Below are 107812 nucleotides of genomic sequence, written 5' to 3'. Positions count from 1 at the left end.
CGATAGTGAGCCGAAGCTCGCTGAAGGATCATCCTTAGAAAGGAGGTGATCCAGCCGCAGGTTCCCCTACGGCTACCTTGTTACGACTTCACCCCAGTCGCTGACCCTACCGTGGCCGGCTGCCTCCATTGCTGGTTAGCGCACCGTCTTCAGGTAAAGCCAACTCCCATGGTGTGACGGGCGGTGTGTACAAGGCCCGGGAACGTATTCACCGTGGCGTGCTGATCCACGATTACTAGCGATTCCAACTTCATGGGCTCGAGTTGCAGAGCCCAATCCGAACTGAGACGGCTTTTTGAGATTTGCGAAGGGTCGCCCCTTAGCATCCCATTGTCACCGCCATTGTAGCACGTGTGTAGCCCAGCCCGTAAGGGCCATGAGGACTTGACGTCATCCCCACCTTCCTCGCGGCTTATCACCGGCAGTCTCCTTAGAGTGCTCAACTAAATGGTAGCAACTAAGGACGGGGGTTGCGCTCGTTGCGGGACTTAACCCAACATCTCACGACACGAGCTGACGACAGCCATGCAGCACCTGTGTTCCAGGCTCCGAAGAGAAGGTCACATCTCTGCGACCGGTCCTGGACATGTCAAGGGCTGGTAAGGTTCTGCGCGTTGCGTCGAATTAAACCACATGCTCCACCGCTTGTGCGGGCCCCCGTCAATTCCTTTGAGTTTTAATCTTGCGACCGTACTCCCCAGGCGGAATGCTTAAAGCGTTAGCTGCGCCACTAGTGAGTAAACCCACTAACGGCTGGCATTCATCGTTTACGGCGTGGACTACCAGGGTATCTAATCCTGTTTGCTCCCCACGCTTTCGTGCCTCAGCGTCAGTATCGGGCCAGTGAGCCGCCTTCGCCACTGGTGTTCTTGCGAATATCTACGAATTTCACCTCTACACTCGCAGTTCCACTCACCTCTCCCGAACTCAAGATCTTCAGTATCAAAGGCAGTTCTGGAGTTGAGCTCCAGGATTTCACCCCTGACTTAAAGACCCGCCTACGCACCCTTTACGCCCAGTGATTCCGAGCAACGCTAGCCCCCTTCGTATTACCGCGGCTGCTGGCACGAAGTTAGCCGGGGCTTATTCTTGCGGTACCGTCATTATCTTCCCGCACAAAAGAGCTTTACAACCCTAGGGCCTTCATCACTCACGCGGCATGGCTGGATCAGGGTTGCCCCCATTGTCCAATATTCCCCACTGCTGCCTCCCGTAGGAGTTTGGGCCGTGTCTCAGTCCCAATGTGGCTGATCATCCTCTCAGACCAGCTACTGATCGTCGCCTTGGTAGGCCGTTACCCTACCAACTAGCTAATCAGACGCGGGCCGATCTTTCGGCGATAAATCTTTCCCCGTAAGGGCTTATCCGGTATTAGCACAAGTTTCCCTGTGTTGTTCCGAACCAAAAGGTACGTTCCCACGCGTTACTCACCCGTCTGCCGCTGACGTATTGCTACGCCCGCTCGACTTGCATGTGTTAAGCCTGCCGCCAGCGTTCGCTCTGAGCCAGGATCAAACTCTCAAGTTGGACTTGAACTTTGAACCGGCTGATCACAACGTTTGACGAGGTCCCACCATTTTTCATCGACCGAAATCGACGAGCTGCCTGCGATTCACATCGCTGGCAACGATGGTGTTTCCTTTAAAACGTGTACCGCCGAAGTCTTTCGTCCGGTCTCGATCAGAAAAGCCGAAGCTTTTCAGAGCCGAGACCCGCAAGGACTCCGCCGTCCACGTTTCTCTTTCTTCATCTTCACTTGTCAAACAGCCCGGGACCGGAGAGGCCCCAACCTTCCTGAGAGGAAGGGTTCCGACACCCTTACCGACGATGGATGAACTCCAACCGACTGGTGTCGGCTGTTGTGTCACTCAACAAGGTGAGGAGCATCAGTGGCGCGTTCGCTCGCCTTGGTCAGTGACCCGGCGGCGCCGCGCTCAGTGGTTGGGGTTATAGGCCCCACCTTCCGGGCTGTCAACGCCAATCGTCAACAAATCGTCGCACAGTGGATTATTGAAAAAAATCCAGTGATTCCAGCCGATTAGAGAGGGCATGAGCGCGCCGACCGCGGCCGCGCCGCAAAAATCTCAAAAAAAGTTTGGGCCCCAGGGAGCTCCGGAGGGGCTCCAAAGGAGCTCCGGAAGCGGCTTCGGGCGCCCTCCCCGGACGGGCCCGGCCGGCCGCCCCTTCAGGAAACTTTTTCCATATTAGGCGCCGTACTAGAGCCACAATCCCGCGGCGTTCTGATAAGAGACAAGCTTGAATCGCGGGGATGCCAGTGGGGGCTGCCGGCGGTTTGCGTGGGGTCAGAGGAAGGCGATCATACCGATGAAGCGGCCTTCTTCAGACATTCGAGAGACATCGAGAGATCTTTTTCCGCTTAGCTGTTCGTAATTTCGGCCGGCCCGTCATCAGGGCCTTCTGACCGCGAGCGCCTGTGCGGCTTGCCGTTTCCTGCGATGCCCCTCCAAGAGGGCGACCAGGGAGGGGCTCGAAACCGGGCTGGTATGGGCCTCTTGGGTCGTTGATTGGGGGACTTGGGTTGAACCACAGGACGTCACGCGGCGCTTACGGGCGTGAGACCGGGATCATCGATCTCGGCCACGAGCCGCCGCTTTCCGTCGATGGTTCCGAAGCCGCCGTCATCGACCGCCGTCGTGTTTCGGTCCAATGGTTCAGCGGGACAATTCTGACCGGACTTTGCGGCGCAGCCCTGATCGGCGGCGCCGTTTTCGCTTCGCTCGACGGCGAGATGACCTTCGCCAAGGTGCCGGAGCGGGTCGAAGGCGCGCTGCGTGGCGCGTTTGGCGCAGCTGATCGCGCCGCCACGCTGCACAAGAGCGACCGCCTGCCGCCACCGAACGAATCCACCGCATCGCGCAACATCGTGCGCGTCTCCACGGTGGCCCGCGTCGGCAATCGCGACGTTATGCGGGTGCGCCCCTTCGTCCGGATCGCCGGCAATCTGTCGATGACGACGAGCGACCTGTCGGCGAAAATTCCGCCGTTCAACGCCCAGCGCCTTCTCACCGACGTCGGCTCCGATCCGAAAACCGCCGCCGACGATCCCAACAACCCCGAAGCGGTCGAACCCGACGCCGAGGTCTCCTTCGTCACCAAGGACCTGTCGCCGGTGCTGCCGAAGGCCAAGATTTCCGCGGTGGTGGCGCTCGACGACATCCTGATGCGGGTCCGCGATGCCGCTAACTGGCGCGGCAATGGCGGGGTGCGCTACGCCTCGCTCGCCAATGCCACCGCCGACGTTTCCGGCGCGTCCGACATGAAGATGGCCTACGCCACCGAAGTGTCGCCGTCGGATCCCTATGCCGGCTTCGAGACGCGCGTGGTGCCGGAAAACGTCACGCTGCTGCCGAAGACCAAGGAGCAGATCACCGGCGGCAATCCCAACGGCGAGCGCGTCCATCTGGTCAAGAAGGGCGACAGCGTCGCCTCCGTCCTGCGCGATCTCGGCGCCACGGCGGACGAGATCAAGGCGATCGCCGCGACGCTCGGCCCGCGCGGCCGCGACGGCGGCCTGAAGGAAGGCGAGAAGCTCCGCATCCTGATGGCGCCCGCAAGCCCCGGCGCCCGGCTCCAGCCCTATCGCGTCGTGGTTGCAAACGACACCATGGTCGAGGCGATCGCTGCGCTGTCCGACCTCGGCAAATACGTCGCGGTCGACGTCTCCAGCATGAACACCGTCGCTGATGCCACGGCCAACGCCAACAGCGACGACGATGACGACGATGACGGCACCGGCGTGCGGCTCTACCAAAGCATCTACGAGACCGCGATGCGCAACAAAGTGCCGATGCCGGTCATCGACGACATGATCAAGATCTACTCCTACGACGTCGATTTCCAGCGCAAGGTGCAGCCTGGCGATTCCTTCGACGTGTTCTACGCCGGCGAAGACGAGGGCGTGACGTCGAACGAAAAGAACGACGTTCTGTTCGCTTCCCTCACGGTCGGCGGCGAGACCAAGAAATACTACCGCTACCAGAGTCCCGACGACGGCGTCGTCGACTACTACGACGAGAGCGGCAAGAGCGCGAAGAAGTTCCTGGTCAGGAAGCCCGTCAACAACGCCATCATGCGCTCCGGCTTCGGCGGCCGCCGCCATCCGATCCTCGGCTATGTGAAGATGCACACCGGCGTCGACTGGGCCACCGCCTACGGCACGCCGATCTTCGCCTCCGGCAACGGCGTGATCGAGAAGGCCGGCACTGAGGGCGGATACGGCAAATACATCCGCATCAAGCACAACAACGGGTACGAGACGGCCTATGGCCACATGTCGGCCTTCGCCAAGGGCATGGAAGCCGGCAAGAAGGTCCGCCAGGGCCAGGTCATCGGCTTCGTCGGCTCGACCGGCGCGTCGACCGGTCCGCACGTGCACTACGAAATCCTCGTGAACGGCCGCTTCGTCGATCCGCTGCGCGTGAAACTGCCGCGCGGCCGATCGCTGGAAGGCCCGATGCTGGCCGGCTTCGAGAAGGAGCGCGACCGGCTCGACGGCATGATGAGCGGCCGGGGCGGCGCCATCGCCCGTATCTCGGATGCGACCGGCGGACCGTTGCAGGTCACCAACCGGTAGGCCGGCAACCGGCCGACATCGACCGGACATCTTCACCAACACGGTTGAATGGGACGCTTTCGAAGCGACGCCGCTTTACGGCGACACAACGTCAAGTTTCGTTTGCCAAAGCCGGATGACGGGCGAATACTTTCCAAAAATGGGAGGTCACGCCATGAAGAACAGGCTTGCCTGCACGGCCGTCATTGCTGCGATTTTCTGCACCACGAGCGCGTCAGCCCAGAAATTACCGGAGACTTGGGAGGTCACGAAACTCGTCCCCGGCTCGGCGTTCCATGGCGTGCATGGGCTCGGGATCGACAAGGCCGGCCATCTGTTTGCCGGCAGCGTCGCCGGCGCCATGCTCTACGAGGTGGATATCGCTAGCGGTACCGCCAAGGTTGCAATCCCGGCTCCGATCGGAATGGCCGACGACATCGCATTCGCGCCCGACGGCACCATGGCCTGGACCGGCTTCCTGGCCGGCGATCTCTATTCGCGCAAGGGCGACGGCCCGATCAAGAAGCTCGCCTCCGGCCTTCCCGGCATCAATTCGCTGGCCTTCCGCAAGGACGGCAGGCTCTACGCCACGACGGTCTTCCTCGGCGACACGCTCTACGAGATCGACGTCGAAGGCGTCAAACCGCCGCGTCAGATCATGGAGAAGATGGGCGGCCTCAACGGCTTCGAGTTCGGTCCCGACGACAAGCTCTACGGCCCGCTCTGGTTCAAGGGACAGGTCGCCAAGGTCGACGTCGACAGGGCCGAGCTGACGGTGGTTGCCGACGGCTTCAAGGTCCCGGCCGCGGTGAATTTCGATTCCAAGGGCAATCTGTGGGTGGTCGACACCGCGCTCGGCCAGCTCGTTCGGGTCGATCCCAAGTCGGGCGCCAAGACCATGGTCGCGCAGCTGAAGCCGTCGCTGGACAACCTCGCGATCGACGAGAAGGACCGCATCTACGTCTCCAACATGGCCGACAACGGTATCCAGGAGGTCGATCCGGCCAGCGGCCAGGCCAAGCAAATCATCATCGGCAAGCTCGCGTTGCCCGGCGGCATCGGCGTCACCTCGGAGAATGGCAAGGATACGATCCACGTCGCCGACGTGTTCGCCTATCGCACCGTGGACGGTACGACCGGCGAGGTCACCGAGAAGGCGCGCATGCACGCCGCCGGCGTCACGCTCGAATATCCGATGAGCGCCACGGCAAAGGGCAACGACGTGATCCTGTCGAGCTGGTTCACCGGCACGGTGCAGGTGATCGACAACAAGACCGGCGCGACGCGCGACATGCTGCATGACTTCAAGGCGCCGCATGATGCGATCGTGCTCGAGGACGGCAGCATCCTGGTGGCCGAGCTCGGCACCAAATCGCTGGTCCGCGTCAGCGGCGAGCACGGCAAGGATCGCACCACGCTGATCGGCGACCTCGAGGGTCCGGTGGGGCTCGTCGCCGGATCGCATGGCGACGTCTATGTCACCGAGGCCTTCGCGGGTGTCGTGTCCAAGATCGAGCAAAACGGCGAGAAGACCGTGCTCGCCAAGGAGTTGAAGATGCCCGAGGGCCTCGCGCGCACCAGCGACGGCAAGCTGATCGTGGCGGAAGTCGGCGCCAGGCGGCTGATCGAGATCACGCCGGAGGACGGCAAGATCACCGAGATCGCGGCCGATCTCCCGATCGGCCTTGCGGGCGCACCCGGCGGCCTGCCCACCCACATCCCGACCGGCGTCGCCATCGGCGCCACCGGCGTCATCTATTTTTCCTCCGACATCGAGAATGCGATCTACAAGGCGGTGAAGAAGTAGCGTCTGCCAGCGGAATCCGGCTGCGGGGGAACCGGCGCGCGGGTTCCCGGTTAGAGGCTAACGGGACCGACCAGCAGGAGGATCGCCCCATGACGCGCCTCTCACGCGACGATGTCGTCAAGGCCGTGGATCGGGCCGACGAGGTCACCATTGCCCAGATTATCGGGACCGGCGCGACCGTCGAGGAGCTCGCCGAAGCCCAGGCCTGGCTCGCCAATGACGAGCCGTTGATCAACGATTTGCGACCGCTGGCGCAGGGACGGGTGCGCGAGCTGGTCGATATCTTGTCCGAGCTTGAAGAAGACGACGACGAGGCCGGACCGGCCGAGCCCGGCTCCGCGTCCGCCGTCGGCTAGGATCAGCCCAAAACAATTCGCCCCGGAGAAGTGAACCTCTCCGGGGCGATCTGTCGTTTCAGGCAGCGATGACGCTCAGTTCAACTTCCGCTTCGACGCCGGCGCCTCGAACTGGGCGATCTCCGCGGTTTGCGGGGCCTTGCCGTTGAAGGTCAGCACGTTGCCTTCGGACGAGATCGCGACGTTGTCGCCGTCCTTGACGTCGCCGGCCAGGATCATCTCGGCGAGCGGGTCCCTGGAGGTAGCGCTGGATCACCCGCTTGAGCGGCCGTGCGCCGTAGGCGGGATCCCAGCCCTTGGCGGCGAGCCAGTCGCGGGCCGCGCCGTCGAGCGTCAGCACGATCTTGCGATCGGTCAGCAGCTTCTGCAGCCGGGCGAACTGGATCTCGACGATCCGGCCCATCTCGCTCCGCTGCAAGCGGTGGAACAGGATGATCTCGTCGACGCGGTTGAGGAATTCGGGGCGGAAATGTCCCCGCACCATTCCCATCACCTGCTCGCGCACGGCCGACGTATCTTCGCCCTCGGGTTGATTCACCAAAAACTCCGAACCGAGGTTCGAGGTCATGATGATCAGCGTGTTGCGGAAATCGACGGTGCGGCCCTGGCCATCGGTCAGGCGGCCGTCGTCGAGCACCTGCAGCAGAACGTTGAAGACGTCAGGATGCGCCTTCTCGATCTCGTCGAACAGCACGACCTGATAGGGCCGTCGCCGCACCGCTTCGGTGAGCGCGCCGCCCTCGTCATAGCCGACATAGCCCGGAGGCGCGCCGATCAGCCGCGAGACCGAATGCTTCTCCATGTACTCGGACATGTCGAGGCGGACCATCGCGGTCTCGTCGTTGAACAGGTACTCCGCGAGCGCCTTGGTCAGCTCGGTCTTGCCGACGCCGGTGGGGCCTAAGAACATGAACGAGCCCATCGGCCGGTTCGGATCCTGGAGACCCGCGCGGGAGCGGCGCACGGCGGTTGCGACCGCATGGACGGCTTCGGCCTGGCCGACGACGCGCTTGCCGAGGGAGTCCTCCATCTTCAGGAGCTTGTCCTTCTCGCCCTCCAGCATCTTGTCGACGGGCACGCCGGTCCAGCGCGAGACCACCTGCGCGATGTGGTTGGCGGTGACCGCCTCCTCCATCATCTCGCCGGAGTTCTCCTTGGCCTCGATGTCCGCAAGCTGCCGTTCGAGCTCGGGGATCCGGCCATAGGCTAGCTCGCCGGCACGCTGGAATTCGCCGCGCCGCTGCGCATTGGCGAGCTCGACACGCAAACCGTCGAGCTCGGCCTTGAGCTTCTGCGCATCGGAGAGCTTGTTCTTCTCCGCGCTCCAGCGCGCCGTCAACGACGCGGATTTTTCCTCGAGCTCGACGAGTTCCTTTTCAAGCGTCTGCAGGCGGCTCTTCGAACCGGCATCGCTCTCCTTCTTCAATGCTTCCTGTTCGATCTTCAGCCGGATGATTTCCCGATCCATCGAATCGAGCTCTTCCGGCTTGGAATCGACCTGCATCTTCAGGCGCGCGGCGGCCTCGTCCATGAGGTCGATCGCCTTGTCGGGCAGGAAGCGGTCGGTGATGTAGCGGTTGGACAACGTCGCGGAGGCAACAAGCGCGGAATCGGTGATCCGCACGCCATGGTGCTGCTCGTACTTGTCCTTCAGGCCGCGCAGGATCGAGATGGTGTCCTCGACCGAGGGCTCGCTGACGAAGATCGGCTGGAAGCGCCGCGCCAGCGCCGCGTCCTTCTCGACATGCTTCTGGTACTCGTCGAGCGTGGTCGCGCCGATGCAGTGCAGCTCGCCGCGGGCGAGCGCCGGCTTCAGCAGGTTCGATGCGTCCATCGCGCCGTCGCCCTTGCCTGCCCCAATCAGCGTGTGCATCTCGTCGATGAACAGGATGAAGGTGCCCTCGCTCCCGGTCACTTCCTGGAGCACGGCCTTCAGCCGTTCCTCGAACTCGCCGCGGTATTTCGCGCCGGCGATCAGTGCGCCCAAGTCGAGCGAGAGCAGCTTCTTGTCCTTCAGGCTCTCCGGCACGTCGCCATTGACGATGCGCAGCGCGAGGCCCTCGGCGATGGCGGTCTTGCCGACGCCGGGCTCGCCGATCAGGACGGGATTGTTCTTGGTCCGGCGCGAGAGCACCTGGATGGTGCGGCGGATCTCCTCGTCGCGGCCGATGACCGGGTCGAGCTTGCCGTCGCGCGCGGCCTGGGTCAGGTCGCGGGCATATTTCTTCAGCGCGTCATAGGCGTTCTCGGCGGTCGCCGAGTCGGCCGTGCGGCCCTTGCGCAGGGCCTCGATCGCCGCGTTGAGGTTTTGCGGGGTGACACCACCCTTGCCGAGGATCGCGCCGGCCTCGCTGGTCTTCTCCAGCGTGAGGCCAAGCAGCAGCCGCTCGACGGTGACAAAACTGTCGCCGGCCTTCTCGCCGGCCTTTTCGGCGGCATCGAAGGTGCGTGCGAGCTCTGGCGCCAGATAGATCTGCCCGGCGCCGCCGCCGGAGACCTTCGGCACCTTGTTCAGGGCGTCCTCGGTCGCCTTCAAAATTGCGCGGGAATTGCCGCCGGCACGATCGATCAGACCGGCAGCGAGCCCCTCATTGTCGTCCAGCAGCACTTTCAGAACGTGCAGGGTCGAAAACTGCTGGTGCCCCTCGCGCACCGCAAGCGACTGCGCGGACTGGATGAAGCCCCTGGAGCGTTCGGTATACTTCTCGATGTTCATCTTTTCTTTCCCTCGGCCTGCCCATGGAGCCCTCTAAGGCACTCCAAACGGCATCTTCATTGGGTTTCCGATTACCGCATTGACGTTTCTCAACCGGTAACGGTCGTTATTTACCGACGCTGCCGCCGGCCTGAGGCAGATGTGGGAAGCGGGCTGCGGGAGCGAAAGAGGCGTCTTCACAATTTCGTGCGCGCATCGGCCCGCTTGGCGCGGCGTGGCCGAATCCCCTAAGTAGCGCCATGACAGCCAGCCAGACCGCCGAGATTACCGGCCTCTACCGCTATCCCATCAAGGGCCTCACCCCGGAACCCCTGCCCCGCGTTGCCTTGCGGGTCGGCGAGACCCTGCCCGCCGACCGTCGCTACGCCATCGAGAACGGCCCGAGCGGGTTCGATCCCGAGGCGCCGGCCTGGAAGCCGAAAATCCAGTTTCTGATGCTGGCGCGCAATGAGCGGCTGGCTTCGCTCGACAGCCGGTTCGAGGACGCGACCAACCGCCTGACCATCCGCAAGGACGGCCAGATCGTCGCCAGCGGCGATCTGGAGACCGCCGCCGGGCGCGCCGCCATCGAGCGCTATTTCACCGAGAACTTCCAGCCGGAGTTGAAGGGCCCGCCAAAAGTCCTGTCGGGCCGCGACCACAGCTTTTCCGACGTCGCCCGCAAGGTCGTCTCCATCATCAATCTGGACAGCGTCAGCGCGATCGAGACCATGCTCGGCGGCGCCGCCGTGCATCCCCTGCGCTTCCGCGCCAATCTCTACGTGAAGGGCTGGCCGGCATGGTCCGAGCTCGACCTCGTCGGCCAGACGCTCGCGATCGGTCAGGCCCGGTTGCAAGTGGTCAAGCGCATCGTCCGTTGCCCGGCCACCAACGTGGACCCGGTGACCGCAAAGCGCGATCTCGAGATTCCGCCGACGCTCTCGCGGCATCTCGGACATATGGACTGCGGCATCTATGCCGAGGTGATCGCCGGCGGCGAGATCGGCGTGGGGGATGCGGTCGCGGTGGAAGAGCCGAAGCTGGTGTGAGCTGAGCTGCCGTAGGGTGGGCCAAGCGAAGCGTGCCCACCAGCTTTATCTCTGCGGAGCGAGATGGTGGGCACGGCGCTAACGCGCCTTTGCCCACCCTACGCTCCCTCACCTCAGTTCGGCATCACATACGCATAGATGCGGCCGCGCGAGACCGGCGCCTCGCGGACGCGGTTGCCGTTGTTGCCGGAGATCATGATCGGATTTCCCTGCGCGTCGACGCCGGTGATGATGCCAACGTGGCCGCCCCGGCCGCCGCGCGACATCACCGCGATGGCACCGACCTGCGGGCCGGAGACACGCGTGCCGTAACGCGCGAACGAATTCGCCATGTCCGAGCCGGTGCCCCGGTGGCCGGTCTTCTCAAGCACCATGTTCATGAAGCGCGCGCACCACAGGCTGCCACGCCCGGTCGGGTTGCCGCCGAGATAGCGGCGCGCCTCGGACACGAGGCCCGATCCGCCGCCGAAGCCGCTGCTCATACCCATGTTGCCGGCGTTGCCATTGTCGCCAGCGCTGCTCTTGTTGACAGCGTGGCTCATGTTACGGGCGCGGCTCACTTTGCCGGCGCGGCTCACGTTTCCACCGATGCCCATTTCACCGCCGCCCAGATAGCGCGTGTAACCCATGCCGCCGCTATTGGCGTTCGGATCGTAGCTGGCCTGCGTGTCCATGAAGCCGCCGGCCTGCAACTGCGCCGCGCTGCGCTCGAAGCGCGAACTGCGGGCCTGGTGCCGGTAATGATGATATCTGCTGGCGTGATGCGCGTAAGCGTGCCGCTCTGCGCTATGACGATGCGGCCGTGCCGAGGCCGGAGACGAGAACGCGGCGACCGCCGCGAAGAACAGCGCCAGCGCGACAACACAACGCGACAGGCGAGACGCAAACAACTCGAACATTAGTCATCCTTCGTTGACACCCCCACTTCCCAGCCGGCCCGTGCGCGGCCGACATCCCTCGGGCCGTTAAGCCGCCCCATGTGGCGAGAAAAAGACACCGTGCCGGTGAATAGCTGGGTTGATTTTGTGTCGGTGCCGGCCTGACGCTGCCGCATTGCGGACAACAGCATTAACTGCGATCCTTCACATGCGGCTAGAAGAGAGGGAAACGGTTAATGCCCCACGCCACGACCAGGGACGACGTCCGCATCTATTTCGAGGAAGCGGGCCAGGGAACGCCGATTATTTTCCTGCACGAATTCGCGGCCGACTACACCAATTGGGAGCCGCAGATGCGCTACTTCTCGCGCGGCCACCGCTGCATCACCTATTCGGCGCGCGGCTACACGCCGTCGGACGTGCCTGAGGGCGAGGTCTACACCTACACGCATTTCTATACCGACGCGCTCGCGGTGCTCGATCATCTCAGGATCGACCGCGCGCATCTCGTCGGGCTCTCGATGGGCGCTTATTCGTCGCTTCAAATCGGACTGAACGCGCCGCAGCGGGCGCTGTCGATGACGCTAGCCGGCGTCGGCTCCGGTTCGGAGATCGAGAATCTCGACGCCTGGCGCAAGCAATGCCGCGCCAATGCCGAGCAATTCGAGACGCTCGGCTCCACGGAGGTGGCGAAAGTCACGCGCGAGGCGCCGAGCCGGATTCCCTTCCTGGTGAAGGACCCGCGCGGCCACGCCGATTTCTACGCCGCGCTGGCGCGGCACGATGCCAGGGGATCGGCGCGCACGATGCGCGGCTTCCAGGGCGGCCGTCCCTCGATCTACACCATGACGGACGCGATCAGGGGCGTCGCGACGCCGGCGCTGATCATCTGTGGCGACGAGGATGACCCTTGCGTCGGGCCGAGCCTGTTCCTGAAGAAGCATCTTCCGGCCGCGGGCCTCGCGATGTTTCCGAAGTCGGGGCACGTGCTCAATCTCGAGGAGCCCGCGCTGTTCAACGAGACCGTGGAGCGGTTCGTCACGCTGGTGGAAGCAGGTCGATGGCCGGCGCGCGATCCGAGGTCGGTGGCGGCGCAATAGTTTACCCTGTCATTCCGGGGCGCTCGAAGAGCGAACCCGGAATGACGCCTACGGCGTCACTTCCCCTGCCCGCGCGTGAGCAGAAACACGCCCTGCTCGCCGAACATATTCCACACCCACCAGGGCAGGTTCAGCGGCACCGGGCGGCCATAGAGATCGAGCGCCACCGAGCGTTCCATCTTGACGTTGATCTCGTCGCAGAGCTCGACGAAATCCTTGATGGTGCAGAAGTGGATGTTGGCGGTGTCGTACCAGGTCGCCGGCAGGTTCTCGGTGCGCGGCATGTGGCCGCCGATCAGGAGCTGGAGCCGCATCTTCCAGAAGCCGAAGTTCGGGAACGAGACGATGGCGCGGCGGCCGATGCGCAGGAGATTTTCCAGCACCACACGCGGCTGCCGCGTCGCCTGGAGCGTCTGCGACAGGATCACGTAGTCGAAGGCATCATCGGGATAGTTCACGAGGTCGGTATCGGCGTCGCCCTGCACCACCGCGAGGCCCTTGGCGACACAGCGGTTGACGCCCTCGCGCGACAATTCGATGCCGCGGCCGTCGATGCCGCGGGTCTCCAGAAGCTGGAGCAGATCACCGTCGCCGCAGCCGACATCGAGCACCTTGGAGCCCGGCTTGACCATCTCGGCGACGAGCAGATGGTCGGCGCGAAAATGACCGGACTGTTCCGCGCTAAGGCCGCCCAGCGGCAGCACTTCCTGCACTGACATCCTAGCCACCCCTGCCGTTGAGTCCGCGCGCCTTGCCGGCCGATTCCAGGAAGGCGCGGGCGATGTCGAAGAATTCGGGCACGTCGAGCAGGAAGGCGTCATGGCCGCGATCGGTCTCGATCTCGGCGAACGATACCCGCGCGCTCGACGCATTCAGCGCATGCACCAACGCGCGCGATTCCGAGGTCGGGAACAGCCAGTCGCTGGTGAAGGAGACCACGCAGAAGCGCGTCTTGATGCCCGCGAACGCCTTCGCCAGCACGCCGCCATGGTCGCCGGCGATGTCGAAATAGTCCATCGCGCGCGTCAGATAGAGATAGGAGTTGGCGTCGAAGCGCTCGACAAAGGACGAGCCTTGGTAGCGCAGATAGGACTCGACCTGGAAGTCGGCGTCGAACGAGAAGGTCGGCAGGTCGCGGTCCTGCATGCGCCGGCCGAACTTGCGATGCAGCGCCGCGTCGGAGAGATAGGTGATGTGCGCCGCCATCCGTGCGACCGCAAGGCCGCGATGCGGATGGATGCCGCGATCGGCGTAGCCGCCATTGTGCCAGTCGGGATCGGCCATCACAGCCTGGCGACCGAGCTCGTGAAAGGCGATGTTCTGCGCCGAGTGCCGCGTCGAGCAGGCAATTGCCAGCGCGGAATACACGCGCTCGGGGTAGGCCGCCGTCCATTGCAGCACCTGCATGCCGCCCATCGAGCCGCCGACCACCGCGAACAGCGTGTCGATGCCGAGCCGGTCGATCAGCATCGCCTGCGCGCGAACCATGTCGGGGATGGTGATGACCGGGAAATCCAGGCCCCACACTTTGCCGGTCGCGGGATTGATCGAGGCCGGCCCGGTCGAGCCCATGCAGCCACCGATCACATTGGCGCAGATGATGAAGTATTGGCTCGGATCGAGCGGACGGCCCGCACCGACGAGGGTTTCCCACCAGCCGGGCTTGCCGGTGACGGGGTGCACATTGGCGACATGCTGGTCGCCGGTCAGCGCATGGCAGATCAGGATCGCGTTGGAGCGATCGGCGTTGAGCTCGCCATAGGTCTGGTAGGCGATCTGGAACGGGGTGAGATCTATGCCGCAGTCGAGCGGCAACGGCTGATCAGCGCCGAACTGCGCGACGAGCGAACTCGGATGATCCACTTCATGCGACCGCTCATCGGCACTGATCGCGGGACTGGATATCGACGTGACGCCAACCATCTGACCATCGACCTCGTTTGCGATCGGACTTCAGACCGCTACTTGCATCAGGCCATAAAAAACCCGGCCTGAACGATAGGTTCGGCCGGGATCGGAAGCGTCCCCGGCCTGTTTAGCGAGTTTTTTAACGTGGCTGCAAGCCGGCCGGCTCAAATGACCACGGAACAGGCAAAACTTAACGGCTTGGACGGTTTTCGTCAAGATACGGTCCTGATTGACCAAATTCGTCCCCGTCGCGTCAGCCGAAAAGGCCCGATTTCCCTTTGCATTTCTCTTTGCTTTCGCCGCTCCGACTGCCTAATCAAGACATCGACCGCGGCGGGTCCGACCTGATGGACCCGCATTGGAACGCCTCTCAACAGCACTTGCCAGATATGTCCCAACGTCCGCCCGCGCCACCATCGTTGCAGGAATTGCGCAAGGAGATCGACGCGATCGACGAGGGCATGCATCGCCTCCTGATGCAGCGCGGCGACATCATCGACCGCCTGATCCAGGTGAAGCAGACCCAGGAGGTGGGCTCGGCGTTCCGGCCTGCGCGCGAGGCCGACATGATGCGGCGGATCGTGGAGCGCCATCGCGGCATCCTGCCGCTCGACACGGTCGAGAGCATCTGGCGCGTCATCATCGCGACGTTCACTTACGTGCAGGCGCCGTTCGCGGTGCATGCCGACATCTCGGTGAGCGAGCCCGCGATGCGCGATTCCGTGCGATTCCATTTCGGCTTCACCGTGCCTTACGTCGCGCATTTCAGCGCGCAGGCCGCGGTCGAGGCGGTCGCGAAATCCAAGGGCGATCTGGCGCTGGTCTCGGCGACTTCCAGCCGCACCCCGTGGTGGCTGGAGCTGGAAGCAGAAGGCGCACCGAAGATCATCGCGCGGCTGCCCTTCGTCGAGCGTGCCGACCATCCGGCCGCGCTGCCCGTGTTCGCGATCTCGCGCGTCGCCGACAGTGCCCTGGTGACGGAGGTGGAGACTTTCAGCGTGCGCGTCTCGGGGTGGAATGCCGAGATCGCGCGGGCGCTGTCGCCGCTCGCCGACATCGTGGCGGTGCCCGATACCGCCTTCGATGGCGCCGCGCTGCTGGTCTCGGTCACGAGCGCGAGCAGCATCGACAAGATCAAGGCTGCCCTGATCGAGGCGGGGGCCTCGGTGCGCTCCACGGCCCTCGTCGGCAGCCACGCGACGCGCTATACGGTGCCCCCGACCGGGTCGAAATCGTAAGTTACGAGCCGCCTGCCATTCCGGAGTTGAAGATGTCCCGCCCCGTGCCGAACCCCGGCATTCTCGATATTGCGCCCTACACGCCCGGCAAGAGCCCGGTGCCGGAGCCGGGCCGCAAGGTGTTCAAGCTCTCGGCCAACGAGACGCCGTTCGGCCCCTCGCCCAGGGCGATCGAGGCCTTCAAGAAGGTGGCTGATCATCTGGAAAACTATCCGGAAGGCACCTCGCGGGTGCTGCGCGAAGCCATCGGCCGCACCTTCGGCCTCGACCCCAACCGCATCATCTGCGGCGCCGGCTCGGACGAGATCCTCAACCTGCTCGCCCACACCTATCTCGGCCAGGGCGACGAGGCGATCTCGACCACGCACGGCTTCCTGGTCTACCCGATCGCCACCATGGCGGTCGGCGCCAGGAACGTCATCGCACAGGAGAAGAACCTCACCTGCGACGTCGACGCCATCCTCAAGGCTGTGACGCCGAAGACGAAGCTGGTGTGGCTCGCCAATCCGAACAACCCGACCGGCACCTATATTCCGTTCGACGAGGTCAAGCGCCTGCGCGCCGGCCTGCCCTCGCACGTGCTGCTGGTGCTGGACGCCGCCTATTGCGACTACGTCTCGCGCAACGATTACGAGATGGGCATCGAGCTCGTCGCCACCACGGAGAACACCGTGGTGACGCACACCTTCTCCAAGATCCACGGCCTCGCCGCGCTGCGCATCGGCTGGATGTTCGGGCCCGAGCACATCATCGACGCGGTCAACCGCATCCGCGGTCCGTTCAACGTGTCGACGCCGGCAATGTACGCCGCGGTCGCCGCGATCGAGGACACCGCGCATCAGGCGATGTCGAAGCAGTTCACCGAGACCTGGCGCAACTGGCTCACCGAGGAGATCGGCAAGCTCGGCCTGAAGGTGACGCCGAGCGTCGCCAATTTCGTGCTGATCCACTTCCCGACCGACAGGGGCAGGACCTCGGACGACGCCGACGCCTTCCTCACCAAGCGAGGCCTCGTGCTGCGGGCATTGAAGAATTACGGCCTGCCGCATTCCCTGCGCATGACCATCGGCACCGAGGAGGCCAACCGCCTCGTCGTGGACGGTTTGCGCGACTTCATGGCCGGCAAATGAGCGTACAGCCGCACTTCCAGCGCATCGCCCTGATCGGCTTCGGCCTGATCGGCGGCTCGATCGCGCGCGCTGCGAAGCTCCAGGGCCTGGCCGGCGAGATCGTCACCACCGCGCGCTCGGAGAAGACGCGCGCGCGGGTGCTCGAGCTCGGCATCGTCGATCAGGTCGTGGCGACCAATGCGGAAGCGGTGAAGGATGCCGATCTCGTCATCCTCTGCATTCCCGTCGGCGCCTGCGGACCGGTGGCGCAGGAGATCGCCGCGCATCTGAAGCCCGGCGCGATCGTCTCCGACGTCGGCTCTGTGAAGGGCGCGATCGTCAGGGACATGGCGCCGCATCTGCCGAAGACCGTTCATTTCGTGCCGGCGCACCCCGTGGCGGGCACCGAGCACTCGGGGCCGGATTCCGGCTTTGCCGAGCTCTTCATCAACCGCTGGTGCATCCTCACCCCGCCGGAAGGCGTCGACGCGTCGGCCACCGATCGCTTGCGCGCCTTCTGGGCGGCGATGGGTGCCAAGGTCGAGGTGATGACGCCGGATCATCATGATCTCGTGCTCGCGATCACCAGCCATCTGCCGCATCTGATCGCCTACACCATCGTCGGCACCGCCGACGAGCTGGCGCAGGTGACGGAATCGGAAGTGATCAAGTTCTCCGCCGGCGGCTTCCGCGACTTCACCCGCATCGCGGCGTCCGACCCGACGATGTGGCGCGACGTCTTCCTCGCCAACAAGGAAGCCGTGCTGGAGATGCTCGGCACCTTCACCGAGGATCTGGCAAAACTCACCCGCGCGATCCGGCGCGGCGACGGCGAAGCGCTGTTCGACCACTTCACCCGCACCCGCGCCATCCGTCGCGGCATCGTCGAGATCGGTCAGGATTCGGCGGCGCCCGATTTCGGCCGGCCGCATGCGGCGCTGAAGAAGCCGTAGCTCCTGTCATTCCGGGGCGCCCGAAGGGCGAGCCCGGAATCCATTGGGCCACAGCGCACGCGGTGAAATGGATTCCGGGTTCGATGCTACGCATCGCCCCGGAATGACGAGAGAGGTTTCAATACAGCGGCGGAATCTGGCCGACCTTGACCGGGCCGAGCAGTACGGCGCCGTCGACGAACTTCAGCGGGAAGCTGCGGGCCTTCTTGCCTTCCAGCGTGCTCTCGGTGCCGATCGAATTGATGCCGGCGGCGACGCCGGCATTGGCGTTCTGCTTGATGACCTTGCCGAGGCCGGGAACGGCGCGATCGAGCGCGCCGAACAGATTGTTGAGATCCTGCGACTTCACGCCGGGCGCGACGCGGTCGAGGGTTGCCTGCGGCACACCCTCTTCCAGCATCTTCTCGATACCCATCGCCGGGATCACGCGCTCGAGGCCCGTCACCGTCATCTGCAATTCGCCGTCGAGTCGGCCATTGGCCGAGAGCCCGAGCGTGCCGGCCGCGACCGCGATCATCTCGCCCTGCTGGATCCGCGACTGCACGATCTCGATATGGCCGCCGGCGGCCTGGATCTCGCGGAAGCGTTGCGGCCATGGCTTTGGGGTGAGGTCGGAGAGCCCGGTGACCTTGGCGCGCGTGTCCGCCTCGAACGGCTCGGCGAGCAAGGGGTGAACACCCTGGATGCTGCCCTGCGCGACGTGGAGCACGGTCTCGATCACGGGATGATCGGACGGCGATCCGTCCGCGAGGCGCCCGTGCAGCTCGACCTGCTTGGCGCGCGCGAGCGGCACCTGCACGCTGCCGTCGAGCCGGTTGATGACGGGATCGTCGAACACGATGGAGGCGCGGTCCGGCACCGCCGGCAGGCCGACCACGCTGCTGCGGCCCCTGCTCCAGTTCACCACGAAGGTGTTTTGCGTAACGCCGTCGGTGAGGGTCGCCGGCGCCGAGAATTCGGCGATGACGCGCTTGGGATCGTAGACCTGGGCGACGACCAGGATGTTGTCGAGCCTCGCCGTGAACGGCGTCTTGCTCGCGTTCTGCGAGACCAGGGCGACGCTGGCGCCGGAGCACTGGACCTCGAAGCGGAACGGGAAGCCCGCGATCGAGCGCTTGGCGCAATCATAGATGCGGCCGGACTTGGCCTCCTGCGCGCGCCAGGCGTCTGCGGCGATTTCGGCCTGCGAAGCGGCGTAGAACCAGAAGCAGCTCCACGCGACGGCGAGGATCAGGAGGAGAATGGGTGCGGTGAAAAGGCCCCAACGGGGGCGGCGGCCTGCGGCAACGGTCAGATTGGACATGCGGCGACCCTTTGGCCTCAGATTTTGTCAAATGTAAGCGAGGTCGGCTTGCTCCGAAAGGCGGAGAATTCGCTTCGCTTGGGGGCGCGGTTCTGGTAGCCGTGCCCGCCATGTCGGAAATCACCCTCCCATCCGTCACCACAGCCAACGGCGACCTCTGGGTGTTCGGCTACGGCTCGCTGATGTGGCGGCCGGGCTTCGAATTCGAGGAGCGCGTCCCGGCGCGGCTGGTCGGCGAGCATCGTGCGCTCTGCGTCTATTCCTTCGTGCATCGCGGCACGCCGGAGAAGCCGGGCCTGGTGCTCGGGCTCGATCGCGGCGGCGCCTGTCGCGGCATCGCGTTCCGCGTCGCCGAAAAGAACCGTGCCGACGTCGTCGCCTATTTGCGCGAACGCGAGCAGGTGACGTCGGTCTACCGCGAGGTGATGCGCTCGGTGTGGCTGGAGAACGATGCGCGGCAGCGCGTCTCCGCACTCGCTTATGTCGTCGACCGCGGCCATGTGCAATATGCCGGCCGGCTGTCGCTCGCCGATCAGCATCGCCACGTGCTCCAGGGGCACGGCCAGTCCGGGGCCAACCGCGACTACGTGACGGCGACGGTGAAGTCGATCGAGGCCGAAGGCTTTCGCGACACGCAACTGCATCAGCTCGCGACGATGCTGCATGGGGAGGCGCATTCCCTGCACGCGCCGGCTCCGAGCGAAGATCGCGAAAGCCGCTAGCTGCCAGTCGGCGCGTAGCTCGGCGCCGAGCCGATCAGCTGCTCCTGCTCCTTGCGGCCCGCTTCGACGAGGCGGTCGGTCGCCTCTTCGATCGCCGTTTGCACGCGGGAGAGATACTCGTCCTTCGGCAGGCCCGGCGGCAGCGGATCGAGAAACTCCACCACCAGCGTGCCGGGATAGCGCATGAAGGTGCGGCGCGGCCAGAACAGGCCGGAATTGAGCGCAATCGGCAGACACGGCACGCCGCAGGACGAATAGATCTGCGCAAAACCGGTCTTGTAGTCGGGGGGCGCGCCCGGCGCGCGGCGCGTGCCTTCCGGAAAGATCACGAGCTGGCGGCCGCTGCGCACCGCGTCGCGCGCCCGCCGCGTCATGTCCAGCAGCGCCTTCACGCCGGCCTTGCGGTCAATCGCGATCATCCCGGTCTTGACCAGGAACTGACCGAACACCGGGATCTGCATGAGCTGACGCTTGAGGATGAAGATCGGGCGGTCGAAGAATCCCGGCAGCACGAAGGTTTCCCAGAACGACTGATGCTTTGCCACGATCACCAGCGGCCCCTGCGGGATCTTCTCCTGCCCGCGGAATTCCACCTTGATGTTGCAGATCACCCGCATCAGGACCAGCGTCGCCTTCGCCCACCATTGCGCGACCGTCAGCATGGCGCGCGGAGGCATTGCAAAGGTCGGCAGCGCCACGATCGCGAGACACACCAGCACGGCGTAGAACAGCACGTTGAACACGAGCGAGCGCAGGAAAATCAAGAACATCGACGATCCGATCAATTGCCGATCAATTGGCCTGTGCAGTGGCGGGCCGCTTCGGCTGCATCCCGGGAGGCTGCTCCGATACTTCGGGCGAAAGGTCAATCCCGAAATCCTCCAGCCGCACCCTGACTTCGGCCGCGATATATTTGACATATTCCGACAGCAGCAGCCGCAAGGTGGACGCCGAGGCCCACCACGGCTCCTCGCGCCATTTGTCGCCGACCACGGCGAACGGGATCAGAATCGTCTCCGGCATCGCGTGCGAGAATTCCACCAGCGCGCGCGGCATGTGATAGTTCGAGGTCACCACGATCAGCGATTTGAATCGGCGCGCCTGCGCCCAGCGCCGCGCCTCCGCCGCGTTGCCGCGGGTCGAGAGCGCGGTGCGGTCGAGGTCGACGCAGCAGGTCATGAAGGACTGGTTCTCCGGCAGGGTCCGCGAGATGTCGCTTGCGGTCGAGGTCGGATGCACCCCGGAAATCAGGAGCCGCCTGCCGTAGCCGGCAGCCAGCAACTCCATCGCATCCGACACCCGCGAGGAGCCGCCGGTCAAGACCACGATGCCGTCCGCCTTGCGGTCCGGCGCGATCTCGGCGCCGCGCAACTGCGACAGGAACGCGATGAAGCCCGCCGCCGCGCCGACGAAGGCGAACGCGATCGTCGACACCACGGCTGCGCGCAGCCAGCCGCGCGGCAATTTCGGCGATCGATCGTCGGTCGGCGAGGTCATGCGATGTCGGTAATCCCTTCCCGGATGATTTTAAAACGTTTTGAGGCGAAGTGGAGTCCGGTTTATTCACCTTCTCCCACAAGGGGGAAGGAAGAAGCACAACCTCAATCCACATCATTCAGCGTCGCGAACAGCGTCTGGCGCGAGGCGACGGCGGTGATGGCGCCGATCAACACCGCCTGCACCGCGAGCACGACATAGCCGGAGGGCCGCAGCGAGAAGGTGCCCAGCAGGGCGGCGAACTGGTCGCCGACGGGCGTCCCCGAAAACCAGCCGGCGATCGACTCGGAGAAGCCGAACACCAGCATGGCGGCGCCGCCGCCGATCACGCCACCCTCCAGGCCCAGCCTGAGGAAATGGCGCAGGAAGCGGTTGGCGATGTAGCGGTCGCCGGCGCCGACGAAATGCAGGACCTCGACGATCGGACGGTTCGCCGCCATGGCGCCGCGGGTCGCGAACGAGACCGAGATGATCGTCGCGATGATGACGAGCGCGAGGATGCCGAGACCGGCGAGCACGGTTGCGTTGGTCATCGAGCGCATGCGCTCGATCCAGGCGCGGTGATCGTCGACACTGGCGCTTGGCGCCACTTGCGTCACGCGGGCGCGCAAGGCGGCGAGATCGAGCGCCGTGCCGGGCTGCACGCGCGCGATGATCATGCGCGGCACCGGCAGATCGTCCATCGACAGTCCGGTGCCGAGCCAGGGCTCGAGCAGCTTGCCGCTCTCGTCCTTGGTGAACGGCTTGACCTCGACGATGCCGGCTTGCGCGCGCATCGCCTCGGTCACCGCGGCGGTGTCGCGCTCGAGGTCGCGCCCGGACTGCGGGCGAACCTGGATGGTGATTTCGCTCGCGACGTCCGACTGCCATTCGGCGGCGGAGGCGCTGACCAGCAGCACCGTGCCCGTGGTCATCGAAGCGAGGAAGGTCATGATGGCGACGACGGCGACCAGCGCGCGGCCGTGGATCGAGGCGCGCGGCACGATCGGCGACATGTTGCGCGCCTTGGCCGGAAGCTGCGGACGCTCCTGTCCGAGATCGACCAGCACGCCGCGCTCGTCGGGCTTACTCATAGACGTGCAGCCGTCCCTGATGCAGCACCAGCCGCCGCGCCTCGTACTGATCCATCAGGCCGATGTCGTGGGTCGCAATGATGACGGCGGTGCCCGATTTGTTGAGCTCGATGAAAAGGCGCAGCAGGCGGCGGCCGAGCGTCGGATCGACGCTGCCGGTCGGCTCGTCCGCGAGCAGAAGCTGCGGCCGCGAGATCACGGCGCGCGCGATCGCCGCACGCTGCTTCTCGCCGCCGGACAGGATCGGCGGCAGCGCGTCCATGCGTTCGCCGAGTCCGACCCAGCGCAAGAGGTCGATGACCTCCTTGCGATAGCTCGACTCGCTGCGGCCCATGACGCGGAACGGCAACGCGACGTTCTCGTAGGTCGTCATGTGGTCGAGCAGGCGGAAATCCTGGAGTACGATGCCGATGCGCTTGCGCAAGTCGGCGATCTCGTCCTTGCCGAGCTGCGAGATGTCGTGGCCGAACAGGTTGACGAGGCCGCGCGTCGGCCGGTGCGACAGGAACAGCAGGCGCAAGAGCGAGGTCTTGCCGGCGCCGGACGGGCCGGTGAGGAACTGGAAGGAGTGCGCCGGGATCTGGAAATTGAGGTCGCGCAGGATCTCCGGCCCCAGGCCGTAACGCAATCCGACATTTTCGAACCGAACCAAGCTCAGCTCCGTTCGAGAGGGGGCGATGGAAGCGACGCGACGCTCCGCCACACGCGATCAACGGTTTTTGCGACCGTTATGGTTTCCGGTTCGTTAACGGTCGCCCTGTAGCATCCAGTACGCCCGGGTCTCCGCGACCTTGGCATCGTCAAGACTCGTTCATGCATCAAGGCTCGTCCATGCATATCGTCTGCCCCCATTGTACGACATCCTACGCCATCAAGCTTGCAAGCCTGGGGGCGAACGGGCGGACAGTCCGCTGCTCCCGGTGCAAGCAGACCTGGGTCGCCTATGCCGAGGATGCCATCGAGGAGGCGTCCGTCCCGGCCATGGCCGCCGCCAGCCAGGCCGACGACCAGTCCGACCTCGCCGAGCAGTGGAACTCCTACGCCAAGGACGACGGCGCCACCGACACGCCTGTCGTCGACAGCCCCTCCATCGCCAGCGACTGGCCGGAGGAGGACGCCAAGGAGACCGAGGACGAGTGGTCGGCGGCGGCCCGGGACGCCGAGGACGAGGTCGACGGCGCGCAGCACCAGTCCTGGTTCCGCGGCCTGTTCAGCCGGCGCGGGGCACGGGTGAGGCGTCAGGCCCCCACCGCGGCGCCGCGAAAGTCCCATTTCGGCCTGCCGACCGCCTGCGCCGCCATGGGCGCACTGGTGCTGGCCCTGATCGTCTGGCGTGGCGACATGGTGCGGCTGCTGCCGCAGACCGCGGCCTTCTACAAGATGGTCGGCCTCGACGTTAACCTGCGCGGGCTGGCCTTCAAGGACGTCAAGCTCTCCAGCGAGACCGTTGACGGTAAGCAGGTGCTGGTGATCGAGGGCGTCATCGTCGGCGAGGGCAAGAAGCCGCTCGATATCCCGCGGCTGCGCTTCGCGGTGCGCGACGCGCAGGGCGCGGAGATCTATGCCTGGAATACGGTGCTGGAGCAGACCGTGCTGCGGCCCGGCGAGCGCGCCTTCTTCCGCTCGCGCCTGGCCTCCCCGCCGCCGGAGGGCCGCAATATCGACGTTCGCTTCTTCAACCGGCGCGACATTGCCGGCGGCAGCGTGTAATCAGGCTCGCAAGGTCCGCACGGGAGGTTGGTCCCAAGGTTGGTCCCATGCCAAAAATCTTGATCGCCGACGACGAGGATTCGATGCGCCAGCTGGTGGCGCGCGCCATCGCCATGGACGGGCACGAGACCGTGACCGCGCAGGACGGCGCCGAGGCGCTGGAGATCCTGACCCGCGAGGACGGCGCATTCGATCTGCTGCTCACCGACATCCAGATGCCGGTCATGGACGGCATCGCGCTGGCGCTCTCCGCCGCACGCGATTTCCCCGACCTGACGATTTTGCTGATGACCGGATTTGCCGACCAGCGCGAGCGCGCCTCGAACCTCAACGCGCTGGTGCATGACGTCGTGACAAAACCGTTCTCGGTCGCCGACATCCGCACGGCGGTGGCGGACGCGCTGGCGGCGAAGAAGAGGTAGCGCGCGCCGCACTTGTAGCACTGCTGTTACGCGATCCTCGTCCCTCATACACGGTGTCGTCCTGGCGAAGGCCAGGATCCATACCGCGAGGTCTATCTTTTAGGAATCGATAGCCGTACCGGACGACGAGTCTTCGCCAAACCACTCCCTGGGGTAATGGGTCCTGGCCTTCGCCAGGACGACATTGGGGAGATAGTCGCGCTATCGCCTCAAAAATCCTTCAGCAGCCGCTCGATATAATCGAGCTCGATCTGCGGACGCGAGGTGTCCCCTAAGCGGCGGCGGAGCTCTTCGAGGATGCGGCGAACGCGCTGGGCGTCGATCTCGCCGGGGATCTTGACCGTGTAGTCGTCGCCGAACTCGCGGCCGTGAAGCGGGCGGCCGAGCGGATCGGTCTGATTGCCGCCGCTCTGCTGGCGGCCGGCCCGGTTGCCGGGACCATCGCCCTGCCCCTCGCCATCGCCCTGCTGCATCGCCTCGGCCATCTTCTGCGCACCCTTGCGCAAGGCGTCGAGAGCCTTGCCCTGCGAGTCCACGGCGCCGTCTGCATTGCCCTCGCCGAGCTTTGAGCCGGCATCGCCCATGGCACCGTCGGCGGTGTCCAGGCTGCCGTCGTCATCGTCACCGTCCTGATCGCCATCCTGACCGGGCTGTCCCTGGTCGCCCTGCTGGCCCTTCTGCCCCTGCTGCCCTTTCTGGCCCTTTTGTCCCTTCTGCGTGAGGCCGCGCTTGGCGAGCTCGTCCTGCAGCTTCTTCAGCCGGTCGCGCAGCGCCTGCTGGTCCTGCTGGAGGTCCGACATCGACTGATCGCCCTGCTGCTTGCCGCGCGAGCGGTCACGCCGGGAGTCCTGGCCCTGCTTGTAGGTCTTGTCGCGCAATTGCTGCTGCTTGCGGATCATGTCGCTGAGCTCGTTGAGCGCCTGCTCCATGTCGCTGTCGCCGGATTGCCCGGGCTGCGCCATCTGGAGATTTTCCATGATCTGCGCCAGCTGCTCGAGCATGCGCTGCGCCGCCTCGCGATTGCCTTCGCGCGCCGCCTTCTCGATCTGCTTCAGAAGATCTTCCAGATCCCGCTGCGTGATAACGGAGCGATCGCGATTGGAGGATTGGTTCCTTTCCGTCGCGCGCTTGTACTCCTCGAGCTTCTGAATGGCATCGGATTGATTGTTCAGGCTGCGCCCGGATTCCTTCTGCCGGAGGTTATCGCCGGCATCCTGCATCGCCTTTTCCGCGCCATCGAGCAGCGCATCGGGATCCTGATCCTGCTGGGCAGCGACGGACGGAAGGCCTCCCAACAGGAAGGCGAGGCAGGCGATCGAGATCGCCTTCAAGACTGGCACGCGCGCTAGCTTCCGCATTTCCGGTCCCGCGTAAACTGATTGGCCCCGTCGTCCCCCGCCTTGGCCCGGTTGCTCGCCGACTTCCGATAGGCCTGAAGTTGCTGACGCAATGCGTCCTGCTGCTGCGCCAGCTCCTCGAGCTGCTCGGGCGTCGCGTGCTGGGTCTTCTGTCGCAGCTCGACGGCCTTGTCGAGGATGAGCTGGACTTCCGCGGGGAACGGCTGCCGGGGTCCCAGCGGATTTTGCTCCGCGCGCCGGGCGAGGTCGCGCACCTTGCCGGCCATGGCCTCGCGGAGCTTTTGCGTCAGCACCCTGATCTCGTCCTCGCCGGCACCGCGCTCCAGCGCCCGCTTGAGCGCGTCCTGCGCCGAGCGCAGCGCGGCGTTGACGCTGCCGGCGACACCGTCGTCCTCGATGGTGACTGCGAACGCCCACATGCTCGCCACGACGTCGCGCATCGCGTCGTCGGTGCGGGCCGCCTCGAGCTGGAGCGCGAGGCTGCGGAGACCGAGATAGCAGCCGGCATCCGGGGTGAACAATTCGGGCGCGATCATCAGCGCGTCGAGCGCGGCATAGACGTCGGAATTCTTGTTGGCGTCGAGCGCGAGGATGCGGCGCTGCTCGATCAGCGCGCGCGCGAGCGAGTTCGTGAACAGCCGCTCGGGCAGGCGCATGTTGAAGGGTTCGCTTCTAGCCTCGTTGCCGGCCTCGTCCTTGGCGGTGAGGGTCAGCGTGACGTCGGCGCCGGCATAGGGGTCCTCGCTGAGGTCCTTCACCGTCTGGCCGACGCCGTTGCGGGTGCGCGCATTCGGCAGCACCAGCGGGAATTGCGGCGGCTGGAACAGCGGCCGTGCGGCCGCCTTGGTATCGGCTTCCTTGGTGGCTTCCTTCGCGCCGTCCTTCGCACCGTCCCTGGCATCGGCGGCGCGCAGGCCAATGTGCGCCTCGGCGCCGGTGACGCCGTAATCGTCCTCGATCTTGTAGGAGAGCTGAAGCGCGCCGCGCGCCTGGCGCTCCGGATCCTTGGCCAGCGCAATCGTCGGCGCGCGGTCCGGCGTTGCCGCAAACGCCCACTGCGGCTGGCCGGAGGGCGCCCGAACATGCGCGGTGCCGTCGCCGGTGATGGCGAAATGCTTCTCGTTGGTGCCCTTGGGCGTGGCTTCAGTGGGGGCGACCTCCTTGAGGCCGCCGGAGACGGCGACATCCAGGCTGCCGCCGGAGGAACGCACGATCAGGGTCGAGCCGGCGGGAACGGCGAGCGGACCGCTGGCGGGCAGCGCCGCGGCCTCCCTGTTGGCGGCCGACAGGATCACAGGCGGCTTGCCGGTGTAGAGCGGCGGCGTGACCCAGGCATCGACGCGAACATTGGTCGGCGCCAGCACGCCGTTCCAGTCGAAGGCCGCCCCGAGCCGCATCGCACGCTCGTCGCCGGCGGCGAAGAAGGTCGCAACCAGCATCACCATGACCAGCGCACGCAGCGCCCAAGGATCATGCAGAGCGAGCCGCGGGCGCGGCAGACCGGCACGGATGCGCTTGAGCGAGGCCAGCGTGCGCTCACGCTGCGCCTGCCACAGCGCCTTCGCAACCGGGTCCTGCGAGGTCAGCGTGTCCGTGAGCGTGGTGGCCGGGCGGTGACGGATGCCGGAGCCGCGATCGAGCCGGCCCAAAGCCTCCTCGCGGCTCGGCCAGCGGAAGCGAACCAGCGGGAACAGGGCGGCAATCGCGATGCCGGCGAAAACGACGAGACCGATGGCGCGGGCAAGGAACGGCAGCGCCAGCCAGAGACCGGCCCAGGACAGCGCCAGGAACAGGCCGACGACGGTCAGAAGCCGCGCCAGATTCGGCCAGGCACGCTCCCACGCGATGGCATATCTCGCCCGATCGAGGGCCTGCGCCAGCTTCAACCGCGACAGAGCGTCGCCATCGCGGATCGGGTCTGACGGGTCAGGGGTGACGCCGTTCAATAAGCTCTCCAGGTTGCCCGGTGGAGAAGAGCGTATCACAACGGCAGCACTGAGGCATCCGTTCCTGTACGGGAGACACCCCTTTTCCCGCATAACACGAGGACGTGACTGGCCCGCCGCAACCCCGTAATTTCCGCGCCGCCATCCAAGGGACATGCAAAGGGAAACGAAGGAAACGCCATGGACAAGAAGATGCACGACAAGGGCCTGGAAGTCCGCAAAGCGGTGCTGGGGGAAGCCTATGTCAACAACGCCCTGAAGAACGTCGACGACTTCAACCGTCCGTTCCAGGAGATGCTCAACGAATATTGCTGGGGCACGGTGTGGGGCCGCGAGGAGCTGCCGCGCAAGACCCGCAGCATGCTCAACATCGCGATGATCGCGATCCTCAACCGCCAGCACGAATTCCGTGCGCATCTAAAGGGCGCGCTCACCAACGGCGTCACCCGCGACGAGATCCGCGAGATCCTGATGCAGGTCGCGATCTACGGCGGCATGCCGGCCGCAGTCGACAGCTTTCGCATCGCGCGCGAGGTGTTCGCGGAGATTGATGGGAAGGCGTGAGGGGGCAGGCTCTCGCCACTGTCGTCCCGGACAAGCGAAGCGGAGCGTAGCGCCGATCCGGGACCCATACCCACAGGCGGATGTGGTTAGCGGGACTCGGAGTGACCGCTTTCGCGCTGCGACTCCTCCCTGGGGCTATGGGTCCCGGATCTGCGCGCGCTTGAGGCGCGCTTGTCCGGGACGACACCGGGGATAGAGCGCGGATTTTCACGACAACAACGAATAATCAACACAAGGAAACACCATGGACATCGGATTCATCGGCCTCGGAAACATGGGTTTCCCGATGGCGCGGCGGCTGATCGAGGCTGGCAACCGGCTCGTCGTGTTCGACACGCGCAAGGAGGTCGTGGACAAGCTCGTGGCGCGCGGTGCGACGCCGGCGACGTCGCCAAAGGACGTTGCCGATCAGGTCGAGACCGTGATGGCGAGCCTGCCCTCGCTGCAGGCTTCGCTCGAAGTTGCAACGGGGACGAACGGCGTGATCGAGGGAAGCCGCGTCAAGCGCTTCATCGATCTGTCCACCGTCGGCTCGACGATGGCTTCGAAGATTCACGGCCTGCTCGCCAAGCGCGACATCGTACAGATCGACTGCCCCGTCTCCGGCGGCGTCGGCGGCGCCGAGAAGGGCACGCTGGCGGTAATGGTGTCGGGGCCGAAGGCGGAGTTCGAGCTGCTCAAGCCGGCGCTCGATGTGATCGGAAAAGTGTTCTTCATCGGCGAGAAGCCGGGTGCCGCGCAGACCATGAAGCTCGCCAACAATTTCCTCTCGGCCACCGCGATCGTGGCGACGTCGGAGGCGGTCGTCATGGGTGTGAAGGCCGGGCTCGATCCCGCCGTGATGATCGACGTCATCAATGCCGGCTCGGGCATGAACACCGCGAGCCGCGACAAGTTTCCGCGCTCGGTGCTGCCGCGCACGTTCGATTTCGGCTTCGCCACGGGGCTGATGGTGAAGGACGTGCGCCTCGCGCTGGAGGAAATGAAGCAGCTCGGCCTGTCGATGGAAGTCGCGGATGCCGTCGGGCGGTTGTGGGAAACCGTCATCAGCGCGGAAGGCGCCGATTCCGATTTCACCGCGGCGATCAAGCCGATCGAGAAGAAGGCGGGGGTCGTGGTTGGGGGGAAGACGGGTGGTTTAGCGGGGAAGTAGTTTTCTCGCGCATCCCCTTTCCAGGTCGTCCTGGACAAGCGAGCGTAGCAAGCGCTGATCCAGGACCCATTACCACAGGGCGAGGTTTGGCGAAGACTCGTGGTTACCAGCCTCCCGCCAAAGTACTCCCTGGGGTAATGGGTCCTGGCTTTTGCCAGGACGACACCGAAATTGTCGAGGTTACGTCGCGTCTCACGATGAGATCACGACACGCCTCACAGCCACGGCGCCGGCGTGTCCATCGCGATCAGTTGCTCGACATCGATGCGCGGGCGCACCACGGCGTACTGGTCGTCCTTCACCAGCACCTCGGGCACCAGCGGCCGCGTGTTGTAGGTGCCGGCCTGCACCGCGCCATAGGCGCCGGCGGTCATGATGGCGAGGAGATCGCCCGCCTTCGGCGTCGGCAGCGTGCGGTCGAGCGCGAGATAGTCGCCGGTCTCGCAGACCGGCCCGACGACATCGGCCACCATCGTGGCCGCGTCCCGGGCCGGCTGCGTTACCGGCAGGATATCGTGATGGGCTTCATACAGCGTCGGGCGGATCAGATCGTTCATCGCAGCGTCGATGATGACGAAATTCTTGCCGTCGCCGTGCTTCACATAGATCACCTTGGCAACCAGGATGCCGGCATTGCCGACGATCATGCGGCCCGGCTCGAACATCAGCGTGCAGCCGAGATTATGGCTGACGCGCTTGACCATGGCGGCATAGGCATCGGGCGCCGGCGGCGCCTCGCGGTCCATGTAATAGGGAATGCCGAGGCCGCCGCCGAAATCGACATGCGAGATGTCGTGACCGTCGGCACGCAGCGTCTGCACGAATTCGGAAAGGATGCGAAACGCCGTCTCCATCTTGGACAGATCGGTGATCTGGCTACCGATATGCACGTCGGTGCCGGTCACCTGGATTCCAGGCAGCTTCGCCGCGCGCGCATAGACCTCGCGGGCATGCGCGATCGGGATGCCGAACTTGTTCTCGGACTTGCCGGTGGAGATCTTGGCATGCGTGCCGGCGTCGACATCGGGATTGACGCGCACGGAAATCCGCGCGGTCTTGCCCATCTCGGTCGCAAGGCGCGACAACAGCTCGAGCTCCGGCTCGGATTCGACGTTGAGGCAGAGGATGTCGGCGGCGAGCGCAGCGCGCAGCTCGTCTTCCGTCTTGCCGACGCCGGAGAACAGGATCTTGCGTGCGGGGATACCCGCGGCCAGAGCACGCTTCAATTCACCGCCGGAGACCACGTCGGCGCCGGCGCCAAGCCTGGCGAGCGTACGCAGCACCGACTGGTTGGAGTTCGCCTTCATGGCGTAGCAGACCAGCACCTTCTCGCCGGCGAAAGCATCGGCGAAGACGCGGTAATGCCGCTCCAGCGTCGCGGTCGAATAGCAATAGAACGGCGTGCCGACGGTTGCGGCCAGCTCGGACAGGTTCACCGCCTCGGCGTGCAGCACGCCGTTGCGGTAGTCGAAATGGTTCATGGCGTTGGCTCAGTTGCCCCAGCCTATTTGCTGGGTTGGTCGTCCAGGAGCGGGTCGAGAATAAACGGTTTCTTCTTGCCCTTGGACGCCGCGGGGGCGGCGTCGGCGGCGGAGCTGGGGTTGAACAGGCTCGGCGTCTTTTGGGCTGCGGTCTCGGTGTCGGTTGGAGCTGCGACGTTGGCCGTGGACGCGCCGGAGGCGGTCGGCGGCAGGTCGAGGGGACCTTTGCGGCCGCAGCCGGCAAGCGCGAGCGCCGTCAGGCTCAAGACAATGATGGCCCACCCCGAGCCGGCCGGGCGAAACTTTGACGTCACGACGAATTCCCCACTACGCGGGGCGCACCATACAGAGATTGGCGCGCTCTGGCGAGAGCCGGATGACCATGAAACATAAGCGAAATTTTGCCCCTCAGCCCAATTTTCGCTCTTTTTCCAGCCGCTTCGCCCAGCTCTTTGCCTGCGACGCCACGTTCTTCGGCGCGGTACCGCCGAAGCTGGTCCGGCTCTTCACCGACGATTCGACCGAGAGCACGCCGAGCACGTCCTTGGTGATCCTGGGCTCGATCGCCTGCATCTCCTTCAGCGGCAGCTCGTGCAGCGCCACGCCGCCCTCGGCGGCCTTGGCCACGATACGGCCGGTGACGTGGTGCGCCTCGCGGAACGGCATCTTCAGCGTCCGCACCAGCCAGTCGGCCAGATCCGTCGCGGTGGCATAGCCCTCGCCGGCGGCGGCCTTCATCTTGGCCTCATCGGGCGCGAGGTCGCGGACCATGCCGGTCATGGCGCGGATGGCGAGCGACAGCGCGGCAAAGCCCTCCATCGCGCCCTGCTTGTCCTCCTGCATGTCCTTTTGGTAGGCGAGCGGCAGGCCCTTCATCACGATCAGGAGACCGTTGAGCGCACCGATGACGCGGCCGGTCTTGGCGCGTACGAGCTCGGCGGCATCCGGGTTGCGCTTCTGCGGCATGATCGAGGAGCCGGTGGTGAACTTGTCGCTGAGGCGGATGAGGCCCACCAGCGGCGAGGTCCAGATCACGATCTCCTCGGCAAAGCGCGACATGTGCACGGCGCAGATGGAAGCCGCCGACAGCGTCTCCAGCACGAAGTCGCGGTCGGAGACCGCGTCGAGCGAGTTCGCCATCGGCCGGTCGAACAGAAGCGCCTTTGCGGTCGCGTGGCGGTCGATCGGGAACGAGGTGCCGGCAAGCGCGGCGGCGCCGAGCGGCGATTCGTTGAGCCGCTTGCGGGCGTCCTGGAAACGGCCGCGGTCGCGCGCGGCCATCTCGACATAGGCGAGCAAATGATGGCCGAAGGTCACGGGCTGCGCTGTCTGCAGATGCGTGAAGCCGGGCATCACGGTGCCGGCATGCTCCAGCGCGCGTTCCACCAGAGCCTGCTGGAACGCGGCGAGCGCGGCATCGGTCTCGTCGAGAACGTCGCGGACATAGAGACGGAAGTCGGTGGCGACCTGGTCGTTGCGCGAGCGCGCGGTGTGCAGCCGGCCGGCGGCGGGGCCGATCAGCTCGGACAGGCGGCTCTCGACATTCATGTGAATGTCCTCGAGCGCGCGCTTGAACGTGAAGCCGCCCTTGCCGATCTCTGACAAAATCGTGTCTAGACCCTTGCCGATATTTTTCGCATCAGAGGCCGTGATGATGCCCTGCGTGGCAAGCATCGCGGCGTGGGCCTTGGACGCGGCAATGTCCTGGGCATAGAGGTGACGATCGACGTCGATGGAGACGTTGATCTCTTCCATGATCTCATCGGGACGTTCCGAGAACCGGCCGCCCCACATCTTGTTGCTCATGATCCCCTGCTCACGCCTTGCTTGTCGCTGGTCACGTTTGCTGGCCGCCGCCAGCCGTATTAAGAGGCCCCTGATAGCCATATCTGCGACCGGATGACAAACGATATGCTCGACACGAAGCCCTCCGCCACGCGCCGGATCCCCCTCGTCATCGCCACCGTGGCGGTCGGCGGACTGGCCGGCTTCGCTGCGTTGTACGGGCTGGGCCTGAGCCGGGCGCCTACCGGCGATCCGGCCTGCCGGGCGGCAGTGGCTACGGCGCAAAAGATCGCCCCGCTCGCCCATGGCGAGGTGGCGGCGCTGACCATGGCGAGCGCGCCCCTGAAGCTGCCCGACCTCGCTTTCGAGGACGCCGACGGCAAGCCGAAGAAGCTGTCCGATTTCCGCGGCAAGACGCTGCTGGTGAACCTCTGGGCCACCTGGTGCGTGCCCTGTCGGAAGGAAATGCCGGCGCTGGACGAGCTCCAGGGCAAGCTTTCGGGCCCGAATTTCGAGGTGGTGGCGATCAATATCGACACCCGCGACCCCGAGAAGCCCAAGACCTTCCTGAAAGAGGCCAATTTGACCCGGCTCGGCTATTTCAACGACCAGAAAGCCAAGGTTTTCCAGGATCTTAAGGCCATAGGCCGGGCGCTCGGCATGCCGACCTCGGTGCTGGTCGACCCGCAGGGCTGCGAGATCGCGACGATCGCGGGACCGGCGGAATGGGCGAGCGAGGACGCGCTCAAGCTGATCCGGGCTGCGACGGGCAAGGCCGCCGCGGCGCTTTAAGGGTTTCAGGCCGTAACGTTGAGATTGCCGCCGACGCCGGGGCCGACATTGGCGAGCGAGGGTTGACCGGCGCCCATCAGCGTCAGGATGGTGGATTTCTCCATATCCATGTTCTGCTTGGTCAGCGTCGCCGCGATATTCGACTGCAACGCGCCTTGCTGAGCGGCCAGCATGGTGCTGACCATTGCCATCATGTCCATTACGCGAACCCTCGTACCGGCCGTAACCTAGGCGCGAGGGGTTAACGCGACATGAATTGTCACGGAGCCGTAGGGTGGGCAAAGCAAAGCGTGCCCACCAATTAGCATCCTAGTTGCGGAGACACGGTGGGCACGGCGCTTTGCGCCTTTTCCCACCCTACGACGTCAGCGCGTCGGAACCGGCTTGGCGCCGCGATAATCGTAGAAGCCGCGCTGGGTCTTGCGGCCGAGCCAGCCGGCCTCGACGTATTTCACCAATAGCGGGCACGGACGGTACTTGGAGTCGGCGAGGCCCTCGTGCAGCACCTGCATGATCGACAGGCAGGTATCGAGGCCGATGAAATCGGCAAGCTCGAGCGGACCCATCGGATGGTGCGCCCCGAGCTTCATCGCCGCGTCGATCGCCTCGACGTTGCCGACACCTTCGTACAGCGTGTAGATCGCCTCGTTGATCATCGGCAGCAGGATGCGGTTGACGATGAAGGCCGGGAAATCCTCGGAGACCGCGACCTGCTTGCCGAGCTTGGCGACGAATTCCTTGGACGCCTCGAAGGTCGCATCGTCGGTGGCGATGCCGCGGATCAGCTCCACCAGCTCCATCAGCGGCACCGGATTCATGAAGTGGATGCCGATGAAGCGCTCGGGCCGGTCGGTGGCGGCGGCAAGGCGCGTGATCGAGATCGAGGACGTATCCGAGGCGACGATCGCCTCGGGCTTCAACACGGCGCAGAGCTCGTGGAAGATCTTGCGCTTGACCTCTTCCTTCTCGACCGCGGTCTCGATCACGAGATCGCAGTCGGCGAGATCGTCGAGCTTCTCGGCGGCCACGATGCGCGACAGCGCCTTGGTCTTGGCCTCCTCGGTGACGACCTTCTTGGAGACCTGGCGGGCCAGATTGCCGTTGATGGTGGCCATGCCCGACTTGAGGCGATCGGCCGAAACGTCGTTGAGCACCACGTCGAAGCCAGCCAGCGCCGCAACATGCGCGATGCCATTGCCCATCTGCCCCGCGCCGATCACGCCGACCTTCTTGATCACTGCCGCCATAATGTCATCCACCGGAACGGCGCGCATATCGCGCCTGCCTATCCCCCAAGCCGGGAGGTCTGATTGATCAGAGCCTTGATTTAATCAGAACCTTGGCTCGAAACCTAGATTGGATCGCTCCCCCGGCGTGCCCCACGCCAAAGAAAACGCCTCAAAAATGAAACACCGGCCGGAGTGTATACCTCCGGCCGGTGTTTTGAACGGCTTTTACTTGCCGAGCTTGCCGAGTTCGGCCGTCAGCTCCGGAACCGCCTGGTAGAGGTCGGCGACCAGGCCGTAATCGGCGACCTGGAAGATCGGCGCGTCCTCGTCCTTGTTGATCGCCACGATCACCTTGGAGTCCTTCATGCCGGCCAGATGCTGGATCGCCCCGGAAATGCCCACCGCGACATAGAGCTCGGGGGCCACGACCTTGCCGGTCTGGCCAACCTGCCAGTCGTTCGGCGCATAGCCGGCGTCCACCGCCGCGCGCGAGGCACCGACACCGGCGCCGAGCTTGTCGGCGAGGGGCTCGATGTATTTGGCGAAATTCTCGCGGCTCTGCATGGCACGGCCGCCGGAGACGATGATCTTCGCCGAGGTCAGCTCGGGACGGTCGCTCTTGGCGACCTCCTCGCCAACGAACGACGACAGGCCCGGATCGGCCGCAGCCTGAACGCTCTCGACCGGCGCGCTGCCGCCCTCGCCCGCTGCGGCGAAGGTGGAGGTCCGCACCGTGATGACCTTCTTGGCGTCCTTCGACTTCACCGTCTGGATGGCGTTGCCGGCATAGATCGGACGCTCGTAGGTATCGGGGGCGACCACCTTGATGATCTCCGAGACCTGCATGACGTCGAGCAGGGCTGCGACGCGCGGCATCACGTTCTTGAAGCGCGAGGTCGCGGGCGCGACGATCGCGTCATAGGACGGGGCCAGCGAGACGATCAGCGCGGCCAGCGGCTCGGCAAGATCGTGCGCGTAAAGCGCGCCATCGGCGAGCAGCACCTTCTTCACGCCCGCGAGCTTGGCGGCGGCATCCGCCGCGGCCTTGGCACCCTCGCCGGCCACCAGCACCTCGACGTCCGCGCCGAGCGCGGCGGCCGCGGTCAGGGCCTTGTTGGTCGCATCCTTCAACGACGCGTTGTCGTGTTCGGCAATCAGAAGCGTCGTCATCAGAGCACCCCGGCTTCGTTCTTGAGTTTCGACACCAGCTCGGCGACGTCCTTGACCTTGACGCCGGCCTTGCGGCCCGCCGGCTCGGTCGTCTTGAGAACCTCGAGGCGCGCGGTGACGTCGACGCCGTAATCGGCGACGGTCTTCTCCGCGATCGGCTTCTTCTTCGCCTTCATGATGTTGGGCAGCGAGGCGTAGCGCGGCTCGTTGAGACGCAGGTCGGTGGTGACGATCGCCGGTCCCTTCAGCTTCACGGTTTGCAGACCGCCGTCGACTTCACGGGTGACCTTGAAGTCGCTTCCTTCGACCTCGAGCTTCGAGGCGAACGTCGCCTGCGACCAGCCGAGCAGCGCGGCCAGCATCTGGCCGGTCTGGTTGCTGTCGTCGTCGATCGCCTGCTTGCCGAGGATGATCAGGCCCGGCTGCTCTTCCTCAGCGACCTTCTTCAGGATCTTGGCGACGGCGAGCGGCTCGACGGTGCCCTCGGCCTTCACCAGGATGCCGCGATCGGCGCCCATGGCAAGACCGGTGCGGATCGTCTCCGACGCCTGCGCCGGTCCAATGGAAACCACCACGACCTCGGTGGCCTTGCCACCTTCCTTCAGGCGCAGCGCTTCCTCGACCGCGATTTCGTCGAACGGGTTCATCGACATCTTGACGTTGGCGAGTTCAACGCCCGATCCATCGCCCTTGACGCGGACCTTGACGTTGTAATCGACCACCCGCTTTACCGGCACTAAGACCTTCATCGATCCTCTTTCACTCAATTTGGGAGGGGGGTTATCAACTGGCGCGGAACCTAAAGGCCTGACCCGGCCCGGTCAACGCGCGAAGGGGCCAAATTTTAGACCTTAGAAATGCGCCGCTCCAATGGGTCAGCGGTTCTGGCCTGGAACCCAGAGCACGTCGCCGGCGCCGTTATGGTTGGCGGCGCGGCTGGCCACGAACAGGAAGTCCGACAGGCGATTCATATACTGGATACCAGCAGCGCCGACCGGCTCGCCCGGCTGGGCAGCCAGTTCCACCATCACGCGTTCCGCCCTGCGGCATATCGTGCGTGCGACATGGAGGTAGGCGGCAGCGGGCGTTCCCCCCGGCAGCACGAAGGAAGTGAGCGGCGCGAGCTTGTCGTTGAGCGCGTCGATGTCGTGCTCGAGCCGCTCGACCTGGCTTGCCACCACCCGCAGCCGTTCCACCTTGCCCTCACGCTCGGGCACGGCGAGGTCGGCACCGAGATCGAACAGGTCGTTCTGGATGCGGCCGAGCATCGCATCGAACTCGGGCGCATCATGGGTATGGAGACGCACGACGCCGATCGCGGCATTGGTCTCGTCCACCGTGCCATAGGCCTCGATGCGCAAATCATACTTCGGACGGCGTTCGCCCGAGCCGAGCGCTGTCGTGCCGTCGTCACCAGTCTTCGTATAGATGCGATTCAGCACAACCATGTTCAACGCCCCATCGCCCAGACCGCGATCATGGCAATGACAATCGCCACGAACTGCAGCAGCACGCGCCAGCGCATCAGCTTCTGCGAGGTGTTGGGCGAGCCGCCGCGCATCATGTTGACGAGACCGAGCAGCAGCACCAACGCCACGGCACCGGCTGCCGCCGGCAGGATGAAAGTACTCAGGATAAATGCCATCGGGGGTAGATAACACCGTGCGCGCCGGTCCGCTATCTCCCCCCACCCGTCATTCCGGGGCGCGCCAACGGGTCCGCAACGCGGCCCGGTGGCGCGAGCCCGGAATCCATCAAGCTGCGTCACGCGCGGCGAAATGGATTCCGGGCTCGATGCTCCGGGTCGTGCTTTGCGCGGTCCCGTCACATCGCCCCGGAATGACGACTGGGTTGGTCGCCGATCTGGCTTTTAAGCCAATAATATCAGAAGCTAGCTGGATGATTTCTGATCTGCATAGGTCGCCTGTCTTCTTTGCCTCTCCCGGCAAGCGGGGAGATGGTATGCGCCGGGGCAAGCCGTGAAAGCCATCCGCTACATCTACGTCGTCGTGATGGATGCGTTCTACACGTTCCTGGCCGACGACGGCTGGGCGATCGCGAGCCACATCGCGCTGTCGACATTGATGGCGCTGTTCCCGTTCCTGATCGTGCTGACCTCGCTCGCCGGCTTCTTCGGTTCCAAGGAGCTCGCCGACCAGGCCGCCAGCCTGATGCTCGAGGTCTGGCCCAAGCAGGTCGCCGACAGCCTTTCCGGCGAGATCCACGACGTGCTGACCACGACCCGCACCGGCGTGCTGACCATCGGCGCGGCGCTGTCGGTCTATTTCGCCTCGAACGGAGTCGAGGCGCTCCGCGTCGCGCTCAACCGCGCCTATGCGGTGGTGGAGATGCGGCGCTGGTATTGGCTGCGGCTGGAGTCGATCGGCTATACGCTGGTTGCGGCCTTCACCGCGCTTGCCATGGCGTTCCTGATCGTGCTCGGCCCACTCATCATCGAGGCGACGCGACGCCACATCCCGCTGTTCGTCGAGTCCAACGAGAGCATCCTCACCTGGCTGCGCTACGGCATCACCATCGGCGCGCTGGTGGTGGCGCTGATCATCCTGCATGCGTGGGTGCCGGCGGGGCGGCGCAGCTTCCTCCAGATCCTGCCCGGCATCGTCTTCACCATGGTGGCGTCGCTGATCTCGGGCATCGTGTTCGGGCAATATCTGGCGCGCTTCGCCAACAATTACGTGACGATGTATGCGGGGCTGGCCTCGGTGATCATCGCGCTGGTGTTTCTGTATTTCATCGCCGCGATCTTCGTCTACGGCGGCGAGCTCAACGCCGCGATCATCAAGTCGCGGCTACCTCACGGCGTGTCGCTTCAAGCAGCGCAGTCGCTAAAGCACGCGGAGACACGGGCTTGACCAGGAAGGCGTCGGCGCCCGCCTCGCGCGAGGCCGCCTCGTCCTCGCCGCGCCCGGAGACGCCGATGATGGGTATTTGAGCGAGCGGCGCCGGCATGGTGCGGATCCGCCGGATGGCCTCGACGCCGTCGATGCCCGGCAGCACCATGTCCATCAGCACCGCGTCGAAGGCCCCCTGTGCCAGCCGGTTCACCGCGTCCTCGCCGCGCCCGATGAACTCGGCATGATGGCCGAGCTCGGTCAAAATGGTGTTGAGCACGACGCGACCGAACGGATTGTCCTCGACGCTGAGCACGCGCAGCGCGGCCGCCGCATCGGCCTCGGCTTCGCCCTTCGCCTTGCGGGACCTGGCCGGTCCCGCCGCGTCCAGCGTCACGGTCAATGTGAAGGTGGCGCCGCCGCCGCGCCGCGGTGCGACCGAGATGTCGCCACCCATCCCGCGCGCCAACTGCTTCACCGAGGATAGCCCCAAGCCCGCGCCGCCGAAGCGCGAGGCGATGGTGACATTGGCCTGGGTGAACGGGCGGAACAGCCGCTTGATCTCGGCCATGGTCAGGCCGATGCCGCTGTCGGACACCGCGAAGGCGACGCCGACCCTGCCCTTCATCTTGTCGTTTTTCTTGCCTTTGGCTGGACGCCAAGGCGCGACCACGAGCGCCACGCCGCCCTGGTCGGTGAACTTCACCGCATTGTCGATGAGGTTCTCGAGTGCAGCGCGCAGGCGGACGGGATCGCCGACCACCAGCCCTGGCAGCTTTTCGGAGAGCTCGACCTGGGCCTGGAGGCCCTTGGCCGCGGCGCGCCCGGCGAGCGAATCGCCGGCGCTGCGGGCCAGCGCCCGCAGGTCGAACAGATCCTGCCGCAGCGCGCCGCCACCCTTCCCGGCCCCCTTGCCGGTTCGGGCGGCGTCCACGAACAGGGTGGCGAGGCTCGCCAGATGCTCGGCACCGGCCTTGATGGTGTCAGCCCAGCGCCGCTCCCGCTCCCCGAGATCCGAGGTCGCGAGCAGGTCGCTGATCGCGAGAATGCCGGTCAGGGGCGTGCGGACCTCATGGGCAAAGGCGGCAAGCGCCGCCTGGACCACGTCCGGCGCGACCACTTTGGTGGTGCGCTTGCGCACCTTTCCGGCCGCCCCGGACCGCTTCCGAGGCAATCGCCTGGACGTCCGCGTAGTGCGCGCTGGGCGCGTTTTCGCCGCCATAATTCCCCTTCGAAGTATCCCCTTCGAACCCCCGGGCCGTCAGTCGAGCATGGCACGGCGGAACCCCTGGAGTCACGGCGGTGTTTGGCTAAACCCCAGAGAAACTTCACCTAATCCCACCAGAGCGCGGATGCCGACGGGCGATGCACCGGCGTCGCGTAACTCCCGCAAGCCGGTCGAGCGGCTCGATTTCGACAGCTTCCGCCCGGCTTCATCCCGAATCAGGGCGTGGTGGCGGTAGGCGGGTTCCGGCAGGCCAAGCAGGGTTTGCAGCAGGCGGTGGACGGAGGTGGCGTGAAACAGGTCCTGGCCGCGCACCACCTCGCTGATCCCCTGGAGGCCGTCGTCGACGACCACGGACAAATGGTAGCTGGTCGGCGTCTCCTTGCGAGCCAGGATCACGTCTCCCCAGGCCTCCGGCCGCGCGGGAACGACGCCCCTCTCGCCCTCCGGCCCCTCGCCGAGCTCATTCCAGGCCAGACTGGCAACGCGCCGGCAGGCGGCCGCCATGTCGAGCCGGAGCGCATAGGGCGCGCCGGATGCGATCAACCGCGCCTGCTCGCCGGCGGACAGCGACTTGGCGTCTCCGGGATACAGCGGCGCGCCGTCGGGATCGCGCGGCCACGGCCCATCGGCCTCGCGCGCGGCCACAAGTCTTGCGATCTCGGCGCGGCTTTCGAAGGCGGGATAGACGAGGCCGAGCGCAGAGAGCTTTTCCAGCGCGGCGCGGTAATCGGAAAGATGCTCCGACTGCCGGCGCACCGGTGTTTCCCAGGCAATGCCGAGCCAGGCGAGATCCTCGTAGATCGCCGCCTCGAACTCAGGCCGGCAGCGCGTCGCATCGATGTCCTCGATCCGCAGCAACAGCCGCCCGCCGGCCTCCCGCGCGCGGTCGAAGTTGAGCAACGCCGAATAGGCGTGGCCGAGATGCAGGAAGCCGTTCGGGCTCGGAGCAAATCGGAAAACGGGTGGCGACATATGACAGGATCTCGTGATGGCCGGGCTTGACCCGGCCATCCATCTTCCATGACTCTGTTACGATGGGAGATGGATGCGCGGGTCCCGCCTACGCCGAAGGCATCAACGGGCTTTTCGGTATTGGGCCAGCGCAGCTTTAGCAGAGACGGCAAGCCCGCGCATGACGAGTTAGGCCACAATGACCATCCACCTCGAAACCCAGTCCGATCTCGAAGAGGCCGTCCACGCGCTGGTGAAGCGCGATCCTCGGCTCAAGCCCGTGCTTGCGGCTGCGGGCATGCCGGCCTTGCGGCGACGCGAACCGGGCTTCCCCGGGCTCGCGCATATCGTCTGCGGGCAGCAGCTCTCGACCGCCAGCGCCGCGGCGATCTGGGGACGGCTGTCGGCCGCGTTAGATCCGTTCGATCATGAGGCGGTGGGCCGCGCGCGCACCGACCGGCTGGGACGGCTTGGCCTGTCCGCCGCCAAGATCAAGACGCTGAAACATCTTGCGCGCGAGATCACGGCGGAGCGGCTGAACCTCGACGTGCTCGCCGAGGAAGATGCCGACGCCGCGCATCACACGCTGATCTCGCTGCCCGGCATCGGACCGTGGACGGCGGACGTCTATCTCCTGTTTTGCCTCGGCCATGGCGATGCCTGGCCGGCCGGCGACCTCGCGGTGCAGGAGGGCATCAAGATCGGCCTCGGCCTTCAGGCACGGCCGACGGAGAAGCAGATGGTGCCGCTCGCCGAACCCTGGCGTCCGCTGCGCGGCGCGGCGGCGCATCTGTGGTGGAGCTATTACCGCGCGGTGAAGAAACGCGAGGGCGTGCTCGCGGGCGAGGCGAACGCCGTTTTAAACAATGTTGCTGTTGCAAAGCCCTCACGGGTGAAAGAGAAGATGCCGGCACGAAAAAAGCCGGGACCTTCGCCATGACCTCGACCGACTTCGTCGTTGCGCGCAACGATCTCGAGCAGTGCAAGCTGATCGAGACCGCCATTCCGGATGCAGCCGCGCTGCCGCAGGATGCGCTGCTGGTGAAGGTCGAGCGCTTCGCGCTCACCGCCAACAACATCACCTATGCCGTGATGGGCGACGAGCTGAAATACTGGCAGATCTTTCCGGCGCCGCAGGGCTTCGGCAACATTCCGGTGTGGGGTTTTGGCGAGGTGATCGCCTCGAAACATCCCGGCGTCGCCGCCGGCGAGCAGTTGTTCGGCTATTTTCCGATGGCGACACATCTCGTCATCGAAGCCACGGACGTCAGCAAGCGCGGCTTGCGCGACGGGGCTGCGCATCGGCAAGGCGTGGCGCCGGTCTACAATCTCTACTCCCGCGTCACCGGCGACCCCGCCTACGCAGGCCGGCAGGGCGACTACCAGGCGCTGCTGCGACCGCTGTTCATGCTGTCGTTCCTGGTCGACGACTTCCTCGCCGAGAACGATGATTTTGGCGCGCGGACCGTGCTGCTGTCGAGCGCCTCGAGCAAGACCGCGTTCGGCCTTGCGCATCTGTTGCACACACGCGGCCGCAAGGTGATCGGCCTGACCTCAGCCGGTAATACCGGCTTCGTGACGTCGCTCGGATGTTACGACGAGGTCGTCACCTATGACCGCGTGACGTCCTTGCCATCGAATGCGCCGGTCGCCTTCGTCGACATGGCCGGCAGCAGCGCCCTGCGCGCCGAACTGCACCGGCATTTTGGCGACCAGATGAAATGCTCGGTGCGCGTCGGTTTGACACATCGCGCCACCGAGGCCGACGAAGGAGCCCTGCCCGGCGCAAAACCGCGCTGGTTCTTCGCGCCGGACCATATTCGCAAGCGGACGAAGGATTGGGGGCCTGGCGGCATCGAGCAGCGCTTTGGCGCGGCATGGTCGGGCTTCGCGCCGCTGCTGGAGAAATGCCTGCGTGTGATCGAGAGCCGCGGGCCGGAGGCGGTGCAGCGCATTTATCTCGGCACGTTGAAGGGGCGCATTCCGCCCGAGCAGGGCCATATGCTCTCGCTGCTCGGGTAAAGCGCTTTTGACATCGGCTGATCCAGTATAGCGTTCGACCTCTATTATTATTGGAGCATGATCTCTTCGGAAAACCGCTACACACTTTTCCGGATCATGCTCCAGAGGAAACGCCGCGAAGACGGCCACGAGGTCGCGAATGCTGGACAGGACGAAGGATATTTCCGTCGCCGCGCAGGCCTGGCTCGATGAATTCGCGGGCGCGCTAGGCAATCCGGAACCCGCCGCCGCGCTGGACCTCCTCTTCCTCCCCGACAGCTTTTGGCGCGATGTGCTGGCGCTGAGCTGGAACTTGCAAACGCTGGCCGGCCGCCGCGCAATCGCGCAGGCGTTGGCCGCGCTCGCGTCCAGGGCTGCGCCGACCCATTTCGAGATCGCACCGAACCGTGCGCCACCGCGCTGGCTGACGCGCGCCGGCACCAGCAACATCGAAGCCATCTTCAATTTCGAGACCGCGCTCGGCCGCGGCAGCGGCATCCTGCGGCTCGTGCCTGATAGCACCGACGGCGACCGGTTGAAGGCGTGGACGCTGCTGACCGCGCTCGACGAGCTCAAAGGCTTCGAGGAACAGCTCGGCACGTCACGGCCGCGCGGCCAGGCCTATTCGCGCGATTTCCGCGGGCCGAACTGGCTCGACCAGCGCAACACGTCGCGCGACTACGCCGATCGCGACCCGGCCGTGCTGGTGGTCGGCGGCGGCCAGGCCGGGCTCGCCATCGCGGCACGGCTTAAGCAGTTGAAGGTCGATACCTTGATCGTCGATCGCGAGGCGCGGATCGGCGACAATTGGCGCAAGCGCTATCACGCGCTCACCCTGCACAACCAGGTGCAGGTCAATCACCTGCCCTACATGCCGTTCCCGGCGAACTGGCCGGTCTATATCCCCAAGGACAAGCTCGCCAACTGGTTCGAAGCCTATGTCGATGCCATGGAGCTGAACTTCTGGACCGGCACCGAGTTCGAGGGCGGCGCTTACGACGAGGCGAAAGGCCAATGGACCGTCACGCTGCGCCGCGCGGACGGCGGCAAGCGCACCATGCATCCGCGCCATGTGGTGATGGCGACCGGCGTCAGCGGCATCGCCAATGTTCCTCACATCCCAACGCTCGAGAATTTCAGGGGCACGCTGGTGCATTCCAGCCGCTACGAGGACGGCGAAAACTGGACAGGCAAGCGCGCCATCGTCATCGGCACCGGCAACAGCGGCCACGACATCGCGCAGGATCTTTATTCCAGCGGCGCCGAGGTGACCCTGGTGCAGCGCTCGCCGACGCTGGTCACCAATATCGAGCCGTCGGCGCAGTTGGCCTATGCGACCTACAATGAGGGCACGCTCGAGGACAACGATCTGATCGCGACCTCGATGCCGACGCCGCTGGCGAAGAAGACCCATGTGATGCTGACGGAGCAGTCGAAGGAGCTCGACAGGGAGCTGCTCGACGGCCTCTCCCGCGTCGGCTTCAAGCTCGACTTCGGCGAGGCCGGCACCGGCTGGCAGTTCAAATACCTCACCCGCGGCGGCGGTTATTATTTCAACGTCGGCTGCTCCAACCTCATCGCCGAGGGGGCGATCAAGCTCAGGCAGTTTTCCGACATCGAAAGCTTCGTCGCCGAGGGCGTTCGGATGAAGGACGGCACGACCATTCCGGCCGACCTGATCGTGCTCTCGACCGGCTACAAACCGCAGGAATATCTGGTGCGAAAGCTGTTCGGCGATGGCGTAGCCGATCGCGTCGGCCCGGTCTGGGGATTTGGCGAAGGCTTCGAGCTGCGCAACATGTATGCGCGCACGAAGCAGCCCGGCCTGTGGTTCATCGCCGGCAGCCTCGCCCAGTGCCGGATCAACTCGAAATATCTCGCGCTCCAGATCAAGGCCATCGAGGAAGGGATTTTGGGGCGTGAGGTGGATACAAGGTAACACACACGTCATTCCGGGGCGCGCGTAGCGCGAGCCCGGAATCCATCTACCCCCGGGATATGCGGCCCGATGGATTCCGGGTTCACGCTACGCGCGCCCCGGAATGACAAGAGGAGAAACCCAATGCCAGCCATTCTCGGCACCGGCGAGCACCGCTACCGCGTCGTCGAAAACTTCGCGAAACTTCCGGACGGCTGGCAGCTCACCGACGTCGCCGCGGTCGCGGTCGACAGCCTCGACCGCGTCTATGTCTTCAACCGCGGCGCCCATCCGATGGTGGTGCTGGATCGCGAGGGCAATTTCCTGCGCAGTTGGGGCGAGGGCCTGTTCTCGCGCGCGCACGGCCTGCACATCGATGCCGACGACAATCTCTACTGCACCGACGACGGCGACCATACCGTGCGCAAATGCACCAGCGACGGCAAGGTGCTGCTGACGATCGGGATCCCCGCAAAGCCGGCGCCGTTCATGAGCGGCGAGCCGTTCCACCGCTGCACCCACACCGCATTGTCGCCGAAAGGCGAGATCTATGTCTCCGACGGCTATGGCAATGCGCGCGTGCACAAGTTCACGCCGGACGGCAAGCTGATCAAGAGCTGGGGCGAGCCCGGCACCGACCCCGGCCAGTTCAACATCGTGCACAACATCGCCACCGATTCCGATGGCTGGGTCTACGTCGCCGACCGCGAGAACCATCGCGTGCAGGTGTTCAATGGCGAGGGCAAATACGAGACGCAGTGGAACAACCTGCACCGGCCGTGCGCGCTGTGCTGCTGCGGCGGCAGGAGCCCGACCTTCGTGATCGGCGAGCTGGGCCCCGGCCTCGATATCAACCGCAATGTGCCCAATCTCGGCCCGCGGCTGTCGATCGTGGACGCCAAGGGAAATCGCATCGCGCGGCTCGGCGGCGAGGAAGGTCCGGGTGTGGCCAGCGGCAAATTCCTGGCCCCCCACGGCATCGCGCTGGACTCGAAGGGCGACATCTACGTCGGCGAGGTCGGTGTCACCAACTGGGCGACAAGCTTCCCGGACCAGGAGATGCCGGCCGTGGTGCGCGCGACCCGGTGCTTGCAGAAGCTGGAACGGGTACGGGAATAGCCGCCGCGGCAAGCCACGACGCGCCGCCAAAGGCGGTTCCGCGCCAGTTGCCGGCCCCGCCCCGAATCGCGGCGTTTTTGAGCGCTTTTGCCACCCCGCCGCCGCATTGCCTGCGCCTGAATAAGTCGCTCAACGGGCTTCACAATCCCGTCACGCTGCATGTAGTATGTCAATACATGCTGCTTCGCAGCGTACATGGAGGCCGGGAGCGTTACTTGAACGCACATGTCTCGCAAGGCAGTTGGCCGGTGTTGGTGCTGAATGCGGACTTCCGGCCGCTGAGTTACTACCCACTGTCTCTGTGGTCGTGGCAGGACGCGATCAAGGCGGTGTTCCTCGACCGCGTCAACATCGTTGCGCATTACGATCAGGCGGTCCGAAGTCCCACGCTGGAAATGCAGCTGCCAAGCGTGGTCTCGCTCAAATCCTTCGTCAAGCCGACCACCCACCCCGCCTTCACCCGGTTCAACGTCTTCCTGCGCGATCGTTTCGCCTGCCAATATTGCGGCTCGCCCGAAGATCTCACCTTCGATCACATCATCCCGCGCAGCAAGGGCGGCCAGACCACCTGGGAGAACGTGGTCGCGGCGTGCTCGCCCTGTAATCTGCGCAAGGGCAATCTCACCCCGGCGCAGGCCAAGATGTTTCCGCGCCAGAGCGCCTTCGCGCCGACCGTGCACCAGCTCCACCGCAACGGCCGCATGTTCCCGCCGAATTACCTGCACGACAGCTGGCTGGACTATCTCTACTGGGATACCGAACTGGATCCGTAGGGCCGGCGCGCAACCTCAAACCCCGATCGCGTTCCTCGCCACCACGTCGCGATAGAACGCCGCGCTCAGTTTCGCGACCCTCGCCTGTGTCTCGAAGTCGACCCGGTAGAGGCCGAAGCGTTTGCCGTAGCCAAAAATCCACTCGAAATTGTCCATCAGGCTCCAGAGGAAATAACCGCGGATCGGCACGCCCTCGGCGACGGCGCGCTGCATCTGGGTCAGATAGTTGCGCAGGAACATGATGCGGTCGAGGTCGTAGACCTGGCCGTCGGCGGCGATCCTATCCTCGGACGAGGTGCCGTTCTCGCTGATGTAGATGGTCTCGATGTTCCAGATCTTCGCGGCAAGGCGCGGCGCCCAGTAGATCACTTCGGGGCCGACCCGCAGCCATTCCGAATTCATGTGGGGGAACGAGGTGGGGAACGGCAGCACGTGGAAGCCGGGCGCGCGCTCGGAGGCGGTGACGTAGTATTGCGGCGCGTAGATGTTGAGGCCGACGAAGTCGGTCGGCGCACCGATGATCTTCAACTCCTCGGCGGTGAATTTCGGCGCGTCTGCGCCGGCGTAGGCGAGGAAGCCGTCGGAATATCTGCCCTCCAGCACCACGCCGAGGAAGCCGGCATTAAGCTCGCGCGTCGCGATCTCGGCGGCACGGATGTTTTCCGCCGTTGCGATCGCCGGCACGCAGGCCGCGATGTTCTCGGCTGCGCCAACCCTTGTGCCGGCGCGCCCTGAGGCGCGAATCGCCTGCACCGCAAGCCCGTGCGCCAGCGCGACGTGATGGCGGGCCTGGTTCAGCTGCACCGCCGGCAGCTTGAGGCCGGGCGCGTCGATGCCCCAGCCATAGCCGAAATTCACGAAGCGCCCGACCTCGTTCACGGTGAAGACGTTCTTGACGCGATCGGTCAGGCGCGCGGCGACGTACGCAGCGTAGTCGGCAAAGGCCTTCGAGGTGTCGCTCGACTGCCAGCCGCCGACGCGGTCCTGGAGCGCCTGCGGCAGGTCCCAGTGATAGAGCGTCGCATAAGGCTCGATGCCGTTTGCGAGCAACTCGTCGACCAGGCGGTTGTAGAAATCGAGCCCCTTGGGATTGGGTTGACCCGTCCCATCAGGAAACACCCGCGGCCATGCGATCGAGAAGCGGTAGGCCCTGACGCCGAGCGCCTTGATCAGCGCGACGTCCTCCTTGTAGCGGTGATAGTGCTCGTTGGCGCGGTCGCCGGTGGAGCCGTCCTCGATCTTGCCGGGCGTGTGGCTGAAAATGTCCCAGATCGATTTGCCGCGGCCATCCTCGTTGACGGCGCCTTCGATCTGGTAGGACGAGGTCGCCGTGCCCCATAGGAAATCCTTGGGGAAAGGTGCACCGCGCCCGGCCGATGCTGGCGTTTCGCTCTCCGCAGCGCCGACGCCCGTCGCTGCTCCCAACGCGGCAAGGCCCGCCAGCTTGGCAAAACGACGCCGCGAGAAATCCGCCGACATATCTATCTCCGCGCCTGCTCCATGTCGATCTGATAGGCGGAAATCCGGTCGATCTCGAATGCGACGCTCGGCGGCGATTGCGCATCGACGGGACCGACGCCGACGAAGAACTTCGAGCCGATCGCGAGATTGACGATCAGGTACATGGGATCGTCAAAGCCGATCGGCACCTTGATGTCGGAGACCGGCTTGCGGTCGATGAAGTAGACCAGGCGATCCGCCTCCCACAGCACACCGTAATTGTGGAATGTGCTCGAAGCGTCGCCGACCGCGAAGTCGAAGCCGCAGGACTGGATCTTCTGGGTCGACGGAATCCGCCAATGCGTCGTCATCACGAGATCGCCAGGCCGCTCGCCGCGGCCTTCCAGCACATCGACCTCCGGCGGCCAGCCGCCGTCGTCCGCCAGCATCCAGAACGCAGGCCACACCGCATGGCCGACCGGGACCTTGGCGCGGATTTCGAAATAGCCGTGCTTCTGCGCGAACCTGCCCTGCGTGGTCAGGATCCCGGAGATGTACTCGTTGTTGAACAGAACGGACTTCAATTCCTGCGGCGTGCGGCTCGCGACGATCGAGAGCACGCCGTCCTTCACCTTGAACGGATCAAGCCCGACCGGCGCCGATGCGCGCCCCGTGTAGCGCGGATCGACATAGATCTGCTGCTCGCCATTGGCGCTGGTCTTGCGCTTGAAGTCGGAGCCGTCGCCGCCCCAATAGCGCGCCTCCGGCCACGCCGCACCGCCGGCATAGTGCGGCACCCAGCGTCCGCCCGACAGCGGGTGCTCGTCGAAATCCTCGTTGAACGTCCGCCGCAACGGCAGGAACATCAGCGAGGCAGGATTGACCGTTTCGAGCTTGCGGCATTCGATCATCGACGGATCGGTCGTCACTTGCAGCGACATGGTGCCGGGCGCGCCGTCGAGATCGTCCTGCACTGCGCCGATCGCGGGCACGGCGGACAGACTGATTGCGACCAAAGCGCTCTTCGTCCAACGGCCGATCATCGCTGCACATCGAAGGTATAAGGAAGCGGATTGAGGCTAGCGCGCCCGCATTGGCGCGAGCAAGAGCGGCCATGCGGCGGCGCACGAATTTGAGGGTACCGCCCGCAGGCGGGAGCCATATTTTCGTGCACTTGCACAAACCGGGAACCAGCGGTGGGCGGGCCGGCGCTCCGTCAGGTTCGAGGTCGCCGGCGGCATATGGCTTCAGGCCCTGGACCAATCCACCGCAATACGACTGCTGACGGCGCCGCTCGCATTTCTGTCGGTCGGCATCGGCTATCTCTTCTTCACCGCGGCAACACTCGCGGGCGCGGCCTGCTCCACCTTGGCTGGCGCATGCGGGCCATCACGGAGCACGGAACCCGAAGCGCGGGCGTCCGTTCAATCTGGAGGCCCAACGCTCTCGAATACGCTGCGGGAGCGGTATCCGGGCCCGTCAAAGCACAGGGGAAGACGCGCCATGCCCACAGCCGAGAAAGATCACGTCTACAAGATCCTGGAACTGGTCGGATCGTCCGAGACCTCGATCGAGGATGCGATCAAGAACGCGGTCAGCCGCGCCGCCAAGACCATCCGCGAGATGAAATGGTTCGAGGTGGTGCAGACGCGCGGCCACATCGAGAACAACGCCGTGCGCCATTACCAGGTGACGCTGCGCGTCGGGTTTACGCTGGAGGAGTGAGGCAGGAACGCCGGGCGGATCCGGCGTGAGGTCAGCGTGGTTAACATCAGCCGACGATAACCCGTCGAAACATCGAGGACCGGTTCCGGCCGAGTACGGGATTCGCACAATCAGCGCGGATGACGCAACAGGCCGTTAAGGCGAAAGTGAGAGGTTTGCACCGAAATGGAGCAAGCCTGATGAATACGGGCCGCGACCTCGGGAAAACGCGTCTTCCGCTCTGGGCGGCGGGTTTTGTCATGCTGACTTGCTTCGCCATCCTGGGCCTGAGCGGCTGGCGCGAATGGGAAACGCGCAATGCCGAGCTCAGGACCGCCGAAATCGACGTGACCAACCTCGCGCAATCGCTGATCCAGCATGCGGACGACACGTTCGAACTCGTCGATACCATCCTCGTCGGGCTGGTCCATCGGCTCGAGCTCGATGGAACGGGTCCGGACACGATCGCAAAGCTCCAGACCTATCTGCCGACCCGCAAATCATCGGACCGCATCCGCGGCATCTTCGTCTATGACGAGACCGGCCGCTGGCTTGCCACGACCGAGCAGGTCGACTTCTCCAAATTCAACAACAGCGACCGCGAATATTTCCAGCGTCATCGCGACTCGCCGGATCCGGGCACACTGATCGGACGCCCCGTCAAGAGTCGCGCCGGCGGCCAGTGGATCATCACTGCGTCGCGCCGGGTCAACCATCCCGACGGCAGCTTCGCCGGCGTTGCCCTGCTCACGATCGACGTCAGCTATTTCGTCAAGTTCTACGAGCGCTTCGACCTCGGTCCGCACAGCTCGGCGTCGCTGCTGAACAACGACGGCATCATGCTGGCGCGCAGCCACGACGAGAGCGGCGCCTTCGTCGGACGCGACCTGTCCAACGCGCCGTTGTTCAAGCAATGGAAAAGCCGTCCGGCTGCGGCAGTCTACTATTTCAAGTCGCCGCTGGATAACGTGCAGCGGCTCAGCTACTACCAGCGCAGCAGCCGCTATCCCCTGATGGTACTGGCGAGCAAGTCGCAGGACGACGTGCTGGCCCCTTGGCGCCGCGCGGCGGGCGCACGCATGACCGTTGTCGTCGGCCTCGTCCTGCTGATCGCGGCGATCGGCTTTTACCTGGTCCGTCAGCTCTTGCAGCGGCAGCGCATGGCACAGGCTCTGATCGCCAAGGAAGCCCATTTCCGCCTGCTGGCCGAGCAATCCAGCGACATGGTGACCCGGATCGGGCTGGACAACCGGCTGATCTACGTTTCTCCGTCATGCGCGCGCATCATCGGCTGGTCTTCCGACGAACTCCTGGGGACGTCGGCCGTGGCCGGGGTTCACGCAGAGGACATGGAACGGGTCGAGCAGGCCATTGCCGCGCTGAAGAATGGCGAGGCCGAGGAGGCGAGGTTCGTCTACCGTCAGCGCCATCGCGACAAGGGCGAGATCTGGGCCGAGTCGGCCCTGCACGTGACCCGGGCGTCCGACAGCGGCGAGATCGACGGCGTCGTCGCGGTGGTGCGCGACATGACCGAGCAGAAGGACTTGCAGAACAAGCTCGCCTCGCTCGCGGCGACCGACGGCCTCACCGGGCTCGCCAACCGGCGCGCATTCGATGAGCGCCTCGCGGACGAATGGGCCCGCGCTCGCCGCGATGGCACCCAACTCTCGCTCCTGCTGATCGACGTCGATCATTTCAAGGCGTTCAACGACCATTACGGGCATTTGGCCGGCGACGGCTGCCTGCGTGCGCTGGGGCGGATCCTGTCCGCTCATCCCCGGCGGCCGGCCGACTTCGCGGCGCGCTACGGCGGCGAGGAGTTCGCCGTGCTGTTGCCGAACACCGACGCCGACGGCTGCGCCAGGGTCGGCGAGGAGATTCGCGGTGCGTTGCGCGACCTCGCCATGCTGCATGCACAGAATCCGCCCTCACGGCTCGTCACCGCGAGCGTGGGCGGCGCGACGGCGTTTCCATCCGAGACCACGACCGACTCCAGCGCGCTGGTGGCGGCCGCCGACCGCGCGCTCTATGCCGCCAAGGACAGCGGCCGCGACCGGCTGGTGATGTCGGGACAGGTCGTGCCCTGGCCCGCGAGGAGCGCGTGACGCAGTCGCCGGCCTACCAGGCGTAGCGAACGCTGCCCTTGCCGGCGTAGCTGCGGGTGACGTTCGAGAACTCGCCTTCGAAGCTCGCCGCCGCGGACCAGCCGCTCAGCCAGCTCATCTCCACGGAAGCCGTGGTGAGCGCGGAGTCGCTAGCCTGCGCAGCGCCGTTGACGACGAAGCTCGCGCCCGGCAGCGCCTGGAAGGTCGCCGGTCTTGGTCAGCGCGAGCGATCCCGCGCCGTCGCGGATCGTCCCCGAAAAGATCTTGGACGTGTTGTCGCCGCCGGTGATCAGCGTGGCGGCGCCGCCGCTGTTGCTGACCGTGCCGGCACCTGCGAGCGAGCCGATCACATTCGAGAAGCCGGCGAGATCGAGCACGGCGCCGCCGGCGACCGTGACCGCGGAATTGCTGCCGAAAGCGCTGGTCGATCCGGCCTGCAGCGTGCCCGCGTCCACAATGGTCGGTGTTGGCCCCGGACAGAATCAGCGTTCCGGCGTAGCCGTTCGCTTCGTTGACGACGACGTCGCCGGAGCCGGACAGAACGCCCGTGAGATTTACCGTGTTGCCGGTAAGAACGTTGTAGGTGGGATCACCTGTCGCGACGATGTTGTTGCCGACGCTGAAGCTGCCGTTGAAGTTCACGGTCACGCCCGTCGTGCCGCCATTGAGCGTCAAGGCGCCGCTGCCAAGCGCGGTGCCATTGCCGACGACAAGCGTCGTGCCCTCGTTGATGGTGGTGCCGCCGCTATAGGTATTGGCGCCCGAGAGCGTCAGCGTGCCGCCATTGCTCTTGGTGATCGCGACACTGCCGCCCTGGTCGGCGGCGTTGGTCCCGCCGCCGGGACTGCTGCCGCCGGAGCCGATATAGTCGGTGATGCCATTGGCAATGGACTGGTTGCCAGAGCCAAAGCCGAGCACGGTGCTCGTCCCGCCGGTGCCCTGGAAGAAGATGCCGGAGCCGAAGGCCGAGCCGTTGCCGCCGCCGTTGAGGCCCGTGCCGCCCGAAACGCTGCTCGTCGTTTGCGAAAGATCGCCCTGAACGGCCACCGTCCCGCCGCTCTGCACGAAGATGGCACCGCCGGCACCGAGGCCACCACCACCGGAGTTGGATCCGGTCCCACCACTGCCGCCATTGCCGGCGCCAAAGCCGCCGCTCCCGGCAGCCGTGATCCCGCCGCCGCCGCCTCCCCCGAAGCCGCCGGCACCGCCGGTCGAGGTGGACAATCCGGCTGCCGAGCCACCTCCGCCGCCGTAGCCGCCCGAACCGCCCGTTGTTGCTCCGCCCGCATTGGCACCGCCACCGCCACCGCCAAAACCGCCCGCGCCTCCAGCCACGGGCCCCCCGCCGGACGAACCACCGCCGCCACCGCTGGCGAAACCACCGGCGCCTCCGGTCTGGGGACCACTACCGCCGTTATGCACCCCACCGCTCGAACCGCCGGCAGTGCCCGAGCTGTTGGCGTCCGAGCCGACGAATAGTCCACCGCCTCCAGCCGGAGTCAGAGGATAGGACTTGCCGCCCATGCCGCCCCCGCCGCCCACCTCTCCGAAGTTGTCCACGACGCCGCCGCCCTTGGCCTGCGTGTTCGAGACGGCGACGTTCGACAAGGTCAATGCGCCGTTGCTGGAAACGAAGACCGCGCCGCCGAGTCCGGCGCCGGCACCGGAGCCCAAACCGGCTCCGCCCTGCGCCACCGCATTGGCGATGGTCAGGCTCTTCAGTGTCACCGAATAGGTCGAGCCGGTGGTCCCGGCATCGCCGATGAAGAACGGCCGGTAGGTGCCGGCGCCGCTGATGGTCGGGTTGTTACCATTGCCGTCAATGGTGATGTTCTTGGTGATGATCGGCAGCTCGCTCAGGAGCGTGATGGTACCGCTGACCTGAAACAGGATGGTGTCGCCGCTCGTGGCGCTGGCGATCTCCCCCCGCAGGCTGCCGGCGCCGCTGTCGGCCGTAGAGGTCACCACCAGCGTCGCTGCGCGCGCCGCACCGGACAGGCCGAAGAACGATGCCATGACCGCAACACTTGCGAGCGCTGCACACCGGCGTGCACCAAGCCGAAGGCTCGTCTGCCCGATCGACAGGCACGAGGGCGGACGCAATCTGGTCGTCACGAAGAGCCTCGGACGCAAGCTGCGTGGCAACGCTGGTGATCTCGACGCGTCGTTAGCAGACTGGACACCTGCACAATGTGCCCGGTGTCTCAGGCGTGGATTTCGGTGAACAGTGATGCATGTGCGGCACATCGAGGCCGCGCGCCCGCAGCCTCGTCGAACGCCCTCATCGTCCGACGTCGCTTGCGTCCTCGTTGCCGAACCGCTACATGCGGGGGTGATGCTGGTCTGCTGCCGGGCTCAGAACATTAAGGCGCGCGACCTCGTCGAGGCGTGATGCGGACGAGACGGCGGTGAACAAGACGATGCTGGCGGACGACCCTGAACACGGGCCGAGCGCGCTGAGACAGTTGCGCGCGATGACCGTGGACATCTGCGATGTCATTGCGCTCACCGACGAGAACGATTTCCACATCACCACCACGACAGTGATGGCCGGCAACGCATTGCTGGTCGATTCTCGCGCCACTGACCTCGAATACGACCGGACGCCTGCGCACATCGCACGCGGCGGCCTCGACCACTATCAGATGACCCTCTGCATCGAAGGCGAGATGCGGTTCAGCTCCGGTCGCCGCGAGGTGACGTTGCGGCCCGGTGACATTTGCCTGCTCGACATGGCGCAGCCGAACCGGACGGTGTTTCGCGGCGGTAGCGGACGCACCCACCTGATGGCAATCATCGTGCAACGGTCGATGCTGGCGCCACGGCTCGCGCATCCGGATTCGGCGACGGCTACCCTGTTGCCGTCAGACCACCCTCACGCGCGCCTGCTCGCAAGCCATTACGCAGCGCTTGCGCTGCCGCCTGAGCCAGAGGCGGGCAGCGTCGAGGCCACGATCGAGGCCATCGCCGACATCGTTGCCGCGGCTGCGGGCGGCACGGCCGACATCGCCGAAGGCGTCGAGCGGGCCGAGCGACATCTTTATCTGGCAATGATCAAGCGCCGCATCGCGGACAATCTCGAGACCGACGCGCTCGGCGTAAGCGAGCTCTGCCGCCATTTCCAGATTTCGCGCGCGACGCTTTACCGGCTGTTCGAGGCAGATGGCGGGCTGGCGCATTACGTGAGAGAGCAGCGGCTCAATCTCGCCTTTCAGCGGCTGTTGTCGCCGGCGGCGCAGGACAAACGTCTAATCGACCTCGCTGTCGGCTTGCGGTTCAGCAGCGACTCCACCTTCATCCGGGCGTTTCGCCGCAAGTTCGGCCTGACGCCGGGCGAGCTCAGGGAGCTGACCGACACGTGGCTCCGCGAGACCGGAGCGATCCCGGCTTTCGATACAGTGTTGCACCAGCTGGCCCGCCGCCGCGCATCACGATCGTAGAGGTGTCGCGCTCATCTCGGAGCTCGGCCCGGCCTGGATTTGTCGTCCACGTTCCAGCGGGATATGACTACGAATCGACCGGACATTTAAGCCAATCCGAGAGTGCTACCGTGACTGACGCGATCAAGCTCGTCCTCTTCGACATGGACAATGTCCTGTGCAACTACGACAGGGGACAGCGTGTGGCATGCCTGGCGGAGCTCGCGGGATCGACCAGCGAGCTCGTCCACAAGGTGATCTGGGACAGCGGATTCGAGCTGCTCGGCGATTCCGGCGCTCTCGACGCCCCTGACTATCTGCGGGGCTTTGGCGAACGCATGGGCTATCCGCTGTCGCTCGACGAGTGGGTGGAGGCGCGGCGCCGCTCGATGCAGCCCGATCACGCGATGCTGGAGATTGCCCGACGTCTGCGCAAGACCGTCGATATTGCCGTCCTGACCAACAATACCACGCTGGTCGCCGACCACATCGACACGCTGCTGCCGGACTTGCGGCCGCTGTTCGGCTCCCGGATCTACACTTCGGCCCAGTTCAAGACGGCAAAGCCGGACCCGCGCTGCTATCGCCGCTGCCTGGCCGAGCTCGACGTGATGCCGCAGACCGTGCTGTTCGTCGACGATCTCCCGGCCAATGTTGCCGGCGCGCGCGAGGCGGGCCTGTTCGCGCATCACCACACGTCGGTGGAGGCTTTCAGGCAGGCCCTCTCGGCGCACGGCGTGCTTCAGGGCGAATGAATACGCCTTCCGCTTTGCCCGGCCTCAGGCGAGATGGCACGCCACGAAGTGACCGCCAGCGCCCTCCTTCAGCTCGGGCGCGCTCTCCGCGCAGCGCGGCTGGGCGATCGGACAGCGGGTGTGGAAGTGGCAGCCTGACGGCGGCTTCATCGGGCTCGGCACGTCGCCCTTGAGGCGGATGCGCTCACGCTTGAGCTTGGGATCGGGCACCGGCACCGCTGACAACAGCGCCCTGGTGTAGGGGTGCTGCGGGTTGCGGTAGAGGTCGCTGGCTTTCGCCAGCTCGACGATGCGGCCGAGATACATCACCGCGACGCGGTCGGAGATGTGCTCGACCACCGAGAGGTCGTGCGCGACGAAGAGATAGGTGAGGTTCAGCTCGGCCTGGAGATCCTCCAGCAGATTGATGACCTGCGCCTGGATCGACACGTCGAGCGCGGAGACCGGCTCGTCGCAGACGATCAGCTTCGGCTCGACCGCGAGCGCCCGCGCGATCACGATGCGCTGGCGCTGGCCGCCGGAGAATTCGTGCGGGTAGCGGCGCATGTGCTCGGCCTTGAGGCCGACCTTGACCAGCAGGCTCGCGACGCGCTCCTCCCGCTCCTTGGCCGATGAGCCGAGCTTGTGGATGATGAGCGCCTCGCCGAGAATCGTACCCACCGTCATGCGCGGATTGAGCGAGGCAAACGGATCCTGGAACACGAGCTGCATGTTCCGCCGCATCGCGCGCAGATCGTTGCCGCCGAGCTGGCGCACATCCTGGCCGTCGAAGGTGACCTCGCCGTCGGTCGGCTCGATCAGGCGCAGCACGCAGCGGCCCGTCGTCGACTTGCCGCAGCCGGATTCACCGACGAGACCGAGCGTCTCGCCGCGATTGACCGAGAACGACACGCCGTCGACCGCATAGACGCTGCCGACCTGGCGCGACAGCAGGCCGCCGAGCACGGGGAAATGTTTCTTCAGACCGCTGACGCGGAGCAAGGGTTCGCTCATGTCGCGGCTCCCAACTGCGTATCCCCCAGGTGACAGGCCATGCGGTGGCCGGGCGAGACCTCGCGGAGCAGCGGCTCCTTCTCGGTGCAGACGTTCATCGCGAACTTGCAGCGCGGCGCGAAGCGGCAGCCGACCGGCGGATTGATCAGGATCGGCACCGAGCCGCCGATCGCCTCCAGCCGCGTCTTGTGCTCGCTGTCGAGGTCGATGCGCGGGATCGAGCGGATCAGGCCTTGCGTATAGGGATGGCGGGGATCGGCGAAGAGATCGTCGACGCTCGCCTCCTCCACCACCTTGCCGGCATACATCACGACGACGCGCTGCGCGGTCTCGGCGACGACGCCCATGGCATGGGTGATCAGCATCACCGCCATGCCGAAGCGTTCCTTCATGTCCTGCAGGAGGTCGAGGATCTGGGCCTGGATGGTGACGTCGAGCGCGGTGGTGGGCTCGTCGGCGATGATCAGCTTCGGCTTGCAGGCGAGCGCCATCGCGATCATCACGCGCTGGCGCATGCCGCCGGAGAACTGGTGCGGGTAGTTGTGCACGCGGCCTTCGGCGTTGGGGATCTGCACCAGCTTGAGCATCTCGATGGTGCGCTCGAGCGCCTGCTTCTTCGTCACCGCTTCATGCCGGCGCAGGCTCTCGGCGATCTGCTCGCCGACGGTGAGCACCGGGTTGAGCGAGGTCATCGGCTCCTGAAAGATGAAGCCGATCTCCTTGGCGCGGATCTCGTCGAGCTGATTGCTCGTCAGCGGCACGAGATCGCGGCCTTCGAAGATGATCTGGCCGGCGGCGATGCGGCCGGGCGGCATCGCGATCAGTTTCAGGATCGACATCGCCGTCACGGTCTTGCCGCAGCCGGACTCGCCGACGACACAGAGCGTCTCGCCGCGGTTGATGGAGATGTCGACGCCGTCGACGGCCTGCAGGATGCCGTCGTCGGTGGAGAAATGGGTTTTCAGGCCCTTGATCTCGAGCAGCGGCGCCATCAGATCACCCGTCGCGCATCGAGCGCGTCACGCAGGCCGTCGCCGATGAAGTTGATGGCGACCACCGCGATGAAGATCGCGCCGCCCGGAAACAGCGCCCAGTGCGGACCGATATCGAGGAAGTCCTTGGCGTCGTACAGCAGCCGCCCCCAGGTCGGGGTGTCCGGCGGAAAGCCGAGGCCGAGGAAGGACAATGTCGATTCCGCGATGATGGCGGCGGCGACGTCGATGGTGCCGGCGATGATCACCGGACCGAGCGCATTGGGCAGGATGTGGCGCACCACCTGCCGCACCGGGCTGGCGCCGAGCGCGCGCGCGGCCTCGACGAACTCCTTCTCGCGGATCGACAGGAACTGCGCGCGCACGAGGCGGGCGACCGGCATCCAGCGCAGGCCCCCGATCACGAGCACGATCAGGATGAAGATGCCGCCCTCGGGGCCGAACGCGGCCTTGAGCCCGTCGCGGAACAGATAGATCAGCAGCAGCAGCAGCGGCAGCTGCGGCAGCGACAAGAAGAGATCGGTGAGCCACATCAGCCCGTGACCGACCGCACCGCGCGACATGCCGGCAAGCGCGCCGATCAGCGTGCCGACGAACACCGAGACCAGCATCGCGGCAAGGCCGACCGCGAGCGAGATGCGCCCGCCATAGATCATGCGGGCGAGGATGTCCTGCCCGAGATCGTCGGTGCCGAAGGGATGGGCGAGCGAGGGCCCCTGCATGCCCGCCACGATGTCGATGTCGTCGATCTTGACCCGCCAGACGAAGGGGCCGGCGACCACCGCCAGCACCAGAATGAGGAGCAGGAACGCACTGACCACGGCAAGCTTGTGGCGGCTATAGCGCCGCCACGTCTCGCGCCAGGGCGAGTAGACGCGCCGCTCAGCGGAGGGAGATGCGAGGGTCAAGCCAGCCATACAGGACGTCCGCGATGAGATTGAACAGGACCACAAGACACGCGAAGACGAAGGTGACGGCCATCACCACCGGCGTGTCGTTGGAAAGGATGGAGGAGATCAGCAGCGAGCCGATGCCGGGGATGCGGAAGATCTGCTCGGTGACGATGGCGCCGCCGAACACCGCCGGCATCTGGAGCGCGATCAGCGTGACGACCGGGATCATCGCATTGCGCATCACATGCTTGACGATGACCTTGGCCTGCCCAAGTCCCTTTGCACGCGCCGTGGTGACGTAGTCGAGCCGGATCACGTCCAGCATCGCCGAGCGCACGAAGCGCGTCATCGACGCCGCCTGGAACAGGCCGAGCACCGCCACCGGCATGATCGCCTGCCGGATCATCTCGAGCACCCAGCGGATGCCGGTGGCCTTGATGTCGCTGGAATAGACGAAGGGCAGCCAGTCCAGCGTGACCGAGAAGATCAGGATGAACAGGATGCCGGTGAAGAAGGTGGGCAGCGAGAAGCCGACGAAGGCCAGCACGTTGGCGATCTGGTCAAACAGTGAATACGGCTTGGTCGCCGCGTAGACGCCGACCGGAATCGCGATCAGGAGCGCCAGGATCTGCGCCGAGCCGATCACATAGAGCGTCGCCGGCAGGCGCTGGAGGATGAGCGCATCGACGTTCATCCGGCTGACGAAGGAAAACCCCCAATCGCCATGCGCCATGGCGGAGAGCCAGTGCAGGTAGCGCAGATAGATCGGATCGTCGAGGCCGAACTTCGCCCGAAGCGCGGCAGCGACTTCGGGCGGTACGTTCGGATTGGTCGCCAGTTCCGAAAACGGATCGCCGGGGGCGAGCGCCAGCACGACGAACAGCAGGAGCGAAATGCCGAGCAGGCTCGGAATGGCGATCAGCAGGCGACGCAGGACATATTGACTCATAGGGAAAGACCCCGCCTAGGCCTGCGCGATCATACCTCCCGGTACCAGTCGAACAGGTTGTCGGTCTCGTTCGCCCAACCGCTGACCACGCAAACCAGGTTGTTGGCAGCGGCCTCCACCTTGAGGCGATGCTGCACCGGGATGAACACGGTGTCCCCGATCAGGATATCGTTAGCCTTGATGTAGAGCGCCGCGCGCTTGACCGGGTCCATCTCGCCTTCCGCGGCCAGGATCGTGTCGTCATACTCCTTGTTGACGTAGCGCGGGAAATTCTGTCCCTGCCACTTGTTCTCCTTGGTCGCCACATTCGCCGACATATAGCGCCGCATGTGCTGGGACGGATCCGGCTGGCTCATCGGGATCTGGAACATCTCCATGTCGGCATAGAACTTCGGGTAGATGTCGGGATTGCCGGCGTCGGAGGAGAAGAACACCGAGGCGACGACCGACTTCAGCTCGACGTCGATGCCAGCCTTCTGGCAGGCCTGCTTGACGATGGCCTGGGTCTTCTGGCGCGGGCCGTTGATCGAGGTCTGGTACAGAAGCTTCAGCTTCTTGCCGTCCTTCTCGCGGACGCCGTCCGCACCCGGTTTCCAGCCGGCGTCATCCAGCATCTTCGACGCCTTCTCGATGCTGAATTCCCAGCTCGTGTTCTTGGAGACGAACTTTTCGGGGCCGTTGAGGAAGTTCGCCGTGGTGCGGCCTGCGCGGCCGTAGATCACCTTCTTCACCGCTTCACGATCGACCAGCATCGCCAGCGCCTTGCGTACGGCGGGATCGGAGAACAGCGGGTGCTTCGTCTTCATCGAAGAGCGCTCGCCATCGACCTCGGTGTTCGGGTCGGTGAAATTCAGCGCGATGAACTCGGTGTCTCCGCCCACGGCGTAGATGGCCTTGCCCTTGCCGCCCTTCTCCAGGCGCAACAGCACGTCGTCTTCGACCTGGATGTTATAGCCGAAATCGTATTCGCCGGTCTGGATCACCGCGCGCGCCGCCGAGACGGCATCGCCGCCGCCCTTCATTTCGAGCGTGTCGAAATACGGACGGTTCGGCATGTGATAGTCGGGATTGAGCTCACCGCGGACGAGATCGCCCGGCTTGAACTCGAGGAATTTGTACGGGCCGGTGCCGACCGGCGAGAGGTTGTTCGGCGCCTCACGGGACTTCGCGCCTTTGTAATCCGCGAACAGATGCTTGGGGATGATGGTGTTCGGAGCCCCGACGAAAGCATCGGCCCAGAACGGCGTCGGCTTGCTGAAGACGATGCGGACGGTGAGGTCATCCACCTTCTCGACGACGATGTCGCGATAGGTCGCAATGGTGACCGCGGAGGTCGCGGGATCCTTGGCGTATTCCCAGTTGAACACGACGTCGTCGGCGGTGAACGGCTTGCCGTCGTGCCATTTGACGCCGGGCTTGAGCTTCCAGGTGACCGACTTGCCGTCGGCGGCGAGGCCGCCGTTCTGGATCGACGGGATTTCGGCGGCCAGAACCAGCTTCATGTTGCCGTCCGGATCCCAACAGGCAAGCGGCTCGTAGAACAGGCGCGAACCGTCCTGGTCCTTGGTGCCGGTGGCGAAATGCGGATTGAGCAGGGTCGGCCCCTGCCACCACAGCAGCTTCAGTGCGCCGCCGCCGCCGCGCTTGGTCGGCTTGTAGGTCGAAACGCCTTCCGCCATGGCGACGCCGCCCAGCGCGAGGATCTGGTTGGCCAGCGGTGCGGTCAGACCGACAGCGGCAAGACGCTGGATGAAGGCACGGCGATCCATCCGTCCGTCCTTCACTTGGCCGATCATCGAACGCAGTTCTTTATCCAGCATGGTTTGTCCCCCGTCTGGTTCCCGAATGGATGCAGGCGGCCGCGATGCGACCGCCGGGTTTTGTCTGGCCGTAGATGGCACACCGAATAGGCCGCCCGTCAACTGCGACTGTGTGTATGCAAACGGTGTTCTGGCTGTCCGTTGGGCAAAACTGCGTTCCGCAGCCCAAGCGTTCGGCAATCCGGCGTCAAAACAAGCCGGAATTCACGTTGCACTGCGGAAAATTTGTTCGCCGGATCAGACGAAGTATCGAGACGAAATTCTACACCACGGACATATCCAGTGGCGGCGCGACGTGGTCCGGCAGCGGACAGACGTAAGGTGTCTTGGCTGTTCGCCTCGCGAGGTCGGCTTTCGCGGCCTTGATCAGCTCCGGTTCCGTGAGCGCCTTGATGCCGATACCCGCCATCGCCTTGGCCGCCTGCACCATGGCCTTGTGGGCATGCGGGCTCTTGCCCTGCGCCACCACCTGCCAGGTGTGGAACGGCGTGCCGATTGCAACCGTCGGTGCGTGAACCTGCACGGTCGGCACCACCCAGCTCACGTCGCCAACGTCGGTCGAGCCGACCAGCGGGTTGCGCTTGGCATCGAGCGGCACCAGGAAGTCGGCCAGCGGCCGATCGGTCGGCTCCATCCCGATCGCGTAGTAAACCGAGGCAATGTCCTTGTCGGTCAGCGTCGATCGGATCTGGGTGGCAAACCCCTTGTCCGCGTCGTCGAAATGCGGCGGTCCGAGCTCTTCCATGACCCGATGCAGCGCCTGCTCCAGCGGCGTATTCGGCAGAATGTTGGAGACCGCGGAGATGATCTTCATCTCGACCTTGGTCTCGGTCATCAGCGCCGCGCCGTCCGCGATCTTGCTCACGCGGCCGACCAGCTCGTTCATGCCGGGCAGATCGCGGGCGCGGATCGAGTAGCGCACGCGCGCATGCGCCTGCACCACGTTGGGCGCAATGCCGCCGGTGTCGAGCAGCGCGTAATGCACCCGTGCGTCGCTCGGCATGTGCTCGCGCATGTAGTTCACGCCGACATTCATCAGCTCCACCGCATCGAGCGCGGAACGGCCGAGATGCGGCGAGGCGGCCGCATGCGAGGTGCGGCCTGTGAAAATGAAGTCGGCGCGCGTGTTCGCGAGCGACGGCGTCACCGCCACTTCCCAGAAGCTGTGCGGATGCCAGGTGATGGCGACGTCGGCATCCTCGAACGCGCCGGAGCGCACCATGAACGCCTTTGCCGCGCCGCCTTCTTCAGCCGGGCAGCCATAGTAGCGCACGCGGCCCGGCACCTTGTTCTCGGCGAGCCAGTCCTTCACCGCGGTCGCGGCGAGCAGTGCCGCAGAACCGAGCAGATTGTGACCGCAGCCATGGCCATGGCCGCCGGTCTCGACCGGACGATGTTCCGCCACGCCCGCCTCCTGGCTGAGACCCGGCAGCGCGTCATATTCCCCCATGAAGGCGATGATCGGTCCGCCCTCGCCCCATTCGCCCATCAGCGCGGTCGGGATGCCGGCGACGTTCTCGGTGATACGGAAGCCCTGATGGCGCAGTTCGGCGAGATGCTCGGCGGCGGACCGCGCCTCGGTGTAACAAACCTCCGGCATGCCCCAGACCTTGTCGCTGAGGTCGATGAAACGCGCCTTGATCGTGTCGACGCCACGCCAGATGTCGCTGCGGTTGTCCATGTTTCGGTCCGTGATCTCTTGGTCAAACGAAGCGGCAATGGTTAGCAGCTTCATTACACGGCGCCTAGCACCTCGCCGGACAGCAGCCATGCGGCGGATGCCGGATCGAAGGACCGCCGGGCCGCCAACCGCGCGCGAAACGGTCCCGCGCCTTTCGAAGATTTCACACGGCGTTCTGCTGAATAGTTGGGAAACGAGGCTTTCAAGACGGCCTTCTCCGGCCTAAATTATCCATGCTTCGCGCGTCGTTCCGCTAGCCACGGCGGAGCGATGCACTCAGCCAGGAGAACTCCATGCCCGCCCTGACCGAATGGAGAGTGCCGCCGGCCAATCAGCCGCGTGCGAGCGAATACGGTTTCGATCTCGACCGCGCGCTCGCGTCCGTCGTCGGCCTGCACGCCATCATCCCGCCGGACGCGTTCAGCGCAGAGACGCTGGGCACCGAGCGCGCCGGCAACGGCGTCGTCATCGACGACGGGCTGGTGCTGACCATCGGCTATCTCATCACCGAGGCGGAATCGGTGTGGCTGCACCTCGCCGACGGGCGCGTCGTCGAGGGACATGCCCTCGGTTTCGATTCGGTCACCGGCTTCGGCCTTGTGCAGGCGCTGGGTGAGCTCGACGTCGAACCCTTGCCGCTCGGCAGCTCGGCGGAGACCCGGGTCGGCGACCGCGTCGTGGTCGGCGGCGCCGGCGGCCGCACGCGATCGGTTGCGAGCCAGATCGTGGCCAAGCAGGAATTCGCCGGTTACTGGGAATATCTGCTGGATGAGGCCGTCTTCACACATCCCGCGCACCCGAACTGGGGCGGCACCGGCTTGCTCAACGAGCGCGGCGAGTTGATCGGCATCGGCTCGCTCCAGCTCGAGCGCGAACGCGACGGCAAGGCCGAGCATGTCAATATGATCGTGCCGATCGACCTGTTGAAGCCGATCCTGGAGGATCTGCGCAAGTTCGGCCGCGTCAACAAGCCGTCGCGGCCCTGGCTCGGGCTCTATTCAACCGAGATCGACAACCGCGTGGTGGTGATCGGGATCTCCGCCAACGGGCCGGCCGCCCGCGCCGAGCTCAAGACCGGCGACGTCATCCTCGCCGTCGACGGCGAGAAGATCATCAGCCAGACCGCCTTCTACAAGAAGATGTGGGCGCTCGGCGCCGCCGGCGTCGACGTCCCGCTCACCGTGCATCATGAAGGCGTCACCTTCGACGTCACGGTGACCTCGACCGACCGCTTCAAGCTGTTGAAGGCGCCGAAGCTGCACTGACCGGCCGAACTGAAGCAAGGAAGCGCGATGACCGAGGCCGTCGTTGACGACATCGTGGCCGTGCTGCCGCCGCTGCTGAACGCGCTGGAGGCGCTCGGCTTCTTCACCCGTCACCTGCATCCGCCAGCCTTCGCGTCCGTGATGAACGCGATCGGCGCGCCGGACGACGCACTGCAAGCCGCACATTCGGCGATCGGCACCTGGCCTGAACAATTCGCCGGCTTGCGCGACCTGCTCGATGGTGCCTGCAGCGAGACGCTCGCCGCCTTTGCCGGCATTCGCGAGGTCGGGCGCGGCAACGGCGATCTCGTCGCCGTCTTCCGCGCACTGCGCCACGTACCGCGCGCGCTGGAGGCGCTTTATCCGCTTGCCGTGCAATTTCCGCCGGTCAGCAGCTTCTTCCTCAACGCCGCGAGGCGCGAGGACGAAATTCTGCTGGCACGGCTCGAGGCTGGCGCGGGCGAGCACAGTGGCATCTTCCACGATCACAACGAGCCCGGCAGCCGCGGCGGCTTCTCGGTCTATGTCCCCGAATATTATTCGCCGGAGCGCGCGATGCCGCTGGTGATGGCGCTGCATGGCGGCAGCGGCAATGGCCGTGGATTCCTGTGGAGCTGGCTCCGCGATGCCCGCAGCTTGGGTGCGATCCTGGTGGCGCCGACTGCGACCGGTCAGACCTGGGCGCTGATGGGCGACGACACTGATACGCCCAACCTCATGCGCATCCTCGAGACTGTGCGCAGCCGCTGGTCCATCGACGGCTCGCGCATGCTGCTGACCGGCATGAGCGACGGAGGCACGTTCTGCTACGTTAGCGGGCTCGATGGCGCATCGCCCTTTACGCATCTCGCGCCGGTGTCGGCGACCTTCCACCCGCTGATGGCGGAGATGGCGGATGCTGCGCGCCTGCAGCGCCTGCCGATCTTCATCACCCACGGCAAGCTCGACTGGATGTTTCCTGTGCAGACCGCGCGACAGACGCAAGCGGCGCTCTCCGCCGCCGGCGCCGACGTCGTTTATCGCGAGATCGACGATCTCAGCCACACCTATCCGCGCGAGATCAATGCGGAGCTGCTGGCGTGGCTGAACGGATAATGAACAACCTCTCCTTAGATGCGCCGCATGGCCGCGGAACCATCGCGCCGTGCCGACGTTATCGGCGCGACACCGGAGGTTCGCTATGAAGACTTTTTTCGGAATGATTTTGGGCGCGCTGCTTCTCGCGGGCGGCGTCTATGTCTATGACTCCATGCAGACCTCATCCGTCGCCAATGGCGAGGTCGCGACCACCAATCGCACCATCGTGAACTGGGATGTCGCAAAGGCCGACTGGGATGCTCTGCGCGATCGCGCGCACAAGGACTGGGTCCGCATCTCGTCGAAGTAACGTCGCTGACATCATGAACAAGGCGCCGTCGCGGTCCGCGGCGGCGCCTTCGTATTGGGCGTGTCAGTTGCGGCGAGCGCCTTAGTTCATCTTGGCCTTGCGCGCGTCGGCGATGACCTGCTCGAATTCGGTTATGCTGAGCACGCCGGGCACGCGGTACTTGCCGACAATGAAGGCCGGGGTGCCGCGGAAGCCGAAGGCTTCGGCCTGCTCGTTGTTGCGCTTGAGGATGGCGTCGATGTCCTTGGCGTGGTCGGTGAGATCGCGCTTCAGCCGGTCCATGTCGACGCCGGCAGCCGCCAGAAGCTCATTGATGCGCGGCTCGGTCAGGCGCGAGCTGACGCCCATCATGGCGTCATGGGCCTGATGGTACTTGTCTTGGAATTTCGCCGCGAGCGCGATCCGCGCCGCCGTGACCGACACCGGCCCGAGGATCGGCCAGTCCTTCATCACCAGCCTCACCTTGCCGTCGTCCTGGACGACCTGGCGCAGTTCGGGCTCGAGCTTGCGGCAATAGGGGCAATTGTAGTCGGACCATTCGACGATGGTGATATTGCCCTCGGGATTGCCGGCGACGGGCGTGTCCGGATCGCGCAGCACCTTGGTTTCGGTCAGCACCTCGTCATCGGCGGCGGCTGCCAGCGCCGAGGTGATGGTGCCCGCCGCCAGGGCGCCCGCCCCGATCAGCGTCAGCGCGGCGCGCCGCGTCGGCACAAGGCCCTTATTCCTGAATCCAGCCATATCTCGTCCCATTTCGGTCCCATCCCCGTCGATACGGATCGAGACCGGGAATTGTTACAGGTCATATAGAGTGTTGCGGCGGCGATGTCATCGCACCAGCAGCGTGACCGCCAGCGGGACCAGGAACGAGGTCACCAAAGCGTTCAGGCTCATGGCGATGCCGGAAAAGACGCCAGCGATCTCGTCGACCTGGAACGCGCGCGCGGTGCCGATGCCGTGCGCGGCAAGGCCGGCGGCAAATCCGCGCGCCCGGAAATCGGTGACGCCGGTGCGGTTCATCAGCGGCGTCACGATGATCGCACCCATGATGCCGGTGAGGATGACCGCAACCGCCGCCAGCGAGGGATCGGCATGCAGGGATTCGGCGATGCCCATGGCAACGCCGGCCGTGACCGATTTCGGCGCCAGCGACAGCACGACGTCGCGCGGCAGCCCGGCGAGCTCGGCCAGCAGCACCACCGACACCACCGCCGTGACCGAGCCGGCAACGAGCGCTACCAGCATCGGCACGATGGATGAGACCACGCGCTTGCGGTTCTCGTAGAGCGGCACGGCGAGCGCGACGGTGGCGGGCCCCAGCAGGAAATGCACGAACTGCGCACCGGCGAAATAGGTAGTGTAGGAGGTGCCCGTTACGAGCAGGAACACACCGATGATCCACATCGCGTGCAGCACGGGATTGGCGAGCGGATGGCGCCGGCTCGCCAGCGACACCGCATCCGTGCTCGCATAGACCAGCAGGGTCACGGTCAGCCACAGCAGCGGGGACTGCGAGAGATAGACCCAGAGCGAGAACGGGTTGTCCTTCATCCGGCGTCCTGTTGCCTCAGGAGGCGGCTGACGAGGCGGAAGGCGAGCACCGTCGCAAGCAGTGTGACAACCACAGAGAGCGCGAGCACGAGGATGATGGCGACGCCGTGCGATGCGAGCAGATCGAGCTCCTGGACGACGCCGACGCCGGCCGGCACGAACAGCAGCGACAGATGAGCCAGCAATCCCTTGCCGGCGGTCTCTACGCCGCCGTTGCGCAACGGCCCGCGGGCCAGCAGCGCAAGGCGGTCGCGCGCGAGCAGCAGGATCAGCAGCAGCAGCAGGCCGAGCACGGGTCCCGGCAGCGGCAGGCCGAGGCCGCGCACGACGGCTTCGCCGATCAACTGGCAGAGCAGGATGAGGCCGAGACTTGCGAGCATGACGATCGCATCAAGGGATGCGCCGGCAGGCTTGTCAATCGCCGCTATGCGCGGGACGCACGCACCTCGGGCGAAGCCGCAACGCGGGGCAGCATCGCCATCAGGGTGCCGGTCATGGTGGCGATCAGCGTGGTCTTGCCCTCGTGCTCGGCAAAGGCCCTGGCCTCGCAGAAGGTCAGCGTGCGGCCGGGCTTGACCACCTCGGCCCTGAAGACGAAGCGCGTGCCGCGGGCAGGTGCGAGCAGCGTGGTCTTGAACTCGACGGTGAGGATATCGGCCTTGTGCGGCATCAGGGTGAAGGCGGCAACGCCGCAGGCATTGTCGAGCCCGGCCGTGATGATGCCGGCATGGATAAATCCGTTCTGCTGCGTGAATTCAGGCGAATGCAGCATCGCCAGCTCGACCTCGCCCGGCCCAAGGCGGACGATCGTGATGCCGAGCGTGCGCATCGCAGGCTGGCCGTCGAACATGGCGATGGCCGCGGCGCGATAGCCCGGGTTTTTCGGCTCGAACGCGGTCATGGCTCAAGCCTCGGCCGGTTCGGCAAGATGCCTCAAAGCGGCGTCGCGGATGGCATCGGTGAACGGCGCGGACCTTCGCAGCTCACGGTCCATATGCACGCCCGTGATCTCGCAGAACGCAGCGATCTCGCCGGTCTCGGCGTTCGTCATGTCGTGCCGGAAGCGGATCGACTTGTCGCGAACCTCGAGCAGGTGGCTGCGGATCTCGACGATGTCGCCGGCCAGCAGCTCACGCTTGTAGGTGATGTTCTGCTGCACGGCGGCCATGCCGCGACCGGAGCTGCGCAAGTAGCTCGGCGTCAGCCCAAGGCGGGCGAACAGATTCCAGTTGGCCTCGTCGAATTTGCCGACATACCACATGATGTTCATGTGGCCGACATGATCGCATTGCCACGGATAGACCGTGCCGCGATAGGTTGCCTCCTGCTCCATCGCAATTTCTCCCTGCGCTTTTCTGCCCCTTGATTGTTGATACGGTAGCGTATCAGGGCCTCGCCGCGTTAGCAATACGGTACCGTATCAAGAACCGGATGGGCTTTCTTCATGAGCGACGGCAAGGGCGATGTCTGGGTCGAGGCGGGATTTACCGAGCTCGCCCGCTCGGGGGTCGAGGGGGTGCGGGTCGAGGTGCTCGCCAAGAACCTCGGCGTCACCAAGGGCGGCTTCTACCGCCGCTTCGCCGACCGCGCCGCGTTGCTCGCGGCCATGCTGGAGCGCTGGCGCGAGGGGCGCACGGCGGCGATCGCGCAGCAGACGAGCCTCGACGGGCAGGCGCCCCGCGAACGGCTGAAGGCGGTGATCCAGCTCTACTCCGAGCGGCTCAACCCGGAAGGCATGGCGATCGAGCTGGCGATCCGGCAATGGGCCCGTTCGGACGAGAACGCCGCGGCGGCGGTGGCGAGCGTGGATGCGGCGCGGCTCAAGCACGTCGCCGAGCTCTATCGCGCGACCGGCCTCGAGGCCGAGGAGGCCGAGGCGCAGGCCTTCCTGTTCTACTGCTTCATCTTCGGCCAGAGCCTGCTGTTCGTCGAGCGCGGTCCGCGCAAGCGATCACAGCTCGTGGCGAAATCGGCCGAGAAGCTGCTGATCTAAAGCGCGATGCGATCAGGACGAATCGCCATCGCGCTTTAGACCATTGTTTGAGCATGATCTTTCCGGAAAACCGCTGTGCAGTTTTCCGGATCATGCCTCAGACGCGATGGCCGGAGCCTTGCTCCGGCCATCGCGTCAAGTCGAAGCTCAGGCGGCGCCCTTCAGCTTCTTGTTGCATTCGCTATAATAGCCGCCGCCCTTCTCGATCCACTTCATGCCGCCATTGCCGTTGGTGGTCTTGTTGGCGTTGTACTGGTCGACGCAGGTGTGCAGGCGAGCCTTGCCGGCAGTTTCCTTGGCGTATTTCGGATCGATCGCGTTCGGATAGATCGCGGGACCGGCAGGCAGGCTCGGCGCCGGCGCGGCGGCGGGGGCTGCCTCCTTCTTTGCCTGCTTCGGCTCTGCAGGAGCGGCGGGCGCAGCCGGAGCAGCCGCGGTCGGCGCAGCGGCAGGCGTCGCGTCCGCGCCGCACTGGGCCTTGCGGAAGTCATTCCACTTCATGGTGCCGAGCGAGCCGTCCTTCTTGGCCGCCTGATATTTCGCGCTGCACTCCTGCGAGGTCAGCGCCTGTGCCGGCGCGGCGGCCACCAATGCCGCGACACCCGACGCCACGATCGCACACAACAATTTTGTCTGAATGGTCATCCCTAGGTCTCCTCCTTGGTCTTCCCCGACGGAAGTTAAACGAGGATTGCTATCCTAGCGTGCCGGTCGCTTGCGACAAGGATGCGATGGCTTTCGCCGCCAAAATATAGTGATCCCGTCACTCGGCTCATTCATGTCGCGTTCAGCAACGCGAGCCGACGTTCCAGCCCTTCGCCATTTTCCCAAGAAGAGTGCAACACCATGACCCTCGCCTCTCGCCTCGCCGCCGTCGCCCTCGCCTCCCTGCTCGCCACCGGCACCGCCTTTGCGCAGACCGCCGCGCCGGCCGCCAAGACCGACACCAAGACCACAACCGCCGCGCCCACGGACAAGAAGGCACCAAAGGAGCACTCGGCCGAGTCGCTCGAATGCTCCAAGCAGGCGGATGCCAAGGGGCTGCATGGCAAGGAGCGCAAGAAATTCCGCTCCGAATGCATCAAGACCGCCAAGGCCGGCTCGGCCGCGCCGGCCGCCGCGGACAAGAAGTAAATCAGTCCCCCGGCTTCGGCGAGACGCGTGCGCATTGCGGCATGACCTAGCCGCAATTGTGCGCTTCTCGCCGATTTGCGATAAGGTGGCGTGAAGCAAATCACCGCCTCCCTGCCGTTCGAATGGCCGAGCCGTGCCAAGATATTGAGCACGGTGGAGACACTCGTCATCGGCACTGCCGGCGGCCTCGTGTTTCTCGTCGCCAATCTCCCCGGCGGGCTGATCTCGGGCTCGATGATCGCGGTTGGTATCGCCGCGATCGCCGGCCGCCAGCTGACGCTGCCGCCGATCCTGACCCAGACCGTGCTGGTGCTGCTCGGCATCTCGCTGGGCTCGGTCGTCTCGCGCCACCTGATCCAGCAGGTCAGCGCCTATCCCCTCACCATCGGCCTGCTCGCACTTGCGACCTTCTGCTCCACCTTCGGCTCGAGCTATTACCTCCAGCGCGTCCATGGCTGGGATCGCACCTCGGCCTTCCTCGCCGGCAGCCCCGGCGCGCTGTCGCAGATCACGATTTTGGCGGTCGAGCGCGGCGCCGACCTGCCGGGCATCGCGGTGGTGCAGACCATGCGCGTCATCATCCTCACCGCCGCGCTGCCGATGGTGCTGGCGCTCGCGGGCGTGGCGCCTTCCGCTGCGCCGTCCCTGACGACGGCCATTGCCTCGCCGCTCGATCTCGTGGAGCTGGTCGCGGCCTCGCTGGCCGCGGCGCTCGTCCTGCGGCTGATCAGGTTTCCGGCGAGCTGGATGTTCGGCGCGATGATCGCCTCCAGCGTGCTGCATGGCGCCGGCTGGGTCGAGGGCGGCCTGCCGAACTGGGTGCGCGGCGTGGCGCTGATCGGCATCGGCGCCCTGATCGGCAGCCGTTTCGCGCGGATGCGAATCAAGACCCTCGCCGGCCACATCAACGCGGCGCTGGGATCATTTGCCGTGGCAATCGCCGTCTCGGCGATCTTCGTCGGCATCGTCGCCCTCACCACGCAGGTGAAGTTCTCGGACGTCGTCGTCGCCTTCGCGCCGGGCGCGATGGACGCCATGCTGGCCCTGGCCCTGACGCTGCACATCGACCCGATCTTCGTCGGCGCCCATCACCTGTCGCGCTTCGTGTTCGTGACGATCGCGACGCCCGGCATCGTGCACCTGTTCGGGCGCACGCAGGACGACGTGGACGATTGAGCGGACGCAGCTCGCGTAGGGTGGGCAAAGCGCTGCGTGCCCACCAACAACTGGCGTGAATGTTGATGAATGGTGGGCACGGCGCGTAAGGAGCGCACCTTTGCCCACCCTACGGCAGCTACGTACGCTTCGCCGTCGCTGCAAATCCCCAGGCGGCGATGGCGGCCATCAGCAGCGAGATCAGCACGTTGTAGCCGGCGAGCGAAAGGCCGAGGAAGCGCCACTGCACCTCGTCGCAGCGCACCACCTTCACGGTGTCGAGCCGCGAGAGCAGATCATTGGCGCTGCCGAGATTGACGACCGGGCCGGAGCAGTCGGTCGGCCCCTTCCAAAACCCCCATTCGACGCCGGAATGGTAAGTGCCGAGCCCGGCATTGGCGAGCGTCGCCAGCGCGAGGATCGCAAGCCCCGCGAGCAGCAGCGGTCGCGGCGCGCCGCTCCTCGCCGCAAGCGCGGTCAGCGCGCCGAGCGGGATCGCGAGATAATAGGCGTAGCGCTGCTCCAGGCAGAGCGGACAAGGCACAATCCCCAGCACGAGCTGGAAGAACCAGGCGCCCGCGATCGTGGCTGCCGCAATCAGCGTGACGAGCAGCGAGGCGATCAGGGCGGGGCTCGTGGCCGCCGGCTTGAATGCAGGTATTGCGGCACTCTGGGTCGTCACGGCAGCCTCTTCCGGTCGGTCGCTTTCCTTAGCCTCTAACCCCGGCCCAAGCGGCTGTCGAGAACAGCCGGGATCACTTTGGCGCGGGTTGACCCCGCTTTGTCCATGGCTATAGTCCGCCGGCTTCGCGACGCTCGCTTTGGGGGCCGACCGAGGGCCCCTGTGGCGGAACTGGTAGACGCGCTCGACTCAAAATCGAGTTCCGCAAGGAGTGCTGGTTCGATTCCGGCCAGGGGCACCAACTAGGCTGTTCAAGCCCGTTCTAAAGCGTCCGCAACCGTCCGCGCAGTGTTCGGAAACCCTTGAAAAATAGGTACATCCGCGTACATCGGTGTTCGTCACCGTTTGTTCTCATCCGATCCCAGCCGTCCGATTTGTTGGTATTTTTGTTGGTATCGTGTTGGTATCGGGAGAACAAACGTTCACGGCGACTTTGGCTATTCCCAGCGAAGGAATTGGGCAGATGGCCCGCAAGAACGACGGCGCGTGCGCAAACCCCAAGCAGATCAGGACTGACGTCGACTGCCGCGCCGCCCGACCGAAATTCGACAACGGCGCGTGGAGCCCCGCCAAGATTTCGGACGTGACCGGCGGCGGTCTCTATCTCTTCGTCACGCCGGACAAGAGCAGGCCCGGCAACGCTGCCTCCAGGCTCTGGCGGATGGCCTACCGCTTCCACAGCCGTCAGAAAACCTATTCCATCGGCCCTTACGGCAACGGCAAGGATGGCACGTTCTCGCTCGCCGACGCACGGCGCGAGCGCGACAAGGCCAAAGTCCTGCTCAAGGACGGCAAAGACCCAAGCACCGAGAAGCAGTTCGACAAGCACAGGCAGGCGGCCCGGCCTTTCGGGCAATGGGCCGACGAGTGGCTTGCCAAGAAGAAGGTGGAGAAAGTCAAACGCGGCAGGATCGTCGCGGTGCGCGCCCCCAAGACCATCGAGGTGCTTGAGCTCCGCGTCGGCTACGTCAAGGATCGCTTCGGCAAGCTGCGCAGGCAGGACATCAAGCGTCCGGACGTGCTCGCATTCATGCGTTCATACGAAGCCGAGGGAAAGCTCGAAACCCGCGATCGCGTGCGCAGTATCGGTGAGCAAATTTTCGACTATGCCGATGTCGAAGGCGACGGCTACAATCCATTTCGCAACCTGAATGGGCAGATGATTGCCAACATTTCGACGCCGCGTCCCGGCGTCACCGAACCACGCGACGTGACGCGCGTCTTCAAACTCATCAGCGCACCGTGGACGAGAGCGAAGTTTAGTGACGTTGTTGGCCTTGCCTTGCGCTTCGATGCACTGACCATTCCCCGCCCCGGCATGGTCAATGAAATGGAGTGGAGCGAGGTCGATTGGGACGCCGAACGCTGGACTATTCCAGCCGTCAAGATGAAGACCGGTTGGGACCATGTCGTGCCTTTGTCACGGCAGGCACTCGCAATCCTCCGCAGCGTTCAGAAACTGACCGGCCATCGCCGGTACGCGTTCTCCTGCTCGAAGGATGCCCCGCTATCGAACAACACGCTCAACAAACGCTTGCGGCTGCTTGGCATTGACACCAAGACTGATCATTGCGCCCACGGATTCCGGACCACCTTCTCGACCCTGTCTCACCACGAAGAGATCAAGGATGCCAAGGCTTGGGATGGCGATGTCGTCGAGCTGCAGCTCGCGCATCTCGATAACTCTACCGTGGAAGGTCTCTACAAGAAGCACGGACCGCTCGCACTGATCGGCTCGCGTACGAAGCTGATGCAGCATTGGGCTGATCGGATCGACCACTGGCTCGATCCCAAGAAGGTAATGCCGATCAAGGGAGGCGCGCAGGGTTGAGTCACACCTATCATCAGTTGGATAAGTTGCCCAAATTCAATCCGTGGCAAGCTGATGTCGGCGAGAAATGGTCCGCGAGTAGGTTCAAATTCTGGACACGCAACACCCGATTATTGCGATTGGTCGAACAGGAAATCCCCCAGCTTGTTGCATGAAAGATTCTCTGCCGGGGGCGAATGCAAAAGAATGTCAGCAACAGCGGCGACCGGAATCGTGGTCGCCGCCCGGTGTCCATCGTATGCTCAGTGTCCAGCATCGGCGCCCGCCTGGCGAAAACGCGCGACAGAGGGTATTACGGCCCTCAATCACCATGTCTGGCCACGATCGGACGAAGGTTGAATTCCGCGCCTCGACGTCGCCTCTACGGGCCATTCGACTTCTGCCGCGATCGCATCGGATGCATTCCGGGGAACGCAGTCTGGCACATCGTCAGCAATATGAGCGCCCTCGGGCGTCAACGCTCCGCAAGTCTCGACAAACGTTTCTGCTTGGCGAAGTTTTGGCCAGGTCGCCACTGCCATGATCAAGCGCAGGACATCGTCCTCGCCAAGTCGGATGCCCGAGACGAACCGCCAGAAGGAATCTGCCAGCCTCGCTCAGGCGGCGCGCCACGCGTTTACCTCTCGCGGGATCAAAGTCAAGGGCATCGACTGCCGCGAGAACATCGGTAAGTTTTGCCAATTCTCGGTTTCCTTTTTCGAAAGTGTCGACCAGGTGGGTGTGAAATAAGCCGCTCGCAGCGGCATCACGACTCAATGGCCGGAAAAAGGGCGACGCCGGTCAAGCCGGCGCGCCAGTTTGCACGTTACGTCTGGATCAGCATTCCTACAACTCTATACGGTCCGAGTTCAGGGTAGGGACGCACGTCGACAAAGAGATTGGCGGTCAGCTCAGAAACTTCACGGCGAGACGGCGCTCATCACGCCATACAACCGAGCAATCAATATCTAAGCCAGCACCTGGAACGCGCAGGCCGAAAGCCGCGGGCACGAAAGGCGCGCTATCGATTTGGACGATCGCAGAGGAATCCGTGAGGTGGCGGACCTTGCACCGCACAGGACTGCCGTCGACCAATATCTGCGCAGCATAGACACTACGTCGCCGCCCGTTCGCCACGTCTCGCTGCCCCCCGCTCTAGCGCGCGGGAGGTATTAATCTGCGATTCCAGTCTCAAATGAGGCTAGAACATGGTTTCATTGCTAGGCCGCGAGCTTTTTCTTCAGCGAGCCCAACACTCGCCAGAGCGGCATCCTGCAGCGCCACGGCCTGCGCTCGCCGGCTTTGCCATCACCCCAACCGTTCGTGGCAGCACTCTCGCGCGAGGTCAGTGCGCGCTCACGTTCTTAACGGACGACTAAGGGAAAACGCTGGAGACGCGATTGCCTGTATCAGGTTCGACAAGGCGCGGCACGGCAGAGATCAAGCGCCTGGTGTAGTCTGCGCGTGGATTGACAAATATCTGCTCTGTCTCGCCGCTTTCGACAACACGACCATTGCGCATGACCATCACGCGGTCGCTGAGATGACGCACGACCCCAAGATCATGCGAGATGAAGAGATAGCTCATGCCAAGCTGGGCTTTCAGGTCGCTGAGGAGATCCAGAATTTGCGCCTGAATTGACACGTCGAGGGCAGACACTGGTTCGTCACAGACGATCACCGACGGCCCTGGGGCAATCGCGCGCGCGATGGCGACCCGCTGACGTTGCCCCCCAGAGAGCTCGAGCGGGCGGCGCCCCAAGAAGACAGGCGCTAACCCGACCAGATCCAGCAGCTTAATCACGCGCCTGCGCCGCTCCTGCTTCGGTCCGATGTCCCGGGAAAGGCTGTCGGATATGATGCGCTCAACCGTCCAGCGAGGATCAAACGAGCTCAAAGGATCCTGGTAGATGATCGAGATGGAACGGCGCCTCGCCCTGCGCTCGCGCTCCCTGAGCGCGGTCCAGGGCTGCCCATCAAACTGAACAGCTCCCTCATCTGGCAGGTCCAGGGCCAGCACCATCCGAGCGGTTGTGGACTTGCCTGATCCGGACTCACCGACAATGCCCAATGTCTCACCAGATCGCAGCTCGAAGGATACGTCGTTAACGACGGTTCGCAAGATGCCGTCCGGACCCTTGAAGCGCTTCACGAGGTTAGTCGCGCCGAGCACAACTCGACTTGCATCGGCGGAGGGCAGCTGCGGCGGCTTTGGCGCCGAGATCGACAGCCGGGTTGCCGGCGTTCGAGACAGGCGCGAGCCGCGCGGACGGTTCGACGGCACTGCGTCGAGGAGCTGGCGAGTATAGGGGTGTTGCGGATCATGGAAAACGTGGTCTGCCGATCCACGCTCGACAACTTCGCCCTCGCGCATGACCATGACGTCGTCCGCAAGGCGCAAGGCCACCGCAAGGTCATGGCTGATCAGGATAAGGGCCTTGCCGCGCGCCTTGGCCCCCCCAAGCAGTGCCAGCACCTGAGCTTGCACGGTCACGTCCAGGGCGGTAGTTGGCTCGTCCGCGATCAGGAGGCGTGGATCGAGCGCAAGTGCCGCAGCGATGAGCGCGCGCTGGCGCTGGCCACCGGATAATTGATGCGGGAGTTGCCGGGCTTTGATCTCGGGATCAGGAACACCGACGAGTTTGAGGAGCTCAAGCACACGCTCATCGAGCTCCTCGCGGGAAGTGACCGCACGATGAAGAAGCAATCCCTCCCCAATCTCTTTGCCGACCTCCCGGAGCGGATCAAGGGAGACCAGTGCATCCTGTAGAACGAAGCCGATTTCCTTGCCACGGATCCGCCGCCAGGCGCGATCGTCGAGTGATGCCAGGTCCATCCCGGCAAAGCTCAGTTGGCGCGCATGGACATGCGCGCGCCGGCCGGCAAGCCCCACGAGAGCGCGAGAGGTCACGCTCTTGCCTGAGCCGGACTCGCCGACAATGGCGAGGCACCGCCCCGGCCGAAGTGAGAAGGACACGCCGCGCACAGCTGTGCCCTCAGGAACATTGCGCCCGAACGAGACCCGCAGCGAATCGACGTTGAGGAGGTCTGTCTGCTGGGAGACAAGCTTCGGAGCAACGTGCAGCATGTCAGGCCTTTCCTTCCAGACGATCTTGAAAATAGCTTCCGAGAATAGTGACGCTGAGGGCAAATACCACGACGGCTAAGCCCGGCATGATCTCCAGCCACCACGCATAGATCACATAGTTGCGTCCGGCGTTGAGCAGCGCGCCCCATTCAGGCGCCGGTGGAGCAACGCCAAGGCCGAGAAATGCAAGGCCCGAGGCCCAGATAATGGCTTGGCCAACGCCCAGCGTCATCATCACCATTAGTGGGCTCATTGCGTTTGGAAGAATGTGCTTCAAAACAATACGCGGATAAGGATGCCCGATCGCCTTGGCCGCCTCCACATAGGCCGCTCCTTTGACGGCAAGGATCTGGCCCCTGATCATGCGCCCATAACCCGGCGCCGTGCCGATTCCGACCGCTATGATTTCGGTCGAGAGCGATGGCCCCAAGACGCTGACGAAGAGAAGCGCGAGGAACAGCGTGGGAAGTGCGAAGAGCACGTCCAGGAGACGACTGAGAATGTTGTCGAGCGCGCCCCCTGCGAGTCCGGCCGTAACCCCGAGGATCAATGCAATAGACATGCTTAAGCCGGTTGCCCCAAAGCCGATGGCCAGGGACTGACCTGCTCCCTCCACAATCCGGGAGTAGAGATCACGGCCGGATTGGTCTGTCCCTAGCCAGTGCGCGACCGAAGGGGCTCGCAGCGAGGCGGCTAAATCTATCGCCAGCGGATCATGTGTCTGCAGCAGTTTAGGCGCGATCGCCGCGATGATAAAGAACGCCGCTGTAATGGCAGCACCGTAGACCCGTGCGGGAATAGTGCGGGCGGTCGCCCGCCCTCCGCCGAACAGCGAAGACAGGGTGGCTTCGGCAAACGTGCTCATGTCAGTTTGATCCTCGGATCAACCAGCCGGTAGGTGAGATCGACGACCAAGCTGGCAACGACGAACAGACCGGCGGAAATCAAAACCGCCCCTGAGACCACTGGTACGTCTCGTGAAGACGTTGCGGCGACAAGGACGCCGCCGAGCCCCTGGCGCGCAAAAACCGCCTCGATCAAGATTGCTCCAGATAGCAGCTTGCCAAGCGCCCACCCCGACAACGTGATGCCAGGCAAAGCCGCATGACGCAGGACATGGCGGAATCTGACGCCAAGATCTCCCATGCCTCGTGCTCGCGCCGACGTTACGAACGGTTGGTCGAGCACACGCGTGAACTCATGCAGGACCACCTGCCCGAAAAAGCCTGACAACTCCAAAGCCAGTGCGAGCGTTGGAAGAACGAGGCCCATGGCGGAGTTGCCCCCAACAACCGGAAAAACGCGCAATTGGACTGCGAAGACGACGAGTAGGATGGTCGCCAGCCAGTAAGGCGGCAAGGTTGCTAAAAAAACTTGCATCCCACTGAGCAGCTTAGCCCCGATATTGTCTCTACCGGCAGCAAACAAGGTGGTTAGGATGGCGATAACCCATGCAGCCACGAGTGCTGCGATCGCCAGCACGATTGTAGGGCCAATCTGTTCTGCGATGATCTCGAGCACCGGCCGATGCTGCTGGTAGGATTGACCGAGATCTCCATGCAGAATGCCCCAGATGTACTTCGCGTACTGGATAGCAAGCGGCTGATCAAAGCCGTATTTCGCATTGATCGCTGCAAGCTCCGCGGCGGGCGCCTCTCCGACATTGCCACTCCTCACACTGAAGATGATCTGCCCCCGATCGCCCGGCAGCAGGCACTGAATGAGGAAAGTGAAGCTCGCCGCAGCCCACACGACAACGGCACCGGACAGGAACCGCCGCACCAACCAAACAGCTGGACTGTGGGCTGCAAGGTTCACGAATGTCATTTCTTGTCAGTGAAGTGGGCGTCATAGAAGACCGGCTCGCCGACCGAGCCGCGGTCCAACCAGACGTCTTTAAGATTGCTCGCAGTGGCGACAGTGACGTCCAGAACCGTAAACCCAATCACAGGCGCTTGATCTATGATTTTGCGCTCGGCCTGTTGATAGAGGGCGGTGCGCGACGCATCATCGAAGCTTTGTTCCGCCTTCTGAATGACATCCCACAACGCCTGGTCCTGATAGCGAGATGGATTAAAGCCGTTGCGCTGGCCATCCTGGTCCGGCTTCCATGAAATGCGAAAGATCTCAGCACCCGGCGCAACCCAATACAAGAGCACGATCTCGTAATCGTTGAGCCCGAGATTCTTCCCGGCAAAGAAATCCGCTTGATTTGTCGGCTGAAGGCGCACGTCAAATCCAGCCGCCTTTGCCTGGCTCTGCAGTACCTGCAGAGCCTGCTCGCCATCGGGCTTTAGAAAGGCGCTCGAGTAAGAAATCCGTATGAGAAGTGGCTTACCGTTCTTGACGCGAACGCCGCCCTTGTTGCGCTCGGTCCAACCAGCCCGGTCCAGGAGCCGATTGGCTTTGCCAACATCGTACGCATAGGATTGCCCAAACTCGCTGATATATTCCGGCGAGCTCTGGCTGAGCGCGCCATTGCCTTCAAATGGCAAAGAGCCCAGAAAGGACGATTCAATGGCAGCCTTTCGATCGGTCGAATATGCGAATGCCTGGCGGACAAGCACGTCGTCAAACGGCGGCCGTGCAGCAAAAAGCGCGAGGCGCAACGGGGTACCGCCGGTAATGTGCCGCAACACGTTGAAGCGGGAGTTGGCGTCCTTCCACGCGACAGCCGGAATGTCATACGCGGCATCGGTCTCATCCGTGAGCAGTGAGCCGTATCGGACCGTCTGATCGGCAAGGAACTTCCAGTCGATACCATCAACATAAGCCGGGCCCTGGTGCTTTGCGGTGGCCGGCGCCGAATTGTAGTTGGGGTTGCGGCGGAATATGACCTCTCGCCCGTGAGACCACTTCTCAACGATGAACGGCCCCGATCCGACAGGGCTTTCGCAATTCGCAGCAAGGCCCCGCTTGAGTGCGGTTGGCGACAAGATGCCCTGGGACGATTGGGCGAGGACATTGAGCAGCGGCTCAAACGGTGTTTTGAGCGTTATGCGCAAGCTCAGGGGTGCAATAGCAGTTGCCGATTCAAAGCTATCGCTGAGGTAAGGAGCAGCGGTGGGATTTCGAAGATCCGGGTTAGTGCTGAGCCATCCGTTGATATTATCAGCAATGGCCTGCGCATCGAGGGCTGTGCCGTCCGTAAATTTCACATTTGGCTTGATCTCGAACGTATAGACCTTCCTGTCCTCCGAAGTTGCCCAGGATGTTGCAAGCCAGGGGAGTATTTTTCCGTCATTGCTGCGTGCAACCAGATTGTCGCTAAACTGCCGCTGAAGGTACCATTGCTGTACCCAGCCCCCGTACAGGCAAGGAGGCTCTTGGAAGTGGCCGTATCGAATGATGCCTCCGTGCTTCGGATTGTCGGATGAAGCGTTTCCTGCAGAGGCGCCAGGCGGTACAGCAGTCAGCGACAGGCTTGCAACCGATAACAGAACGGGCATCGCCTTTCGCATTCTGTGACCTGTCGGTCGAAGGCTAGACAGTTCCAGCGAGGGTTCGTCCGATCGAGACATATCAAGCTCCACATTGTTTGGTGTAAGACCGCGGCATCAGCCGATCAGACAGTTGCATGCTGTTCTGCAGGCTCGGCTGCGGGGATGCCAAAATGTTCGCGCAGCGTCTCGCCGCGATATTCGGTCCGGAACAACCCTCGCCGCTGCAAGATCGGAACGACATGGTCGACAAAGGCCGGAGTGCCATCTTCGAGCACGTCCGGAATGATGTTGAAGCCATCAACCGCCCCTGCGCGAAACCACTCTCCGATCGAACTGGCAATCTGCTCGGGAGTGCCCACCAGCAGGCGATGGCCAAAGGCTTGAACACTGCCGATGATTTCGCGAACCGTGCGGCCTTGCCGTGCCAAGGTCTCGATCGTGCGGTGATGACCGACCGAGAACGCAACATGATGTGGATCGGGCAATAGCTCCTCCGGAATGGGCCTGTCCAGGCTGAGCTTTTCGATAGGCACCTCAATGCTTCGCGCCAGAGCAGTCAGGGCCCGCTCCAGATCAAGCAATTCGTCGACATCTTGTTTGCGACGCTGCGCCTCCTGTTCGGTGCCTCCGATGAAGGTGACGAGCCCAGGAAGGATCAGTGGAGCCAAGCGCCGGCCCAAGTGCTGCGAGAGGGAGCGCAGGCGCCCCGCTTCACGCTGTGCCGTCGCGAGATCGCCAGCGGCGGAGAACACAACGTCGGCGCTGCGAGCGGCAAGGCGCAAGCCAGGATCGGACCCTCCGGCCTGCACGATGATTGGGTGACCTTGTCGTGAGCCAGGGTGAGTGAGCGGCCCGCGGAGAGCGAACGGATTTTTCTTTTCATCAAGTAGCCGGAACTGAGCCGGATTGGCATACACTCCGGATTTCTGGTCAGCGATGATCGTTCCCTCGCCCCAGCTCAGCCAGAGGGCGCGGACGGTTTCGACGAAGACTTCCGCGCGGCTGTAGCGCTCCTCGCGGCCGAGCTGGCGGCCACCGAAGTTCGCCACCGTTGCAGGGCTAGAGGTTGTGACGGCATTCCAGCCGGCCCGTCCGCCGCTGATGACATCGAGCGACTGGAAACGCCGCGCCAGATTGTAGGGATCGTTATAGGTCGTCGATGCAGTTGCGATCAGTCCGATATGTTTCGTCTCGCGCGCGATCGTGGCGAGGACGAGCGTCGGCTCCAGCCCATTGAGCGGCGGTTGACGAGTAATGTCAGAGGGTATCGCGGGCGTGTCCGCGAGAAATACAGCATTCAGCAGGCCAGTCTCGGCGACTTTCGCGGCCCGAACATAGTGCTCGATGTCGAAGAAAGCGCTTGGATTGGTTCCTGGCCGCCTCCAGGACGCGGAGTGACCGCCCGCGCCGTGTAGATTAAGGCCAATATGCAGCGTACGGGTCATAGAAGATTGATTCTCTCGGGACCGTGAATTCAAAGGCAGCTAATTGCGGCCGCAACACTGTGCGGCCGAATCGGGCGCGGCGCTGCACAGCAGCTATGATGCGTGGAAACTGACTTGGAACGACGCTCGCGACAGCTGTGAGCGGCGGTGAAACACGAATACAGCGCAACTAGCGTCAGCAGCCCGACCCCTTCTCTGCGTTGCGACTTCATTGCGAACAAGCCACGATGAGTGCCTTCTCTCGAAAATTCCACGGCCGACGCTCTGCCGTAGGTGATGGCAAAGCTAGCTGCGCGGCACACGAACGCAATAGTTGCGTATTTCAAAGTAATCGCGCGACTTGGTATTGCCTTCTATGACGATCCCTTCACGTGCCCCTCTGCGCAGGATTTGCGCAGAGTTCTTTGCAGTCGCGCAGAAATTCGTTAATGGCTGGATCCGATGCTCACCCGCGGTTAAGCGTCACTTGCGTACGGATTGGCCTGCGTTGCATAGCGAACCGGATGTGATTCCCGTCTGGCCTGCGAGCGCTGGTCTCGGAGGGTGCGATGGCACTCTTGCGTCCGGAAATGGACGCGCGCTCCGTAGGATTAGCCCAAGGCGCTGCAGCGTCCTTTGCCCGATGATGCGGTGAAGATCGTCATGCGTGCGAAGCCAAGGAAGACAAGATCGCAGCCTCGTCGGCGAGACATTGGGTCTGTTTCCAACTTCAACAGTGGCAAGCCAGCCCAGGACGACTGTCTCGGCCTTTGTGAAATTGGCCATCATGATCGTCTCTCCATAGTTAGCGAGACGCCCAAGAGCACTGCATATGCCGGCTTGATGGAAAGCAGACAGACAGCCATCCAAACCGAATGTTTCAAGCGTAACGGCCAGGACCTCCCACTTGACGAGATATTGAAGTTGCAGGTGGTAAAGTTGGGTTCGCGTCAGGCGCCCCTGCACGTGCCGAAAGGACAATCCTACAAATCGGGTGCCAACAGCTCACAACGTCTTCGGGCTTGGCAATCCATCCATTGGATTCCTAGGCTGCAACTTTTTCCAAAAAGCCTCCAATTACGCGGCGCAGTTCGGCGGTACGAAGAGCCACATCGGATGACGCAGTCTTGGCATCTACGGCTGCTTGGCTCGTACGATCGGCGACAGCCGCGACGGTGGACAGATTCGACTCCAGATCATGTGTGTCAGGCAGCCGCCATGTTCTATCGAATTGCTGACGCGCATAGTCGTAGCGTCGAATCGATGAACGGCCGCAGCAATGTTGGCAGCCACCTTGTTGACGACCACTACGAGGATCGCGATCTCTGATTTCAAGCAACGGTTCTCGCAGATCGAGCTGGCGGCGGTTGAACGATCACGAACACGCTTGGCAACGCACTTTGCAACGGCGTTCTCGATGTCCTAATCGTCACTGGGAGCCGACCACTACTCGACATTAACGCGTTGCCACTGTGGAGCGAGCGTGTTCTGGCTGTCTTACCGCATGATCATTTCGCGGCGCGGGACACTGTCTACTGGACTGATCTGCGGGACGAGACGGTGTTTCTGAGTCATTACGATCCGGGAAAAGATTTTTTCTAATCTCCAAGCTCGGTATCGCCTGAAAACCGTCCTAAATTCGAGCACCACGACGTCAGCCGCGACATCATCAAGAGCCTAATCAGCATGAATACAGGAATCAGCTTGGTGCTCGAATCCGACATTAACTATGGGGGCCTCGTCTACCGCGAGCTGCGCGACGGCGGCGGTCCGAGCCGCTTCGACTTTTCGGCTTATTGGCGGCCCGACAATGATAACCCAGCGTTGGCCGCCTTCTTGAAGCTGCTCTCCGAGCGCTACCCCTCGCCTCCCCTCGGGCGTTGACGCTCCCGTCGGGCCTTCCTAAAGCTCCTGTCCGCCGCCATGAACCGCGCCAGCATGGGCGCGATCAGTTTTGCCGGATCCTGGGGCGGCCGCCCCGTTTCCTGAGCCAGGATTTCGGCGTAGGCGACAAGGTCCCGGTGGACGCTCGCGGGCAATTCGTGCGTCACCTTGGTCGGCTTATCGTCCTCGATCGCTCCGAGCTTCAGCTTGGCCATTGTCCTCACCCTCTGTACGGTTCGAGCACCAGATCGCGGTTGACGATGACCCTCACCGGAAATCCCGGGCGGATCGTCAATGTCGGCTGGATGTTGAGATTGCGGCGGACCAGCTGCTGGCCAGTTTGATTCGCGGAATCCCCCGCCCCGCGCCGGAGCGCAGCAATGAGGTCGCTATTCGTGCTACCCGTATCCGCTCCGGAATTCACCTCGGTGCCGACGGCGAGCAGGGTTGAAAGCGCGGCGGCGCCCAAGAGCTCTTTCCAGTGATTGTCGACCTCGTCTTCGAGGCCTGAGTACCCCGCTGCGTCCGCCCCGGGCTGGCGCTCCAGCACGATCGAACGCCCATTCGGCATGATGAGCCGGGACCAAACCAGCAGCACGCGCGACTGGCCAAAGGCGACCTGGCTGTCGTACGTGCCGATGAGTCTTGCTCCCTGGGGGATAAGGCGGGCTCGGCCGGTAGGGGAATCGTAGACCGCTTCTGTTACTTGCGCCGTGATTTGCCCCGGCAGATCGGACCGAATACCCGTGATGAGAGCAGCCGGAATAACGGTCCCGGCTTGCACCACGAATGGAGAAGCTGGCCTCGTCAGTCGATCTGGGCTGGTGGTGCGGCGATCGACGGATGCACTTACGAAAGCAAGTTTCCGGTCCTGTCCATTCTGCGCGAACGCTTCATCGGACGATGTCGCGGCATTCGAAGGAGTTTCATTGGGCGCCGTCACAGCGGCCGACGGACGGACGTTGGTGCTGGCAAACACCTTACTGGTGCGTGCCGCTTCGCTCTCCTGGTTGACGCGCTGCTGTTCGGGATCAACCCCGAGCGGGCTCGAAGTCGACGACCCTTGGGCGGCGACGATCGGCCGGCCGAGATCGCCTGGCAAAGGAGGCCCGAGACGAGGCACGTTTTTCGGGATCTCGGTGTAGTCCTTGGGCAGGGTTGCAAGCTGATCGGCGACACTGTGGTGATCGGTCGCGTAGAGCCCTTCCGACGCCGGAGTGCGCGATCGCTTCTCCTGCAGAGCCCAGAACACCGCGCCAGAGATGAGCACGAGCACAAGGGCGCCACCACCCGCAAGCACCTTGCGCGACAGGCGCGCCACCTGCTGACGGTCCGGCCGGAGCCGCAGGGTTTCGGCGATCTCGCCCGGCGGCTTAACGCGAGGTGCATCGTTGGGCGTGTCATTTGCGTGGCTAGTATCGCTCACTGCGGCCTCCCGTCGGTCCGCACGATCCTGACCTTCTGATGGTGCTCCTCGCCCAACCTCAGTTCCGCGGCCGCGAACAGCCGGTCCACGATCAGTAGGTTGCCGTAGGCGCGGTAGTTGACGAGCTCGGTCTTGCCGTCAGGCCCGATCACGAACAGCGGCGGCATCTCGCCCTGCCCGATCCCCGGCGAAAACTCGACATAGACCTTGCGGCCATCGTCGTAGGCGTTGACCGGACGCCAGGGCGGGCTGTCGCCCTCGATGGCGTAGCGATAGCGGCGCGCTGCTAGATCCGGGATGAAGGGCGTCGGCGACAGAGCCCGATGACGCGCGCCTCCATCCTCCGGATAGAACCACGCAACCGAAGCCATATAGGGCTTTTCGCGGGAGCGGAGCTCGACCAGGTAAGTGCGCCGGTTGGTGTTGATGACGAGATTCGTCTCAATCGAGGGGCGTGTCGGCTTGACCATGATGTGGACACGACGCGTGTCACCGTTCCCGCTCTCGGTATCGCCGACAACCCACCGCACCGTATCACCAGCTGCAACCGGCCCCGAGCCGATCAGCTGCTCCCCGGGCTCGAGCGCAATGTCCGTAATTCGACCCGGCGCGGCATAGATCTGATAGAGGGCGCCCGGGCTATAGGAAAACACCTGCACTGCATTGAAGTAGCCGGCTTTGCGCGGCTGCACCCGTGCGGCATCATTTGCCGTTTCGATGCGCTCGATGGGCTCCTTGGCTTCCGCGCTCTTGCCGCCGCGTGCAGCCTTCCAGCTAGGTGGCACATGCAGCGGCCGTGGACGATCATCGGCAGGCGCCGGCAAATCGGGCGGCGGCGGAAGCTCGCTATCATAGCTGATTTGCGGCGGCTTGAACGTGGAGCAGCCGCTAAGAGTGGAGACACAGATTAGAAGAGCCAGAGGCAAGCGCGGCCGCACTTTCCGTGACGCAAGAAGAACATGTGACGGCATGGTCAGCCCAACTCCTTCGACCAGTTGATGGCGTTGACATAGATGCCAAGTGGATTCTTCCGCAGCCGGTCCAGGTCACGTGGCATCTCCGCGACGACTGTGAGGATCGCGCTCCATCGCTCGGTCGCGGCGAGTTGACCGTTGTCGTAACGGCGCTCGATCCAGGCCAGACGAAAACTCTCTGGCGAAGCCCGGATCACGCTCGAGACCTCGATTGCAATTTGCATCTTGCCGAGCCTGGCGAACGGATCGTTGTTCCGAGCATAGTCGTTGAGTGCCGCCGCGCCCCGGTCGGTCGTAAAGTCGTAGGCGCGGAGCCAGTTTTCGCGAAGGATGATCGCGTCCATCGGCAGGCCGCGCACGTGCTCGATGAAGCGCGCCAGATGAAACGCGACTTGCGGGTCTGTCGGCTGATAGCTGGCATTTGCCGGCGCAACCGTCTTTGCTTCACCCAATTGATCGACCTCGACCACCCAAGGCGTAATCGTGCCGTGCGCTGATTGCCAGACCAGAGCGCCGGCAAAACCAGCAGAGAGGAAAAGGCAGCCAAAGGCCATCAAACGCCAGTTCTTGGCCTGAACGCGCGCCGCGCCAATGCGGTCATCCCAGACCTGGGCTGCGCGTTGATAAGGAGTGACTGCTGCCGGTGTGCGGCCATAGTGCACGGCCGATCGTTTGAACATCGTTTGCCCCCCAAGAGATGACCAAGAACGGGATTGAAAAGAGAAAGCATCAGCGATCCCCTTGCGAGAGGTCGACAGATCCGCCGCCTCCGCCGTGATCACCCGAGCGAATCGCGTGCGTTGCAGCTGATGCCCCATGCTGGACCGTCTGTGCCCGCTTCATCCGACGAACCCATGCGGGTGCACTGTCTGACGCGCCAGAAGCTTCCCCTTCCCTCTTACCGGCATTGCTCGCGCCATCGCCAAAACCTGCCGCGACTGAGCGCAAGGGGCTTGCAGCAGCCGAACCGCTCGCCTCGAAACCGGCGTGGCTCGCCGTCCGAAACACGCTCGCCGCACCACTCGCAATGGCGCTTCCGCCGCGCGACGCGCCCGCGATGGCGCCGCTGGCGAGACCGGCAGCGCCGGCTGCAAGGCCGGCGCCAGCCGCAATCACCCCACCAGCCGCAAGTCCAGTGCCGACCGCGCTACCCGCGCCAAGCTGCGGGCCGCCAGAAACGATGCCGTTGGCGATGCCAGGTCCGAAGATGCCGAGACCAAGTAGGGAGAGAGCGCCGAGCACCAGCGCCATCGCGTTCTCGATGGCTGGCTGGTTGCCGCCGAAACCTGCCGTGAATTGCGAGAACAAGGTCGATCCGATGCCGACAATGACCGCGAGGACCAGGACTTTTACGCCTGACGAGATCACGTTTCCCAGCACCCGCTCGGCCGCAAAGGCGGTCTTGCCGAACAGACCGAAGGGGATCAGGACGAAGCCGGCAAGTGTCGTCAGCTTGAACTCGATCAGCGTGACGAAGAGCTGGATGGCCAGGACAAAGAAGGCCAGTAGCACCACGATCCAAGCGAACAGGAGAACCGCGATCTGGACGAAGTTCTCGAAGAAGCTGACATAGCCCATCAGCGAGGAAATCGAATCAAGGATGGGACGGCCGGCATCGAGCCCGACTTGGGCGATTCGGCCCGGCCGCAAGAAATCCGCCGATGAGAGGCTTGTGCCCGAAGCCTTCAGTCCAAGACCTGCAAAACTCTCAAAGACGATGCGGGCAAGGCTATTCCAATTGCCGATCAGGTAGGCAAAGACGCCGACGAACAGCGTCTTTTTGACAAGCCGGGCGATGATCTCCTCATCGCTCCCTAGGGACCAGAACAGGCCGGCGAGCGTGAGGTCGATTGCGGCCAATGTGGTCGCAAGATAGCTGACTTCGCCCCCAACGAAGCCAAATCCGGAGTCGATGTAGCGCGTGAAGGTTTCCAGGAACTGGTCGATGACACCGGTGCCGCCCATGGCTCACTCGCTTTGGCTCGGAATAGATGGATAACCGGCCGGGAGACGGCTTTCGTCCTTACGCGGCACAAGAGATGGCGATGGCCCGACGCCCGCCCGGCTATCCGCACCGCTTGAGAATCCACTTCCCTTCAAGAACTGGCTGCGTTGTTCCGCCCAGATCTTCTGGCATTCGAGGAGAGCGTCTTTCTGCTTGTAGGTGACGGTGCGGCATTGCTCGAGCTTTGCCGCGATCGGGTCGGGCTTCGCAGCGCCCGAGGCGGAAGATGGGGTAGCGCTCTCATCGCCGCGCAGACGAATGGCGCAGACCGCAACGAACAGGACAGCCAGGCTAAGTGCCACCGCCACCGGCAGCCGTTCAAATCTGGACTTCATCATCAGTGGAACATCTGCACGGTTGTTGGTTGATAGCCCTGGCCCTGGATCAGAAAGCGCCGCAGCTGCTCCCTCCCCTGGTCCTGCGCTGCTGCCCGCTGCGCTGCCTGAAGCGTTTGCGCCCGACCTTGCGCGGCCACGGCGGCGGTAAGGTCCGCTAGCTGCTGCGCTTGCAGTGCAAGGAGCTGATTGCCGGCCTGGCTCGCCTGAAGTGCGCCTGACGCGCCCTGGCTCGCGGTGACCAGGGCCGACATCTGGGTCCGATTGGTGTCGAGATTGCCGACAACGCTCGCCTGCACGCGCATGGCGTCCTGCAGCCCGGCAACGGAGTTCTGCCAGCGTGTTTGCGCGTTGGCGACCATGAACCCATTGGACACGCTCGATGATGCGGGTGCGTAAGTTGTGGAAAAGGCGCGATCGATCTGCTGGACGTCGTAGGCGATCCGCTGGGCCTGCGAGAGCAGCTGCTGAGTACGCTGAATCGACTGCTCGAGCTGCTGCAGGGACGAATATGGCAGGCTCGCCAGGTTCTTCGCCTGGTTGATCAGCATCTGCGCTTCGTTCTGCAGAGATGTGATCTGGTTGTTGATCTGCTGCAACTCGCGCGCCGCTGTAAGGACGTTCTGCACGTAGTTGTTGGGGTCGAACACGATCCATTGTGCCTTGCCCTCTCGGGGCACTTGCATGACGGCCATAGCGACCAAGCTCGCTGCCGTCAGCTGACGGAGACGGTTCATGACAAGCTTCCTTCCTTCGCAAGCTGCGGAATGAGATTGCAGGCCCAGCTCATGTCTCGTGCCTTCAACCACCCAGTGACAAACTCGTCCCGCCCGTGCTCCTTAAGGACTTGCTCAATGAGAGCCTGATCGGCCTTGGAAGACGCGGCTGCAAAGGCAAGCGCGATTTCGCCAAGGCCGAGCTCGAACAGCCGGTTGCCTCGGCGCGACTGGCAGTAGTAATCGCGCTTGGGCGTGGCTCGGGCGAGGATTTCGATTTGCCGGTCGTTCAGTCCAAAACGCCGGTAGATCGTCATGATCTGCGGCTCGATGGCCCGGTCATTTGGCAACAAGATCCGGGTCGGGCAGCTCTCGACGATGGCGGATGCAATTGCGGACCCGTCGATATCCGCAAGCGACTGGGTCGCAAACACGACGGAGGCATTCTTCTTGCGAAGCGTCTTCAACCATTCGCGGAGCTTTCCGGCAAAATCGGCATCATCGAGCGCAAGCCAGCCCTCATCGATGATGAGCAGGGTCGGACGGCCGTCAAACCGGTCCTCGATCCGGTGAAACAGGTAGGAAAGGACCGCGGGCGCGACATCGGTTCCGATCAATCCGTCGGTCTCGAAGACCTGGACGGAAGCCTCTCCCAGCCGCTCGCGTTCCGCATCCAAGAGCCGCTCGAAGGGACCACCGAGACAGTAGGGCTGCAGCGCGCGCTTTAGGGCATTGGATTGGAGCAGAACGGAAATGCCAGTCAGCGTGCGCTCCCCGACTGGCGCGGAGGCAAGCGACGTCAATGCTGACCAGACATGATCCTTCGTCTCGGGCGTGACCTCGATCCGTTCGCGGCCCAAGATCGACGCGATCCAATCGGCTGCCCAGCCGCGCTCGCCAACGTCCTCAATGCGCGCAAGCGGCTGAAGAGCAACGAACGCTGCGGATTCTCCGGCAACCGCGCCGCCAAGGTCATGCCAGTCGCCGCCCATGGCGATTGCGGCTGCGCGGATCGACCCGCCGAAATCGAAAGCGAAGATCTGAGCTTGCGGATAACGGCGGAACTGCAGCGCCATCAGTGCGAGCAGCACGGATTTGCCGGCACCGGTTGGCCCAACCACGAGGGTGTGGCCGACATCTCCGACATGAAGCGAGAAGCGGAACGGGGTGGAGCCTTCCGTCTTGCCGAAGAACAGCGGAGGCGCCTTGAAATGATGGTCCCTCACTTCTCCTGCCCAGACAGCAGACAGCGGGATCATATGGGCGAGATTCAAGGTCGAGACCGGCGGCTGGCGGATGTTCGCATAAGCCTGTCCCGGCAAGCTGCCGAGCCAGGCTTCGACCGCATTGACCGTCTCGGCCATGCAGGTGAAGTCGCGGCCCTGGATCACCTTTTCGACGAGGCGCAGCTTTTCATCAGCTGCACGCGGATCCCGGTCCCAGACCGTGACGGTTGCCGTGACAAAGGCCTCGCCGATCTGATCCGAGCCGAGCTCCTGCAGCGCGCTGTCAGCATCCATCGCCTTGTTGTGGGCATCGGTGTCGAGCAGCGTTGCGGCCTCGTTGGTCATCGCCTCCTTGAGGATCGCGGCGATCGACTTTCGCTTGGCAAACCATTGCCGCCGAATCTTCGTCAGAAGCTTCGTCGCATCCGTCTTGTCGAGCATGATGGCCCGGGTCGACCAGCGATACGGAAAGGCCAGCCGGTTGAGATCGTCGAGAATGCCGGGCGTCGTCGCGCTCGGAAATCCCACGATCGTCAGCACGCGCAGATGCGCCTCCCCCAGCATCGGTTCCAGCCCGCCGGTCAGCGGCTGGTCGGCAAGGAGCGCATCGAGATACATCGGGATTTCGGGCACGCGCACGCGGTGCCGCTTGGTCGAGACTGTCGAGTGAAGGTAGGTCAGCGTTTGCTCGTCATCGAGCCAGCCGCATTCCGGCATGAAACCTTCAACGAGCTGCAGCACACGGTTGGTCCGGTCCACAAAGCCGGCAAGCACCTCTCGCGCGTCCGCTCCCGCGCCGCGGTGGCTGCCCTCGTAGAGGAGACGCTCTGCCACCGCTGCGCTCTCGGCGGGCGGCAGATAGAGAAACGTCAGGTAGTAGCTCGATTCATAGTGGCTTCCGGCCTCCTCGAACTGCGCTTTGCGCTCCGCATCCACCAAGGCGGAGGCGATATCCGGGAAGATATCCGGCGGATAGCGTCCCGCCGAATGCCGTTGCGACTCCACGAAGATTGCCCACCCGGAGCCGAGACGCCGCAGCGCGTTGTTCAGCCGGCCTGCGACCGCGACAAGCTCAGCCGGGACAGAACTGTCGAGATCTGGCCCTCTGAACCGCGCTGTCCGCTGAAACGAGCCATCTTTGTTGAGGATGATTCCCTCATCGACCAGGGCGGCCCAGGGTAGGAAGTCGGCTAGGCGCGTGTTTGAGCGGCGATATTCGGCAAGATTCATCATTGACCGACTTCAGGTGCTGAGATGACCGGGGACGCGAACGTGGCGGCGCACGACTTCGACGAATTCTGGATCGCGCTTCGCAGCCCAGACCGCGGCCATGTGGCCGATGAAGGCCAGGAGAAGCCCTGCTAGCCACAACCGCAGGCCGAGGCCGAGCGCGGCGGCCAACGTGCCGTTGAGAATCGCGACTGAGCGTGGCGCGCCGCCCATCAGGATCGGTTCAGTGAGCGCGCGGTGGACGGGCGCGACAAAGCCTGCGACTGGCTCATCCATCAGATCAACACCCCGCCACCGAACGAGAAGAACGACAGAAAGAAGCTAGAGGCGGCGAAGGCGATCGACAGACCAAACACGATCTGGATCAGACGCCGGAAACCGCCTGACGTGTCGCCGAAGGCGAGCGACAGCCCGGTCACGATGATGATGATGACCGCGATAATCTTGGCGACCGGGCCTTCAACCGATTGGAGGATCTGGTTGAGCGGCTGCTCCCAGGGCATGTTCGAGCCGGCGGCCCATGCCGGTTGAGTTGCCAGATAAAGAGCCGCGAATGCGATGACTGAAAAGCTCCGGCCAAGAGATGATGGCGTGGTCATGACTGATCTCCGATCTTCGAAAGGCTGTAATCGCCCGATGGTCCGAGCCCGGTGACAGAGGCGATCTCGCTCATGCGTCGCTCGGCACCACGGCCGGACAGCACGGCGATGACGTTGATGGTCTCGGCGATCAGCGCGCGCGGGACCGTCACGACGGCCTCCTGGACGAGCTGCTCGAGCCGCCGCAGGGCTCCAAGCGCGGTGCCGGCGTGAATCGTGCCGATACCGCCGGGATGGCCCGTCCCCCAGGCTTTCAAGAGGTCTAGCGCCTCGGCACCGCGCACCTCGCCGACCGGGATGCGGTCAGGCCGCAAGCGAAGCGATGAGCGCACCAGATCCGACAGCGAGACGACGCCGTCCTTGGTCCGCAGCGCCACAAGGTTCGGCGCCTGGCATTGAAGCTCCCGCGTATCTTCGATGAGGACGACGCGGTCTGACGTTTTGGCGACCTCGGCCAGAAGCGCATTCGTCAATGTGGTCTTGCCGGTCGAAGTGCCGCCCGCGACCAGGATGTTCTTCCTTGCGGCAACCGCCTCGCGCAGCGCGCTCGCCTGCTCCGCGTTCATGATGCCGGCAGCGACATAGTCGGCGAGGCCAAAGACGGCCACGGCGGGTTTACGGATCGCGAACGCCGGCGCGGCCACGACTGGCGGCAGCAATCCTTCGAAACGTTCGCCCGTTTCCGGCAGCTCGGCCGAGATCCGGGGCGAGCCCGGATGAACTTCGGCGCCGACATAATGCGCCACCAGGCGGACAATGCGCTCGCCGTCGGCCGGAGGTAAGCTCTCGCCAGTGTCAGTGAGCCCGCTCGACAGCCGATCGATCCACAGCCGGCCATCTGGGTTGAGCATCACCTCGACGACGGAAGGATCTTCCAAGAAGCCTGCGATTGCGGGCCCTAACGCCGTGCGGAGCATGCGCGCTCCGCGTAGCTCAGCTTCCGAATGAAATGAATGGATGACCACGACTGCCCCCAAGGAAACCGAGGCAGCTGACGATCAGCGGCCTCTCATGGGGACAACTAGAAAAGGCAGAACCTGCGCCATCGCAACAAGGGGACCACGTCGTTCGTAGCCTGGCGTAGAAAGAGAAAGATTCGGAAAGAATGTCATTGACGAGCCGAAGAACGGGGGCATTGCGACATCAGCCCAACGACAGCCTGGCGTCACCACGCCCCACTTTCATCCGCCTGCAGGATGACAAGCTCCGCTGGTGGACTAACGACCTCGACCGAGCTCGAGCCGCCCGCGCCACGACGTGTGCGGAAGCTCCAACCCTTCCTTTCAGGCCAACGAGCCATGGCCGCAGCCGGGCGATAGCCTCGCGTCACCACGCCTTATCTTCATCCGTCTCCAGGATGACAACCTCAGCCGCCGGGACAATGACCTCATCAGAGCTCCATCGGCCCGTTCCTTGACGTGCGACCAAAGGTCCAACCCTCCCTTTTCAGGCCTCCGAACCACGGGACGGCAAAACAGACGAGCGTCGCCAGCTGCAGCAACACGTTCACTCCGAAAGCGATCTGGTAGGCGATCAAGGGATAATGCCCCGCCTGGAGAGGCCATTGCTCCAGAATCAGTCCCGTTCCGTACTGCACGATGAACGCCCAGCCAAATTGCAGGACGTTCAATGCGCCGTTGGCTCGCGCGACGAGTTCAGTCGGGAAATAGTCCCCTATGATGGCGTAGGTCAGAGCTGTCGCTGATGCGGCGACCGATACGGCGTACCAGGGAAGAAGTGACAGCCGGGGCGGATGCAGGATCAGCACAAGCTCAGCGCCGATCAACATCACCGCGACGACCGCAAAGAGAGCTTCCGTTGTCTTGCCGCGACGGCGCACCCAGTTTGCAAGCAGGCCCAGGAGCAGGGCACTGAGACTCAAAGTAAGCGCCATGGCGAACAGTTCATCGACGAGACTCGTCCGGTCCAGCCGCTCGACATCGTCAAGCCAGGGTGCCGCCCACAAGGATTGCAGTGCCCAGGCCGATCCGATGCAGGTCGCCGACAAAGGCGCAATTCGCCAGAAGCGCGCGTCCGAATAGATGGTTTTCAGGGTGGCAGGCTTCGTGCTCGGCAGAGACCCCGTGGATCGTTCTGGAACCACAAGATAAATCAAAATGCCAGCAAGCGCAGTCACTGCCGCCAGCGCCTCGAATAACCCCCTCCAGCCGATCCCGTCCAGGAGCACCTCGGCCGGCGCTGTTGCTGTGACCGCCCCCAATGATCCCAGCATGATCATGAAGCCATTGAGAAGAGCCATACGTTCTCTCGGAAACCAGAGGACGATGATTTTTAAGCCTGACATCAGGGCGGCTGCGGTTCCAAGCCCGATCATCGCCCGACCAACGAGGAGCGACATGATTCCCGTTGATAGTCCAAAGAGCGCGGCACCCGCTGCAGCAACGCCTAACAGTGTGCTCTGGACCCGCCGCGGGCCGAAGCGGTCCAGACACATGCCGATGGGAATTTGGACCGCCATGACGATCAGGAAATAGATCGACGTGAGCAGCCCAATATCGGCAGCGCCAAGCCCGAGATCAGAGGTGAGGCGTCCAGCAATCAGCGTATTGATCGTCCGGAACAGGTAGGACAGGTAGTACCCGGCCGCGAAGGGAAGAAACACGCAGGCGATGAGCCGCGAAACTGGAAGGCGCTCGAGGCGTTTTTCGGAGAATATTTTGCTCAGCCCTTGTTTCGGCGCGCTTCTCCCGGCCCGGTCGGCCAGCTCAACAGAAGGAGTTGGGCAGGCTCCGAAAGTTCAGACTGCTGCCGCCCTCCTCGGCGGCAGCGCTCGGCTCGGTTTCTCCACGCGCGGCGGCTGCGGACGAAGCTTCCCGATTTAATTGCTCTGGAGCCGTAATGCCTGATGGGCGGCCGTGAGCTTCAGACGCAGGTCGACTGGCCCTTCCCAGCCGATCGATGGTCTCCCGTATCAATGGCTGTCCGAGCCGAACCCGGCGCTCGACCTGCTCGACCAATACCTTGAAGCGCCGCTCGCCGAGCAGGCACGCCTCCCGCTGCTCCGATGGCGGCATGGGAGGTGTCACGGTGAGGTGATAGCGCGCATGCAGACCCACCGTCTCGGCAATGATCGCGATCTCGCGCTCAAGCCTCGCCATCTGGCCACTCATGCGCTCCAGAGCCTCATGAACGCCCCCCTCGATCGGCAGCGCAGGACTGAAAAAGCGCTCAAGTGCCGTCTCGACGACCACGCTCTTGCCGAGTCCCGGGCGATCGGTCGCAGCTTCAAGCCGCTCGACCATGCTCTCGGAGAGCTGCACAGTGACCTTCTTGGTTCGCGGAGCTTCGTTCGAGACCGGCTGGGCATCGCTACCAGCTTGATTCAACTTCGAGCTGGGCTGGCTTTCGAGGCCTTCATCGACTTGCATATTTCCGTGTTCCCCACTTTGCGACCGCTCAAAGCCACACGACGAGGCGTGTCCAGCCCGCGACGCAGATCCGATCGATAACGATGAATCGCCCCAGCGATGACGGGCTCACAAAGAAGCAGGCCAAACACGACATCAACCGCACGAACATGCCCGTCGCGCTCTGGCGTAGGCAAAGAAAGGAAGGGTGGCCTGATCAGAGCCGGACCTGTTCGGCTCGCGGGGCCAACATCCCAAATGACGGCTATGGAAGCGTTGGACTTGAACGAGGCGTTAGTCCCTTCGTCGCTTCACGGCTGGCTGTCGGTGCAAGAGCCGGCCTATCTCGGAATCGGTCTTCAGAAACGAGAGCCGTTAAATCGCCCATCTGCTGCGGAAACCTTCCTCACTCAGGTTTCTCCGAGGCGTCAAAGTCCATGCTCACTTCTTTAAGAACGGTCGATCCGCTGGAAAGCCGCCGTCCGAGCGCTTCAACAAAGCGATTGTAGCGCTCCGCCCCTTTGGCGCGCGCGGCTGGTCCCGATTGTTCAGGGAGCGCCGGGGTCGAGGTCAGCCAGAAGCGGATGAACAGCGCAATCGTCTCAAGCGTTACACCGTCGTTGCGTTCAAGGCGTTCGAGTACGCGCGCGATCCGGTCGAGCCGCTTGGCGATCGCCGCCTCGCGCCGATCGGAATCGTCCGGGCAGAGGAACGAGGCGATCGCGGCCTCGGCGACCAACGACTTGGACTGGCCACGATGATTTGCGAAACTATCGAGGCTCTTGGAGATCTCCGGATCGAGGTAGATGCTGAGCTGGGTCTTCTTCATTTTGACAGGCTCAGAGGTCCATGCCATCGTCAGGGTCGAGGCTGACGTTTCGCGCGACGCCCTGAATAGATCGGCTGAAGGCTTGCGCCTGGACGGCATCGGCGTCACCCTCATCCAGGCCTGCATCGAACTCATGTTCGGCAAGCGGCACCTTGACCTCGATCTCCTCATGCTGCGGCAATTCCGGCTCCCGGCGAAGGCCTCCGTTCGGGTCGTCGCTCTTGCGCTTGCGGCTCGTGAGCAGCACGCTCGAAGGAGCAATTGACGCTTGCGATGACCAATCATCGGGCTGCGCAGCCAAGGTGGCACGTTCGGGGCCCGGCGGCTTCAGCACCCGCCGCTGGAACTGCGGATCCTCGTAGTAGCGGACCTTGGTGGCACGCAGCGGGTGCACTCCGGAAACCATCACGATCGCCTCTTTGGGCGAGAGTTGCATGACTTCGCCGGGCGTTAGCAAGGGCCGCGAGGTTTCCTGGCGGCTTACCATCAGGTGTCCAAGCCATGGGCTTAACCGGTGCCCGGCATAGTTCTTCATGGCTCGCAGCTCGGTGGCGGTCCCAAGCGCGTCGGAGACGCGCTTGGCAGTCCGGTCGTCATTGGTCGAGAAAGCGATCCGGACATGGCAATTGTCAAGAATCGCGTGGTTCGGTCCATAGGCGCGTTCGAGCTGGTTAAGGCTCTGGGTGATGAGAAAGCTGCGGATGCCGTAGCCAGCCATAAACGCGAGCTGGCTCTCGAAGAAGTCGAGCCGGCCAAGGGCTGCGAACTCATCGAGCATCAGGAGGAGCTTCTGCCGGCGCCGGTCAGGATCCAGGCTCTCGGTCAACCGCCGCCCGATCTGGTTGAGGATGAGCCGCATCAAGGGTTTTGTCCGGACGATGTCGGATGGCGGAACGACGAGGTAGAGTGAGACGGGTCGAGGACCGTCGACGAGATCGCGGATGCGCCAGGCGCTCCGTGCGGTGATCTTGGCAACCACCGGATCGCGATAGAGCCCCAGGAAGCTCATTGCGGTTGAGAGAACGCCCGAGCGCTCGTTCTCGCTCTTGTTGAGAAGTTCTCGCGCAGCCGAGGCCACGACGGGATGGACGCTGGTTCCAAGATGGGCCGTTGCGAGCATTGCGTTCAGCGTCACCTCAATCGGACGGGCTGGATCCGACAGAAAGTTTGCGACGCCCGCGAGCGTCTTGTCGGCTTCCGCGTAGAGGACATGCAGGATCGCGCCGACGAGCAGCGAATGGCTGGTCTTTTCCCAATGATTGCGCCGCTCCAGCGCACCTTCAGGGTCGACGAGGATATCAGCGATGTTCTGGGCGTCTCGCACCTCGCAATCTCCACGACGGATCTCCAGAAGCGGATTGTAAGCGGCGCTGGCCGGATTGGTTGGATCGAACAACAGCACGGGTCCAAAATGCGCGCGCCAGCCGGAGGTCAGCTGGAAATTCTCCCCCTTGATGTCATGAACAATGGTCGATGCGGGCCAGGTCAGAAGGGTTGGGATGACAAGGCCGACGCCCTTGCCCGATCGCGTCGGGGCAAAGCAGAGCACATGCTCGGGCCCGTCATGCCGCAGATAATGGCCCTGAAACCGGCCAAGCACGACGCCATCAGCCCCCAATAGGCCTGCGCGCCTCACCTCCCGCGCGTCGGCCCAGCGCGCGGAGCCGTAGGTGGTGACGTCTCTCGCCTCTTGTGCCCGAAAGACCGAAAGCATCATTGCTAACGCAATTGCCGCGATGCCGCCGCCCGCGGCAATGGCGCCGCCCTGAAGGAAGATGCGGGGTGCGTAAGCATCGAATTGGAACCACCAGACGAAGAAGGCTGCCGGCTGGTAAATCGGCCAATGCCCGAGCCTGAACCACGCGGGTCCAAGCTGCGGCTGAAACGCAAGTTGCCAGGCGGTCCATTCGGTCGCCGCCCACAGGAAGGCGAGCACGACCAGACAAACCAGGATTACCTGATGCCAAATGATCTTCGTCGCGGACATGGATTTAGATGTGGACACCACCTCCGTGCTGCACACAACAAGAGCCACGCGCACGTCGCAATCGCGCGCGTCGCAGCGCAGGATCTGCGGCGCAGAGCGAAAGCTGCGTTTGCGCTCAAAACGCCAATCGACGCTGTGGAGACCGGCGATGCGCCTACGCACCGTGCAGAACCGTGCAATGATGCATGGCGCTCCGCAAAGACAATGATCTCCACAGACGAACAGCAGTCACTGTCTCAGCCGAGCGCTTGCGTCGAGATTCCGGTAAGACAGGCAACACCGGAGATTTGCTCAGACCCCGTTGCTGATGCACCGTCGATCGGACCAACTTGAGTTCACGGCGCTCCTTTCCGCAAGGTCGCGTTGTCTCGATCGCCTCAGGAGCGGTTTAAGCGGTCACGGCGAGGTTCGGCGACGTTTTTGCGCGCGACATACCATGGATGCGCAGCAATCCCGCGACAGGCATCGAATAATCTGCGGAGTGACACGGGGTCACCTCACAATCAAGGTCGCACCAAGCTCAAATGACAAAGTTGCGCCTGCACAGATTGGCTTCTCGGCTCGGCCGCGCTGCAATAGTGGTGCTTGCCGGCGTCGCCGCGACAAACGCGGCGGGCTGCCCGCGGCCGAATGCACTGGGCACGTCACGCGTTCTCGCTGTCGATGCGACGACCTATCCGCGCGTGGGATTAAACAACTTTCCAGAGACCCTTCCTCTGGCGGACCATGAGATCGTCCTCACCTTCGATGACGGGCCGCGTCCGCCGAACACGGAAAAGGTGCTGGAGGCGCTCGCACACGAATGCGCACGGGCCACGTTCTTCCTGGTCGGCAGGTCCGCCGCGGAATATCCTGCACTCGTTCGGCGCATCGCCGCCCAGGGCCATACGATTGCGCACCATAGCTGGTCGCACCCGATGATGTCGAAGATTCCGTTCGAGCAGGCGAAAGAGGCCATCGATCGCGGTATCGCGGCCGTTGAAATGGCGCTCAACGGCGTTTCGACTAAAACCCCGTCGACACCCTTCTTCCGCTTCCCATATTTCGACGCGACGCCTGCGACGCTCGATCTCTTACAGTCGCGCGGGATCGTCGTGTTCGGAGCTGACCTTTGGGCGAGCGACTGGGAGAACGTCACCCCGGAGCAGGAGCTCAAGAATGTAATCGAGCGGCTCGAGGCCGCTCGTAAGGGCATCATTCTGCTGCATGACGCGCAGCCCCGAACGGCGGCCATGATGCCCGCGTTCCTACGCTACCTGCATGAGAACGGGTATCGGGTCGTGCATCTGGTACCCGCTATTTCGGCCCAGAAGAACGCCGAAGTGCCACATTGATGCCTAGCGTCACGTCGCTCCCTGCCATTATAACGCTCGCAGAAAGACGCGCATTGGCGAGAGCACGACAAGGGCGCTATAGATCGTTTCTGGGCGGTATCGCGACCCGATCAGGATCGAAGATAACGAACCTGTTGATGTGGCGTCGCAATTCAGGCCGCTTTCGACGCTCTTGCGCCAAAACGAAGCAAAAGCTGCCCCACCTCGGCGGCCGGCCTGGCGGCGCTGAACAAGAATCCTTGCACCTCGTTGCAGCCCTCGGCGCGAAGCCAATCGAGCTGCTCGGTGGTCTCCACCCCTTCCGCGGTCGTGGTGATGTTGAGGCTGCGCCCGAGGCTCGAGATCGCGCGCACGATGGCGCCGCAGTCGGAACGTATCGCCAGATCCTTTACAAAGGAGCGATCGATCTTGATCTTGTCGAAAGGAAAGCTGCGCAAGTAGCTCAGGCTGGAATAACCGGTTCCAAAATCGTCCAGTGAGATGGAAACTCCAAGCTCGCGCAGCTCGTGAAGAATCGCGAGATTGGCCTCGGTCTCGGCCAGGAATACGGACTCGGTGATTTCGAGCTCGAGCCGCTTAGGCGCCAAGCCCGAATTGGCCAGTGCTGAAATCACCACCTGGACGAGGTGACGGCTACGGAATTGTGCCGGCGACAGGTTGACCGCGACCTTGATCTCGGACGGCCACTTCACCGCCTCGTTGCAGGCATCGCGCAGCACCCACTCGCCGAGGGGCGCGATCAGGCCGATTTCCTCTGCCAACGGAATGAACTCCGCGGGTGAGATCATGCCCTTCTCCGGATGGCGCCAGCGCAGCAGCGCCTCAAACCCTGAGATCTTGTCGCTCGCGATGTCGACCAGGGGCTGATAGTGCAACTCGAACTCGCTATCGGCAAAGGCGCGGCGCAGGTCGAGCTCCAGCTCGCGGCGTCGCTGCGCCTGGTAATCCATCTCGCGCTCGAAGAAGCGATGTGTGCCGCGGCCATCCTCTTTGGCGCGATAGAGCGCCATATCGGCGTTGCGCATCAGCTCCTCGCTGCTCGTACCGTCGCCTGGTGAGAGCGCAATTCCGACCGAGGCGCCGATCACCACCTGATTGCCGTCGATCTCATAAGGCGCACTCAAACTCCTGATCAGTTCGGCCGCGAAATCGCTTGCCCGGTTCGGCGAGATGTCGTCGGTCAGGATGACGGCAAATTCGTCTCCGCCGAGCCGTGCCGCCAGATTGTTGCCGGCGACACGCGAGCGCAACCGGTCGGCCACCTGCTCGAGCAGGTGATCTCCCATGGCATGGCCGAATGAATCGTTGACGTTCTTGAAGAGGTCAAGGTCGATGCACAGCACTGCGACGTGTTTGCCGGCTGCATTGCCGTTTTCGAGTGCGTCGCCTAGCCGCTCCCGGTGGAGCGCTCGGTTGGCAAGGTTCGTCAATCCATCGTGGAGTGCCATATGGGCGATGCGGGCCTCGGCCTTCCGTCGTTCGGTGATGTCGACCACCACGACCAAATAGCCCTCGCGGCCCTCGATTATGAGGCGTCGCCCGAAGGCAAGCACACAAATCTCGCTGCCATCGGCCTTGACATGACGCCAGGGATGTTCGGACTGATAGATATCGCCGGCGTCCCGTAGCGCCCGCGTATAGCCGACCTGCTCGTCTTTTGGCCAGATCTCCTGAACTTTCATTCGCAGGAAAGTCTCGCGGGCATAGCCATAGTGCTGCACCGCCGCGTCGTTAACCCTCACAAAGTCCATCGTCTCGGCGTCGAAGGCCCACATCGGCATTGGATTGCTGTCGAACAGCAGCCTGAACGAGGCGTCTCGGCGCTTCAAGGACGTAACGTCGGAAATAACCAGGGACACGATATTGCCGAAGGCGCTAACCCCCAAGCGCAGGCTCCGATCATCGTCTTCGATCTCGAACTGGTCACTCTGGTCGTTCGTGACCGCAGCCCGCAACCGCCCTACAACCTCTTGCGAACAGAGCAGATGGTCTGAATTGCTCAGACGCTGCCACAGCAGGCTGTGTTCTGCCACGTCGAGGAGCTTCACCGCCGCTTGATTATGGTGCACGACCTGAAAATCAAGCGGCCTGCCCGTCGGATCGCGAAGGGCTGAGAGCGAGACTACGCCGTCATCAGTCGTGCAAAAGATCGCATCGATTAGATTGAATTCCGTGCCGCTCTCGTTGACATAGGCGCCGACCAGTGTGCCGCCCCAACGCGAGAAGGTCGGCAGGGCCAGCACATCGTACGTCCGCACCATGCCTGCGCGCACGCAATGTGCGGCCGCGAGATAGGGACGGTTGTGTGCAATCGCGTTCGAGACTGCCTCACTGAGGACTGTCGCACAATCCGGGCGTAGCGCGTCCATCGGAATGTTCCAGCGCGCATCGCCCAGCCAATTCTGCGCATAGCGACCAGTGCGCGAAACAGCAAACGCGCCATTGTCACACTTGAGCAGCACCAGATGATCGGCGAGCCGCCCGAGGCTCCCGAGCAACACATTTTCATAGCGGGGAAGCGTTTCGCCGGGCTTGAGCGCAGCCTGCCACTTGCGCCGCAGGACCGGCACGTCATCGAACAGCTTCGCATCCAATTTCGTGGATTGACCCTTGGCAGCATTCATCACACGCCCCCGAGACCTAAACTTCCTGCCCGCGCGGCATCAAATCCAGCTCGGCTTAATTCGCTGTTAAAGCGATGACGCAGTCAGCTCTGGTGCGGCTCACCAATAGCCGCTCCGAGGACCCCGTGATCGTCTTCGACGCATCTCGACGCAGGAAATCGTCGGCACGGCGGATAATTCGACGGAAATACGCCGGTAGGGAGCAGTATGACGATGAGAAACTTCAGGCGAGCGGTTTGAATGTCGCATAGCGACCCGCGGAGCGTTCCATCAATTATCCGCGTAATGTTTGTTCGATGTCGGATTTGTAATAACTCCGATCTGCCGAACGGACGAAATTGCTTCTAACTTCGTTCTAGCGAGCAACGCCGTGAATGGCCCCAAGCAACCCAAAAAGGGTTCCAGCTTATCAACGTGCTGCTATGTGAATTTCGTGAGCACACGAACAAGGCAGTGGGCATCAGCGAGCGATCCGCGATGATGATCTTGCCTGAGACTCCGGACCCAAGGAGATGCGGCGCAAACAACCACATGTCAAAGAATTATGACGGCGAGCAGCGCGAGGAGGCCAGGCATGAGAAAGAGTGATGTAACGTGTTCCGAGTGCGGTGCTGGCTTCCGCCGTATTGAGCTTACGTCTGAGCGCGGCATCGAATGCAAGCACCACTGCCCTGCTTGCGGCACACTGATCGAAGCGTGCGGGTCGGATCACCTCATTGTTTACCGGCTGACGGTGCAGCCATCAATCAAAGCGGTCCGCAATCAGTAAAGCCTTCTCAGTTGGCGCGCGCTGGACAGGTGCTCGGTGCTGCCACTTGAATTGTGTTCGATGGCGAGATCGAAGCCGGCCTTGTACACGGGGGCGACGCCTTGAGCTTGAAAAGCACTGGTTGGTTGAGCAGCTCATAAGCTAGCGCGGGCATCGACAGCAAGCTCGGCCTTCGCGCCGCGGACGGCTCTTCCGTATGCTTGCTTTTGCGCCATAGGAAAGCTCATCAGGCATCCCGAGCGAGCGCCGATGAAGCCGCCAAACAACGTGCCGAAGAGCACGACGGTGGCCGAGATCGGCCATAGGGCGTTGGTCCAGCTCGTCTCGACCGAGATGATCGCCGCCATCTCGCGCCGTCGTGGCGCACGTCTCCAGACGATCTGCGGACATGCACCGAGGCAATGCGGCAACGGCAGGTGACTGTGCAACGGCAATCCGCTCGACGTCGTAGGAGCGCGCAGTTTGGCGCGGGCATCGGCGGGTCAGAGCGAGAGGTCGCGCTTGCGCCCGAAACTCCAATCCACGCCGCCAGGACCGGCGATGCCGTTCACCTGCCTGCCCAGCTCACGCTCCAGCGACGGTAGCCACGGCACGAGCTGAAAGCCCAGGCCATTGTCGATCATGGCGAAGCGGCCCGACGCCAGCGACAGCCGTTGGCGATAAGTCCCGGTAACGGCCTCGCCCGCCTCGGCCGGCAAATGCGTCAGCCCCGTTTCAGAGGCCAGGCGGCGGCCTACGATCTCGAGCTCGCGGTTGCGCAGGGTTCCAATCAGGTTACGGCCAAGCATGATCTTGTCGCCGTCGCGGCGGGCAAGGCCCTGCTCCGCCAGCACGTCGATCCGCCGATCGAGTGCAGCGCGGACCTCAGCACCGAAGCCGGCCCGTGAGAGATCCACGGGTTCACGCGCGACGAGGCGCCGGTCGAGCCAGGTCGCCCCTTCCGCCGCCACCTGCTGGTCAAGACTGAGGTCTGAGCGGACGGCCAGCGCGATCCGCTGCCGGCCCCTCGTATCCTCGAAACGCCGCAGCTCCACGATGCCGCCAATAGGCCCGTCGCCAGCCGCTTCGATGTCGGGGAGCTTGAGATGATGCACCCTTCCGTCGATCCCGTCGACAATGGCAAAAGCTGTGCCTTTGAGCTCGTCATCGAGCCCGCGCCCCACGAGCCGACCGATCAAGGGTTCGCCGTGGTGCTCGCCTTCGAGTGCCCAGGATGACGGTGCGCGCGTGGCGCCATCCTTTGTGAGGCTCCTGTGCAGCCGCTTGATGATGTCGCCACGCTCGCCAAGCTCTCGCAGGCGCTGCTCTGCATCTGCCGCCAGCACCCAGCGCGCCGGCCCGGCCGGCTCGGCCAGGCCCAGCCGCTCGAGGGTGCGCATCCTTCCGATCCGGATCTCCCGCAGCGGGTCTCGCGCGGCTTCCCGGTCCGGCCGGAGGTCAATGACTCCATCCGCGGCGCTCGCTTCCCGGGCAAGCGCCCGGTCGAGCCTGGTCCAACGTTCAGCCGCCACGTCCCCGTCGAGGTTTTGGCGGATCTCGAGCTCTGAACGCGGGCCGAGTTCGCGGGTCACAAGGTCGCCGGCCCGGGCGCGCAACCCCGTTGAGATATAGTCACGGCTGATAACGAGGTCTTTTCCGTCATCGTCGCGGCCGCGCACGAGGATGTGGATATGCGGATGCTCGGTGTTCCAATGATCGACCGCCACCCAATCGAGCCGGGTGCCAAGGTCCCGCGCAGCCTGATTCATCAGTTCGCGGGTGAAGGTCCGTAAGCTTTCCAGTTCCGCGGCATCATCGGGCGAGACGATAAATCGGAAATGATGCCGATCACCTTCGCAGCGCTCGGCGAAGGCGCGGCCGTCTGCCTCGTCGCCCGCCGCGTCAAAGAGTTTTCCTGGTGCCCCGTCGCGGGTAACCCCATCACGCTGGAGATAGCCGATATGGGCACGCAGCGCGCCTGGCGAACGCATCCGCCGCACAACACGCGCCTTGACGATGGCGCCGCGTGCGCGGTTATTGAGGAGCCGCGACGCGGCAAGGCTCGCCGCGCGGCCGCGCCCAAACGTGCTGCCGCGCCTCACGCCACTACGAGAAAGCCCGCCCGCCTTCTGCGCCGCCGTGAGCGCCTGCGCCAGAAAGGATTTTGTCCGAGCCCCGCGGGTCGAGCGGATGCGGCCGGGACGGATGCGGAAATCGTCGTTTTTGGCCATCGCGAGCTCACAAGGTGTCGAAAGCTGAGCAACGATGATGCGTTGCTGAGAAATGCAGGTTGCGCGGGAAGGTGCGCAATGTTTGCGAGATCACTGGAATTCTCCGGTTCTCCTCGCCCCAACCGACCGACCGCACCTTGCGGTTTTTATCCTGCCCTCCCCAGTCGTCTGATCCGTGCTCTGTGCCGACCGCCCTCATCCCTGCGACGGCCTTCGCCGGCATGCGGCGACATGCGATTGCGATCATCGGGGCTGCACTTCATCTGAGCCGCGCAAGAATAGGCCCGTCGCGCGCGGTACGAGCGTAGATGCACGTGTGACAGCCAAGTCTTTTGACGAACTGAGTGATTGCTGAACTGATGCCGATGAACCGTTAGCCGAGGGGCTATCGGTTCGCCGAACAAACATCGGCGCGTGTCTCCAATCGACACTCTGTTTGGCGGTCGCGTTACCGTGCCCGCCCCGATCAATGCCGAGCAAAGCTGCAAGTCGCCGGACATAGGCCTGCGTTTCGTCTGGAAGCGGTCGACCCGCCGCCAGGTGCTCCTCGTATCGATTCGGGCCTACGTTGTAGGCCGCAAGAAAGCCTCCCTCTCCGAAGCGATCGAGCATCTCGCGAAGATACGCTGTGCCAGCCACGATGTTGTCGTGAGGGTCAAACGGATCAATCCCCAGACCGTAGCGGACGCTCAGTTCGACCCAGGTCTGCGGCATAATTTGCATCAGTCCGAGCGCGCCGCGCGACGATACCGCATGCGCTTTCCCGCCGCTCTCGACCTCGATCACTTTCAGGATCCAATGCTCCGGAATCCCAAACCGATGCGAAGCTTCGGTTACGAAGCCTGCATGCGGCGTGATAGCAGCCGAATCCGAGCGAAGCGTAGCTTGTGCGAGCGATGCAGGCTCCGCCTTTCCGGTCAACGGCAATCCGAGCGTCAGCAGGATGCCGAGACCGCAAACTATGATGACACAAGGAAACCGACGTCTGACCGTTATGGAAAAGGCACATCTGCCTCGGCCTCGCGCCATGTGAGCGCAGCAGGTCTGTGCGCCAATTTTCGGGAATGTGGCCGGAACGGAGGAATGGCATTGTGGCCGGGCGAATGACGGGATGGCCGGCAGATTGACAAAGGAGGACATGTTCACTCGTCCCTGATCCACAGCGGGACCGCCCGCCCGATGACTGCGGACATCGCGATGGGGCCGAAATAGCGGCCATCGAGCGAATTGGCCGACTGCCAGTTCATGAGAAAGACTTCGTCGGACGCAATGACCCGGCAGCCCTGCCAGGCTGGCAGCGGACGGTCGCGACCATCGCGTTCACGCGCTTCACCCATCTCGATGTTGTCGACAACAATTTTGAGCCCCGTTCTGCAGACCGTTTGCCTCGGGAGCCCCAGCACTCGTTTCAGCATGGGCACGCCGCTCGGCAAATAGCCGTTGAAATCGAGGAAGCTTGCCAGGGGCTCCGGCGGCCGAACGGCCACTAGTTCAGTGACCTCCAATGGTCCGGCGTCTTGCAGACGATAGAGCCCGATCGGAGCGCTTTCGGATGCGTTCCAGATGAAGGATGGTGTGGTTCGATCGCCCGATGACAGGGCGAGAGCGGTGGCCCCAAGCATGGAGATAATAATTATGAACCGTGCCATCAGAACGTAATCCGTCGCCGATTGAGCCAGGCTTGGTGGCGTGCGCGGGTGTACGTACGTGGGCCCTCGTTGACCGACAGGCGGTTGTGAACGTGGTGCCAGTATTCTGGCGCAGCATCGGCGGGATTGATTCCGAGCGCCTCTACGGCTTCGATTAATTGCAGCACGCGCTCAACCTTGGGCCAGCCGGAAAGTCGCAGAAGGCTTTCGCCGCCGGGACTGATCCAAGGAACGGTCGAGTATCGCTGTCC

General features: G+C 64.0%; 98 protein-coding genes, 1 tRNA gene, 1 rRNA gene, 2 pseudogenes and 1 riboswitch (1 of these 103 only partly in view). Of the genes and pseudogenes, 35 read left to right on the top strand and 67 right to left on the bottom strand.

The window, feature by feature from the left end:
- Nucleotides 1–38: 38 nt before the first annotated feature.
- Nucleotides 39–1527 (bottom strand): 16S ribosomal RNA (locus tag ACVWW6_RS14470).
- A gap of 1012 nt (nucleotides 1528–2539) precedes the next feature.
- Between ACVWW6_RS14470 and ACVWW6_RS14465 the strand changes: the two genes are divergently transcribed.
- The 3 genes from ACVWW6_RS14465 to ACVWW6_RS14455 all read left to right on the top strand — a co-directional run bounded on the left by ACVWW6_RS14465 (nucleotide 2540) and on the right by ACVWW6_RS14455 (nucleotide 6736).
- Nucleotides 2540–4594: a M23 family metallopeptidase gene (locus tag ACVWW6_RS14465; protein ID WP_038965357.1), complete on the top strand. Its 2055-nt coding sequence runs from the start codon at nucleotides 2540–2542 to the stop codon at nucleotides 4592–4594.
- A gap of 154 nt (nucleotides 4595–4748) precedes the next feature.
- Nucleotides 4749–6380, top strand: a complete 1632-nt coding sequence (locus ACVWW6_RS14460) for a hypothetical protein (RefSeq protein WP_456680920.1) — start codon at nucleotides 4749–4751, stop codon at nucleotides 6378–6380.
- A gap of 89 nt (nucleotides 6381–6469) precedes the next feature.
- Nucleotides 6470–6736 (top strand): hypothetical protein, encoded by a 267-nt coding sequence (locus tag ACVWW6_RS14455; RefSeq protein WP_271552236.1) that lies wholly within the window; start codon nucleotides 6470–6472, stop codon nucleotides 6734–6736.
- A gap of 75 nt (nucleotides 6737–6811) precedes the next feature.
- Here ACVWW6_RS14455 and clpB read toward each other — a convergent pair.
- Nucleotides 6812–9452 (bottom strand): annotated as a pseudogene (gene clpB / locus ACVWW6_RS14450) (ATP-dependent chaperone ClpB).
- 239 nt (nucleotides 9453–9691) lie between these two features.
- Between clpB and ACVWW6_RS14445 the strand changes: the two are divergent.
- A complete protein-coding gene (locus ACVWW6_RS14445; RefSeq protein ID WP_456680919.1) occupies nucleotides 9692–10480 on the top strand; it encodes an MOSC domain-containing protein in 789 nt (262 codons plus the stop codon).
- Nucleotides 10481–10593: 113 nt separating this feature from the next.
- On the opposite strand, the gene ACVWW6_RS14440 is transcribed toward ACVWW6_RS14445, so the two are convergent.
- Nucleotides 10594–11379 carry an NlpC/P60 family protein gene (locus tag ACVWW6_RS14440; RefSeq protein ID WP_456680918.1) on the bottom strand — a complete coding sequence of 262 codons (786 nt, stop codon included), beginning with the start codon at nucleotides 11377–11379 and terminating at the stop codon, nucleotides 10594–10596.
- Between the two features lie 215 nt (nucleotides 11380–11594).
- Here ACVWW6_RS14440 and ACVWW6_RS14435 point away from each other — a divergent pair, with 215 nt between their 5' ends.
- On the top strand, nucleotides 11595–12458 hold the full coding sequence (locus ACVWW6_RS14435) for an alpha/beta fold hydrolase (protein ID WP_456680917.1): 864 nt from the start codon (nucleotides 11595–11597) through the stop codon (nucleotides 12456–12458).
- Between the two features lie 56 nt (nucleotides 12459–12514).
- On the opposite strand, the gene metW is transcribed toward ACVWW6_RS14435, so the two are convergent.
- Nucleotides 12515–13177 carry a methionine biosynthesis protein MetW gene (metW, locus tag ACVWW6_RS14430; RefSeq protein WP_028173533.1) on the bottom strand — a complete coding sequence of 221 codons (663 nt, stop codon included), beginning with the start codon at nucleotides 13175–13177 and terminating at the stop codon, nucleotides 12515–12517.
- A gap of 1 nt (nucleotide 13178) precedes the next feature.
- Nucleotides 13179–14381 carry a homoserine O-acetyltransferase MetX gene (gene metX, locus ACVWW6_RS14425; protein WP_060910125.1) on the bottom strand — a complete coding sequence of 401 codons (1203 nt, stop codon included), beginning with the start codon at nucleotides 14379–14381 and terminating at the stop codon, nucleotides 13179–13181.
- Between the two features lie 91 nt (nucleotides 14382–14472).
- A riboswitch (SAM riboswitch) is annotated at nucleotides 14473–14552 on the bottom strand.
- A 203-nt stretch (nucleotides 14553–14755) separates the two neighbouring features.
- On the opposite strand from metX, the gene ACVWW6_RS14420 reads away from it, so the two are divergent.
- From ACVWW6_RS14420 to ACVWW6_RS14410, 3 genes are read left to right on the top strand one after another with little or no spacing between them, the layout of a single operon-like run.
- Nucleotides 14756–15604, top strand: coding sequence for a chorismate mutase (locus ACVWW6_RS14420; protein WP_011084215.1), 849 nt, complete (start codon nucleotides 14756–14758; stop codon nucleotides 15602–15604).
- A 32-nt stretch (nucleotides 15605–15636) separates the two neighbouring features.
- Nucleotides 15637–16734: a histidinol-phosphate transaminase gene (gene hisC / locus ACVWW6_RS14415; RefSeq protein WP_456680916.1), complete on the top strand. Its 1098-nt coding sequence runs from the start codon at nucleotides 15637–15639 to the stop codon at nucleotides 16732–16734.
- A complete protein-coding gene (locus ACVWW6_RS14410; protein WP_011084213.1) occupies nucleotides 16731–17666 on the top strand; it encodes a prephenate/arogenate dehydrogenase family protein in 936 nt (311 codons plus the stop codon). Before hisC ends, ACVWW6_RS14410 begins: the two co-directional genes overlap by 4 nt.
- 118 nt (nucleotides 17667–17784) lie before the next feature.
- Here ACVWW6_RS14410 and ACVWW6_RS14405 read toward each other — a convergent pair whose 3' ends face one another.
- Nucleotides 17785–18969 (bottom strand): DUF2125 domain-containing protein, encoded by a 1185-nt coding sequence (locus tag ACVWW6_RS14405; RefSeq protein ID WP_456680915.1) that lies wholly within the window; start codon nucleotides 18967–18969, stop codon nucleotides 17785–17787.
- A gap of 110 nt (nucleotides 18970–19079) precedes the next feature.
- Here ACVWW6_RS14405 and ACVWW6_RS14400 point away from each other — a divergent pair, with 110 nt between their 5' ends.
- Entirely contained in the window at nucleotides 19080–19691 is a 612-nt protein-coding gene (locus ACVWW6_RS14400; RefSeq protein ID WP_456680914.1) for a gamma-glutamylcyclotransferase, read from the top strand.
- Here the strand turns inward: ACVWW6_RS14400 and ACVWW6_RS14395 are convergent.
- The 4 genes from ACVWW6_RS14395 to ftsE form a co-directional block, all read right to left on the bottom strand.
- Nucleotides 19688–20461, bottom strand: a complete 774-nt coding sequence (locus ACVWW6_RS14395) for a lysophospholipid acyltransferase family protein (protein ID WP_304550817.1) — start codon at nucleotides 20459–20461, stop codon at nucleotides 19688–19690. The two genes, ACVWW6_RS14400 and ACVWW6_RS14395, sit on opposite strands and share 4 nt — an antisense overlap.
- Before the next feature lie 22 nt (nucleotides 20462–20483).
- Nucleotides 20484–21188, bottom strand: a complete 705-nt coding sequence (locus ACVWW6_RS14390; RefSeq protein WP_011084209.1) for a YdcF family protein — start codon at nucleotides 21186–21188, stop codon at nucleotides 20484–20486.
- Between the two features lie 104 nt (nucleotides 21189–21292).
- Nucleotides 21293–22261: a cell division protein FtsX gene (locus ACVWW6_RS14385; RefSeq protein WP_011084208.1), complete on the bottom strand. Its 969-nt coding sequence runs from the start codon at nucleotides 22259–22261 to the stop codon at nucleotides 21293–21295.
- The gene (gene ftsE, locus ACVWW6_RS14380; RefSeq protein WP_027544305.1) at nucleotides 22254–22913 is read right to left on the bottom strand and encodes a cell division ATP-binding protein FtsE; all 660 of its coding nucleotides are present in this window, start codon (nucleotides 22911–22913) and stop codon (nucleotides 22254–22256) included. Before ftsE ends, ACVWW6_RS14385 begins: the two co-directional genes overlap by 8 nt.
- Before the next feature lie 179 nt (nucleotides 22914–23092).
- Between ftsE and ACVWW6_RS14375 the strand changes: the two genes are divergently transcribed.
- Nucleotides 23093–23971 (top strand): MJ0042-type zinc finger domain-containing protein, encoded by an 879-nt coding sequence (locus tag ACVWW6_RS14375; RefSeq protein ID WP_038965355.1) that lies wholly within the window; start codon nucleotides 23093–23095, stop codon nucleotides 23969–23971.
- Nucleotides 23972–24018: 47 nt separating this feature from the next.
- A complete protein-coding gene (locus tag ACVWW6_RS14370) occupies nucleotides 24019–24393 on the top strand; it encodes a response regulator (RefSeq protein ID WP_011084205.1) in 375 nt (124 codons plus the stop codon).
- Between the two features lie 209 nt (nucleotides 24394–24602).
- On the opposite strand, the gene ACVWW6_RS14365 is transcribed toward ACVWW6_RS14370, so the two are convergent.
- Together ACVWW6_RS14365 and ACVWW6_RS14360 are read right to left on the bottom strand one after the other, a co-directional pair.
- A complete protein-coding gene (locus ACVWW6_RS14365) occupies nucleotides 24603–25751 on the bottom strand; it encodes a DUF4175 family protein (protein ID WP_161536646.1) in 1149 nt (382 codons plus the stop codon).
- A complete protein-coding gene (locus ACVWW6_RS14360) occupies nucleotides 25739–27697 on the bottom strand; it encodes a TIGR02302 family protein (RefSeq protein WP_456680913.1) in 1959 nt (652 codons plus the stop codon). Before ACVWW6_RS14360 ends, ACVWW6_RS14365 begins: the two co-directional genes overlap by 13 nt.
- Before the next feature lie 180 nt (nucleotides 27698–27877).
- On the opposite strand from ACVWW6_RS14360, the gene ACVWW6_RS14355 reads away from it, so the two are divergent.
- Nucleotides 27878–28261 (top strand): carboxymuconolactone decarboxylase family protein, encoded by a 384-nt coding sequence (locus ACVWW6_RS14355; protein WP_008567285.1) that lies wholly within the window; start codon nucleotides 27878–27880, stop codon nucleotides 28259–28261.
- 244 nt (nucleotides 28262–28505) lie between these two features.
- Nucleotides 28506–29414, top strand: a complete 909-nt coding sequence (locus tag ACVWW6_RS14350; RefSeq protein ID WP_028173543.1) for an NAD(P)-dependent oxidoreductase — start codon at nucleotides 28506–28508, stop codon at nucleotides 29412–29414.
- A 215-nt stretch (nucleotides 29415–29629) separates the two neighbouring features.
- Here ACVWW6_RS14350 and lysA read toward each other — a convergent pair whose 3' ends face one another.
- From lysA to argH, 3 genes are all read right to left on the bottom strand, one after another.
- Nucleotides 29630–30895: a diaminopimelate decarboxylase gene (gene lysA / locus ACVWW6_RS14345; RefSeq protein WP_011084201.1), complete on the bottom strand. Its 1266-nt coding sequence runs from the start codon at nucleotides 30893–30895 to the stop codon at nucleotides 29630–29632.
- 23 nt (nucleotides 30896–30918) lie between these two features.
- Nucleotides 30919–31209 carry an LPS translocon maturation chaperone LptM gene (gene lptM, locus ACVWW6_RS14340; RefSeq protein WP_011084200.1) on the bottom strand — a complete coding sequence of 97 codons (291 nt, stop codon included), beginning with the start codon at nucleotides 31207–31209 and terminating at the stop codon, nucleotides 30919–30921.
- Between the two features lie 94 nt (nucleotides 31210–31303).
- Nucleotides 31304–32701: an argininosuccinate lyase gene (argH, locus tag ACVWW6_RS14335; RefSeq protein WP_060910114.1), complete on the bottom strand. Its 1398-nt coding sequence runs from the start codon at nucleotides 32699–32701 to the stop codon at nucleotides 31304–31306.
- A 105-nt stretch (nucleotides 32702–32806) separates the two neighbouring features.
- On the opposite strand from argH, the gene tlpA reads away from it, so the two are divergent.
- The gene (tlpA, locus tag ACVWW6_RS14330) at nucleotides 32807–33472 is read left to right on the top strand and encodes a thiol:disulfide interchange protein TlpA (RefSeq protein WP_011084198.1); all 666 of its coding nucleotides are present in this window, start codon (nucleotides 32807–32809) and stop codon (nucleotides 33470–33472) included.
- A gap of 5 nt (nucleotides 33473–33477) precedes the next feature.
- On the opposite strand, the gene ACVWW6_RS14325 is transcribed toward tlpA, so the two are convergent.
- The 6 genes from ACVWW6_RS14325 to ACVWW6_RS14300 form a co-directional block, all read right to left on the bottom strand.
- Nucleotides 33478–33672 (bottom strand): hypothetical protein, encoded by a 195-nt coding sequence (locus ACVWW6_RS14325; RefSeq protein WP_038965352.1) that lies wholly within the window; start codon nucleotides 33670–33672, stop codon nucleotides 33478–33480.
- 165 nt (nucleotides 33673–33837) lie between these two features.
- The gene (locus ACVWW6_RS14320; RefSeq protein ID WP_011084197.1) at nucleotides 33838–34719 is read right to left on the bottom strand and encodes a 3-hydroxybutyryl-CoA dehydrogenase; all 882 of its coding nucleotides are present in this window, start codon (nucleotides 34717–34719) and stop codon (nucleotides 33838–33840) included.
- A 207-nt stretch (nucleotides 34720–34926) separates the two neighbouring features.
- Entirely contained in the window at nucleotides 34927–35871 is a 945-nt protein-coding gene (locus tag ACVWW6_RS14315; RefSeq protein ID WP_011084196.1) for an electron transfer flavoprotein subunit alpha/FixB family protein, read from the bottom strand.
- Nucleotides 35871–36620, bottom strand: coding sequence for an electron transfer flavoprotein subunit beta/FixA family protein (locus ACVWW6_RS14310; RefSeq protein WP_011084195.1), 750 nt, complete (start codon nucleotides 36618–36620; stop codon nucleotides 35871–35873). The genes ACVWW6_RS14315 and ACVWW6_RS14310 overlap by 1 nt, the downstream gene beginning before the upstream one ends.
- 126 nt (nucleotides 36621–36746) lie before the next feature.
- The gene (locus tag ACVWW6_RS14305; protein WP_011084194.1) at nucleotides 36747–37319 is read right to left on the bottom strand and encodes a cob(I)yrinic acid a,c-diamide adenosyltransferase; all 573 of its coding nucleotides are present in this window, start codon (nucleotides 37317–37319) and stop codon (nucleotides 36747–36749) included.
- Between the two features lie 2 nt (nucleotides 37320–37321).
- On the bottom strand, nucleotides 37322–37516 hold the full coding sequence (locus tag ACVWW6_RS14300; RefSeq protein WP_028173548.1) for a twin transmembrane helix small protein: 195 nt from the start codon (nucleotides 37514–37516) through the stop codon (nucleotides 37322–37324).
- Nucleotides 37517–37850: 334 nt separating this feature from the next.
- Between ACVWW6_RS14300 and ACVWW6_RS14295 the strand changes: the two genes are divergently transcribed.
- A complete protein-coding gene (locus ACVWW6_RS14295) occupies nucleotides 37851–38744 on the top strand; it encodes a YihY/virulence factor BrkB family protein (protein ID WP_011084192.1) in 894 nt (297 codons plus the stop codon).
- Here the strand turns inward: ACVWW6_RS14295 and ACVWW6_RS14290 are convergent.
- Both ACVWW6_RS14290 and gluQRS read right to left on the bottom strand, forming a co-directional pair.
- Nucleotides 38671–39945, bottom strand: coding sequence for an ATP-binding protein (locus ACVWW6_RS14290; protein WP_028173549.1), 1275 nt, complete (start codon nucleotides 39943–39945; stop codon nucleotides 38671–38673). The two genes, ACVWW6_RS14295 and ACVWW6_RS14290, sit on opposite strands and share 74 nt — an antisense overlap.
- A gap of 72 nt (nucleotides 39946–40017) precedes the next feature.
- The gene (gene gluQRS, locus ACVWW6_RS14285) at nucleotides 40018–40923 is read right to left on the bottom strand and encodes a tRNA glutamyl-Q(34) synthetase GluQRS (protein ID WP_028173550.1); all 906 of its coding nucleotides are present in this window, start codon (nucleotides 40921–40923) and stop codon (nucleotides 40018–40020) included.
- A 178-nt stretch (nucleotides 40924–41101) separates the two neighbouring features.
- On the opposite strand from gluQRS, the gene ACVWW6_RS14280 reads away from it, so the two are divergent.
- The 5 genes from ACVWW6_RS14280 to ACVWW6_RS14260 all read left to right on the top strand — a co-directional run bounded on the left by ACVWW6_RS14280 (nucleotide 41102) and on the right by ACVWW6_RS14260 (nucleotide 46713).
- The gene (locus ACVWW6_RS14280) at nucleotides 41102–41842 is read left to right on the top strand and encodes a DNA-3-methyladenine glycosylase family protein (protein WP_456680912.1); all 741 of its coding nucleotides are present in this window, start codon (nucleotides 41102–41104) and stop codon (nucleotides 41840–41842) included.
- Nucleotides 41839–42924 carry a DUF2855 family protein gene (locus ACVWW6_RS14275; RefSeq protein WP_456680911.1) on the top strand — a complete coding sequence of 362 codons (1086 nt, stop codon included), beginning with the start codon at nucleotides 41839–41841 and terminating at the stop codon, nucleotides 42922–42924. Before ACVWW6_RS14280 ends, ACVWW6_RS14275 begins: the two co-directional genes overlap by 4 nt.
- A gap of 139 nt (nucleotides 42925–43063) precedes the next feature.
- On the top strand, nucleotides 43064–44842 hold the full coding sequence (locus tag ACVWW6_RS14270; RefSeq protein ID WP_456680910.1) for a flavin-containing monooxygenase: 1779 nt from the start codon (nucleotides 43064–43066) through the stop codon (nucleotides 44840–44842).
- A gap of 123 nt (nucleotides 44843–44965) precedes the next feature.
- The gene (locus tag ACVWW6_RS14265; protein WP_038965351.1) at nucleotides 44966–45940 is read left to right on the top strand and encodes a peptidyl-alpha-hydroxyglycine alpha-amidating lyase family protein; all 975 of its coding nucleotides are present in this window, start codon (nucleotides 44966–44968) and stop codon (nucleotides 45938–45940) included.
- Between the two features lie 215 nt (nucleotides 45941–46155).
- Nucleotides 46156–46713 (top strand): HNH endonuclease, encoded by a 558-nt coding sequence (locus ACVWW6_RS14260; RefSeq protein WP_028173554.1) that lies wholly within the window; start codon nucleotides 46156–46158, stop codon nucleotides 46711–46713.
- A gap of 15 nt (nucleotides 46714–46728) precedes the next feature.
- Here ACVWW6_RS14260 and ACVWW6_RS14255 read toward each other — a convergent pair whose 3' ends face one another.
- A complete protein-coding gene (locus tag ACVWW6_RS14255; protein ID WP_456680909.1) occupies nucleotides 46729–48192 on the bottom strand; it encodes a GH1 family beta-glucosidase in 1464 nt (487 codons plus the stop codon).
- Nucleotides 48193–48194: 2 nt separating this feature from the next.
- Nucleotides 48195–49196 carry a glycoside hydrolase family 16 protein gene (locus ACVWW6_RS14250; RefSeq protein ID WP_456680908.1) on the bottom strand — a complete coding sequence of 334 codons (1002 nt, stop codon included), beginning with the start codon at nucleotides 49194–49196 and terminating at the stop codon, nucleotides 48195–48197.
- 460 nt (nucleotides 49197–49656) lie between these two features.
- Here ACVWW6_RS14250 and ACVWW6_RS14245 point away from each other — a divergent pair, with 460 nt between their 5' ends.
- Both ACVWW6_RS14245 and ACVWW6_RS14240 read left to right on the top strand, forming a co-directional pair.
- Nucleotides 49657–49878 carry a dodecin gene (locus tag ACVWW6_RS14245; RefSeq protein ID WP_011084181.1) on the top strand — a complete coding sequence of 74 codons (222 nt, stop codon included), beginning with the start codon at nucleotides 49657–49659 and terminating at the stop codon, nucleotides 49876–49878.
- Between the two features lie 179 nt (nucleotides 49879–50057).
- The gene (locus ACVWW6_RS14240; protein WP_060910151.1) at nucleotides 50058–51962 is read left to right on the top strand and encodes a sensor domain-containing diguanylate cyclase; all 1905 of its coding nucleotides are present in this window, start codon (nucleotides 50058–50060) and stop codon (nucleotides 51960–51962) included.
- 13 nt (nucleotides 51963–51975) lie between these two features.
- Here ACVWW6_RS14240 and ACVWW6_RS14235 read toward each other — a convergent pair.
- Both ACVWW6_RS14235 and ACVWW6_RS14230 read right to left on the bottom strand, forming a co-directional pair.
- Nucleotides 51976–52170: pseudogene (locus tag ACVWW6_RS14235) on the bottom strand (autotransporter outer membrane beta-barrel domain-containing protein); the annotation flags it as partial.
- On the bottom strand, nucleotides 52077–53978 hold the full coding sequence (locus ACVWW6_RS14230) for an autotransporter-associated beta strand repeat-containing protein (RefSeq protein ID WP_456680907.1): 1902 nt from the start codon (nucleotides 53976–53978) through the stop codon (nucleotides 52077–52079). The pseudogene ACVWW6_RS14235 and the gene ACVWW6_RS14230, both read right to left, overlap by 94 nt.
- 392 nt (nucleotides 53979–54370) lie before the next feature.
- On the opposite strand from ACVWW6_RS14230, the gene ACVWW6_RS14225 reads away from it, so the two are divergent.
- The gene (locus ACVWW6_RS14225) at nucleotides 54371–55402 is read left to right on the top strand and encodes a helix-turn-helix domain-containing protein (RefSeq protein ID WP_028173559.1); all 1032 of its coding nucleotides are present in this window, start codon (nucleotides 54371–54373) and stop codon (nucleotides 55400–55402) included.
- A gap of 110 nt (nucleotides 55403–55512) precedes the next feature.
- Nucleotides 55513–56136: an HAD family hydrolase gene (locus ACVWW6_RS14220; RefSeq protein WP_456680906.1), complete on the top strand. Its 624-nt coding sequence runs from the start codon at nucleotides 55513–55515 to the stop codon at nucleotides 56134–56136.
- Nucleotides 56137–56160: 24 nt separating this feature from the next.
- Here the strand turns inward: ACVWW6_RS14220 and ACVWW6_RS14215 are convergent, their stop codons facing one another.
- From ACVWW6_RS14215 to ACVWW6_RS14190, 6 genes are all read right to left on the bottom strand, one after another.
- Entirely contained in the window at nucleotides 56161–57129 is a 969-nt protein-coding gene (locus ACVWW6_RS14215; protein WP_456680905.1) for an ABC transporter ATP-binding protein, read from the bottom strand.
- The gene (locus ACVWW6_RS14210; protein WP_456680904.1) at nucleotides 57126–58121 is read right to left on the bottom strand and encodes an ABC transporter ATP-binding protein; all 996 of its coding nucleotides are present in this window, start codon (nucleotides 58119–58121) and stop codon (nucleotides 57126–57128) included. Before ACVWW6_RS14210 ends, ACVWW6_RS14215 begins: the two co-directional genes overlap by 4 nt.
- Nucleotides 58121–59038 (bottom strand): ABC transporter permease, encoded by a 918-nt coding sequence (locus ACVWW6_RS14205; protein WP_028173562.1) that lies wholly within the window; start codon nucleotides 59036–59038, stop codon nucleotides 58121–58123. The genes ACVWW6_RS14210 and ACVWW6_RS14205 overlap by 1 nt, the downstream gene beginning before the upstream one ends.
- Nucleotides 59004–59963: an ABC transporter permease gene (locus ACVWW6_RS14200; RefSeq protein WP_456680903.1), complete on the bottom strand. Its 960-nt coding sequence runs from the start codon at nucleotides 59961–59963 to the stop codon at nucleotides 59004–59006. The genes ACVWW6_RS14205 and ACVWW6_RS14200 overlap by 35 nt, the downstream gene beginning before the upstream one ends.
- Nucleotides 59964–59992: 29 nt before the next feature.
- Nucleotides 59993–61783: a peptide ABC transporter substrate-binding protein gene (locus tag ACVWW6_RS14195; RefSeq protein ID WP_456680902.1), complete on the bottom strand. Its 1791-nt coding sequence runs from the start codon at nucleotides 61781–61783 to the stop codon at nucleotides 59993–59995.
- A gap of 262 nt (nucleotides 61784–62045) precedes the next feature.
- Nucleotides 62046–63464: a M20 family metallopeptidase gene (locus ACVWW6_RS14190; protein WP_456680901.1), complete on the bottom strand. Its 1419-nt coding sequence runs from the start codon at nucleotides 63462–63464 to the stop codon at nucleotides 62046–62048.
- 293 nt (nucleotides 63465–63757) lie between these two features.
- On the opposite strand from ACVWW6_RS14190, the gene ACVWW6_RS14185 reads away from it, so the two are divergent.
- The 3 genes from ACVWW6_RS14185 to ACVWW6_RS14175 all read left to right on the top strand — a co-directional run bounded on the left by ACVWW6_RS14185 (nucleotide 63758) and on the right by ACVWW6_RS14175 (nucleotide 66116).
- Entirely contained in the window at nucleotides 63758–64729 is a 972-nt protein-coding gene (locus ACVWW6_RS14185; protein ID WP_011084169.1) for a S1C family serine protease, read from the top strand.
- A 27-nt stretch (nucleotides 64730–64756) separates the two neighbouring features.
- Entirely contained in the window at nucleotides 64757–65824 is a 1068-nt protein-coding gene (locus ACVWW6_RS14180) for a carboxylesterase family protein (RefSeq protein WP_456680900.1), read from the top strand.
- 85 nt (nucleotides 65825–65909) lie between these two features.
- Nucleotides 65910–66116, top strand: a complete 207-nt coding sequence (locus ACVWW6_RS14175; RefSeq protein ID WP_027544339.1) for a hypothetical protein — start codon at nucleotides 65910–65912, stop codon at nucleotides 66114–66116.
- An 81-nt stretch (nucleotides 66117–66197) separates the two neighbouring features.
- On the opposite strand, the gene ACVWW6_RS14170 is transcribed toward ACVWW6_RS14175, so the two are convergent.
- The 5 genes from ACVWW6_RS14170 to ACVWW6_RS14150 all read right to left on the bottom strand — a co-directional run bounded on the left by ACVWW6_RS14170 (nucleotide 66198) and on the right by ACVWW6_RS14150 (nucleotide 69000).
- Complete coding sequence (locus ACVWW6_RS14170; RefSeq protein WP_456680899.1) at nucleotides 66198–66857, bottom strand: DsbA family protein; 660 nt, start codon at nucleotides 66855–66857, stop codon at nucleotides 66198–66200.
- 87 nt (nucleotides 66858–66944) lie between these two features.
- Nucleotides 66945–67667, bottom strand: coding sequence for an LrgB family protein (locus ACVWW6_RS14165; RefSeq protein WP_011084166.1), 723 nt, complete (start codon nucleotides 67665–67667; stop codon nucleotides 66945–66947).
- Nucleotides 67664–68047: a CidA/LrgA family protein gene (locus ACVWW6_RS14160; protein WP_456680898.1), complete on the bottom strand. Its 384-nt coding sequence runs from the start codon at nucleotides 68045–68047 to the stop codon at nucleotides 67664–67666. The genes ACVWW6_RS14165 and ACVWW6_RS14160 overlap by 4 nt, the downstream gene beginning before the upstream one ends.
- Nucleotides 68048–68091: 44 nt before the next feature.
- The gene (locus ACVWW6_RS14155) at nucleotides 68092–68568 is read right to left on the bottom strand and encodes a PaaI family thioesterase (protein WP_161536659.1); all 477 of its coding nucleotides are present in this window, start codon (nucleotides 68566–68568) and stop codon (nucleotides 68092–68094) included.
- 3 nt (nucleotides 68569–68571) lie between these two features.
- Nucleotides 68572–69000, bottom strand: a complete 429-nt coding sequence (locus ACVWW6_RS14150) for an acyl-CoA thioesterase (protein ID WP_028173570.1) — start codon at nucleotides 68998–69000, stop codon at nucleotides 68572–68574.
- A gap of 111 nt (nucleotides 69001–69111) precedes the next feature.
- Between ACVWW6_RS14150 and ACVWW6_RS14145 the strand changes: the two genes are divergently transcribed.
- Nucleotides 69112–69660 (top strand): TetR/AcrR family transcriptional regulator, encoded by a 549-nt coding sequence (locus ACVWW6_RS14145; RefSeq protein WP_011084162.1) that lies wholly within the window; start codon nucleotides 69112–69114, stop codon nucleotides 69658–69660.
- Between the two features lie 147 nt (nucleotides 69661–69807).
- On the opposite strand, the gene ACVWW6_RS14140 is transcribed toward ACVWW6_RS14145, so the two are convergent.
- A complete protein-coding gene (locus ACVWW6_RS14140; RefSeq protein WP_028173572.1) occupies nucleotides 69808–70305 on the bottom strand; it encodes a hypothetical protein in 498 nt (165 codons plus the stop codon).
- 201 nt (nucleotides 70306–70506) lie between these two features.
- On the opposite strand from ACVWW6_RS14140, the gene ACVWW6_RS14135 reads away from it, so the two are divergent.
- Complete coding sequence (locus ACVWW6_RS14135; protein WP_028173573.1) at nucleotides 70507–70794, top strand: PsiF family protein; 288 nt, start codon at nucleotides 70507–70509, stop codon at nucleotides 70792–70794.
- 90 nt (nucleotides 70795–70884) lie between these two features.
- Nucleotides 70885–71970, top strand: coding sequence for an AbrB family transcriptional regulator (locus ACVWW6_RS14130; protein WP_028173574.1), 1086 nt, complete (start codon nucleotides 70885–70887; stop codon nucleotides 71968–71970).
- A 118-nt stretch (nucleotides 71971–72088) separates the two neighbouring features.
- Here the strand turns inward: ACVWW6_RS14130 and ACVWW6_RS14125 are convergent, their stop codons facing one another.
- Nucleotides 72089–72631, bottom strand: coding sequence for a disulfide bond formation protein B (locus ACVWW6_RS14125; RefSeq protein WP_011084158.1), 543 nt, complete (start codon nucleotides 72629–72631; stop codon nucleotides 72089–72091).
- 156 nt (nucleotides 72632–72787) lie between these two features.
- On the opposite strand from ACVWW6_RS14125, the gene ACVWW6_RS14120 reads away from it, so the two are divergent.
- The 3 genes from ACVWW6_RS14120 to ACVWW6_RS14110 all read left to right on the top strand — a co-directional run bounded on the left by ACVWW6_RS14120 (nucleotide 72788) and on the right by ACVWW6_RS14110 (nucleotide 75191).
- A tRNA-Leu gene (locus ACVWW6_RS14120) sits at nucleotides 72788–72872 on the top strand.
- A 222-nt stretch (nucleotides 72873–73094) separates the two neighbouring features.
- A complete protein-coding gene (locus ACVWW6_RS14115; protein WP_456680897.1) occupies nucleotides 73095–74462 on the top strand; it encodes a tyrosine-type recombinase/integrase in 1368 nt (455 codons plus the stop codon).
- 519 nt (nucleotides 74463–74981) lie between these two features.
- Nucleotides 74982–75191, top strand: coding sequence for a hypothetical protein (locus ACVWW6_RS14110; RefSeq protein ID WP_161536661.1), 210 nt, complete (start codon nucleotides 74982–74984; stop codon nucleotides 75189–75191).
- A 625-nt stretch (nucleotides 75192–75816) separates the two neighbouring features.
- On the opposite strand, the gene ACVWW6_RS14105 is transcribed toward ACVWW6_RS14110, so the two are convergent.
- From ACVWW6_RS14105 to ACVWW6_RS14080, 6 genes are all read right to left on the bottom strand, one after another.
- A complete protein-coding gene (locus ACVWW6_RS14105; RefSeq protein WP_161536662.1) occupies nucleotides 75817–77529 on the bottom strand; it encodes a dipeptide ABC transporter ATP-binding protein in 1713 nt (570 codons plus the stop codon).
- Nucleotide 77530: 1 nt separating this feature from the next.
- Nucleotides 77531–78394: an ABC transporter permease gene (locus tag ACVWW6_RS14100; RefSeq protein ID WP_161536663.1), complete on the bottom strand. Its 864-nt coding sequence runs from the start codon at nucleotides 78392–78394 to the stop codon at nucleotides 77531–77533.
- Complete coding sequence (locus tag ACVWW6_RS14095) at nucleotides 78391–79356, bottom strand: ABC transporter permease (protein ID WP_161536664.1); 966 nt, start codon at nucleotides 79354–79356, stop codon at nucleotides 78391–78393. Before ACVWW6_RS14095 ends, ACVWW6_RS14100 begins: the two co-directional genes overlap by 4 nt.
- Nucleotides 79353–80978, bottom strand: coding sequence for an ABC transporter substrate-binding protein (locus ACVWW6_RS14090; protein ID WP_271552199.1), 1626 nt, complete (start codon nucleotides 80976–80978; stop codon nucleotides 79353–79355). The genes ACVWW6_RS14095 and ACVWW6_RS14090 overlap by 4 nt, the downstream gene beginning before the upstream one ends.
- 116 nt (nucleotides 80979–81094) lie before the next feature.
- The gene (locus ACVWW6_RS14085) at nucleotides 81095–82417 is read right to left on the bottom strand and encodes an NtaA/DmoA family FMN-dependent monooxygenase (RefSeq protein ID WP_161536665.1); all 1323 of its coding nucleotides are present in this window, start codon (nucleotides 82415–82417) and stop codon (nucleotides 81095–81097) included.
- 1024 nt (nucleotides 82418–83441) lie between these two features.
- Nucleotides 83442–83735, bottom strand: a complete 294-nt coding sequence (locus ACVWW6_RS14080) for a hypothetical protein (protein WP_202633236.1) — start codon at nucleotides 83733–83735, stop codon at nucleotides 83442–83444.
- A gap of 35 nt (nucleotides 83736–83770) precedes the next feature.
- Between ACVWW6_RS14080 and ACVWW6_RS14075 the strand changes: the two genes are divergently transcribed.
- Nucleotides 83771–83998 (top strand): LysR substrate-binding domain-containing protein, encoded by a 228-nt coding sequence (locus tag ACVWW6_RS14075; RefSeq protein ID WP_456683157.1) that lies wholly within the window; start codon nucleotides 83771–83773, stop codon nucleotides 83996–83998.
- 254 nt (nucleotides 83999–84252) lie between these two features.
- Here ACVWW6_RS14075 and ACVWW6_RS14070 read toward each other — a convergent pair whose 3' ends face one another.
- From ACVWW6_RS14070 to ACVWW6_RS14000, 15 genes are all read right to left on the bottom strand, one after another.
- Nucleotides 84253–84495, bottom strand: a complete 243-nt coding sequence (locus ACVWW6_RS14070; protein ID WP_097669065.1) for a DUF2274 domain-containing protein — start codon at nucleotides 84493–84495, stop codon at nucleotides 84253–84255.
- A gap of 5 nt (nucleotides 84496–84500) precedes the next feature.
- The gene (locus tag ACVWW6_RS14065) at nucleotides 84501–85706 is read right to left on the bottom strand and encodes a TrbI/VirB10 family protein (protein ID WP_097669064.1); all 1206 of its coding nucleotides are present in this window, start codon (nucleotides 85704–85706) and stop codon (nucleotides 84501–84503) included.
- Nucleotides 85703–86677 (bottom strand): P-type conjugative transfer protein TrbG, encoded by a 975-nt coding sequence (gene trbG / locus ACVWW6_RS14060; RefSeq protein ID WP_161536666.1) that lies wholly within the window; start codon nucleotides 86675–86677, stop codon nucleotides 85703–85705. Before trbG ends, ACVWW6_RS14065 begins: the two co-directional genes overlap by 4 nt.
- A gap of 2 nt (nucleotides 86678–86679) precedes the next feature.
- Nucleotides 86680–87360 (bottom strand): conjugal transfer protein TrbF, encoded by a 681-nt coding sequence (gene trbF / locus ACVWW6_RS14055; RefSeq protein WP_097669062.1) that lies wholly within the window; start codon nucleotides 87358–87360, stop codon nucleotides 86680–86682.
- A gap of 49 nt (nucleotides 87361–87409) precedes the next feature.
- On the bottom strand, nucleotides 87410–88645 hold the full coding sequence (gene trbL / locus ACVWW6_RS14050; RefSeq protein ID WP_097669061.1) for a P-type conjugative transfer protein TrbL: 1236 nt from the start codon (nucleotides 88643–88645) through the stop codon (nucleotides 87410–87412).
- 3 nt (nucleotides 88646–88648) lie between these two features.
- Nucleotides 88649–89023 (bottom strand): putative entry exclusion protein TrbK-alt, encoded by a 375-nt coding sequence (trbK-alt, locus tag ACVWW6_RS14045; RefSeq protein ID WP_271612744.1) that lies wholly within the window; start codon nucleotides 89021–89023, stop codon nucleotides 88649–88651.
- Nucleotides 89023–89757 (bottom strand): P-type conjugative transfer protein TrbJ, encoded by a 735-nt coding sequence (gene trbJ, locus ACVWW6_RS14040; RefSeq protein WP_097669059.1) that lies wholly within the window; start codon nucleotides 89755–89757, stop codon nucleotides 89023–89025. The genes trbK-alt and trbJ overlap by 1 nt, the downstream gene beginning before the upstream one ends.
- Nucleotides 89754–92195 (bottom strand): conjugal transfer protein TrbE, encoded by a 2442-nt coding sequence (gene trbE / locus ACVWW6_RS14035; RefSeq protein WP_456680896.1) that lies wholly within the window; start codon nucleotides 92193–92195, stop codon nucleotides 89754–89756. Before trbE ends, trbJ begins: the two co-directional genes overlap by 4 nt.
- 9 nt (nucleotides 92196–92204) lie before the next feature.
- A complete protein-coding gene (locus ACVWW6_RS14030) occupies nucleotides 92205–92468 on the bottom strand; it encodes a VirB3 family type IV secretion system protein (RefSeq protein WP_097669057.1) in 264 nt (87 codons plus the stop codon).
- Entirely contained in the window at nucleotides 92468–92791 is a 324-nt protein-coding gene (locus tag ACVWW6_RS14025; RefSeq protein WP_097669056.1) for a TrbC/VirB2 family protein, read from the bottom strand. Before ACVWW6_RS14025 ends, ACVWW6_RS14030 begins: the two co-directional genes overlap by 1 nt.
- A complete protein-coding gene (gene trbB / locus ACVWW6_RS14020) occupies nucleotides 92788–93708 on the bottom strand; it encodes a P-type conjugative transfer ATPase TrbB (protein WP_271567606.1) in 921 nt (306 codons plus the stop codon). Before trbB ends, ACVWW6_RS14025 begins: the two co-directional genes overlap by 4 nt.
- 473 nt (nucleotides 93709–94181) lie before the next feature.
- Nucleotides 94182–95414 (bottom strand): MFS transporter, encoded by a 1233-nt coding sequence (locus tag ACVWW6_RS14015; RefSeq protein ID WP_271612742.1) that lies wholly within the window; start codon nucleotides 95412–95414, stop codon nucleotides 94182–94184.
- Nucleotides 95415–95517: 103 nt separating this feature from the next.
- Complete coding sequence (locus ACVWW6_RS14010) at nucleotides 95518–96180, bottom strand: ribbon-helix-helix domain-containing protein (protein ID WP_097669053.1); 663 nt, start codon at nucleotides 96178–96180, stop codon at nucleotides 95518–95520.
- Nucleotides 96181–96565: 385 nt separating this feature from the next.
- A complete protein-coding gene (locus ACVWW6_RS14005; protein WP_097669052.1) occupies nucleotides 96566–96988 on the bottom strand; it encodes a CopG family transcriptional regulator in 423 nt (140 codons plus the stop codon).
- Between the two features lie 10 nt (nucleotides 96989–96998).
- Nucleotides 96999–98975: a conjugal transfer protein TraG gene (locus ACVWW6_RS14000; RefSeq protein ID WP_271612740.1), complete on the bottom strand. Its 1977-nt coding sequence runs from the start codon at nucleotides 98973–98975 to the stop codon at nucleotides 96999–97001.
- 524 nt (nucleotides 98976–99499) lie between these two features.
- Between ACVWW6_RS14000 and ACVWW6_RS13995 the strand changes: the two genes are divergently transcribed.
- Complete coding sequence (locus ACVWW6_RS13995; protein WP_456680895.1) at nucleotides 99500–100309, top strand: polysaccharide deacetylase family protein; 810 nt, start codon at nucleotides 99500–99502, stop codon at nucleotides 100307–100309.
- Between the two features lie 152 nt (nucleotides 100310–100461).
- Here the strand turns inward: ACVWW6_RS13995 and ACVWW6_RS13990 are convergent, their stop codons facing one another.
- The 6 genes from ACVWW6_RS13990 to ACVWW6_RS13965 all read right to left on the bottom strand — a co-directional run.
- The gene (locus ACVWW6_RS13990; RefSeq protein WP_456680894.1) at nucleotides 100462–102933 is read right to left on the bottom strand and encodes a putative bifunctional diguanylate cyclase/phosphodiesterase; all 2472 of its coding nucleotides are present in this window, start codon (nucleotides 102931–102933) and stop codon (nucleotides 100462–100464) included.
- 903 nt (nucleotides 102934–103836) lie between these two features.
- Complete coding sequence (locus tag ACVWW6_RS13985) at nucleotides 103837–104049, bottom strand: hypothetical protein (RefSeq protein WP_456680893.1); 213 nt, start codon at nucleotides 104047–104049, stop codon at nucleotides 103837–103839.
- Nucleotides 104050–104184: 135 nt separating this feature from the next.
- Nucleotides 104185–105912, bottom strand: a complete 1728-nt coding sequence (locus ACVWW6_RS13980) for a relaxase/mobilization nuclease domain-containing protein (protein WP_456680892.1) — start codon at nucleotides 105910–105912, stop codon at nucleotides 104185–104187.
- A gap of 243 nt (nucleotides 105913–106155) precedes the next feature.
- Nucleotides 106156–106833 (bottom strand): lytic transglycosylase domain-containing protein, encoded by a 678-nt coding sequence (locus ACVWW6_RS13975; protein ID WP_456680891.1) that lies wholly within the window; start codon nucleotides 106831–106833, stop codon nucleotides 106156–106158.
- A 221-nt stretch (nucleotides 106834–107054) separates the two neighbouring features.
- Nucleotides 107055–107561, bottom strand: coding sequence for a S26 family signal peptidase (locus ACVWW6_RS13970; protein ID WP_456680890.1), 507 nt, complete (start codon nucleotides 107559–107561; stop codon nucleotides 107055–107057).
- Nucleotides 107561–107812, bottom strand: the 3' portion of a protein-coding gene (locus tag ACVWW6_RS13965; protein WP_271612734.1) for a DUF2840 domain-containing protein. Its footprint extends 213 nt past the window's final position; 252 of the gene's 465 nt are visible here — the last part of the coding sequence; its start codon lies off the right edge, out of view; it ends in the stop codon at nucleotides 107561–107563. Before ACVWW6_RS13965 ends, ACVWW6_RS13970 begins: the two co-directional genes overlap by 1 nt.

The organism is Bradyrhizobium sp. USDA 3311 (assembly GCF_054062495.1).
This window is presented reverse-complemented; position numbering and strand designations above follow the sequence as displayed.

Excerpts from the sequence above, each read along its gene's own strand:
- trbK-alt (WP_271612744.1), bottom strand. The coding sequence starts at position 89,023 with ATGATGAAGTCCAGATTTGAACGGCTGCCGGTGGCGGTGGCACTTAGC.
- ACVWW6_RS14195 (WP_456680902.1), bottom strand. The coding sequence starts at position 61,783 with ATGCTGGATAAAGAACTGCGTTCGATGATCGGCCAAGTGAAGGACGGA.
- trbF (WP_097669062.1), bottom strand. The coding sequence starts at position 87,360 with ATGTTCAAACGATCGGCCGTGCACTATGGCCGCACACCGGCAGCAGTC.
- metW (WP_028173533.1), bottom strand. The coding sequence starts at position 13,177 with ATGTCAGTGCAGGAAGTGCTGCCGCTGGGCGGCCTTAGCGCGGAACAG.
- ACVWW6_RS14310 (WP_011084195.1), bottom strand. The coding sequence starts at position 36,620 with ATGAAGGTCTTAGTGCCGGTAAAGCGGGTGGTCGATTACAACGTCAAG.
- ACVWW6_RS14240 (WP_060910151.1), top strand. The coding sequence starts at position 50,058 with ATGAATACGGGCCGCGACCTCGGGAAAACGCGTCTTCCGCTCTGGGCG.
- ACVWW6_RS14245 (WP_011084181.1), top strand. The coding sequence starts at position 49,657 with ATGCCCACAGCCGAGAAAGATCACGTCTACAAGATCCTGGAACTGGTC.
- trbL (WP_097669061.1), bottom strand. The coding sequence starts at position 88,645 with ATGGGCGGCACCGGTGTCATCGACCAGTTCCTGGAAACCTTCACGCGC.
- ACVWW6_RS14435 (WP_456680917.1), top strand. The coding sequence starts at position 11,595 with ATGCCCCACGCCACGACCAGGGACGACGTCCGCATCTATTTCGAGGAA.
- ACVWW6_RS14455 (WP_271552236.1), top strand. The coding sequence starts at position 6,470 with ATGACGCGCCTCTCACGCGACGATGTCGTCAAGGCCGTGGATCGGGCC.
- ACVWW6_RS14315 (WP_011084196.1), bottom strand. The coding sequence starts at position 35,871 with ATGACGACGCTTCTGATTGCCGAACACGACAACGCGTCGTTGAAGGAT.
- ACVWW6_RS14410 (WP_011084213.1), top strand. The coding sequence starts at position 16,731 with ATGAGCGTACAGCCGCACTTCCAGCGCATCGCCCTGATCGGCTTCGGC.
- ACVWW6_RS14445 (WP_456680919.1), top strand. The coding sequence starts at position 9,692 with ATGACAGCCAGCCAGACCGCCGAGATTACCGGCCTCTACCGCTATCCC.
- ACVWW6_RS14135 (WP_028173573.1), top strand. The coding sequence starts at position 70,507 with ATGACCCTCGCCTCTCGCCTCGCCGCCGTCGCCCTCGCCTCCCTGCTC.
- ACVWW6_RS14370 (WP_011084205.1), top strand. The coding sequence starts at position 24,019 with ATGCCAAAAATCTTGATCGCCGACGACGAGGATTCGATGCGCCAGCTG.
- trbB (WP_271567606.1), bottom strand. The coding sequence starts at position 93,708 with ATGCTCCGCACGGCGTTAGGGCCCGCAATCGCAGGCTTCTTGGAAGAT.
- ACVWW6_RS13985 (WP_456680893.1), bottom strand. The coding sequence starts at position 104,049 with ATGGCGGCGATCATCTCGGTCGAGACGAGCTGGACCAACGCCCTATGG.
- ACVWW6_RS14280 (WP_456680912.1), top strand. The coding sequence starts at position 41,102 with ATGACCATCCACCTCGAAACCCAGTCCGATCTCGAAGAGGCCGTCCAC.
- ACVWW6_RS13995 (WP_456680895.1), top strand. The coding sequence starts at position 99,500 with ATGACAAAGTTGCGCCTGCACAGATTGGCTTCTCGGCTCGGCCGCGCT.
- ACVWW6_RS14255 (WP_456680909.1), bottom strand. The coding sequence starts at position 48,192 with ATGTCGGCGGATTTCTCGCGGCGTCGTTTTGCCAAGCTGGCGGGCCTT.
- tlpA (WP_011084198.1), top strand. The coding sequence starts at position 32,807 with ATGCTCGACACGAAGCCCTCCGCCACGCGCCGGATCCCCCTCGTCATC.
- ACVWW6_RS14265 (WP_038965351.1), top strand. The coding sequence starts at position 44,966 with ATGCCAGCCATTCTCGGCACCGGCGAGCACCGCTACCGCGTCGTCGAA.
- ACVWW6_RS14355 (WP_008567285.1), top strand. The coding sequence starts at position 27,878 with ATGGACAAGAAGATGCACGACAAGGGCCTGGAAGTCCGCAAAGCGGTG.
- ACVWW6_RS14170 (WP_456680899.1), bottom strand. The coding sequence starts at position 66,857 with ATGGCTGGATTCAGGAATAAGGGCCTTGTGCCGACGCGGCGCGCCGCG.
- lysA (WP_011084201.1), bottom strand. The coding sequence starts at position 30,895 with ATGAACCATTTCGACTACCGCAACGGCGTGCTGCACGCCGAGGCGGTG.
- ACVWW6_RS14320 (WP_011084197.1), bottom strand. The coding sequence starts at position 34,719 with ATGGCGGCAGTGATCAAGAAGGTCGGCGTGATCGGCGCGGGGCAGATG.
- gluQRS (WP_028173550.1), bottom strand. The coding sequence starts at position 40,923 with ATGTCGCCACCCGTTTTCCGATTTGCTCCGAGCCCGAACGGCTTCCTG.
- ACVWW6_RS13990 (WP_456680894.1), bottom strand. The coding sequence starts at position 102,933 with ATGAATGCTGCCAAGGGTCAATCCACGAAATTGGATGCGAAGCTGTTC.
- ACVWW6_RS14205 (WP_028173562.1), bottom strand. The coding sequence starts at position 59,038 with ATGGCTGGCTTGACCCTCGCATCTCCCTCCGCTGAGCGGCGCGTCTAC.
- ACVWW6_RS14115 (WP_456680897.1), top strand. The coding sequence starts at position 73,095 with ATGGCCCGCAAGAACGACGGCGCGTGCGCAAACCCCAAGCAGATCAGG.
- ACVWW6_RS14190 (WP_456680901.1), bottom strand. The coding sequence starts at position 63,464 with ATGGACAACCGCAGCGACATCTGGCGTGGCGTCGACACGATCAAGGCG.
- ACVWW6_RS14365 (WP_161536646.1), bottom strand. The coding sequence starts at position 25,751 with ATGCGGAAGCTAGCGCGCGTGCCAGTCTTGAAGGCGATCTCGATCGCC.
- ACVWW6_RS14395 (WP_304550817.1), bottom strand. The coding sequence starts at position 20,461 with ATGTTCTTGATTTTCCTGCGCTCGCTCGTGTTCAACGTGCTGTTCTAC.
- ACVWW6_RS14385 (WP_011084208.1), bottom strand. The coding sequence starts at position 22,261 with ATGAGTAAGCCCGACGAGCGCGGCGTGCTGGTCGATCTCGGACAGGAG.
- ACVWW6_RS14390 (WP_011084209.1), bottom strand. The coding sequence starts at position 21,188 with ATGACCTCGCCGACCGACGATCGATCGCCGAAATTGCCGCGCGGCTGG.
- ACVWW6_RS14105 (WP_161536662.1), bottom strand. The coding sequence starts at position 77,529 with ATGCTGCACGTTGCTCCGAAGCTTGTCTCCCAGCAGACAGACCTCCTC.
- ACVWW6_RS14200 (WP_456680903.1), bottom strand. The coding sequence starts at position 59,963 with ATGAGTCAATATGTCCTGCGTCGCCTGCTGATCGCCATTCCGAGCCTG.
- ACVWW6_RS14100 (WP_161536663.1), bottom strand. The coding sequence starts at position 78,394 with ATGAGCACGTTTGCCGAAGCCACCCTGTCTTCGCTGTTCGGCGGAGGG.
- hisC (WP_456680916.1), top strand. The coding sequence starts at position 15,637 with ATGTCCCGCCCCGTGCCGAACCCCGGCATTCTCGATATTGCGCCCTAC.
- ACVWW6_RS14010 (WP_097669053.1), bottom strand. The coding sequence starts at position 96,180 with ATGCAAGTCGATGAAGGCCTCGAAAGCCAGCCCAGCTCGAAGTTGAAT.
- ACVWW6_RS14110 (WP_161536661.1), top strand. The coding sequence starts at position 74,982 with ATGATCAAGCGCAGGACATCGTCCTCGCCAAGTCGGATGCCCGAGACG.
- ACVWW6_RS14090 (WP_271552199.1), bottom strand. The coding sequence starts at position 80,978 with ATGCCCGTTCTGTTATCGGTTGCAAGCCTGTCGCTGACTGCTGTACCG.
- ACVWW6_RS14275 (WP_456680911.1), top strand. The coding sequence starts at position 41,839 with ATGACCTCGACCGACTTCGTCGTTGCGCGCAACGATCTCGAGCAGTGC.
- ACVWW6_RS14150 (WP_028173570.1), bottom strand. The coding sequence starts at position 69,000 with ATGGAGCAGGAGGCAACCTATCGCGGCACGGTCTATCCGTGGCAATGC.
- ACVWW6_RS14405 (WP_456680915.1), bottom strand. The coding sequence starts at position 18,969 with ATGTCCAATCTGACCGTTGCCGCAGGCCGCCGCCCCCGTTGGGGCCTT.
- ACVWW6_RS13980 (WP_456680892.1), bottom strand. The coding sequence starts at position 105,912 with ATGGCCAAAAACGACGATTTCCGCATCCGTCCCGGCCGCATCCGCTCG.
- trbE (WP_456680896.1), bottom strand. The coding sequence starts at position 92,195 with ATGATGAATCTTGCCGAATATCGCCGCTCAAACACGCGCCTAGCCGAC.
- ACVWW6_RS14230 (WP_456680907.1), bottom strand. The coding sequence starts at position 53,978 with ATGGCATCGTTCTTCGGCCTGTCCGGTGCGGCGCGCGCAGCGACGCTG.
- ACVWW6_RS14440 (WP_456680918.1), bottom strand. The coding sequence starts at position 11,379 with ATGTTCGAGTTGTTTGCGTCTCGCCTGTCGCGTTGTGTTGTCGCGCTG.
- ACVWW6_RS14300 (WP_028173548.1), bottom strand. The coding sequence starts at position 37,516 with ATGGCATTTATCCTGAGTACTTTCATCCTGCCGGCGGCAGCCGGTGCC.
- ACVWW6_RS14400 (WP_456680914.1), top strand. The coding sequence starts at position 19,080 with ATGTCGGAAATCACCCTCCCATCCGTCACCACAGCCAACGGCGACCTC.
- ACVWW6_RS14165 (WP_011084166.1), bottom strand. The coding sequence starts at position 67,667 with ATGAAGGACAACCCGTTCTCGCTCTGGGTCTATCTCTCGCAGTCCCCG.
- argH (WP_060910114.1), bottom strand. The coding sequence starts at position 32,701 with ATGAGCAACAAGATGTGGGGCGGCCGGTTCTCGGAACGTCCCGATGAG.
- ACVWW6_RS14025 (WP_097669056.1), bottom strand. The coding sequence starts at position 92,791 with ATGACCACGCCATCATCTCTTGGCCGGAGCTTTTCAGTCATCGCATTC.
- ACVWW6_RS14420 (WP_011084215.1), top strand. The coding sequence starts at position 14,756 with ATGTCCCAACGTCCGCCCGCGCCACCATCGTTGCAGGAATTGCGCAAG.
- metX (WP_060910125.1), bottom strand. The coding sequence starts at position 14,381 with ATGGTTGGCGTCACGTCGATATCCAGTCCCGCGATCAGTGCCGATGAG.
- ACVWW6_RS14005 (WP_097669052.1), bottom strand. The coding sequence starts at position 96,988 with ATGAAGAAGACCCAGCTCAGCATCTACCTCGATCCGGAGATCTCCAAG.
- trbJ (WP_097669059.1), bottom strand. The coding sequence starts at position 89,757 with ATGAACCGTCTCCGTCAGCTGACGGCAGCGAGCTTGGTCGCTATGGCC.
- ACVWW6_RS14325 (WP_038965352.1), bottom strand. The coding sequence starts at position 33,672 with ATGGACATGATGGCAATGGTCAGCACCATGCTGGCCGCTCAGCAAGGC.
- ACVWW6_RS14070 (WP_097669065.1), bottom strand. The coding sequence starts at position 84,495 with ATGGCCAAGCTGAAGCTCGGAGCGATCGAGGACGATAAGCCGACCAAG.
- ACVWW6_RS14085 (WP_161536665.1), bottom strand. The coding sequence starts at position 82,417 with ATGACCCGTACGCTGCATATTGGCCTTAATCTACACGGCGCGGGCGGT.
- ACVWW6_RS14030 (WP_097669057.1), bottom strand. The coding sequence starts at position 92,468 with ATGGATGAGCCAGTCGCAGGCTTTGTCGCGCCCGTCCACCGCGCGCTC.
- ACVWW6_RS14460 (WP_456680920.1), top strand. The coding sequence starts at position 4,749 with ATGAAGAACAGGCTTGCCTGCACGGCCGTCATTGCTGCGATTTTCTGC.
- ACVWW6_RS14215 (WP_456680905.1), bottom strand. The coding sequence starts at position 57,129 with ATGAGCGAACCCTTGCTCCGCGTCAGCGGTCTGAAGAAACATTTCCCC.
- ACVWW6_RS14155 (WP_161536659.1), bottom strand. The coding sequence starts at position 68,568 with ATGACCGCGTTCGAGCCGAAAAACCCGGGCTATCGCGCCGCGGCCATC.
- ACVWW6_RS14210 (WP_456680904.1), bottom strand. The coding sequence starts at position 58,121 with ATGGCGCCGCTGCTCGAGATCAAGGGCCTGAAAACCCATTTCTCCACC.
- ACVWW6_RS14290 (WP_028173549.1), bottom strand. The coding sequence starts at position 39,945 with ATGGCGGCGAAAACGCGCCCAGCGCGCACTACGCGGACGTCCAGGCGA.
- ACVWW6_RS14305 (WP_011084194.1), bottom strand. The coding sequence starts at position 37,319 with ATGGTTGTGCTGAATCGCATCTATACGAAGACTGGTGACGACGGCACG.
- ACVWW6_RS14000 (WP_271612740.1), bottom strand. The coding sequence starts at position 98,975 with ATGTCCGCGACGAAGATCATTTGGCATCAGGTAATCCTGGTTTGTCTG.
- ACVWW6_RS14160 (WP_456680898.1), bottom strand. The coding sequence starts at position 68,047 with ATGCTCGCAAGTCTCGGCCTCATCCTGCTCTGCCAGTTGATCGGCGAA.
- ACVWW6_RS14185 (WP_011084169.1), top strand. The coding sequence starts at position 63,758 with ATGCCCGCCCTGACCGAATGGAGAGTGCCGCCGGCCAATCAGCCGCGT.
- trbG (WP_161536666.1), bottom strand. The coding sequence starts at position 86,677 with ATGCCGTCACATGTTCTTCTTGCGTCACGGAAAGTGCGGCCGCGCTTG.
- ACVWW6_RS14140 (WP_028173572.1), bottom strand. The coding sequence starts at position 70,305 with ATGACCATTCAGACAAAATTGTTGTGTGCGATCGTGGCGTCGGGTGTC.
- ACVWW6_RS13970 (WP_456680890.1), bottom strand. The coding sequence starts at position 107,561 with ATGGCACGGTTCATAATTATTATCTCCATGCTTGGGGCCACCGCTCTC.
- ACVWW6_RS14175 (WP_027544339.1), top strand. The coding sequence starts at position 65,910 with ATGAAGACTTTTTTCGGAATGATTTTGGGCGCGCTGCTTCTCGCGGGC.
- ACVWW6_RS14350 (WP_028173543.1), top strand. The coding sequence starts at position 28,506 with ATGGACATCGGATTCATCGGCCTCGGAAACATGGGTTTCCCGATGGCG.
- ACVWW6_RS14180 (WP_456680900.1), top strand. The coding sequence starts at position 64,757 with ATGACCGAGGCCGTCGTTGACGACATCGTGGCCGTGCTGCCGCCGCTG.
- ACVWW6_RS14145 (WP_011084162.1), top strand. The coding sequence starts at position 69,112 with ATGAGCGACGGCAAGGGCGATGTCTGGGTCGAGGCGGGATTTACCGAG.
- ACVWW6_RS14270 (WP_456680910.1), top strand. The coding sequence starts at position 43,064 with ATGCTGGACAGGACGAAGGATATTTCCGTCGCCGCGCAGGCCTGGCTC.
- ACVWW6_RS14095 (WP_161536664.1), bottom strand. The coding sequence starts at position 79,356 with ATGACATTCGTGAACCTTGCAGCCCACAGTCCAGCTGTTTGGTTGGTG.
- ACVWW6_RS14375 (WP_038965355.1), top strand. The coding sequence starts at position 23,093 with ATGCATATCGTCTGCCCCCATTGTACGACATCCTACGCCATCAAGCTT.
- ACVWW6_RS14250 (WP_456680908.1), bottom strand. The coding sequence starts at position 49,196 with ATGATCGGCCGTTGGACGAAGAGCGCTTTGGTCGCAATCAGTCTGTCC.